Raw genomic sequence first — 112,995 nt, forward strand, 5'->3', positions numbered from 1 at the left:
ACCCGGGGAGAGCGCACCCCCACGGGAGCACATGCCTTCGATGAACTGTGCCAGGCGCTCGACATCGAGCATCGGCTGACCAAACCTCGCCGTCCGCAGACGAACGGCATGGTCGAGCGCTTCAATGGGCGCATCAGCGAGGTACTCGCCACCCATCGCTTCGACAGCCGCGAAGCGCTGGAGGCAACGATTCATCGCTACGTCTGGCTGTACAATCACCACATTCCCCAGAAAGCCCTGGGGCATGTCCCGCCCATCGAGGCCATGAAAAGATGGTACAAAGAAAAACCGGAACTTTTCATAAAAGTGCCACGTAATCGTCCGGGACCTGACACATAAGTTCCTATTGATTCCTGCCAGCTGGACCTAGAGAGCACGACGCCCACCAAGGTTTCCCCGGCGGGCGCAGTGATCAGCAGTACGGGATTACTGTACCTTGTGTCCGGACGGGATTCAAACAGGTTTCGGGAATCCGGGGGGATTTTTTCGTTCCTGTCCCATCACTCCCCCTCGTTGACGCTCCCCACCCCCTTGCCTACACTGCCTGCGTGAGCCCTCCCGGAGCCGCCCCCGTCTCGCCCTCCGACACCTCCTGGTACCACGTCGTAAGCCGCTGCGTGCGGCGTGGTGGTGGTGCGTCTTCTACTGAACTCCGCTTCTAGCGTATAATTCACCACGTGGTCTTCATCGAACTCCCTATCTTCATTCGCTGCGCCCGAGAGCTCTTCTCGGACGATGACCTACGTGAGCTGCAGGTGACCTTGCTGGAAAATCCGGCCGCTGGCGATCTGATTCCCGGCGGTCGAGGTCTTCGTAAGTTGCGCGTGCCACTGGCCGGAAGAGGGAAAAGAGGGGGTGCCAGAGTGATCTACTACCACTGGGTTGGTCATGACCTGTGCTACTTGGTCTACGCCTACGCCAAAAATGCGACGACCGACTTGACCAAGGACCAGCTACGGCGCCTAGCCGAGGTGATCGATACGGAGCTAAGCCATGGACGATAAGCACTTTGACGAACTGCTGGAGAGCGTTCGCGACATGGGTCGCCACATGCGTGGCGAAGCGCTCGCAGGCGCGAAGCTGCGCGAATTTCCTGAACCTGACGTCAAGGCCATCCGCGAGCGTATTGGTTTGAGTCAGACCCGCTTTGCCTACCTGATTGGGGTCAAGCCCAAGACCCTGCAGAACTGGGAACAACACCGCGTTCGTCCGTCAGGCCCAGCCCGTGCGCTGCTGAAGATCGTCGAGGCCAACCCCAATGCCCTGTCGGCCCTATACACACAGCCGGGTCAAGCAACGAAAGGGGACACTCATTTATTTCCGTAACGCCGCATTCCCACGCCCCCACAAAACGCCTCCCCCTCGTTGACGCCCTCCACCCCCTTGCGGCGACATGAACGCCCGTCACAAGGCCAGCTACAAGCACCTCTTCTCCTCGCCCAAGGTGCTGCGCCATCTCATCGAAGGGTTTCTGCCCGCCGATCCCCTACGGCGAATTCGTCGAAATACCGGCCTGAAAACCGAGCTTCACTTCGGCGGTCCTTGTTCCAGCTCGAGCCGCAGACGGGTGAGGACGCGGGTCTGCAGCAGGGCCATTTCTTCGGCGAGGATCTGCGGCAGGCGCCGCTCGATCCAGCGCAGCTGGGCTTCGGCGGCGGGTGCGATGGTAGCGGCAGGCGGCGGGTGCGAGGCGCTTTCGGCGGGTGGGTGATCGACGACTTCCGTGAGGAGCGGCAAGTCGTCGATGGGAAGCGGCGGGGCGGAGGTGGAAGGGTCGTTGGTCTGGGTCATGGGGTCGGGGTCTTGCGGGGGATGGCCTGGACGTCGTGCCCTTCGGCGCGGTAACGGCGAAAACGTTCTCGCGCCGGGGCTTTGTCGTTCTCCTGCGGGCCGACGATCTCCAAAATCCATTCGCTGTTCTGATCCAACTCGGGATGGGAGCGGGCGAGCTGGATGAGAACGGGGCGCGGCGGGATGGGGGCTTCGGCCGTGAGAAGGACGATGGGGGTCTGCCCGGCGAGCGGTGAGCCGGCGGGGACGTTGGGCAGGAAAGCGCCGGATTCCTGAGTCCATAGGCGATGGGCGAAGGTGGCGAGCGTCGCTTCGTCTTCCAGGCGCACGGCTACTTCTTGCCCGGCGCGGTAGGCGCGGGCGACGAGCTCGTAGGCGAGCGCGAGCGGCTCGGGCACGTCGTAGTAGAAGCGGACGTGCGCCATGGAAGGGGTCAGTCGGCGTGGCGCCGGGCGGCGGCCCGCTCGAGGAGGAATTCGACGAGCAGCGGCACGGGGCGGCCGGTGGCGCCTTTTTTCTCGCCGGAGCGCCAGGCGGTGCCGGCGATGTCGAGATGCGCCCAGGGGACGTCCTCGACGAAGAGGGCGAGGAAACACGCGGCGGTGATGGAGCCTGCAGCGCGGTCGGTGCTGACGTTGGCGACGTCGGCGAAGTTGCTCTTGAGCGCTTCCTGGTATTCCTCCCACAGCGGCAGCTGCCAGGCGGGGTCGGCGGCGCGTTCGCCGCTTTCGAGGAGCGCTTGGGCGAGGGTTTCGTCGTTGCTCATGAGGCCGGTGGCTTCCTTGCCGAGGGCGATGACGATGGCGCCGGTGAGCGTGGCGACGTCGATGAGGCACTCGGGGCGGTATTCGCGCTGGGCGTAGGTGAGGGCATCGCACAGGATGAGCCGCCCTTCGGCGTCGGTGTTGAGGATCTCCACCGTGCGTCCGGCGAGCGTGCGCACGACGTCGCCCGGGCGGGTGGCCGTGCCGCTGGGGAGATTCTCGGTGGCGGGGACGATGGCCACGACGTCGAGCGGGAGCTTGAGCCGGGCGACGGCTTCTAGTGTGCCGAGTACGGCGGCGGCGCCGCACATGTCGAATTTCATCTCGTCCATCTGGGCGGCTGGCTTGAGACAGATGCCGCCCGAATCGAAGGTGATGCCTTTGCCGATGAGGACGATGGGGCGGCGCTTGCCGCGTTTCTCGCCGCTGCCGCGGTATTCGGCCACGATGAACTTGGGCGGAGTCTTGCTGCCGGCGGCCACGGCGAGGAAGGCACCCATGCCGAGGCGCTCCGCGTCTTCGCGCTCGAGCACCTGGACCTTGAGCTCGTACGCCTTGCCGAGTTCGAGCGCCGTTTCGGCGAGCTTGGCAGGGGTGCAGAGGTTGGGCGGGAGGTTGCCGAGCTCGCGGGCGCGCGCCATGCCGGCGGCGATCGCGCGGCCTTCTTCGAGGGCAGCGAGTTCGTCGGGGGCAAGTGGGGCGGACAGCGGCAGTTCGATGCGCTCGGCGCCACGCGGTTTCTTGCCGTTGGTGGTCTTGGTGGCCTCGTAGCGGTAGGTGGCATCTTCCAGGGTGGTGGCGAGCCGGCGCAGGCGCTCGGCGAGCGTGGTTCCGGGGACTTCGAGCTCGGCAAGCGGTACGACCGCCGTGCCGCCGGGGCCGTTGGCGAGCGCCGCGGCGGCCGCGCGTACCGCCTTCATCCAGGCGCGCCGGTCGAGCTTGGCGCGCGGCCCGAGCGAGACGACGTGCACCCGTTCGGCTTCCAGCCCCGGGAGCGTGGTGTAGGTGTGCAGGCTGCCAGCCTTGTCGAGGTCGGTTTCCTCGTTTAGCAGCGCCGTGAGCTTGCCTTGGGTGAGCTTGTCGAGGCGCTTGGTGAGCGGCGTGGGCTCGTCGGCGAAGACGGGGAGCACGAAGGAGGTGGCAGGGATTTTTTCGGGGGGTTGGACGTTTATGGTAAATTCCACGGGCTCATTCCTCACAGTCGGTCCGATGATCTTTCGTCGAAGCATTTTAGCCGAGATCGTACAGAACGCGGCGATGACGGCCTTCGGGTTGCTCGCGGTAGCTCTGACCGTGCTCGTGGTGCGGCTGGTGGGAGAAGCTGCCATGGGCGACATTCCGGCGGATTTGGTGTGGACTTTTCTCGGGCTGAGTACGATCGGGCAGTTGCCGATGGTGCTGGTGCTGGGCGGCTTTGCCGGGGTGCTGTTGACCATCCAGCGTCTGGCGCGCGATTCGGAGTGGGTGGTGTGGCGCGCGTCCGGCATGGCGCGGTGGCGTTTCTATGACCCCTTGATGGCGTTTGCATTGCCCCTGGCGGCGGGAGTGCTGTGGCTCACCTTGTGGGTGTCGCCTTGGGCGGAGCGACAGAAGGCGGAGCTGGAAGCGAGCGCTGCGGCGCGCGACGAGACGCAGAGCGTGGCGCCGGGCGTGTTTCGCGAGTCGGGCGACGGGCGGCGGGTGTTTTTCGTGACGCCGGGAAAAGATGGAACGCAGCAGGTGTTTGCCCGCTTGCAGCGCGAGGGGAGGACGACGGTGGTGCTGGCGGCCGATGCCGAGCTCTTCCAGCGAGAAGGGGCGCAGTGGGTGCGCCTGCGCGATGGCCGGCGCTATGATGAAGGGGATGCACCGCTCGCCTTTCGCGTGGAACGGTTCGCCTGGCAGGAGCTGCGCTTGCGCGCGAGCTCGAGCGAGGTGCCGAAGTTCAAAATGAAGGCGGCGCCTTTGGCGCAGTTGTTGCTTGCACCGGGACGAGTGGAGCGGGCCGAGCTCGCCCGCCGTCTGGGTTTGCCGCTGGCCGCGGTGCTGCTCGTGCTGATGGCCCTGCCTTTGGGAGAGGCGGGGCCGCGCACGAGCAAGGGCTATGCCCTCGTGCTGGCGGTACTGATCTTCGTGGCCTATACCAATTTCATCAGCGTGAGCTATGGGTGGATCGCGCGGGGACGGCTCGGGTTCTGGGAGGGTTTGGCCTTGCCGCACGCTATGGCTTTGCTGGCCTGGATCGGCCTGATGCGCTGGAGGAGCCGACGCGGATGAGGGTGCTGAGGCGATGGATCGTGACGGAGGTGCTGCGGGGGACGGCGGTGGTGACGGCCGTGTTCGCGGCGTTGTTCTTGTTTTTCGATTTCGTGGATCAGCTGGAGGACATCGGGCGCGGTGCCTATGGACTGAAGGAGGCGCTGTTCTACGTGGTGTTGCGCCTGCCTTCGCGGCTCTACGAGCTGTTGCCCATCGCGCTCTTGGTAGGGGCGCTGGGGGCGCTGGCACAGATGGCGCGGCACTCGGAGCTGGCGGTGCTGCGCGCTTCGGGCCTGTCGGTGACGGGTCTGTGGCGTATCCTCGCGTGGGCGGCGGCGGTGCTGGCCGTGCTCATCTTTGCCGTGGGGGAGTGGCTGGTGCCGCCGGCAGAGCAGATGGCGCGCATGTTTCGCGGGCAGGCGATGGGGGAGAGCGACATTTCCACAGGCGATCTGCGCTCGGGGGTGTGGATTCGCGAGGGGAACGATTTCATCAACGTGCGCCGCTTTAGCAGCGACGGTCAATTGCGCGAGCTCGAGATCTACCGCTTCGGGTCCGACCAGACGCTGACGGCGATCGACCGGGTAGCGGCGGCGCAATTCGATGCGGCGCGTGAGACGTGGCGCCTGAAGGAGGTGCAGCGGCGGCGTTTCACTGCCGAGCGGATCGTGGCCGAGGCGGTGCCAGAGCTCGAGTGGCGGACGGAGCTCACGCCAGAGGTGCTGGCGGTGCTGATGGTGGAGCCGTACCGGATGACGATCCGGGCGCTCTCTACCTTCAGCCAGCACTTGATGCGCAACGGGCAGAACGCGGACCGCTACCTGCTGGCGCTGGGGCGCAAACTGGTCTATCCGTTTACGGCCTTCGTGATGGTGACCCTGGCGCTACCCTTTGCCCTGGGGCATGCGCGCGGCGCGCCCATCGGTTTCAAGGTGTTTTTGGGGACGCTGCTGGGAGTGGCCTTCCATCTGCTCAATTCGCTCTCGGGCAGCCTGGGCGTGCTCGCGGGGTGGTCGCCCTGGCTGGCGGCGCTGCTGCCGGGAGCGGCCTTCATGCTGCTCGCGCTGGCGATGATGCATTGGGTGGAGCGGCGCTGAGAGGAGCGGGAAAAAGAAAAGGCCCGCGAGGGCCTTTTCTTGGGGGAAGAGCCGGCAGGATTATTGCGCCGCGCTTTCCTGGGTTTTGCGCACGATCTTTTCCTTGATGCGGGCGGATTTGCCGCTGCGCTCGCGCAGGTAGTAGAGCTTGGCGCGGCGCACGTCGCCGCGGCGCACGACCTGGATCGAGGCTACCAGCGGCGAGTAGAGCTGGAACGTGCGCTCCACGCCCACGCCGGAGGAGATCTTGCGCACGATGAAGGAGGAGTTGAGGCCGCGGTTGCGGCGGGCGATGACCACGCCTTCGAAGGTCTGCAGCCGCTCGCGGTTGCCTTCCTTCACCTTGACCTGCACGGCGACCGTGTCGCCGGCGCGGAAGTCGGGGATGGATTTGTCGGCGGTGAGCCGGGCGATCTCTTCGCGTTCGATCTGTTCGATCAGGTTCATCAGGAGCTCCTGGTAGCAAAAACGCCCCTTCGCGGGGCTGGTGGCGCGCAGAGCAGCCCGGTCAGGCTGGTGCGTCGCGGCTTTCTTCCTGCTCGAGTTCTTCGAGCAGGCGCGATTCTAGCACGGAAAGGGGGCGGGAGGCGAGGAGATCGGGCCGCAGCGCCCGGGTGCGGCGCAGGCGCTCCTTGAGGCGCCAGCGCGCGATCGCTTCGTGATCGCCCGACAGGAGCACGGGCGGCACCGCCCGGCCTGCGAAGACTTCCGGGCGCGTGTAGTGGGGGTGATCGAGCAGGCCGCCGACGTAGGAGTCGGCTTCGGCCGACTGGGCGTCGCCCAGCGCGCCGGGAAGTTGCCGGATCACCGCGTCGAGCACGACCATGGCGGCGAGCTCGCCGCCGGTGAGGACGAAGTCGCCGAGGGAGAGTTCCTCATCGACTTCGGCCTCGATCACGCGCTGGTCGATGCCTTCGTAGCGGCCGCACAGCAGGATGAAGGCCGGCCGCGCGGCGAGCCGCATCACTTCGCCGTGATCGAGCCGCCTGCCTTGCGGGGAGAGGTAGATGACGGGGCCGGAAGAGCCGGTGGCGCGACGTTGCTGCTCGCGGGCATGGCGCAGGGCGGCGGTGAGCGGTTCGGGCCGCATGAGCATGCCGGGGCCGCCGCCGTAGGGGCGGTCATCGACGCGCCGGTGGGGGTCGTGGGTGAAGTCGCGCGGGTCGTGCAGCGCGAGTTCGTAGAGGCCGCGCTCGCGGGCGCGACGGGTGACGCCGTGCTCGGTCAGCGCAGCGAACATGGCGGGGAAGATCGTGACGACGTCGTAGCGGCGCATCGGCTACCAGTCGGGATCCCAGTCGACGGTGATGCGGTGCTGCGGAAGATCCACGTCGAGCACGTAGGCGCGTACGAAGGGGATGAGGTGGGTGCGATCGCGCACGTCGTCGCGCACCGAGAGGACGTCGTTCGCGCCGGTGGTGATGAGTTCGGCGACGCGGCCCAGCGGCGCGCCGCCTGTCGTATACACCTCGACACCGATCAAATCGCCCCAGTAGTATTCGTCTTTTTCGGGCTCGGGCAGCGCTTCGCGCGGTGCGCCGACGTACCAGCCTTGATAGGATTCGGCGGCGCTGCGATCGTCGACCTCGTAGAATTTGACGATGAGGCCGCGGCCGTGTTGGCGCAGCTCGGCGAGCGTCAAGGTCTGCCAGGATTCGAGGGGGGCGTCGGGCGCGGGCGCGACCCACCAGCGGGGCATTTCGGCCCAGGAGGCGGGGTCGTCGCCGTATGCGTGGAGCTTGAACCAGCCTTTGATGCCGAACGGGGCGACGAGGCGCCCCAGCACGACGATGGCCATGAACGCGGGATTCAGGCAGCGGCGCTTTGGCGTGCTTGCTTCACGAGGCGGAGCACGGTGGGCGAGAGCTGGGCGCCCTGGCTGGTCCAGTAGTCGAGGCGGCCGAAATCGATGGACAGGCCTTTTTCGTTGCCGGAGGCGAGCGGGTTGTAGTAGCCGACGCGCTCGATGAAGCGACCGTCGCGGCGGTTGCGCGAGTCGGTGACCACGAGGCTGTAGAAGGGGCGCTTCTTGGCGCCGCCACGGGCGAGACGGATGACGACCATGCGTGTTCCTCGATGTGCGATAGTGACCGAAAACCGCGGATTATACGGGCTTCAGCAAAAGGAATCAATGCTGCGACGGAACGAGGCGGCGCAGGCGCTCGGGCGCGGCGTATTCGATCACGGTCCGGCCGCGCTCGTCGCGCAGCACGTGGATGCCGCGCTCGGGATAGAGATAGTGGCGGGTGCCGTCTTCCTCGTCTTTCCATTCGTAGGTCGGCGGGCCGAAGCGCTCACGGATGACGGCTTCGTCGAGGCTTGCCTTGGGAAGGAAGGTGACGAGGGTGAGCGTGAGACCGGCAAAAGGTGCGAGCTCGGAATCTTTGAGTTCGACTTTGCGCGCTCCACCCGCCGTGGGCGCCTTTTTGCCCCGCCGGGCGAATTCGCGTTCGAGGAGCGCGGGCTCGCCTTCGAAGCGCAGGATGAGCTTGCCTTCGATGTAGCCGGCGGTGAAATCGGGGTAGTAGGCTTCGAGCACGTGCGCGCTTCCTTTCCGCTCGAGGATCGCCCATTGCCCGTCTTCCCCTAGCTGGCGGCGGGCGTCGGCGACGGTATTGCCTGCCAGCGTGAGGCCGAAGACGACGGGGCGGCCGCGCGTATCGAGCGCGACGCGCCAGGGCAGGGGCGGCTCGGGGGCGGCGGTCTGCGGGGAAGGCGGGGGATGCCACAGAAATCGCAGGGAGGGTGCGAGGATGATGCCCAGCAGCGTCAAACCCAGGATCCAGTAGAGTTGACGCAGACGAATCTTTTTCCTGGCCATGGGGGTTAGCGCAGCTCCGATTCGATCTCGGCGAAGGTTTGGGCCCGCGGATCGATGGCGATCTCCATGCCGAGTTGGCGGGCGATCTGGGTTGCGGAGAAGATGCCGCGAATACTGACGCGGCCATCGCGCTGTTCGGCCACGAGCAGATGGTGGCGTCCGCATTCCTGCAGGGTGGTGACGACGTTGCCGACCTTGGCGTGCACGACCTCGTCGAAGAGTACGGTGTCGACCCGCGCAAAGGGGGTCATGACGTGCCGCACCAGCACTTCTTCGCGCTTGAGATGGTTTTCGTGGGCGAAACGCAGGGGTTTTTCGCCGAGAAGGTCATTGGCGGTGAGGATGCCCATCAGGGTGCCTGCCGGGTCGAGCACCAGCAGCAGACGCACGCCGCGGCGGATCATGCGCTCCTCGGCCGCGACGAGCGATTCGTCGGGGTTAGCGGTGACGGGGCGCACCCGTTTGAGGTCGGTCATCACTTCGATTGCGGGAGAATCCAGCGTGACCTGGCGTGCGGCTTCTTCGTCCGGCGCGTCGATCGTGGTACCGGGCGTGAGGTGGAATCGGCGCAGGGGTTTCCACGATGAAAGCATTATTTTCTCCTCCGTCCCCGAATGTTTCCTCTGCATCATAGACGATGCGGCTGCGGAAAGGAAGGGTGCGGCGGGCGGTATAATCGGGGTTTTCCGCAAAGGGTCGACGGTCATCCAATGAGCGAAATCGTCTCGTTCGCAGGGGGCGCCGCCTGGTCGGCGCCGCGGTTGCAGCGTCTGGCGCGGCGGTTGGCCGCGGCGATCGGCCGGGAGGCGACGCTGTCGGCGCAACAGTGGTTCTGGGCCGAACTCGAGGCGCCGCTCGAGGCGGCATCCAGGGCGCGCCTGATGGAGCTCCTCTCGGCGCAGCCGGCCCCGGCGCAGGCGCCGACGGACGCGCTCGTGGTGCTGCCGCGCTTCGGCACCATCTCGCCGTGGTCTTCCAAGGCGACCGACATCGTGCGCCAGTGCGGGCTTTCTGCGGTGCGTCGGGTGGAGCGCGGCATCGTCTATCGACTGGAAGGATTCGGGCGACTTTCCGCGGCGCAGCGCACGGCGGTGGCGGCCCTGCTGCACGACCGCATGACGGAGGCGGTGGTCTACGACCCGGCCGAGGGGGCGAGGCTCTTCGCGCATTTTCCGCCCAAACCGCTCGAGATGGTGCCGCTTTTGCGTGAAGGGCGCGCAGCGCTAGAGGCGGCGAACGCTGCCATGGGTCTGGCGCTTTCCGACGACGAGGTCGACTATCTGCTCGAAGCCTACCGGCACATGCAGCGCGATCCGACCGACGTCGAGCTCATGATGTTCGCCCAGGCCAATTCCGAGCACTGCCGGCACAAGATCTTCAACGCGCGCTGGATCATCGACGGGCAGGAGCAGGAGAAGTCACTCTTCCAGTGGATTCGCGACACGCACGCGGCGCACCCCGAAGGCACCATCGTGGCCTATGCCGACAACGCGGCGGTGTTCGAGGGGCGCGAGTGCGAAGTGCTGCATCCCGACGCCGACGGCGTGTGGCGCGCCCACCGCGAGCGCATGCATTTCCTCGGCAAGGTGGAGACGCACAACCATCCCACGGCGATCTCGCCTTTCCCGGGGGCGGCTACGGGCGCGGGCGGCGAGATCCGCGACGAGGGGGCCACCGGCCGCGGCGCCAGGCCCAAGGCGGGGCTTGCCGGCTTCACGGTCTCGAACCTGTGCCTGCCCGATTTCGAGCAGCCCTGGGAGCGCGCCTACGGGCGCCCGGGGCGCATCGCTTCGCCCCTGGAGATCATGATCGAAGGGCCGATCGGGGCGGCGGCCTTCAACAACGAGTTCGGTCGTCCCAACCTGGCGGGGTACTTCCGCACCTTCGAGCTCGAGGTCGACGGCGAAGTGCGCGGCTACCACAAGCCCATCATGATCGCCGGCGGGGTGGGGGCGATCCAGGCGCGGCAGGCGAAGAAAGTCGGCTTCGCGCCGGGCACGCTGCTCATCCAGCTCGGCGGGCCGGGGATGCTGATCGGCCTGGGGGGAGGGGCGGCTTCTTCGGTGAGCGCGGGCACGAACGAGGCGGAGCTCGACTTCGCCTCGGTGCAGCGGGGCAACCCGGAGATGCAGCGCCGCTGTCAGGAAGTGATCGATCGCTGCTGGCAGCTCGGCATCGACAACCCCATCCTTTCCATCCACGACGTGGGCGCCGGGGGCCTGTCGAACGCGCTGCCCGAGCTCGTCGATGGGGCCGGTCTGGGGGCGCACATCGAGCTGCGTGAGATCCCGATCGAGGAGCCGGGCATGAGCCCGCGCGAGATATGGTGTAACGAGGCACAGGAGCGCTACGTGCTCGCCGTGGCGCCGCAGCAGCTCGAGCGCTTTGCCGCCATTTGCGCGCGCGAGCGTTGCCCCTTCGCGGTGGTGGGCGAGGCGAGCGAGGACGGCATGCTCGTCGTGCACGACCGGCTCTTCGGCAACGATCCGGTGCACATGGAGATGGAGACGCTGCTCGGCAAGCCGCCGAAGATGGTGCGCAGCGTCTCGCGCCGGGCGATCCACCTTCCGCCCTTCGATCTCACCCCGATCGCGCTCGACGAGGCGATCGAACGGGTACTGGCGCTGCCCGCGGTGGCGAGCAAGAAGTTCCTCATCACGATCGGGGATCGCACCGTCGGCGGCTTGACGGCGCGCGACCAGCTGGTGGGGCGCTGGCAGGTGCCGGTGGCCGACGTGGCGGTCACTTCGGCCGATTTCACGGGATACGCGGGCGAGGCCTTCGCCATGGGCGAGCGCACGCCGCTTGCCTGTGTCGATCCGGCCGCCTCGGGGCGCATGGCGGTGGGCGAGGCGATCACCAACCTCGCCGCGGCCGACGTGGCTGAACTCACGCGGGTGAAGCTCTCGGCCAACTGGATGGCGGCGGCAGGGCATCGTGGCGAAGATGTGCGGCTCTACGAGACGGTCGCGGCCGTGAGCCGCTTCTGCCAGGCGACGGGGCTCGCGATTCCCGTGGGCAAGGATTCGCTTTCCATGAAGACGGCCTGGCGCGAGGCCGACGGCGAGGAGCGCGCGGTGGTCTCGCCCGTGTCGCTCATCGTCACGGCCTTTGCCCCGGTCGAGGACGTGCGCCGCACGCTCACGCCGGAGCTCGTGCGTGAGGGCGTGCGCGAGACGGAGCTGGTGCTGATCGACCTGGGCGAGGGGAAAAACCGTCTGGGAGGCTCGGCGCTCGCCCAGGTGTATGCCTCGGTGGGCGAGCAGGCGCCCGACGTGCGCCCCGAGGCAATCGCGGGGTTCTGGCGGGCGCTGCGTGCGCTGCGTGAGCGCGGCCTGGTGCTCGCCTATCACGACCGCTCCGACGGCGGCTTGCTCGCCTGTGCCGCCGAGATGATGTTCGCCTCGGGCTGCGGCCTTTCGCTGCAGCTCGACACGGTGGCGATCGGCGGCGCCTGCCTGGACGTGGATTCGACCAGGCGCGCCGACACCGTGCTGGGGCGGCGCAACGACGCCGTGCTCGCGGCACTCTTTGCCGAGGAGCTGGGGGCGCTCATCCAGATCGAGCGCGACCGGCGCGAGGAGGTGCGCGAGATCCTGCGCGCGCACGGTGTGGCACATCATTTCGTGGGCACGCCCAATGATCGCGACGAGCTGCGGATCTGGCACGGCGGACAGCTCCTCTACGCCGCCCCGCGCACGGCGCTGTGGCAGCGCTGGAGCGAAGTGAGCCGGCGCATCGCCCGCTTGCGCGATGACGAATCCTGCGCCGAGGAGGAATTCGCCGCCTTGGCCGATGCGGCCGACCCGGGCCTTTCCTGCACCCTCACCTTCGAGGTGGGCAAGGCGCCGATGGTGGCAAGCGGAGTGCGCCCGCGCGTGGCCATCCTGCGCGAGCAGGGGGTCAACAGCCACGCGGAAATGGCCGCGGCGTTTTCCCGGGCCGGGTTCGAGGCCGTGGACGTGCCGATGACCGATCTCGTCGCCGGCCGGCGCCGGCTCGACGAATTCAAGGGGATCGCCGCCTGTGGCGGGTTTTCCTACGGCGACGTGCTGGGGGCCGGAGCCGGCTGGGCCAAGGCCATCCTGTACCACGAGGCGCTGCGGGCGCAGTTCGCGGCCTTCTTTGCGCGCGACGACAGCTTCGCGCTAGGGGTGTGCAACGGCTGCCAGATGATGGCGCAGCTCGCCCCGATCATCCCGGGGGCGGAGCACTGGCCGAGGTTCGTCCGCAACCGCAGCGAGCAGTTCGAAGCGCGCTTCGTGATGGTGGAGGTGATGGAGAGTCCCTCGATCTTCTTCGCAGACATGGCCGGCAGCCGCCTGCCCATCGTCGTGAGCCACGGCGAGGGGCGCACGGAGTTCGCCTCGCCCGAGCAGGCGCAGCGGGCGATTGCGACGCTGCGCTACGTGGATCACCGCGGCGCGCCCACCGAGCGCTATCCGTTCAACCCGAACGGCTCGGCCGGAGGCTCCACGGGCTTTACCACGCCCGACGGACGCTTCACCATCCTCATGCCGCATCCGGAGCGCTCCTTCCGCACCGTGCAGTGGTCCTGGGCGCCGGCCGGCCTGGGCGAGGAGGCGCCGTGGTTCCAGCTCTTCCTCAATGCCAGGCGCTGGGTGGGTTGAAAAAGCCGCAAACGGTCGAATATCTTGTAAAAACACCCTCGATGGTGATATATTCTGTCATCTCGTCCGGGCAGACTTGCTAAGTTGTCCGGATTTCCGGTTGGTAAGCAAACGGAAATGGGCTCTTCTGGCCCATTTTTTTTTCTCGGGTGAAACATGGTGGATCTGGAAGCCTTGGTCGAGCAGGTGGTCTCAGGCATGGGGTTCGAGCTCGTCGATTTCGAAGTCTCGCCCCGGGCGCGCATCCTGCGCGTGTTCATCGACATCGAACGCGGTGTCACCGTCGACGACTGCGCCACGGTGAGCGATCAGCTGCAGCGTGTCTTCGAAGTCGAGGACATCGACTACGACCGGCTGGAGGTCTCCTCGCCGGGGCTCGACCGGGTGCTGAAGAAACCGCGCGATTTCGCCCGTTTCGTCGGTTCTCAGGTCCAGCTCAAGCTGCGCGAACCCTGGCAGGGGCGCAAGAACCTGAAAGCGGAGCTGCTGGGCATCGAAGCGGATCGGGTGCGCGTGGCGAGCGAGCTGGGAGAGCATGAATTCGCGCTGGCGGAGATCGATCGGGCCCGCCTCGTTCCTCAATTCGATGGCTTTGGAGGTAAGAAGCAATGAGTCGCGAACTGCTGTTGCTGGTCGATGCGCTGGCCCATGAAAAGAACGTCTCCAAGGACGTGGTCTTCGCCGCCCTGGAAGCGGCGCTCGCCTCTGCCACCAAGAAGCATCTGCATGAAGACGCCGACGTGCGCGTGGAGATCGACCGCTCCACCGGCACCTATCGCGCCTGGCGGCGTTGGCTGGTGCTGCCCGATGCCGAGGTGACCAACGACGAGCGCGAGATGGGGCTCATCGACGCGCGCGAGCTCGATCCGGACATCCGCGTGGGGGACTACCTCGAAGAAGAGATTCCGGTGCAGGATCTCGGGCGGATCGGGGCGCAGACGGCCAAGCAGATCGTGCTGCAGAAGATCCGCGACGCCGAGCGCGAGCAGATCCTCGAAGAATTCCTCTCGCGCAACGAAACGCTCGTCTCCGGTACCATCAAGCGCATGGAGCGCGGCAACGCCATCGTCGAGATCGGCCGGCTGGAAGCGCTCCTGCCGCGCGAGCAGATGATCCCGCGCGAGGCGCTGCGCGTCGGTGACCGCATCAAGGCGGTGGTCATCCGGGTCGACCGCAGCGGCCGTGGGCCCCAGCTGATCCTCTCGCGCACCTCGCCCGAGCTGGTCGTCAAGCTCTTCGAGCTGGAAGTCCCCGAGATCGAGGAGGGGCTCATCGAGATCAAGGGCTGTGCCCGCGATCCCGGCCTGCGCTCCAAGATCGCCGTGCATTCCAAGGATCCGCGGCTCGATCCGGTGGGCACCTGCGTGGGCATGCGTGGCTCGCGCGTGATGGCGGTCAGAAACGAGATCGCCCAGGAGCAGATCGACATCATCGTCTGGTCGCCCGACCCGGCGCAGTACGTGATCGCCGCGCTGCAGCCGGCCGAGGTGCTCTCCATCGTGGTCGATGAAGAAAAGCACGCCATGGACGTGGTGGTCGACGAGGCCAATCTGGCGATCGCCATCGGCCGCGGCGGGCAGAACGTGCGGCTCGCCTCCGAGCTCACCGGCTGGACCATCAACCTGATGAGCCAGGCCGAGTCGCAGCAGAAACAGGAGGAAGAACGCCAGGCTCTGCGTGCGCTCTTCATGGAGAAACTCGACGTGGACGAGGAGCTGGCCGATCTCTTGATCGACGAGGGTTTCTCTTCGCTCGAGGAGATCGCCTACGTGCCGCTCTCCGAGATGCTGGCCATCGAGGGGCTGGACGAGGAGACGGTGCAGGCGCTGCGCGAACGCGCGCGCACGGCGCTGCTCAGCGAGGCGATCGCCATCGAGGAAGCGCTCGAAAAAGTGGAGCCGGCGCTCTTGGCGCTGGAGGGAATGGACAAGGATCTGGCCGTGAAGCTCGCCCGCCAGGGCATCACTCGGCTCGACGATCTGGCGGAACTGGCGACCGACGAGCTCGCCGAATTGACCGGCATCGACCATGAGCGCGCCGCCGATCTGATCACCAAGGCGCGCGCACATTGGTTCGAGTAAGGGGGTAGTAGGATGGAAGCAAAAAACGTCAAGGAATTCGCCGACGAGCTCAGGCTCGACGTGCAACGCCTGCTCGACCAGTTTCGGCAGGCGGGAGTGGAGAAGAATGGTGCCGAGGATCCCGTCACGGCCAGGGACAAGGCGCAGCTGCTCGCCTTTCTCAAGCGCCAGCACGGCGAGAACACCGGCGGCAAGATCACGCTTACGCGCAAGGAAACCACCGCCCTGAAGGCCACCGACGCCCAAGGCCGGGCGCGCACGGTGCAGGTCGAGGTGCGCAAGAAGCGGGTGCTCGTCAATCGCGATGAAGTGCTGGCCAAGGCGAAGGAAGAGCAGGCCAAGGTCGAGGCGGCGCTGAAGGCGGCGCAGGCGGTGGAAACGGCGGCGCGTGCCACGACTCCTGTCGCCGAAGAGGCCGCTCCTGCCGTGCGAGCCGAGACCGCCCCCCAGGCCGAGACCGCGCCGATCTCCGTCGAAGCGCAACCCCTTCCCAGCGAGGCCGCTGCATCCGTCGCCGAAGAAAAGCCTTCGGCGGAGGAAACTCCCGCAGAGGTTGCCGAGCCAGTCGCGACCGAGGCGTCTGCCGTGGCGGCGCCGGCCGAAGTCGCAGCGCAAGCGCCGGCCGTCGCCGAGTCCCGCGCCGCCGGGCCTCAGCTGGCTCCTTCGGCGCCCAAGACGAAGCTCACGCGGACCGCGACCCCGGCGGCCTCCATTTTGTCGCCTGAAGAGCTCGCGCGCCGGGAAGCCGAAGCGAAGCGCCAGGCCGAACTGCGCGCCCGCCAGGAGGCCGACCTGCGTGCCAAGCGCGAGCGTGAGCTCGCCCGCCAGGCGCGTGCCCAGGCGCAGCTGCAAGAAGAAGCGGCGAAGGCCAGAGAAGCTGCCGAGGCGGCTGCCGCAGCGGCCGCACCCGCTCCCGCGGTGACCAAACCGGCTACCGAGGAACGTCCGACCCTGCACAAGGCGAAAGACAAAGAGAAAAAGGTCGAGAAGAAGGCCGATGAACGCGCGCCCAGCAAGCGCGGCGGGCTCAAGGTGCGGGCACTCGACGACGGCAGCGCCGGCTGGAAAGGCGGCGGCAAGGGAGGCAAGGCCGGAAGGCGTGCCGCCCGCGGTACCGAGTCGCACGCGCAGCAATTCCAGGCGCCGACCGAGCCGGTCGTGCGCGAGGTGCATGTGCCCGAGACCATCACCGTGGCCGAATTGGCGCACAAGATGGCGGTCAAGGCTACCGATCTCATCAAAACCATGATGAAGATGGGCATCATGGCCACCATCAACCAGGTCATCGACCAGGAAACGGCCATGATCGTGGTCGAAGAGATGGGGCACAAGGCCGTGCCTGCCCGCCTGGACGAGCCCGATGCCTTCCTTGAGGAAGTCGGCACGCAGCACTACGAAGAAAAACCGCGTCCGCCGGTGGTCACCGTCATGGGCCACGTCGACCACGGGAAAACGTCGCTGCTCGACTACATCCGCCGCACCAAGGTGGCGGCGGGCGAAGCGGGCGGCATCACGCAGCACATCGGGGCGTATCACGTGGAAACGCCGCGCGGCACCATCACCTTCCTCGACACGCCGGGCCACGAGGCCTTCACGGCCATGCGGGCACGGGGTGCGCAAGCCACCGACATCGTGGTGCTGGTGGTGGCGGCCGACGACGGGGTGATGCCGCAGACGCGCGAGGCGATCCATCACGCGCGCGCCGCCGGTGTGCCCATCATCGTGGCCGTCAACAAGATCGACAAGCCCGACGCCAACCCGGAACGGGTGCGGCAGGAACTGGTGGCCGAAGGGGTGATCCCCGAGGAATACGGCGGCGACACCATGTTCTACAACGTCTCGGCCAAGATGGGGCAGGGGATCGACGAGCTGCTCGAAGGCATCCTGCTGCAGGCCGAGGTGCTGGAGCTCAAGGCGCCGGTCGAAGGGCCGGCGAAAGGCATCGTGCTGGAGGCGCGCCTGGACAAAGGCCGCGGTCCGGTGGCGTCCGTCCTGGTGCAGAGCGGCACGCTGCGCAAGGGCGACGTCGTGCTCGTCGGCTCCACCTGGGGCCGGGTGCGGGCCATGCTCGACGAAACCGGCAAGCCGGTCGACTCGGCCGGTCCGTCGATGCCCGTTGAGATCCTTGGGCTGGAAGACGTGCCGCAGGCGGGCGAAGAGTTCGTCGTGCTGCCCGACGAGCGCAAGGCGCGCGAGATCGCCCTCTATCGCCAGGGCAAGTTCCGCGAGGTGAAGCTTGCCAAGCAGCAGGCGCTCAAGCTGGAGAATCTCTTCGAGCAGATGAGCGAGGGCGAGGTGAAGACGCTGCCCATCATCATCAAGGCCGACGTGCAGGGTTCGCTCGAAGCGCTCAAGCAGTCGCTGGAAAAACTCTCCACCGACGAGGTCAAGGTGCAGGTGATCCACGGCGCCGTGGGCGGAATCAGCGAGAGCGACGTGAACCTCGCACGCGCTTCCAACGCTATCATCATCGGCTTCAACGTGCGCAGCGACGCCAGCGCGCGTAAGCTCGCCGAGAGCTACGGCGTGGACATCCGTTACTACAACATCATCTACGATGCGGTCGACGAGATCAAGGCGGCCCTGAGCGGCATGCTCTCGCCCGAGCGCAAGGAAGAGATCATCGGTCTGGCCGAAGTGCGCCAGGTCTTCCGCGTGCCCAAGGTCGGCACCGTGGCCGGCTGCTACGTGCTCGAGGGCACGATCCGGCGTGGCGCCAGGGTGCGCGTGCTGCGCGACCACGTGGTCATCCACGAAGGCGAGCTCGATTCGCTCAAGCGCTTCAAGGAAGACGTGCGCGAGGTCAAGGCCGGCTACGAGTGCGGCCTGTCGGTCAAAGGCTACAACGACATCCAGGTGGGCGACCAGATCGAGGTGTTCGAAGTGCGCGAAGTGGCGCGGGAGCTGGCATGAAGGGAGGAAACCGCACGCGCCTGCCGCGGGTGGCCGAGGGCATCCGCGAGGAGCTCGCCGAGCTGATCGCGCGGCACGTGAAGGATCCACGCGTGGGCTTCGTCACCATCACCGCCGTGGAGGTGAGTCCGGATTTCGCGCATGCCAAGGTGTACGTCTCCACGCTCGCCGATCCGGCCACCATCCCGGAGCTCCTCGAGGGGTTGCAGCACGCGGCGGGATTCCTGCGCCGCGAGCTCGGCCGTCGTCTGCGCATCCACACCATCCCGCAGCTCACCTTCGTCTACGACGAATCGATCGAGCGCGGCGTGCGCCTGGCGCATCTGATCGACGAGGCGGTAGCCAAGGAACCGGGAAGGGATGACGAGGGCGAAGACCGTGGCGCTTGACGGCGTAGCGCTGCTCGATAAGCCCGAGGGCATCACCGCGAACGCCGCGCTGCAGCGGGTGCGCCGTGCCTTGGGGGCAGCGAAGGCGGGGCATACCGGTACGCTCGATCCCATGGCGACCGGTCTCATGCTGCTCGCCTTTGGCGAGGCGACCAAGTTCGCCCAACGCTGGCTGGAAGCCGACAAAGTCTATCTCACGCGCGTGCGCTTCGGCGTGGCCACCAGTACGGGAGACGCCGAAGGCGAGGTGATCGCGCGCGCGCCGGTTTCTTTTGGCGCCGAGGCGCTGCAGGCGGTGCTGCCGCGTTTTCTCGGCACCATCGAGCAGGTCCCGCCCATGGTCTCGGCCCTGAAGCACGAAGGCAAGCCCTTGTACCGCTACGCCCGCGAGGGGGTAGTGATCGAGCGGGCGGCCCGGCCGGTGACGATCCACGAACTGCGCCTCATCGAGTGGGACGAGGCACTCGCCGCGGCCACCCTCTACGCCCGCGTCGGCAAAGGAACCTACATTCGCACCCTCGCCGAAGACCTCGGCGCGGCGCTGGGGGTGCCCGCGCACATCGACCGGCTGCGGCGCCTGGCGATCGGCCCGTTTTCGCTCGAGGAGGCGAGGACGCTCACCGAATGGGAGGAAGCGGGGGAAAGCGGGCGGGAATGGCTCTTGCCGCCCGATGCCCTGGTGCGCGATCTGCCTTGCGTTACACTGGATGTGGCGCGCACCCAGGCGTTCCTTGCCGGTCAGCGCATCGGCCGGGCCGCGCTCGGCGACTCCCTTTCCTCCGGGATGGTGCGCGTCTATGGCAGCAATGACGAGGACAAGCCGCTTTTCATCGGATTGGGCGAATACGAGCCGACGCGGGGCTTGTCCCCGAAGCGCGTCATTGCTAATATAACGCCGCCTTCGTCGCGTGTTCCGGTCATCCCGGCCGAGTGATCCCTTCCGGATCGCGGCCTGTTCCATTTTTTTGCGTTCAGATTCACGAGAGAGAACCACATCCATGGCGCTAGACAACGCAACCAAAGCCCGCATCATCGCGGAATACAAACGCGGCGACAACGACACGGGTTCGCCCGAAGTGCAGATCGCATTGCTCACCGCCCGCATCGAGGGGCTGCAGCCGCACTTCGGCGCGCACAAGAAGGATCACCACTCCCGCCGGGGGCTGCTGAAGATGGTGTCGCAGCGCCGTCGGCTGCTCGACTACCTCAAGCGCACCGAACCCGAGCGTTACCTCGAGCTCATCAAGCGGCTCGGCCTGCGTAAGTAATTCCCTCTTCCGGGCCGATCGCTGTCGTCCGGCTAGGCGAGGGTCGGCCCTCTCACCGAGAAAGGATCGTCCCTTGCCTACTGCCATCAAGAAAACCTTCACCTACGGTCGTCACCAAGTCACCCTCGAGACTGGCGAGCTCGCGCGTCAAGCGAGCGGCGCCGTGCTCGCTTCCATGGACGACACCGTGGTGCTCGCCACCGTCGTCGCCGCCAAAGACGCCAAACCCGGGCAGGATTTCTTCCCGCTCACCGTCGACTACATCGAAAAGTTCTACGCTTCCGGGCGCATTCCCGGTGGCTTCTTCAAGCGCGAAGGCCGCCCCTCCGAGAAAGAGACGCTCACCTCGCGCCTCATCGACCGGCCGATCCGCCCGCTCTTCCCCGAAGGGTTCTACAACGAGGTGCAGATCGTCGCCACGGTGCTCTCGCTCAATCCCGAGGTGAACGCCGACATCGTGGCGATGATCGCTTCCAGTGCGGCGCTCGCCATCTCCGGAGTGCCCTTCCACGGGCCGATCGGCGCCTGCCGCGTGGGCTATCTCGACGGTCAGTATGTCCTCAACCCCAGCGCGAGTGAGCTCGAGAAGAGTGCGCTCGACCTGGTGGTGGCCGGCACCGAGAACGCCGTATTGATGGTCGAATCGGAAGCGCAGGAGCTGCCCGAAGACGTGATGCTCGGCGCCGTGGTCTTCGGTCACGAGCAGATGCAGGCGGCGATCCAGGCGATCAACGAACTCGTCGAGGTCGCGGGCAAGCCCGCCTGGGACTGGAAAGCCCCAGAGCCCAACGAGGCGCTGGTGGCGCGCATTCGCGAGCTCGCCTTCGCCGAGCTGGAAGAGGCCTTCCGCATCACCGCCAAGCAGGCGCGCAACGAGCGGCTCAAGGCGATCCGCGCGCAGGTGATCGAGAAGGTGCTCGCCGAGTTCGATCCGCTGCCCTCCATCCCCGACATCGAGGACATCCTCTTCACGATGGAAGCTTCCATCGTGCGCGGACGCATCCTCGCCGGAGAGCCGCGCATCGATGGGCGCGACACGCGCACCGTGCGCCCGATCGACATCCGGGTCGGGGTGCTGCCGCGCACGCACGGTTCTGCGCTCTTCACCCGCGGCGAGACGCAGGCGCTGGTGGTGGCCACGCTCGGCACGGGGCGCGACGAGCAGATCATCGATGCGATCGCGGGGGAATACCGCGAAAGCTTCATGCTGCACTACAATTTCCCGCCGTTCTCCACCGGCGAGACGGGGCGCGTCGGCTCGCCCAAACGCCGCGAGATCGGCCACGGCAACCTCGCCAAGCGGGCGCTCGCGGCCGTGCTGCCCAAGCAGGAAGATTTCCCCTACACCATCCGGCTCGTGTCCGAGATCCTGGAATCCAACGGTTCGAGCTCCATGGCCACCGTGTGCGGCGGCTCGCTCGCGCTGATGGACGCCGGCGTGCCGACCAAGGCGCACGTGGCGGGCGTGGCCATGGGCCTCATCAAGGAGGGCAACCGCTTTGCGGTGCTCACCGACATCCTGGGTGACGAGGATCACCTCGGCGACATGGACTTCAAGGTGGCCGGCACCGAGCGCGGCGTGACGGCCCTGCAGATGGACATCAAGATCCAGGGCATCACCAAGGAGATCATGCAGGTGGCGCTCGCCCAGGCGCGCGAAGGGCGCATGCACATCCTGCAGCTGATGCGCCAGGCGATGGGCGAAGCGCGCGGCGAGGTCTCGGCCTACGCGCCGCGCATGATCCAGATGAAGATCAACCCCGAGAAGATCCGCGACGTGATCGGCAAGGGCGGTTCGGTGATCCGGGCGCTGCAGGAAGAGACCGGCACCGTCATCGAGATTTCCGACGACGGCAACGTGACCATCTCCTCGTTCAGCGCCGAAGGAGCCGAAGAGGCCAAGCGGCGCATCGAGGAGCTCACGGCCGAAGTCGAGATCGGCAAGATCTACGAGGGTACGGTATTGAAGCTGCTCGATTTCGGTGCCATCGTCAACATCATGCCGGGCCGCGACGGGCTGCTGCACATCTCCCAGATCGCCGACGAGCGGGTGGAGAAGGTCTCCGACTACCTGCAGGAAGGCCAGAAGGTGCGCGTGAAGGTGCTCGAGACCGACGACCGCGGGCGCATCAAGCTCAGCCTCAAGGCGGTCAAGGAAGGAGAATGAGGCTTTGACAAGAAGGGCGATCGCGTTATAATGATCGCCTTTCCGGGGTGTAGCGCAGTCCGGTAGCGCGCTTGCTTTGGGAGCAAGATGTCGGGGGTTCGAATCCCTCCACCCCGACCACGCTACACCGGAATACTGCCTGGAACGGAATCTGCCCGTAGCTCAACCGGATAGAGCACCGGCCTTCTAAGCCGGGGGTTACAGGTTCGATTCCTGTCGGGCAGGCCACGCAAGGTTTTCGGCGGCGGCATTAGCTCAGTTGGTAGAGCACTGGATTGTGGCTCCAGGTGTCACCGGTTCGAATCCGGTATGTCGCCCCAGTTTTCATGAATAGGCCGGCCCTGCGTCGGCCTATTTTTCTTGACGGGTGCCCGATGACCGCTGAACTCATCGACGGAAAAGCCATTGCCCAGGCTCTGCGCCGCCGCATCGCCGAGCGCGTGCACGCCTTGCAGGAGCGCGGGGTCGTTCCCACGCTCGCCGTAGTTTTGGTGGGCGAGGATCCTGCCTCCCAGGTTTATGTGCGCAACAAGGTAGCTGCTTGCGCCGAGGTCGGAATCCGCTCGCGCAAGTATGAATTTCCAGCCGACGTCACCGTCGAACGGCTCTTGGCCTGCATCGACGCCTTGAACGGCGATGCCGAGGTCGATGGCATCCTCGTGCAGCTGCCACTGCCACCGCACATCGACGAGACTCTGGTGCTCGAGCGCATTGCCGTAGCCAAGGACGTCGACGGTTTTCACGCCGAGAACGTGGGGCGGCTGGTGCAGGGCCGGGAGTGCTTCTGGCCCTGCACGCCGCACGGCGTGATGCAGCTGCTTGCCTGGGAAGGCATCGAGCCGCAGGGGATGGACGCGGTGGTGGTGGGGCGTTCCAACATCGTCGGCAAGCCCATGGCGCTCATGCTGCTCAACGCGGGGGCGACGGTGACGGTGGCGCATTCGCGCACGCGAGAGCTCGCCGCGCACACCCGCCGCGCCGATCTGCTGGTAGTGGCGGTGGGTAAGCCCGAATTCATCACGGCCGAGATGGTCAAGCCCGGGGCGGTGGTGATCGACGTGGGCATCAACCGCCTGCCCGACGGTCGACTGGTGGGGGACGTGGCCGCCGAAGTGCGTGAGGTCGCCAGCCGGATCACACCCGTGCCCGGCGGCGTGGGGCCGATGACGATCGCCATGCTGCTGGAGAACACCTTGCTCGCAGCCCAGCGCCGCCGGGGGACCGCACCGTGAATGGAGAAGTCCTGCGCTACGGCGCCGGAGCGCCGCTCATCGGCGTGGTGATGGGATCTTCTTCCGACTGGCCGACGATGCGCGCCGCGGCCGAGGTGCTGCGCGAGTTCGAGGTGCCTTTCGAGGCGCGGGTGGTGTCGGCGCACCGCACGCCGGATCTGATGTTCGCCTACGCCGAGACGGCGCTCGAGCGGGGCTTGCGCGCGATCATCGCTGGCGCCGGCGGGGCGGCGCACTTGCCGGGGATGCTGGCGGCGAAGACGCCGGTGCCGGTGCTGGGCGTGCCGGTGGAGTCGCGCGCGCTGCACGGGCAGGATTCGCTGCTCTCCATCGTACAGATGCCCAAGGGCGTGCCCGTGGCCACCTTCGCCATCGGCGCGGCGGGAGCGGCGAACGCGGCGCTCTTCGCCGTGGCGATGCTCGCCGCCACGGACGAAGTGCTCGGGCAGCGGCTTGCCGATTTCCGCCGCTGCCAGAGCGAGGCGGTGCTCGCCATGCGCCTGGAGCCGCTGGAATGACGGTCGGGCGGATCGATGCGCCGGCAAGGCTGGCGATCCTGGGCGGCGGGCAGTTGGGGCGTTTCTTCGTGCGGGCGGCGCAGGAGCTGGGCTACGCGGTCTGGGTGCTCGATCCCGATCCCGAGGCGCCGGCCGGGCGCATCGCCGAGCGCCATCTGTGCGGGGCCTACGACGACGAGGCGCTGCTCGCCGAGCTCGCCGCGCATTGTGCCGCGGCAACCACTGAATTCGAGAACGTGCCCGCTACGAGCCTCGCCCGCCTCGCCCAGTCCATGCCCGTGCGTCCCGGCGCGACGGCGCTCGCCGTCTGCCAGGATCGCATCGAAGAGAAGTCCTTTCTCGCGCGCCACAGCCTGCCTCATGCCCCTTTCTTCGCCGTGCGTACGGCAGAAGACCTCGAGCGCGCACCCGAGTCGCTTTTTCCCGGGATTCTCAAGACGGCGCGCTTCGGCTATGACGGCAAGGGACAGGCGGCGGTCGCTGATCGGCAAGAGGCGCAGGCAGCCTTTGCCCGCTTCGGGCGCGACTGCGTGCTGGAAGCGCGGCTCGCCCTGGAGGCGGAGCTCTCGGTGGTGCTTGCCCGCGGCGCCGACGGGCGCATCGCCGCTTTCGCGCCCGGGCTCAACGTACATCGCAATGGCATTCTGGATACCACCTTCGCCCCGGCCCCCTTGCCGGCGACCGTGCTGCGCGAGGCCGGCGAGATCGCCGCGGCGCTCGCCGAGGCGCTCGAGTACGTCGGCACGCTGGGAGTGGAATTCTTCTACGCCGACGGCAGGCTCTACGTCAATGAGATGGCCCCGCGGCCGCACAACAGCGGGCACCATACGCTGGATGCGCACCGCGTCTGCCAGTTCGAGCAGCAGGTGCGCGCACTGTGCGGTTTGCCGCTCGCCGTGCCCGAGGCGCATTCGCCGGCGGTGATGGTCAACCTCTTGGGCGAAGCATGGTTCGTGGGCGAGACGCTGCGCGAGCCGCCCTGGCACGAGATCCTCTCCCTGCCGGGCTTGCGGCTGCACCTCTACGGCAAGCGTGAGGCGCGGCGAGGACGCAAGATGGGTCATTTCACCGTCACGGCGGCAACGCTTACCGAGGCGCTTGCCGTAGCGAGCGAAGCGCGGCAACGTCTGGGGCTGCCGCCGCTGCCGCCCTTGCCCCGATGAGCGCGCGCATCCTATCCCCCAGCGAAGAGGCTCTGGCCGAGGCGGCAGCAAGGCTTCGCGCCGGCGAACTGGTGGGGCTGCCGACCGAGACGGTCTATGGCCTTGCCGCCGACGCGCGCAATCCCGCGGCGGTACGGCGCATCTTCGCTGCCAAGGGACGGCCCAGCGATCATCCCCTCATCGTGCATCTGCCTTCGGCCGAACACCTGCCGCAGTGGGCGCGCGACATCCCTGAAGAGGCCTGGACGCTCGCGCACCGTTTCTGGCCCGGTCCTTTGACCCTGGTGCTTCGGCGCAGCGATGGGGTGCCGCTGGAGGTGACGGGGGGGCAGGAGACGGTGGCGCTGCGCGTACCGGCGCATCCCGTGGCCTTGGCGCTGCTGCGCGCCTTCGGCTCGGGGCTCGCGGCACCCAGCGCCAACCGCTTCGGCCGGGTGAGCCCGACCACCGCCGCCGACGTGCTCGAGGAATTGGGCGAGGCGGTGGCGCTCGTGCTCGACGGCGGCCCCTGTCCGGTGGGGGTGGAATCGACCATCCTCGATCTCTCCCGCCTCGACACCGTGGGTCCCGTCATCCTGCGTCCTGGCGCGATCGGCGCCGAGGAACTGACCGAGGCGCTGGGGCGTCCCGTGGCGATGGCCGATGGCGGCGCGCCGCGCGTCTCGGGCTCGCTTCCCGGCCATTATGCGCCGGCAACGCCGGTGCGCCTCGTCGCAGCCGGGGAGATCGAACCCGTCGTGACCCAGCAGCTCGCCCAGGGAAAACGCATCGCCCTGTGGAGCAGGCATCCCGTTGCCGCCTCGCAGGTGGTGTGGCAGGAACTGCCCGCCGCGCCCGAAGATCTCGCCCGCCGCCTCTACGCGCAGCTGCGCGCCTTCGATCGGCTCGGGGTCGACGAAATCGTCATCGAACGTCCGCAGGGGAAAGAGCCCCTGGTGCGGGCGCTCGCCGACCGTCTGGAGCGCGCCGCGCGCGGCTCCGGCGGGCGCTGAACCTTTGCTCATCGAGGAGCCGTTTCGATCATGACCGTCCGCACGCGTTTCGCTCCCAGCCCCACCGGTTATCTGCACATCGGCGGTGCGCGCACCGCGCTCTTTTCCTGGGCCTATGCCCGCCACCACGGCGGTGCGTTCATCCTGCGCATCGAGGATACCGACCGCGAGCGCTCGACGCCCGAAGCGGTCCAGGCCATCCTCGACGGCATGCACTGGTTGCAGCTCGACTACGACGAAGGGCCCTATTACCAGACGCAGCGCATGGAGCGCTATCGCGAGGTGATCGCGCAGATGCTCGCGGCCGGCACCGCCTACTACTGCTACATGAGCCCGGAGGAGCTGGAAGCGCTGCGCGAGGCGCAGCGGGCCCGCGGGGAGAAGCCGCGCTACGACCGGCGCTGGCGTCCCGAGCCCGGCAAGACCCTGCCGCCTCCGCCGCCGGGGGTGCGGCCGGTGGTGCGCTTCAAGAATCCACTCACCGGTACCGTCGCCTGGGACGATCTCGTCAAGGGGCGCATCGAATTCGCCAACGAGGAACTCGACGACTTCATCATCGCCCGCGCCGACGGCACGCCCACCTACAATTTCTGTGTGGTGGTCGATGACTGGGACATGCGCATCACCCACGTCATCCGTGGCGACGATCACGTTAATAATACGCCGCGCCAGATCAATCTCTACCTTGCGCTCGGCGTGCCCCTGCCGCAGTTCGCCCACCTGCCGATGATCCTGGGGCCGGACGGGCAGAAACTGTCGAAGCGCCACGGGGCGGTGTCGGTGATGCAGTACCACGAAGACGGCTATCTGCCGGAAGCGGTGATCAACTATCTCGCCCGCCTGGGCTGGAGCCATGGCGACGACGAGATCTTCACCCGCGAGCAGTTCGTCGCCTGGTTCGACCTCAAGGACGTCAATCCGTCGCCCGCGCGCTTCGACTTCGACAAGTTGCGCTGGCTGAATGCCCACTACATCAAGCAGGCCGAGGTGCGCCGGCTCGCAGCCGATTGCGCCGAGCGGCTCGCACGGCGCGGCGTCGCGGTTACTGACACGGCGGTGCTCGAACCCGTGGTGGCGCTCTACCAGGATCGGGTGCAGACTCTGGAGGAACTGGCCGACTGCGCCGAGCCGTTCGTGATCGAGGTGCACCCCTCGCCCGAGCTGCGGGAAAAGCACCTCGACGAGGAAGCGCGCCGGGCGCTCGCCGAGCTCCGTCGCCGGCTCGAATCGATTCCGGAAGAGGAATGGCGGCGCGAGCGGCTCGCCGCAGCGATCAAGGAAACGCTCGCCGCGGCCGGCGTGAAGATGCCCAAGCTCGGCATTCCGCTGCGGGTGGTTCTGCTGGGCGTGCCGCAATCGCCGGCGCTGGAGGCGGTGCTCGAAGTGCTGGGGCGGGAACGCACGCTCGCGCGGCTTGCTGCGCACGCACTCTGAGCGCGCGACCATGGCGGGGCTCCTCGAACTCACGCCGGCGCGCCTGCAGTGGCGCGAGGGCGTGCCGGCGCATGGCGACTACGACGACGTCTATCACTCGGCGCATGGAGCGCTCGCCCAGAGTCGGCACGTCTTTCTCGGCGGCACGGGTCTGCCCCAAGCCTGGGCGGGGCGGGCGCACTTCGCCATCCTGGAGACCGGCTTCGGTCTCGGCGGAAATTTCCTCGCCACCTGGTCCGCCTGGCGCTCCGATGCGCGCCGGGCGCAGCGGCTCGATTTCGTCTCACTGGAGAAACACCCGCTCAGGCCCGAGGATTGGCTCCGGGTATGGGCGGAGGGCGAAGCCGAGCTGCGCCCGCTCGCGCTCGCCCTGGGCCGGAGTCTGCCGCCGCTCGTGCCGGGCATCCACACCCTCGAGCTCGACGAAGGGCGGGTACGGCTCTTCCTCGTCTATCACGACGCCGAATCAATCGAGGAACTCGAGGGACGGTTCGACGCCGTCTATCTCGATGGCTTCGCTCCGGCGAAAAATCCCGCCATGTGGTCGGAGGCGCTGCTCGCTGCGGTCGCACGGCGCATGAAACCGGGGGCGCGGCTCGCCACCTGGTGCGCGGCCGGTGAGGTACGCCGGCGGCTCGCCGCCGCCGGCTTGAGCGTGCGTCCGGCACCGGGGTTCGCCGGAAAACGCGAAATGACCGTCGCGTGGCGTGAGGGGGCGCTCGCCGAGGAGCAACGTCCCGCTCGGGTCGTGGTGATCGGCTCGGGCATGGCGGGGGCGAATGCCGCCCATGCGCTCGCACGTCGCGGCGTACCGGTCACGCTCTTCGAACGCGAGGCTTCTCCGGGACAGGGCGCTTCGGGCAACCTCGCCGGGGTGCTGCGCTGGCTGCCGAGCGCCGATGACAATCGCCTCTCGCGCTGGACGCGCGCTGGCACGCTCGCCGCCCACGCCATGCTGCGCGAATGGGAAGCGCAGGGGATCGACGCCCCTTGGGGACCGAGCGGGGTGGCGCACCTGGCACGCGACGAAGCGCAGGCGCGCAAGCAGCGGATAGCGCTCGAGCGCCTCGTCCCGCCGCCCGAGGTCTTGAGCTGGCTTGATGCGGCCACCCTCTCGGAGCGCATCGGCTGGCCGGTGGATCAAGGCGGATGGTGGTTCGGCATCGGCGGCTGGATCGGCCCGCAGCGCTGGTGCCGGCGCCTGCTCGAACTCGCCGGCTCCTGTCTTACCTTGCGCTGCGCCACGGCGGTGGGCTCGCTCGAGCCGTGCGCGCCGGGTTGGCGCGTGCGCGACGCCGAGGGGAGCGTCCTGGAAGAAGTCGATGCGGTGGTGCTCGCTGCTGGCGCGGAAGTCCCTTCGTTCGCCCAGGCGGCCAGCCTGCCGATCCGGCCCGCGCGCGGCCAGGTGTCGCTCGCACCGGCCGAGGCAGGTTCGCCGCCCCGGGTGACGGTATGCCGCAACGGCTACGTGACACCGGAAGTCTCGGGGCAGCGCGCCTTCGGCGCCACGTTCGCCGTGGGCGACACGGACCCCGCCGTGCGCCCTGCCGATCACCGGGAAAACCTCGTCAAGCTCGAGGCGATCCTGCCCGGCTATACGGCGGGGCTCGATCCCGCTTCGCTCGAAGGGCGGGTCGGGTTTCGGCCGGCGGTGCCCGATCGCCTACCGGTGGTCGGGCCCGTGGGCGATGCACCGGGGCTCCTCGTGCTCTCGGGGTTTGGTGCGAGGGGGCTTGCCTTCGCGGTGCCGGCCGCGCGGCTTGCCGCGGCCCTGCTCTGCGGCGAACCCTGGCCGCTCGAGCGCACTACGGCGCTCGCAGCCGATCCGGCACGCTTCGCCCGCCGCTGAATCGCTTTACTCCTCCGGCCGCATGGCGGGGAAGAGGATGACGTCGCGGATGTTGGGACTGTCGGTGAGCAGCATCACCAGCCGGTCGATGCCGATGCCGCAGCCGCCGGTGGGCGGCATGCCGTATTCGAGTGCCCGGATGTAATCGGCGTCGAAGTACATTGCTTCCTCGTCGCCGGCCTCTTTTGCCCGCACTTGCGCGAGAAAGCGTTCGGCCTGGTCTTCCGGATCGTTCAATTCGGAAAAACCATTGGCGATCTCGCGCCCGACGATGAAGAGCTCGAAGCGCTCGGTGATCTCGGGATTGGTGTCGCTGCGGCGCGCGAGCGGCGAGACTTCGGCCGGATAGTCCACGATGAAGGTCGGCGACCAGAGTTCGGCTTCCGTCGTCTCTTCGAAGAGCGCAAGCTGCAGCGCTCCCAGGCCCATGTCGGGTTTGACCTCGACGCCCAGCTCGGTGAGCTTGGCGCGTAGCCACTGGGGATCCTCGAGTTGGGCGCGGGACCAGCCAGGATGATGTTTCTGGATCGCCTCGACGATGGTGAGCCGCGCGAAAGGCTGCGACAGGTCGAGCTCGCGCCCCTGGTAGAGGAAGCGCTCCGAGCCCAGCGCCACGCGCGCCGCATGACGGATCAGCCCTTCGGTGAAATCCATCATCTTGCGGTAGTCGCTGTAGGCTTCGTAGAACTCCATCATGGTGAATTCGGGATTGTGCCGCGGCGAGATCCCTTCGTTGCGGAAGTTGCGGTTGATCTCGAAAACCTTCTCGAATCCCCCCACCACCAGGCGCTTGAGGTAGAGCTCGGGGGCGATGCGCAGGTACATCGGTATGTCGAGCGCGTTGTGGTGGGTGACGAAAGGCCGGGCGTTGGCTCCACCGGGGATGGGGTGCAGCATGGGCGTTTCGACTTCGAGAAAGCCGTATTCGAGCATGTAGTCGCGGATCGCCTGGATGAGTCGGCTACGCGCGACGAAGCGCTGGCGCGTTTCCTCGCTCATGATGAGATCGACGTAGCGCTGGCGGTATTTCAGTTCCTGGTCGGCGAGCCCATGGTACTTGTCCGGTAGCGGGCGCAGGCTCTTGGTGAGCAAGCGGATCGATTCGGCGTGGATGGTGAGCTCGCCGGTGCGCGTCTTGAAGAGATGGCCTTCCACGCCGACGATGTCACCGATGTCCCAATGCTTGAAGTCTTCATAGACTTCGGCCCCGACGGCGTCGCGCGCCACATACACCTGGATGCGGCCGGAGAGATCCTGGATCGTGATGAAGCTTGCCTTGCCCATCACGCGCTTCAACATGATGCGGCCGGCCACGACCGCGGCGGGCTTGAGTTCCTGCAGTTTTTCCGGCTCGGCTTCGCCGTAGGCTTCGTCGAGCTTGGCGGCGAGGTTGAGCCGCTCGAAATCGTTGGGAAAGGCGGGGCCGCGTACACGCAGCGCCGCGAGCTTCTTGCGCCGTTCGGCGATGATGCGGTTCTCGTCGGCAAGGGAGAGAGGCTCGGAATTCATCGGTTCCGTCATTGGAGGACTCGGGATCTGGGCGAACGAAAGGGGGAATTTTCGCATTTCCGGGACAAGGGGGCAAACATGGCGTCGACTCTGACGCCGTCAGCCTCGTGCAAGCGAAGCGTGCCAGAATCGGCTAAAGTTTTTTCGAGGGGAGCCGATAATCCCCAAAACATCGAGGAAAGAGGACATGGACTGGTTCTGGCGCGCCTACGACTGGGTGGAGCGAACGTTCTTTACCACGGTCACGAAGAAATTCTCGAGCTTTCTGCTCTTGCCGCTCATCGCTTCGGCGGGGTTCCTGCTGCTGCATTCGTTGCGGGCCAGGATCGACGAGCTGCTCTTGCGGCAGGGGAACGAGGCCTTGCGCGCCGAGGTGGCGGCGGTTTTCGCCGATGTCTTTGGCGAATTCGGGGTGCTCATGGTCGCGATGCTGCTCGTCGCCGTCGGCCTCATCCTCTACATGCGCCACCTCGTCGTGCGGCCGCTGCGGCGCATGACCGAGATTTTTCGCACCCTCAGCAACGACCGGCGCGAAGGGGATTTCTCCGTCGACCTGCCGGTGATGACGCACGACGAGCTGGGGGAACTTGCTAAAGCCTACAACGCTTTTGCCGAAAAGATGCGGGGCATCATCGCCGATCTGCGTCGCGCGAGCGTGGAAGTGGGAGGGGATGCGGTGCGCGCCGATGCCAAGGCGATCGCGGCCGAACGGCAAGCGCAGGCGCAGCTGCAGCTGGCCGAGGAGGTATTCGCCGCGAGCGAGCGCACGAGCGCCGCGATCGACGAAGTGCGGCAGCGCACCCTCGGGCTCGATGCCACGATGCGGAAAAACCTGGAGGAAGTCCTGGAATCGCTGCAGGAACTGCACTCGGTCGTCGAACGGGTGGGCGCCTCGCGCGAGCACCTGGTCGGTTTCACCGCCACCGTCGGGGAACTGGCGCAGCGCTCCGGAGAGATCCGCCAGATCGCGGGGCTCATCCGCGAGGTGGCCGATCAGACCAACCTGCTGGCGCTCAATGCGGCGATCGAGGCGGCGCGCGCCGGCGAGTACGGCCGCGGTTTCGCGGTGGTGGCCGACGAGGTGCGCAAGCTCGCGGAGCGGGTCAACCAGTCCTCGCAGGAGATCACGCGAGACATCGATGCCATGATCGGCATCGTACAGCAGACCCAGGCGCAAAACGAGGCGATCAACGCCGACATGGACGAGACGCAGCGCTCGATCGCCCTGGTGGAGGGTAGTTTCACCCGCATGGCCGAAGACTTCCGGCAAGGGCGCGAGAGCCTCGAAGAGATCGTCTCGGCCACGGATCACTTGATGCAGGCCAACGAGGTGGCCCACGGTCACGTCAAGGAAATCTCCGGGGTGAGCGCCTCGGTGCGCAACCTCATGCAGGAGACGCGCAGCGACATCGACGCTCTGACCGAACGCACCGAGACCATCCTCGAGATGCTGGCGCGCTACCGGGTCGGGCGCGGCCGCTTCGACCAGGTGGTGCGCGAGGAGCGGAGCATTCGCGACGCCATCCAGGCCCAGCTCGAAGCGATGGCGCGCGAGGGAATCGACGTGTTCGACCGCAACTACCGGCCGTATCTCAATTGCGATCCGCCGAAATTCAAGCTCGCCTGGAGCGACGAGTTCGTGCGCCGCTGCCAGCACCTGCTGGACGAGGGATTGGGGCGCATTCCCGAGGCGGTGTTCGTGGTGGCCGTCAATACCGACGGCTACCTCTCGGCGCACAACGCGAAGTTCAGCAAACCCCTCACCGGCGACCGGGAAAAAGATCTGGTGGGCAACCGCACTTACCGCAAGTTCGACAATCCCCGCGAGCTGCGCGCGGCGCAGAATACCGCTCCGGTGCTGATGCAGACCTACCGCCGCGACACGGGTGAAGTGCTGGTGGACGTCGCCATGCCGATCTACGTCGATGGCCGCCTGTGGGGGAACGTGCGCGTCGGCCTGCCGATCGAAGCCCTGAGCAAGGACTGAGCGCTGCTCAGTGGTGCAGGATCTGCCCGAGGAAGCGGCGCGTGCGCTCTTCCTTCGGGTGGAGGAAGAATTCCTCCGGCGGGGCCTGCTCCACGATCTCGCCGCGGTCCATGAAAATCACCCGGTCGGCCACGGTGCGCGCAAAGCCCATCTCGTGGGTCACGCACAGCATGGTCATCCCCTCGGCGGCGAGTTCGATCATGGTGTCGAGCACTTCCTTGACCATCTCCGGGTCGAGCGCCGAAGTGGGCTCGTCGAAGAGCATGATCTTGGGCTTCATGCACAGCGCCCGGGCGATCGCCACGCGCTGCTGCTGTCCCCCCGAGAGCTGGCCCGGATACTTGTGCGCCTGATCGGCGATGCGCACCCGCTGAAGATACTGGAGCGCCAGTGCTTCGGCCTCTTTCTTTGGCATTTTCTTCACCCAGATCGGCGCCAGCGTACAGTTTTCGAGCACCGTGAGGTGAGGGAAGAGGTTGAAGTGCTGGAAGACCATCCCTACCTCACGGCGGATGGCATCGATCGCTTTCACGTCCTCGGTGAGTTCGATGCCGTCGACGACGATGCGCCCTCGTTGATGCGCCTCCAGCCGGTTGATGCAACGGATGAGGGTCGATTTGCCCGAACCCGAAGGGCCGCAGATCACGATGCGCTCGCCGGCCATCACCGTGAGATCGATGTCCTTGAGCACGTGGAAATCCTGATACCACTTGTTGACGCGCTCCATGAGGATCATCACCTCCTGGGTCTTGTGCGATTCGAGGCGCGTGAGCGTCTCTTCCATCAGTTCCATTCGGTTCTCCCGTCGGGGAAATGAAGGGGGTCAGCGCTTTTCGCTACGCGCCAGGCGTTTTTCCAACGCGATCGAATAGCGCGACATGCCGAAGCAAAAGAGGAAATAGACGAAGGCGGCAAAGACGTAGCCTTCGGTGGAAAACCCGAGCCACTCGGGGTCGACTGTGGCCCGGTGCACCGCGGTGAAGAAGTCCGCCAGGCCGATGATGATCACCAGGCTCGTGTCCTTGAAAAGGGCGATGAAGGTGTTGACGATGCCGGGAATCACCAGACGCAGGGCCTGCGGCAGGATCACGAGCCCCATCGACTGCCAGTAGCTCAAGCCGAGGGCATGGGTGGCTTCGTATTGCCCCTTGGGGATGGCCTGCAGCCCGCCGCGCACGACTTCGGCGAGATAGGCCGCCTCGAAGAGGATGACGGCGATGAGCGCCCGCACGAGTTTGTCGATCGACATCTGCTCGGGCAGGAAGAGCGGCAGCATCACCGAGGACATGAAGAGCACCGTGATGAGCGGCACGCCGCGCCAGAATTCGATGAACGTGATGCAGACGATCCGGATCGCCGGCAGCTGCGAGCGTCGCCCCAGGGCGAGCAGGATGCCCAGCGGCAGGGCACCGGCGATCCCGACGGAGGCGATCACGAGCGTGAGCATCAGCCCGCCCCATTGGTCGGTAGGCACGGTCGCTAGCCCCAGGATGCCCGCCCCGTAGAGCAGCCACCACACCAGCAAGGGCGTGAGGAGGAAATAGCCGAGCGCCCAGCGGCGCCGCTGCGGAAAACGGGAGAAGAAGAGCGGAGCCGCCAGCACGATGATCGACAGGGCCGCCAGATCGACCCGCCAGCGTTGCTCTATGGGGTAGAAGCCGTAGAGGAATTGCCCGAAGCGCTGGCCGATGAAGATCCAGCAGGCGCCGCCGGGATGGCAGTCGGCACGGGAACTCCCTTGCCAGGTCGCGTCGAAAAAGAGCCAGTCGAGCACGGGGGGAACGAAGCGCCACAAAAGGTAGATGGCGAGCAGGGTGAGCGCCGTGTTGACCGGGCCGGAGAAAAGGTTCTCCCGTAGCCAGCGCAGAACATCGATGCGCACGACGGGAGGGCGAAGGGAAGGGGAGGAGGACATGGCGGTTCCTCAACGTTCGACCAGCGCCATGCGCCGGTTGTACCAGTTCATGACGAGCGAGATCGTCAGGCTGATGAGCAGATACACCGCCATCGTCATGGCGATGGTCTCGATCGCCTGTCCGGTCTGGTTGAGCACCGTGCCGGCGAAGAGCCCCACGAGGTCGGGATAGCCGATTGCCGCCCCCAGGGAAGAGTTCTTCGTCAGATTGAGGTACTGGCTGGTGAGCGGCGGGATGATGACGCGCATGGCCTGAGGCAGGACGATGAGGCGCAGGCGCTGGCGCGGCGTCAGACCCAGGGCGATCGCCGCCTCGATCTGCCCGCGCGGCACCGACTGGATGCCGGCGCGCACCGTCTCGGCGATGAAGGCAGCGGTGTAGAGCGACAGCGCGACCGTGAGCGCGACGAGCTCGGGCAACAAGACCCAGCCGCCGCGGAAATTGAATCCCTGCAGCTGGGGGAGTTCCCAGGTGAAGGGAGCGCCGAAGATCAGGCGGGCGGCGAGCGGCAAGCCGAAGAGCAGCAACAGGGCGACCCGTCCCGTGGGAAAAGGCTCGCCGGTGTGCTCCTGCCGGCGTCGCGCCCAGCGTCTCAGGATGATCACGGCGGCGAGCGCGATGCCAAGCGCGAGCACGATGGGGGCGAATCCCTCGGCGGGAATGGGCCGCGGCACGTAGAGTCCTCGGATATTGAGGAAGAACGCACCCAGGAACTCGTGGCTCTGGCGCGGCGAAGGCATGGCGCGCAGCACCGCGAAGTACCAGAAGAAGATCTGCAGCAGCGGAGGAACGTTGCGAAAGGTCTCGACGTAGAGGGCCGACAGGCCGCGGATGAGTGCATTCTCGGCCAGACGCCCGATGCCCACGAGAAAGCCCAGCACGGTGGCGAAGACGATGCCCAGCGCCGCTACGAGCAGCGTATTGAGCAGACCGATCACGAAGACGCGCGCGAAGCTGTCGGTTTCGCGATAATCGATGAGCGTCTGCAGGATGCCGAAGCCGGCGGGATTCTTCAGGAATCCGAAGCCGGAAGCGATGCCGCGCACCGTGAGATTGTGCACGGTGTTGTGCACGATCCAGCCGGCGAAAAGGGCGATCGCCAGCACGGTGAGGATCTGGGCCGCGAGGGCGCGGATCTTCGGGTCATAGAGCCAGCGGCGCGGTCCGCCGCCGCGAAGCGTCTCGCCAGAGGTCATGTCGGATCAGCCGGAACGGTCCGCCGTCAGGACGACGGCGGACAGGGGAGAAGGAAGAGGGATCAGCGGAAAGGTGGGGCGTACTGCAGTCCGCCCTTGTTCCATTGGGCGTTGAGGCCACGTTCGATCTTGAGGGGGCTTCCTTTGCCGACGTTGCGCTCGAACATCTCGCCGTAGTTGCCCACCTGCTTGACGATCTGGTAGGCCCAGTCTTTCTTGAGCTTCATGTCCTTGCCGAAATCGGTGTCCAGCCCCAGCAGGCGCCGTACCTCGGGGTTGGTGGAGGTCTTGGCCATCTGGTCGACGTTGGCCGAGGTGATGCCGTATTCCTCGGCGGCGACGAGGGCGAAGAGCGTCCAGCGCACCACGTTGAACCACTCGGAGTCCCCCTGCCGCACCACGGGGCCGAGCGGCTCTTTGGAGATCACTTCGGGCAGCACGACGTAGTCGTCGGGGTTGGCGAGCTTGATGCGCTGGGCGTAGAGCTGGGACTGGTCGGAGGTGAGCACGTCGCAACGGCCCGATTCGAGCGCCTTGGCCGACTCGTCGGACTTCTCGTAGGTGACAGGTGTGTATTTCATGCCGTTGGTGCGGAAGTAGTCCGAGAGGTTCATCTCGGTGGTGGTCCCCGCCTGGATGCAGACGGTGGCGCCGTCGAGCTCACGGGCGCTCTTCACGCCCAGCTTCTTGTTCACGAGAAAGCCCTGGCCGTCGTAGTAGGTGACGCCGGTGAAGGACATGCCCATGCCGACGTCGCGCGAGATGGTCCAGGTGGAGTTGCGCGACAGCACGTCGATCTCGCCCGATTGCAGCGCGGTGAAACGCTCCTTGGCGGTGAGCGGCGTGAATTTCACTTTCTTCGCATCGCCGAAGAGCGCCGCGGCCACCGCACGGCAGAAATCCGCGTCGATGCCTGCATAGTTGCCGCTCGCGTCGGTGTAGGAAAATCCCGGCAGGCCGTCGCTGACGCCGCAATGCAGCACGCCGCGTTTGAGCACGGTGTCGAGCGTCTGTCCCGCCCAGGCGGGAGTAGCGAGGGAGCACGCCGCGGCGAGCGCCGCAACGAGGGCTTTTTTCTTCATGGGGAGCTCTCCTTTAGGGTGCGGGACCGTTGGAAAGTATCGGACAGAGGCTGGCGGATCGCAAGAGGGAATGGGGAAATCAGCGACTAGGGATTTCCCTAAGGGGCGGCAAGCCAGAAAGGCTCGCCGCCCAAGGTCGAGTCAGCGTTTGCGGGCGGGAGGCAGGTCGGTGCAGCTCCCTTCGGCCACTTCCGCCGCCAGTCCCACCGTCTCGATGAGCGTCGGGTGGGGATGGATGGTTCGGGCAATGTCGCCTGCTTCCGCCCCCATTTCGATCGCCAGGCAGATCTCGCCGATCAGATCCCCCGCACCGGCACCGACGATGGCCCCGCCGACCAGACGATGCGTTTCGGCGTCGAACAGCAGTTTGGTGAATCCTTCCTCGCAGCCGTTGGCGATCGCTCGCCCCGAGGCAGCCCAGGGAAAGACGGCTTTCTCCACTTTGAGTCCGCGGGCCTTGGCTTCGGTTTCGGTGAGCCCGGCCCAGGCGATCTCGGGGTCGGTGTAGGCCACCGAGGGGATCTGCAGCGCATCGAACGCCGCTTTCCGGCCGGCGGCCGCTTCCGCCGCCACGTGTCCTTCGTGCACGGCCTTGTGCGCGAGCATCGGATTGCCGGTGAGGTCCCCGATCGCAAAAACGTGCGACACATTGGTGCGCCGTTGCGGATCGACCGGGATGAATCCTCGCTCGTCGAGATGCACGCCCGCCGCCTCGAGCCCGAGCAGGGGGCCGTTGGAGCGACGCCCCACGGCCACCAGCACGAGGTCGTAGCGTTGCGCTTCCTTGGGCGCCGCTTCACCCTCGAACCTCGCCCAGATGCCGTCGTCGCGCGCCTCGAGCGCCGTGGTGCGCGTGTTGCGGTAGAGCGCGCCGAAACGGCCGGCATTCTTCTTCTCCCACACACGCACGAGGTCGCGGTCGGCACCGGGAAAGAGATCCGCCGTCGCCTCGACCACGTCGACCGTGGCGCCGAAGGCGGCATAGACCGTACCCATTTCCAGGCCGATGATGCCGCCGCCCACCACCAGCATGCGCCGTGGCAGCAAGGGCAGCGCCAGCGCACCGGTGGAATCGACCACGCGGGGGTCGTCCGGCTGGAATGGCAGGCGCACTGGCCGCGAACCGGCGGCGAGGATCGCCTGTTCGAATTCGACGATCTCCACGGTGCCGCTCGGGCGCGCCGGATCGCCCTCCATGCGCCGCACTTCGAGGTGATGGGGCCCGACGAGCCGGCCTTCTGCCTGCAGCACCCGCACGCCGCGCGCCTTGGCCATGCCCGCGAGGCCCTTGGTTAGCCGTCCGACGACCTCGTCGCGGTGCGCGCGTACCCGCTCGAGCTCGATTTTTGGCGCCTCGAAGACGATCCCGGCCTGGGCGAGATGCGTGCGCGCCTCGATCCCTGCGGCCAGATGCAGCAGGGCCTTGGAGGGGATGCAGCCCACGTTGAGGCACACCCCCCCAAGCACCGCCTCGCGTTCGACCAACAGCACGTCGAGCCCGAGATCGGCCGCGCGAAACGCCGCGGAATAGCCCCCGGGGCCGCCGCCGAGTACGAGCAGCTGGCAGCGGTGGTGGACTTCTCCGGCGAAGGCGGGCGCGGCCGACACTGCCGCTGCCGCTGCGTCGGATCGAGGAGCGGAATGCGTCGCCGCCGGCATGGGAGCCGATCCGGTCTGCGCCGGAGCGGACGCAGCGACGGCTCCGGCTGGGGCAGAGGACGCCTCGGCCTGCTTGCCCGCCTCGGCGGCTTCGAGGCGAATGACAGGAGTGCCTTCGGAGACCTTGTCGCCGACCTTGACGAGCACCTCGCGCACGATGCCGGCCACGGGGCAGGGCACGTCCATGGTGGCCTTGTCCGATTCGAGGGTGCAGATCGGATCTTCGGGCGCGAGCACGTCGCCGGGCTTGACCAATACCTCGATCACCGGCACGTCGTGATAGTCGCCAATGTCCGGTACCTTTACTTCGATGAGGGACATGGAATTCGCCTCCGCTTTAGAGCAGTACCCGCCGGAAATCGGCGAGCAGCTGGGCAAGGTGGGTGGTGAAGCGCGTGGCGTAAGCCCCGTCGATGACGCGATGATCCGCCGTGAGCGACAGCGGCAGGATCTGGCGCGGCACGAACGCCTTGCCGTCCCATACCGGCTTGACGGCGATCTTGTTCACGCCCAGGATCGCCACTTCCGGCGCGTTGATGATGGGCGCGAAGCCCGTGCCGCCGATCCCTCCCAGGCTGGAGATGGTGAAGGTGGCCCCCTGCATCTCGGCCGGCTTGAGCTTGCCTTCGCGCGCCTTGCGGGCGAGCTCGGCCGTCTCGACCGCGATCTCGCGCAGCCCCTTCTTGTCGGCCTCTTTCAGCACCGGCACCACCAGCCCTTGCGGTGTGTCGGCGGCAAAGCCGATGTGGTAGTAGCGCTTATACACGAGCTTGTCCCCGTCGAGGCTGGTGTTCATGTCGGGGAAGCGCTGCAGCGCCGCCACCGCCGCCTTGATGAGGAAGGCGAGCATGGTGAACTTGATCCCTTCCTTTTCGTGCTCGCGGTTGAGCTCGCGGCGGAAGGCTTCGAGCTCGGTGACGTCGGCCTCGTCGTGGTAGGTGACCGCCGGGATCATGATCCAGTTGCGCGCAAGATTCGCCGCCGAGATCTTCTTGATCCGCCCCAGCTCCTTGACTTCGATGGGGCCGAACTTGGCGAAGTCGACCTTGGGCCAGGGAGGCAGCTCCAGGCCGGCAAGCAGCGTGCCGCCCCCCGCCTTGGGCTGCGACTCGGCTTCGCCCTGCATCACGCGCTTGACGTAGGCGAGGACATCCTCACGCAGGATGCGGCCGTTCGGCCCGGACGCAGTGACCTTGGAGAGATCGACGCCGAGCTCGCGGGCAAAAGCCCGCACGACGGGGCTGGCGTGGACCTTGCCCCCGAGCTGGATCGGTGTGGGCGCAACGGGAGAAGGCGCCGCGGGTTCGGCCACTGGCGCCCAGGCGGTCGTGCCGACGGCAGGAGCCGATCGAGTCGGCTCGGCAGGGGAAGGCGTTTCGCCAGCGGTTGCTGGTGCCGGCGTGGCTGCTTCGGCGCGAGGCTCGGCCGGCATCGCCGCAGCGGCGGGCGCCTCGGCCTGTTTGCCTGCCTCGCTGGCTTCGAGGCGGACGATGGGAGTGCCTTCGGAGACTTTGTCGCCGACCTTGACGAGCACTTCGCGCACGACGCCGGCCACGGGGCAGGGCACGTCCATGGTGGCCTTGTCCGATTCGAGGGTGCAGATCGGATCTTCGGGCGCGAGCACGTCGCCGGGCTTGACCAATACCTCGATCACCGGCACGTCGTGATAGTCGCCGATGTCCGGTACCTTCACTTCGATGAGGGATGCCATCGGGAATCTCCTTTAGGCCGTGCGCGGGTTGGGTTTGGCGGGATCGATGCCGTAGCGGACGATGGCCTCGGCCACCTTGCGCCGCGGCAGTTCGCCGTCTTCGGCAAGTGCCATGAGCGCGGCGAGCGTCACCCAATGCCGATCGACCTCGAAATGGAATCGCAGCTTCTCGCGGGTATCGGAGCGCCCGAAGCCGTCGGTGCCCAGCGTGTAATAGGTGCGCTTGACGAAGGGACGGATCTGCTCGGCAAAGAGCTTGACGTAGTCGGTCGCCGCCACCGCTGGTCCGCGGTGCCCGGAGAGCTTCTGCTCGACGTGGCTCTTGCGCGGCGCTTCCAGCGGATGCAGCAGGTTCCAGCGCACCGTATCCTGGCCGTCGCGGGCGAGCTCGTTGAAGCTCGTGCAGCTCCACACGTCGGCGGCCACGCCCCAGTCCTCGCGCAGGATGTCGGCCGCGGCCATCACTTCGCGCAGGATGGAGCCGCACCCCATGAGCTGCACGCGGGGCGCGTCGCCGGCCGGGGCAGCGCGCAGCAGATACATTCCCTTGAGAATGTCCTCGCGCACGCTCTCGCCTTCGGGCATGGGCGGATGCTCGTAGTTCTCGTTGAGCACGGTGATGTAGTAGAAGACGTCTTCCTGCTCCGCCATCATGCGCCGCAAGCCTTCGTGCACGATCACGGCGAGTTCGTACTGGAAGGTCGGGTCGTAGCTGATGCAGTTGGGCACGACGTGCGCGAGCACGTGGCTGTGGCCGTCCTCGTGCTGCAGCCCCTCCCCGTTCAGCGTCGTGCGCCCCGAGGTGCCGCCGATGAGAAAGCCCCGGGCGCGCTGATCTCCCGCCGCCCAGATGAGATCCATCGTGCGCTGGAAGCCGAACATGGAATAGAAGATGTAGAAGGGGATCGTGATCACGTCGTGCACGCTGTAGCTCGTGGCCGCCGCGATCCAGTCGCTCGTCGCGCCCGCTTCGTTGATCCCCTCCTCCAGGATCTGGCCGTCGCGCGACTCCTTGTAGAACATCAGCTGGTCATGATCCTCGGGAACGTACTTCTGCCCTTCCTGGTTCCAGATGCCGAACTGGCGGAACATTCCCTCCATGCCGAAGGTGCGCGACTCGTCCGGCACGATGGGCACCACGCGCTTGCCGATCTTCTTGTCGCGCATGAGCTGGATCATCATGCGCACCAGCGCCATGGTCGTGGAGATCTCGCGCCCTTCGCCGCTGCCGGCAAAGAATGAGGCAAACGATTCGAGCGGCGGAATTTCCAGCGATTCGCTCGCTTTCTGCCGCCGCTGCGGCAGATAGCCGCCCAGCGCCTGGCGCCGTTCGTGCATGTAGCGCGCCTCGGGCGAGTCGGGCGCGAAAGTGAGGAAAGGCAGCGCATCGATCTGGTCGTCGGGGACCGGGAGACGGAAACGGTCGCGGAAACTGCGGATCGCGTCGTGATCCATTTTCTTTGCCTGGTGGGCGATGTTCATCGCCTCGCCCGCCTGGCCCATGCCGTAGCCCTTGATGGTCTTGGCGAGGATCACCGTCGGCTGCCCCTGGTGCTCGACAGCGGCCTTGTAGGCGGCGTGCACCTTGAAGATGTCGTGGCCGCCGCGGTTGAGTTCCCAGATTTCCTCGTCGGTCCAGTCGGCCACCAGTGCTTTCAGCTCGGGGGTGTTGAAGAGGTGCTCGCGGATGTAGGCCCCATTCTTGGCGCGGAACGTCTGGTAGTCGCCGTCGCACAGCTCCATGAGGCGCTTTTTCAGGATGCCCTGCTTGTCGCGGGCAAAGAGCGCGTCCCAGCGCGAGCCCCAGATCACCTTGATGACGTTCCAGCCGGCGCCGCGGAACTCGGCTTCCAGTTCCTGGATGATCTTGCCGTTGCCGCGCACCGGACCGTCGAGCCGCTGCAGGTTGCAGTTGATGACGAAGATGAGATTGTCGAGCTTCTCGCGCGCTGCCATACCGATCGCGCCCAAGGTCTCGACCTCGTCGACTTCCCCGTCGCCGATGAAACACCACACTTTGCGCTTGGCGGCTCGTTCCGCGTCGAGCAAACCCCGGCAGGCGAGATACTTGATGAAGCGCGCCTGATAGATCGCCTGGATGGGACCCAGCCCCATGGAGACGGTGGGAAATTGCCAGAAGGCCGGCATCAGCCAGGGGTGGGGATAGGAGGAAAGCCCCTTGCCGTCGATCTCGCGCCGATAGCTGATGAGCTGCTCTTGCGTGAGCCGGCCGAGCATGAAGGCGCGCGCGTAGATGCCCGGAGCGGAGTGTCCCTGGAAGAAGACGAGGTCCCCTGGATGCTTTTCGTTCGGCGCATGGAAAAAGTGGTTGAACCCCACGTCGTAGAGCACGGCGGCCGAGGCGAAGGAAGCGATATGCCCGCCCACGTTGGAATCGCGGTTGGCACGTACCACCATGGCCATCGCATTCCAGCGGATGTACGAGTGGATCTTGATTTCCAGATCGGGGTCGCCCGGATAAGGCGGCTGCAGTTCGACCGGGATGGTGTTGATGTAGGCGGTGTTGGCCGAATAGGGAATGTCAACGCCGTGTTCTCGGGCCTCTTCGATCAAGGTCTCGAGGAGCGCGTGCGCCCGCTCCGGGCCTTCGTGTTTGAGGACGGCGTCGAGCGCGTCCAACCACTCGCGTGTTTCTTCGGGATCCGGATCCGGATGGACGTGGTGCTGGGACTGGACGGACATGAGCGGCTCCTTTTGCGGTGTACATCCCGCAATATAAAATTTAATTTCACGAAGCGCAATCGTGCGCTGCAGCACGAAGAGACGGTGGCATGACTACGGGTTTCCCCTAGTGGTGGAATGGCCAGGAATGCGCGACATTGTCGGTCGAGGAATTTTTCCGTCTCCGTGCGTTCCCACCTACCGATGAAGACCAGTCTCCCCGTCAGTTCCTCGCGCGACGATGCCCCTGTGCGTTTTGGCGCCGCAGGGGCCCTGTTTGCCCTGATCATGTTAGGCGCCGGAGCCATGCTTTACCAGTGGGGCGCTTCGGAAGCCGCCACCGGCGTCAACGCCGAGATGCTGACCATGCTGCTGGTGATCGCTGCTCTGGGAGCGTGGGTGATCGTGCTCCTCGTTCGCATTCGGCAGCGTGGTTTGGCCCTGAGGCGGCTCGAACGCGAGCGGGACCGGCTCTTCCATTTTTCGCTCGACCTGCTGGCAGTGCTGGGGCAAGACGGAAAGATCCTGCGCTGCAATGCGGCGTTCCCCCGAGTGCTCGGCTATACCGAGAGGATGCTGCAGGGCAAGTCGCTCATCGATCTGGTGCACCACGACGACTTGGCCGAAACGATGTCGGCCCTGCGCCGGCTCTCGAGCGGCGAGGCGGTGGAATTCGTCGCCCGCATGCATGGTATTACCGGCGAATATCGTTGGCTGTCGTGGCACATCAACCCGGTCAATGACGAGGATGCCTGCTACGCCATCGCTCATGACATCACCCGAGCAAAACAGACCGAGCAGGCGCTGCAGGCCGAGATGGCCTTTCGCCGCGCGATGGAGGAATCCCTCGTCACCGGCCTGCGGGCGATCGATCTGCAGGGGCGCATCATCTATGTGAACCCCGCCTTCTGCCGATTGGTGGGGTTCACGGAGGAAGAACTGCTCGGGTGCGGGCCACCGTTTCCCTATTGGCCGGAGGAATCGCTCGAGACGTGCTGGGAGAGCCTGCGCATGACGCTCGCGGGCCGTTTCCCTCCCGAGGGGTTCGACATGCGCATCCGGCGCAAGGACGGCGAGCGGCTCGACGTGCGTTTTTACCTCTCTCCGCTCATCGATGGCGAGGGGCGGCACACCGGCTGGATGGCGGCCGTGACCGACGTGACCGAGGCGCGGCGGGTGCGCGCCGCGCTCGAAGCGGCCCAACGCCGTTTCGCTGCGGTGCTGGAGGGGCTCGATGCCGCGGTCTTCGTGGCAGACTGGGAAAGCGACGAGATCCTCTTCGCCAACCGGGCATTCAAGCGCATCTATGGTTTCGACGCGGTGGGACAGCGGGCGTCGGCCTTGGGCGTGCCTCGACCGTTCTCTCTCGAACCGGAGGATGCCCATCCCGACGAAGAGACGCTACCCCGCGAGCTGTTCGACGGCGAAGTGCAGCATCCCGAGTCCGGGCGCTGGTACCATGTGCACGAGCAGCTCACGCGCTGGGTCGATGGGCGCATCGTGCGCATGGCGATCGCCACCGACATCACCGTTCATCAGCATCTGCGCGCGCTGGAGCTGCAGCGCCAGGCCCAACTGCAGCAGACGGCGCGGCTCATCACCATGGGCGAGATGGCGTCGACCCTCGCGCACGAGCTCAACCAGCCACTCGCGGCGATCGCCAATTATTGTCGCGGCGGCATGAGCCGGCTGGAGCAGGGTCGGCTCGACGAGGCGGCCGCGCGTGCCGTGCTCGAGAAAGCGGCGACGCAGGCCGAGCGCGCCGGCTCCATCCTCAACCGCATCCGCGACTTCGTGCGCAAGTCCGAACCGCGGCGCGAGTCGGTGCCGCTTGCCGAAATTGTAGAGGGGGCCGTCGAGATCATGACACCCGAGGCCAAGCGGCACAACGTGCGTCTTCTGGTGGAGCTTCCCGAGGTGCTGCCGCCGGTGCGCGCCGACCAGATCCTCATCGAGCAAGTTCTGGTGAATCTGATCCGCAACGGCATCGAAGCGATGGCGCGCACGAGGCCGGCTGCGCGCCAGATCCGGGTACAGGCGGCACGTCAGGACGAACGCCACGTGGCCGTGGCCGTGATCGATCGCGGCCGCGGCCTCTCGCCGGAAGAACGCGAGCAGATCTTCACCTCCTTTTTCACCACCAAACCCGACGGTCTGGGCATGGGCCTGAAGATCTGCCGCTCCATCGTCGAATTCCATGAGGGACGGCTCATGGTGGAGGACAATCCCCAAGGGGGGACGGTGTTTCGCTTCACCCTGCCGCTGGAGGAATGAGGAAATGAACGGGATGGAGGAAGGGCGCCTCGTGCATGTCGTCGACGACGACGAGGCGATGCGCGATTCCCTGCAGTGGCTGCTCGAAGGCAGCGGCCATTGTGTGCGCACCTACGTCGATGCGGCGAGTTTCCTTGCTGCCGTCGGACCGCAGGACGGCGGCTGCGTGCTGCTCGACGTGCGCATGCCCGGCATGAGCGGACTGGAACTCTTCGATGAGTTGCGCCGGCGCGAGCTGCCGCTGGCGGTGATCTTCATCACCGGACACGGCGACATTCCCATGGCGGTACGCCTGTTGCGCAAGGGGGCAGTCGACTTCCTGGAAAAACCGTTTTCCGACGCACAGCTTCTCGATCGCATCGAGGAGGCGCTCGGGCGTTCACGCACCTTGCGCGAGCGGCAGCGCCGGCGCCAGGAGATCGAGCGGCGCCTCGCGAGCCTGTCGCAGCGCGAACGCGAAGTGCTCGCGCTCATCGTCGCGGGTCGCCTCAACAAGCAGGTTGCAGACGATCTGGGTATCTCGATCAAGACGGTGGAGGTCTATCGTGCCCGCGTGATGGAAAAGATGGCGAGCGATTCGCTCGCCGAACTGGTGCAGACGATGACCTGGTGGGAGGAAGAGCGTGTCCGCCCCTGGGGACAGCTCGAATAGAGGCCGCACCAGGCGGCGCTCAAGCCCGCACCGACCATTCGTTCAGCAGGCGCCGCGCCGCGCTCACCGTCTCGCTGGCAGTGATCCCGATCGGGCCGATCCCTTCTGCAACGAGCCGATCGGCCGCGGCGCCATGGAGGAATGGGCCGAAGCGCGCCGCCAGCGGTACCGGCCAGCCCTGGGCGAGTAGCGCCCCCAGCAGGCCGCTCAGTACGTCGCCCATGCCGGCGCTCGCCATGCCCGGATTCCCCGTGGGGTTGATCGCCCAGGCGCCGTCGGGGTCGGCCACGACCGAGCCGCAGCCCTTGAGCACGACATGCGCCCGGTAGCGCTGGGCGAGTTCCTGCGCGGCGGCGATGCGGTCGCGCTGCACGGCGGCCACCTCGGTACCGAGCAGTCGCGCGGCCTCCATGGGGTGGGGCGTGAGGATTGCCGGAATCGAGCGTGAGCGCAGGGACTCCTGCAATTCGGCGTCGACGGCCAGGCGATTGAGCCCGTCGGCGTCGAGCACGAGCGGCAGAGAGGAAGGCAGTAGTCGCGCGAGCTGGGCGCGGGCTTCGGCCGAGGCGCCCAAGCCCGGCCCGACGACGAGGACATCGACGCCGCGCTCGGGAATCGCGTTTCCCACCATCAACTCCGGATGCACTGGACTGAAGGAGAGAATGTTCGGGTCGAGCGCGCACAGGGTCACCTTGCCGGCGCCGGTGGCGAGCGCCGCGTGCCCCGCCAGGAAGGCCGCTCCGCTCATGCGCGGCGCGCCCCCCACCACCAGCACGTGGCCGAAACTGCCCTTGTGGGTGTTCTTGCGCCGCGGCCGCAGGTGGCCGGCGAAGGCGTCCAGCCCGAGCAAACGCCCCCGTCCCAGGTCGTGGCGTGAGGCATCGACTCCCAGCGCATCGACCATGACCACACCGGCCCGATCCGGGCCGTCGAGCGTGTGCAGACCTGGCTTGTCGGCGAGGAAGGTCAGGGTGGCGTTTGCCTCGAAACATGGCCCCGTGCAGCGCCCTGTGTCGGCATCGAGCCCGCTGGGGACGTCTACTGCCAGTTTGAACGCCGTCTGCCGCGAACCCCACTCGATCCATGAGGCGTAGGGCTCGCCGATGGGGCGGGCAAGGCCGATGCCGAAGAGGGCATCCACGATCGCTGCCGGCCGCTCGTCGAGCGCTTCCGGACCAGGAAGCACGGTGCCGCCAGCCGAGAGAAAGGCGGCGCGCGCCGCCGCGGCTTCGCCTTCCATGCGCGTCGCGTCGAAGCAGCCGATCACCACGGCGCGTCGTCCGAGGGCGAGCAGCCGACGTGCCGCCACGAACCCGTCCCCCCCGTTGTTGCCCGGTCCGCACAGGATGCACACCAAACCGCCCGGAGGGACGTGCGCGATCACCGAGCGGGCGATCGCCGCCCCGGCACGCTCCATCAGCGGCGGATCGGCCAAGGGGACTTCCACCGCCTCGATCGCCCGGATCTCCTTCAGACGGAGCAAGGGGCGGGAAGAAAGGGGCGCAATGAAAGGGGAAAAGGGCGCGAAAGGCATGATGCGACTCCTGGCTGGAGATCAAACCATGTTAGAATGAAAAACCGTTTTCTTCACCCACGAATGCAAGGAACTCGGATGGAAGTCGCCGAACAGACGCCCGCGCAACAACCCGCCAATCCGCTCGAACGTTCGCTCACGCTCAACATTCCCGTGGCCGACGTCGAGAAAGACGCCGAAAAGCGCCTCAAACGCATCGCACCCACCGTCAAGATGCCTGGGTTTCGTCCGGGCAAGGTGCCGATGCGCCTCGTCAAGCAGATGTATGGCAACGAAATGTGGACCGAAGCCGTGAGCGAGGCGATCGAGCGCACCTTCAACGAAGCCGTCGCCCGCGAAGGCTTGCGCGTGGCGGGCGGTTTCCGCATCGAACCCGCCGAATCGGCCGATGCGGCGATTCTCGCCTTCACGGCCCGCTTCGAAGTCTACCCCGAAGTCGAACCCGCCGATCTCTCCGGCCGCACGGTCGAACGTCCGCGGCTCGAGATCACCGAGGCCGAAATCGACAAGACCCTCGAGCGCCTGCGCAAGCAGCGCACCACGTACCACGAAGTCGACCGGCCGGCGCAGGAAGGCGATCGCGTCACCGTCTCTTATACCGCGCGCAAGGATGGCGAGGTGGTCGAGAACGGCCAAGTCGAAAACTTCCCCTTCGTCATCGGCGCTGGCGCTTTGCTCGAAGATATCGAGAAGGCGCCGATCGGCATGCGGGCTGGCGAAACCAAAACCTTCGAGGTAACCTTCCCTGAAGGCGAGGACAACAAGTTCGCCGGCCAGACGCTGCAGTTCGAGCTCACGGTGCATCGAGTCGAAGAGCCCGAATTGCCCGCGGTCGATGCCGACTTTGCCCGTGCGCTCGGCATCGAGGATGGCGACGTGCAAAAGTTGCGCGACGAGATCCGCGCCTCGCTCGAGCGCGAACTCAAGCAGCGCATCGACAACGAAGTAAAGAAACAGGTCTTCGATCTGCTGCTCTCCGCCCACGACTTCGCCGTGCCGAGCGCCCTCGTCGAGACCGAAGCCGAACAGCTCGTCGAGCGCATGCGGCGTGACCTGAGCATGCGCGGGTTCGACGCCGGCAAGCTCGAGCTCTCGCCGCAGCTCTTCGAAGAAGAGGCCCGCCGCCGCGTCAAGCTCGGCCTCGTCATCGGCGAGCTCGTCAAGCGCCATGAACTTCAGGCGAAACCGGAGCAGGTGCGCGCCCTCGTCGAAGAGGTGGCCGCCGAGTACGAGCACCCAGAGGTGATGGTCAATTGGTATTATTCCGATCCGGAGCGCCTGGTGTCGGTGGAAGCGGTGGCGATCGAGAACAACGTCGTGCAATGGGTGCTCGAGCAGGTTCAGGTGGTCGACAAGCCCGTCGAGTTCGACGAGTTCATGACGCAGCGCCCCGCCTGAAGATGGGCAAACCCGCGCGGCCGCGACGTTCGGCGGGCGAAGTTTGTTCGCCGCGCGAACCCGCCGCGCGTTTTCGCGTCAACTACAATTGAACGAATTCCTGCGTGAGGAACCATGAAACAATCCTTTGAGGCGAACACCCCGCTCGGGCTCGGCCTCGTGCCGATGGTGGTGGAGCAAAGCGGTCGCGGCGAGCGCGCCTACGACATCTACTCGCGCCTGCTCAAGGAGCGCGTGGTCTTTCTCGTCGGCCCCGTCGACGATGCGGTCGCGAGCCTCGTCGTCGCACAGCTCCTCTTTCTCGAATCCGAGAACCCGGACAAGGACATCCACTTCTACATCAACTCGCCGGGCGGCTCGGTCACGGCCGGCATGGCCATCTACGACACCATGCAGTTCATCAAGCCCGACGTGAGCACCCTGTGCATCGGCCAGGCGGCGAGCATGGGCGCCTTCCTGCTCGCGGCAGGTGCCAGAGGCAAGCGCTACTGCCTGCCGAATTCCCGCGTGATGATCCACCAGCCCCTGGGTGGTTTTCAGGGACAGGCCACCGACATCGAGATCCACGCCCGCGAGATTCTCAAAATCAAGGCCAAGCTCAACGAGCTCCTGGCGTTTCACACCGGCAACGACGTCGAGCGCGTCGAGCGCGACACCGAGCGGGACAACTTCATGGACGCGGAAGAAGCCGTGAAGTATGGCCTGGTCGACAAGGTCCTGATCCGTCGCGAAGACATCTGAGGAACCATGGCGAAGAATAAACGCAGCGACAACGGCGAATTCTACTGTTCCTTCTGTGGCAAGAGCCAGCACGAGGTCAAGAAACTCATCGCCGGCCCGTCGGTGTACATCTGCAACGAGTGCATCGAGTTGTGCAACGACATCGTGCGTCAGGAGTTGGCGGAAGACCTGGGCGAAGGGGAAGGGCACACAGGGCACTTGCCCACGCCCAGGGAGCTCGTCGATTATCTCGACCAGTACGTCATCGGCCAGGACTACGCCAAGCGCGTGCTCTCGGTAGCGGTCTACAACCACTACAAGCGTCTGGCGCTCGCCGGCCGCGACGACGACGTGGAGATCGCCAAGAGCAACATCCTGCTCATCGGCCCTACCGGTTCGGGCAAGACCCTGCTCGCGCAGACCCTTGCGCGCAAGCTGGACGTGCCCTTTGCCATCGCCGACGCCACCACGCTCACCGAGGCAGGCTACGTGGGTGAAGACGTGGAGAACATCCTCGCCCGCCTGCTTCAAACCTGCGACTTCGACGTCGAGCGTGCCCAGCGGGGCATCGTCTTCATCGACGAGATCGACAAGATCACGCGCAAGTCCGAGAACCCCTCCATCACCCGCGACGTCTCCGGCGAAGGCGTGCAGCAGGCGCTCTTGAAGCTCATCGAAGGCACGGTGGCTTCCGTGCCGCCTCAAGGCGGGCGCAAGCACCCGAACCAGGACTTCATCCAGCTCGACACCACCAACATCCTCTTCATCTGCGGTGGCGCCTTCGAGGGGCTGGAGAAGATCGTCGAGCGGCGCACGGAAGCCGCCGGCATCGGGTTCGGCGCCATGGTCGCGAGCAAGAAAGAGCGCAAGAAATCCGAACTGCTGCGCCAGGTCGAACCCGACGATCTCGTGCGCTTCGGCTTGATTCCCGAGTTCGTCGGGCGTCTGCCGGTGATCGTGCCGCTCGAGGAGCTCGACGAAGAGGCGCTCATGCGCATCGCCACCGAGCCGAAGAATGCCCTCGTCAAGCAGTATCGCAAGCTCTTCGAGATGGAAGGCGTGGCGCTCGAATTCACCCCCGGCGCGATCCGGGCGATCGCCCGTAAAGCCATCGAACGGCGCACCGGCGCGCGCGGGCTGCGCTCCATCATGGAAGAGGTGTTGCTCGACCTGATGTTCGAGCTCCCCAACCTCAGCAGCGAAGGCGTGCACAAGATCCTCATCGAGGAATCCACCGTGACGCAGGGCACACCCCCCCTCAAGCTCAGCGGCGAAGAAGCCCGCGTCAGCGGCGCCAACTGAAGTTCGACGTTTCGTTTTTCTCTCTTCGGTGCGGGGCCGTTTCGGCCCCGCCGCCAATGTGCTTTTTTCTCCCCTTGATTTTTGCCGTTCAAGCTACCATATTGCACGGTAGCGATTCCTCGCCTCATCAGGATTTCCACTCATGACAGAGCTCATCCAAACCCAGGGGAAAACCCTCGAACACCTGCCGCTGCTGCCCTTGCGCGACGTGGTGGTGTTCCCGCACATGGTCATCCCGCTCTTCGTTGGGCGGCCCAAGTCCATCAAGGCGCTCGAGCGCGCCATGGAAAACGGCGGACGGCTCGTACTCGCCACGCAGAAAGACGCCGCCAAGGACGATCCCGGTCCCGACGACATTTTCACGCTCGGGTGCATCGCCCATGTGCTGCAGATGCTCAAGCTGCCCGACGGCACGGTCAAGGTGCTCATCGAAGGGCGGCAGCGCGCGCGCTTTGCACGCATTCTCGAAGAAGGCGACACCTTCGTCGCCCTGGCCGAGCCGCTGGAAACCCAGACCGGCGATGCCCGCGAGACCGAGGCCCTGCGCCGCTCGCTGCTCTCCGCTTTCGAAGAGTACGTCAAGCTCAACCAGAAGCTGCCGCAGGAGCTCGTCGCCTCGCTCGCCGCGCTCGAAGATCCCGAGCATCTCACCGACATCATCGCGGCCCATCTGCCGCTCAAGCTCGACAAGAAGCAGGAGCTGCTCGAGATCCTCGCCCTCGTGCCGCGCATGGAGCGGCTCTTGGCGCTGCTCGAGGCCGAGATCGACATTCTCGAAGTCGAGAAGCGCATCCGTAGCCGCGTCAAGCGGCAGATGGAAAAATCGCAGCGCGAGTTCTACCTCAACGAGCAGGTCAAGGCCATCCAGAAGGAACTCGGCGAAGGCGACGAACAGGCCGAGCTCGAAGAGCTCGAGAAGAAGATCAAGGCCGCGGGAATGCCCAAGGAGGTGCAGGAAAAGGCCGAGGCCGAACTCAAGAAGCTGCGCATGATGTCGCCCATGTCGGCCGAGGCCACGGTGGTGCGCAACTACCTCGACGTGCTCGTGAGCCTGCCCTGGAACAAGAAGACCAAGGTCACGCTCGATCTGGCCAAGGCGCAGAAAATCCTCGATGCCGATCACTACGGCCTGGAGAAAGTCAAGGAGCGGATCGTCGAATACCTGGCGGTACAAAAGCGCGTCGACGTCGTCAAAGCCCCCATCCTGTGCCTGGTCGGTCCTCCCGGCGTGGGCAAGACCTCGCTCGGGCAGTCGATGGCGCGTGCCACGGGGCGCAAGTTCGTGCGTATGGCCCTGGGTGGGGTGCGGGATGAAGCCGAAATCCGCGGCCATCGGCGCACCTACATCGGCGCCATGCCGGGGCGCATCATCCAGAGCCTCATCAAGGTCGGCGTGAAAAACCCGCTCTTCCTGCTCGACGAAGTCGACAAGATCGGCATGGATTTCCGCGGCGATCCGAGTTCGGCGCTCCTGGAAGTGCTCGACCCCGAACAGAACCACGCCTTCCAGGACCACTACGTCGAGGTCGATTTCGACCTCTCGGAAGTGATGTTCGTGGCCACGGCGAACACGCTCAACATCCCGGCGCCGCTTTTGGACCGCATGGAGGTGATCCGGCTCTCCGGCTACACCGAGGACGAGAAGATCGCCATCGCCGAGCGCTATCTGCTGCCCAAGCAGATGAAGCTCAACGGCGTGAAGAAGAACGAGCTCAGCGTCACCACCGCGGCGATCCGCGACATCGTGCGCTACTACACGCGGGAAGCCGGCGTGCGCAGCCTCGAGCGAGAGATCTCCAAGATCTGCCGCAAGGTGGTCAAGGGCATTCTGCTCAAGGCGCTGAAGGCTCCGGTGACGGTGGATGCGGGCGATCTCGAGACCTATCTCGGCGTGCGCAAGTACACCTTCGGCGTGGCCGAGAAAGAGAACCAGGTGGGGCAGGTCACCGGACTTGCCTGGACCGAAGTGGGCGGCGAACTCCTCACCGTGGAAGCGGCGGTGATGCCGGGCAAAGGCAAGGTCATCACCACGGGCAAGCTCGGCGAGGTCATGCAGGAATCCATCCAGGCGGCCATTACCGTGGTGCGCAAGCGCGCGCGCAAGCTCGGCATCCCGGAGGATTTCTACGAGAAGACCGACGTGCACGTGCACCTGCCCGAAGGCGCGATCCCCAAAGACGGTCCTTCGGCCGGTATCGCCATCACCACGGCGCTCGTCTCCGCGCTCACCGAGATTCCGGTGCGCTGCGACGTGGCCATGACCGGCGAGATCACCCTGCGGGGGGAAGTGCTGGCGATCGGCGGGCTCAAGGAGAAGCTCCTTGCCGCCGTGCGCGGCGGCATCCGCAAGGTGCTCATTCCCGAGGAGAACGTCAAGGATCTGGCCGAGATCCCTGACAACGTGAAGAACGCCGTGGAGATCATCCCCGTGCGCTGGATCGAGCAGGTGCTCGAGCTCGCCCTCGAACGCAAGCCCGAGCCGCTCGCGCCGGCAAGTGAGCCGCCTGTGGCCACGGTCGCGGTTACGGCGACCGCCGCGGGCACGGGGGCAGCCGAACTGCCGCACTGAGCCCGCGGCGTTTGCCAGGAAGCGCCGGTGATGGTACCATTGCCGGCGCTCGAGGCGGGTGCTTAGCTCAGTTGGTAGAGCGTCGCCCTTACAAGGCGAATGTCGGCGGTTCGAGTCCGTCAGCACCCACCATGCTCCTACCCCGCCATGCTATCATTGAACGATTGGTACATGAGAGGGCTGGCGCGATGGTGCAGCCATCGTTTCTGGGGCGGAACGTGGAGATGCTGGAACACGCCATCGCGGCCAAACTCGCCGTGCTGGGGCTGGATCCGACGAACGCGCAGCAGATGCGCGATCTCGCCCGAGAAGCGCTCGACACCGATCCGCAAAAAATCTCCCAGCATTTCTATGCGTCTTCGCTCGAGCCGCGCGTGCGCGCCGAGCTCTTGGGGCTCATCGCCCTCATGTTCCAGACCATGGCCTCCGCAGCGAACATGGGGGAGGAGCTGCACGGCGGCCCCGTGTGGAAGGCCGTGGCGCGGGCGATCTACGAAGAAGCCGAGGCCCGCGGGCTCCTTCCCGCAAAAGGGGCGTGAATGCGGTCCGATCCTGCCTCGTCTCCTGCTCGACTCGAGACGCGCCTGCGGCTCGCCCTGGAAGCGGCCGGACTGGCGACGTGGGATCTGGATTTCGTGCATGAAACGACCTGGCTCGATGCCCAGTGGAGCCGTTGGATGGGTTTGGGCAATGAGCCCGTCCGCTTGAGTTTTGCCCAATGGCGTTCCTTCGTCCATCCCGACGATTGGCCCAAGGTTCGCTCGGCCCTCATCGATCTCCTCAAGGGAAAAACGTCCGTCTATCAGCAGCGTTACCGCATCCGGACACCGGATGGCCGCATCCTGTGGCTCGAAGATCGTGGCCAGGTATGTGACCGCGATCCTACGACGGGACGCGCGTTGCGTGCGATCGGTGTGTCGCGTGACGTGACCCAGGAAGAAGAAAAAATCCAGCGAGATCGCCTCTTGACCGCGGCGCTGCGCCATGCGCCGGTAGGCATCATGATCGCGGCGGCCGACGGTACCGTCGAATGGGTCAATCCAGCGCTCGAGCAGATCACCGGTTATCGTGCCGATCAGCTGATCGGTACGCGTGCTGGATATTTGTTACACAGCGGCTTACAACCAGAATCGTTTTATCGAGAATTATGGGAGACGATCTCTCAGGGAGAGATTTGGCAAGGGCGGGTGCTCAACAAAACGGCAACGGGAGAATTGCGCCACCACGACGTGACGATCGCGCCCGTCACCGACAGAGCAGGGAAGCCTTTGCATTACATCGCCACCTATCGCGACGTCACCGACCAGGTACTGCTCGAGGAGCGGCTCGAGCGCATGGCCATGACCGATCCGCTCACCGAGCTTCCCAACCGCCGCGCCTTTCTCGATGCCATGCACAAGGAGTTTCAGCGCGTCGTTCGTTCTGGATTCACGATTAGTTCTTCCTTCTGCCTCATCGATCTCGATCACTTCAAACGGATCAACGATACGCTGGGACATGCTGCGGGCGACGCCGTGCTGCGCCATTTCGCCCAGACGATTCGACAAACCCTGCGTCAGATGGACGTCTGTGGTCGGCTGGGGGGAGAGGAGTTCGGTATCCTGTTGCCGCAAACCGACGATCGCGCGGCCACGGCGGCAATCGAACGGCTGCTGCGCACCATTCGCCAAAGCGTCGTCGTCTTCAATGGCCATGCGATCCGCTATACGGTGAGCGCCGGCGGCACGTCGTTCTCGATCAGCGATCGCACGATCGACGACGTGTTCGCACGTGCCGACCGGGCGCTCTATCAGGCCAAAGAGAACGGGCGAGACCACTTGGTTTGGATCGCTCCGGAAGATCGGTAACTTGTCGTTGTCACGAATCGAGGAGAATTCAATGGATTTGTGCGTGATCGGGACCGGCTACGTCGGTCTCGTGACGGGGGCGTGTTTCGCCGAAATGGGCAATGAAGTATGGTGCGTCGACGTCGATGCGGCCAAGATCGAGGGGCTGAAAGCCGGGAAGCTGCCCATCTACGAGCCGGGGCTCGACGAGATCGTCGAGCGCAACCATCAGGAAGGGCGGCTGCGTTTCACCACCGATCTGGGCGAGGCGATGGCCGAGTGCGACGTGCTCTTCATCGCCGTGGGCACCCCTCCGCTCGAAGACGGCTCGGCCGACCTGCAGCACGTGCTCACGGTCGCGCGCGACATCGGTCGGCGGCTTACGCGCTACAGCGTGGTCGTCGACAAATCCACGGTTCCGGTGGGAACCGCCGAGCGGGTGCGCCGTGCGATCCAGGCAGAGCTCGATGCACGTGGCGTGTCGATCCCGTTCGATGTCGTCTCCAACCCGGAATTCCTCAAGGAAGGCGCTGCGGTCGAAGATTTCATGCGCCCGGACCGCATCATCGTCGGTACGGATTCGGAAGCGGCGCGCGAGCGCATGGCCGAGCTCTACGCCCCCTTCAACCGCAGCCATCAGCGCGTGATTTACATGGGCGTGCGCGATGCCGAGATGACGAAGTACGCCGCCAACGCCATGCTCGCCACCAAGATCTCTTTCATGAACGAGATCGCGGCGTTGTGCGAGCGCTACGGCGTCGACGTCGAAAACGTCCGCTTGGGCATCGGCTCGGATCAGCGCATCGGCTACCACTTCATCTATCCGGGCTGCGGCTACGGCGGCTCGTGTTTTCCCAAGGACGTCAAGGCGCTCATCGCCATGGCACAGGCGGCCGGGGTCGAGCCGGAAGTGCTCACGGCGGTGGAAGAGCGCAACGCGAAGCAGAAGCGCGTGCTGGAAGAAAAGATCGTCGCGCGTTTCGGCGAAGACCTCACCGGACGGACTTTCGGCGTGTGGGGGCTTGCGTTCAAGCCCGGAACCGACGACATGCGCGAAGCGCCGTCGATCCCGCTCATCGAAGGACTGATCCAGCGCGGGGCCCGGGTGCGCGCCTATGATCCAGTCGCCATGGACAACGCACGACGAGTATTCCCGGCGCAATGGTTCGACGAAGGCCGCCTCGTCTTCACCCGCCATCAGTACGACGCGCTCGACGGAGCCGATGCCATGGTCCTGGTGACCGAATGGAAGCCCTTCCGTCATCCCGATTTCGCGGCGATCAAGCGGCTCCTGAAGACCCCCGTGATTTTCGATGGGCGCAACCAGTACGATCCCTTGCAGCTCGAGCGGCTGGGAATCGCCTATGTCGGCATCGGACGGGCGAATGCGCTTGCTGGGGAAGAGAGCAGGGCGGTTGCGCTTTGATCCGCCGAGAGGGGTGCCTCATCCCCGCCTAGGCGGGGGAGGGCAGGGTCAGGCCGCGGCCAGCGCCTGGTCGAGATCCGCGATCAGGTCGTCGACGTGCTCGATGCCTACCGACAGCCGGATCATGTCTTCGCTCACGCCCGCCTTTTTCAGCTCTTCGGCCGAGAGCTGGCGGTGCGTGGTGGACGCCGGATGGCAGGCGAGCGTTTTCGCATCGCCGATGTTCACGAGCCGGGTCACGAGCTCGAGCGCATCCTGGAAGCGTGCGCCGGCTTCCCGTCCGCCCTTGACGCCGAAGGTGAGGATGCCGGATGCGCGGCCGCCGAGGTATTTCTGCACCAGGGCGTGATCTGGATGATCCGGCAGCCCGGCGTAATTGACCCAGCCCACTTTCGGGTGAGTGCGCAGGAAGTTGGCGATGCGCACGGCGTTGTCGCAGATGCGATCCATACGCAAGGGCAGGGTCTCGATCCCCTGCAGGATGAGGAAGGCGTTGAAGGGGCTCAAGGCGGCGCCCATGTTGCGCAAGGGCACCACGCGCGCTCGGGCGATGTAGGCCGCCACGCCGAAGCTTTCCGTATAGCTTACGCCGTGGTACGAGGGATCGGGTTCGACGAGCACGCGAAAACGTTCCTTGTGCTCGGCCCAGGGAAACTTGCCGCTGTCGACGATCACCCCGCCGATGGAATTCCCGTGTCCGCCGAGGTATTTGGTGAGCGAATGCACCACGATGTCGGCGCCGTGCTCGAAAGGGCGGCACAGGTAAGGGGAGGGGACGGTGTTGTCGACGATGAGCGGGATGCCGTGCTCGTGGGCGATCGCCGCGAGCCGCTCGAAGTCGGTGATGTTGCCCAAGGGATTGCCGATCGATTCGCAGAAGATCGCCTTGGTCTTGCCGTCGATGAGCCGCGCGAAAGAAGCGGGGTCGCGGTGGTCGGCGAAGCGGATCTCGATGCCGTATCTGGGCAGCGTATGGGCGAAGAGGTTGTAGGTGCCGCCGTAGAGGGTGGCCGAACTCACCACGTTGTCGCCGGCTTGGGCGATCGTCTGGATGGCGTAGGTGATGGCAGCCATGCCCGAGGCGAGCGACAGGCCCGCGATACCGCCTTCCATGGCGGCGACGCGCTTTTCCAGCACGTCGCAGGTCGGGTTCATCATGCGGGTATAGATGTTGCCCGGCACCTTGAGGTCGAAGAGATCGGCGCCGTGCTGCGTGTCGTCGAAGGCGTAGGACGTGGTCTGGTAGATGGGCACCGCCACGGCCTTGGTGGTCGGGTCGGGCGTGTAGCCGCCGTGGACGGCGATCGTCTCGATGCGCATGGAGGGGCTCCTGTCGGATGAGTCGCGAAAAATGAATCGCGAAAATATAGCACGACGGCCAGGGTCGCACAGGGGAAGGAAGGAATGTCGTTATTCGCACGCGAAGAATTTCAATTTACGGACTTGCTGGCGTTCAAACCAACCAGCAAACCTCCAGCCTCACGACCTCACTCGCCGCGGTTTCCCCACGGCATCACGGGAACCGTCGATAAGCTATTGAAAGGCGAGCCTTCGATGACCTTCCTGCTGATCGCAAGATATACCAATGTATTGTTTTTTTCATCCCACAGACGAACCACGCGCGTCTCTTTGAAGAGCAGCGATGTGTCCTCGGAAAATACCGTCTCTTCTTTGGGCAGGCGCGGCGGCAATACGATCGGACCCGTCTGCCGGCAGGCCAAGGAAAACTGTGACGGATCTTGCGCCACGCCGAACGCCCCGGAAATGCCTCCTGTCTTGGCCTGGCTGACGTGGCAGGTCACCCCTTGCACCTTGGGGTCGTGAAAAGCCTCGACGCAGACCTTGTGGTTTGCACCGATGAGCTTCCATGCGGTGGTGACGCAACCGATTTCTTCTGCGTTGGCGAGCAGGGGGCCGCCGAACAGGCAGATCACGAAAATAACAGCTGACTTGAGGTTCATCTGAGTCTCCCGAGACTATTTTACATAATACAAATTATCACGCTTTTACTTCAAGGGCGCAAGAAAGAGCACCTCGGGTACCGGTGTACCCGCTAGACGGGCCTTCTTGCCCAGCGCCGCGACATGGCGCAAGGTAGCGCGCTGCTCTTCATGACCGAGGAACTCCTGCACTTCTTCGAGACTATAGCGGCCGCACGTCAAGGCCAAACGTGCGAAGGTGTTACGCAAAAGGTTTGCTCCCGTCTGCTCGTGTGTTTCCGTCAGGGGGCCTAGCCAGAGATTGACGCGGCGAAAAAGCCCCGATACGGAAAAAGCGGAACCTTGACGTGTGGCGGGACAAAAGACGTTTCCTGGAATGGATGAGGCCTTGCGCTCGATCTGCCACTCGTCGATCCAGGTCCGCCAAGGTCCTTCCGGCAAAACGAGCGTCCGATGTGCCCGATGGACGCTGTTTGGCCGCACCTCGATTTCGTACAGGGGCGAAACATCTCCCACGCGAAGCCCGATCAATTCGTTTGCACGTAGACCGGCACCGAGCAGCAAACCTGCCGCCGCCCGGTCTCTCTTGCCGCGCCAACCCGGCAAGGCTTCGAGCCGTTCGACGACGGCGGCGAGCTCCGTTTCATCCAGGCTTTCGGGATCGTCGGGATCCAAGATTTTCTCTTTTGCGAGTTCCTCTCGCAAAGGATGTACTCCTGGCCAACCAATACGGGATAGATAACGATACACGCGATCGAGAAGCTGGAGATACCTTCGGCGTGATATGGCTTCGAGCTCATGAGCGGCGAAAATTTTTGCCGCATCCTTGGGAGAAGCCTCGAGCAATCCAACCCCTTCCCTTTCGAGCGCATCGAGCCACCAAGAAAAAATCGCCACATAGGTTTTCGTTGAGCTGCGTCGAAACTGCCGATCATGGACGATGCGTTGTTGTGATAACCAATCGAGGAAACTTTCACGTGGAGCTTCTTGCCACGAGCGCAGATCATCCGCAGGCCAAAAAGTACCATTACGCGTGGGCAACGCAATAGGGGCCGTTTTTCTCATAGGGCCCTACTCCATGTGATTCTTGGCAAGAGTATATTGTAGCAAAAATTTCAATTTACCAACTGTAAGCTCCATTTTGATTGTTGAAGTTATTTGCTGACTTTTGTGGATTCTAGCTATTTCTATTGCAGTTCAGTCGATGGTGCGAGTTTTTTATGGTTTTCGTCCCCTTTGTCCGTAAATTGAAATTTAATTTTCGAGACGGTCGCAGGTCCGGGTCTGGAACTCCTGATAATCAGCTTGGGGGCGTTTTGGTCCGAAAACGCAGCGACCCAAGCACTGCCACGATCAACACGATCGATACGAGCGGCACTTCTCCGCCAAGACGTACGAAGGGGGTAAGACCCTCCCTGCCCTGCACCGTCATGTCCAGCGTACCTTCCTGCCATTCGGGCAAAGCCGAGAGCACTCGACCATCGGCGTCGAACCCTACGCTCACGCCCGTATTCGTCGCCTGAACCCAGGGACGGGCGGTCTCCAACGCCCGCACCCGACCGATCTGGGCGTGCTGGGCTTGCGCGGCGCTGCGGTCGTACCAGGCGAGATTGGAGAGATTGAGTAGCCAGGTGGCACCTGCGCGCACATCACCGGCGATCAGGTCGGCGAAGGCGCTCTCATAGCAGATATTGACTGCCGCTGCGCTCTCGCCCACGCGCAGCATGGCTTGTCGCGCAGCCCCCGGTCCTTGGTCCGACATGGGAATCGACAGGGCGCGGAAAAACCAGCCGAAGAGCGGCGGCGAGTATTCGCCAAACGGAACCAGGTGGCGTTTGTGATAGGAAAAGGGCGCGGCCCTGCCCTGCGCCAGCGCCGAATTGTGGATGACACCTGCCGCGTCGCGCGTGAAAGCGCCATAGAGCACGGTACGATCCTCGCCCAAGACCTGCGCCACGAGGCTGCGCCACTCGTCGGGAATCTGGGCGTCGAGCAGCGGCAGAGAGGTTTCTGGCAGCACCACCAGCGTGCCGCGCGTCTGCGCGAGCAGCTCGGCCTGGCGCCAAAGGTGGCGCCCCAGCAGCGCCCCGTCCCATTTCTGATCCTGGGGAATCGCCGGCTGCACCAGGCTCAGCGCAAGCGGCGCCCCTGCAGGCCGGGACCATTCCACGCCGCGCAGGGCGCCGCCGAGTGCGGCCATGATGGCCACGAACGGCAGCCAGCGCCGCCAGGATAGGCCGAAGGCGATGAGCCCGGCAAGGACGAAGAGCAGGAAACCCACCCCCAGCGCTCCGACGAGCGGATAGAATCCTGCCAAGGGGCTGGGCGGTGTCTGGCTCAGGCCGGGAGTGAGCCAGGGAAAGCCGGAGAAGGCCCAGCCGCGCGCCCATTCGGCGGCCGTGAAGACCGCCGCCGTAAAAAACGCCCGGCGGAAAGCGCTTCCTGACGGAGCCCAGCGCACGGCCAGTCCCGCCGCCAAGGCCCACCACGCGGCAAGGTAGGCGGCAAAGAGCGACACCGCTGCCCAGGCGGCCGGCCAGGGAAGCCCGCCATAGCGTGCGAGCGCCACCGACAGCCACCCTACCCCCACGAGAAAATACGGCCAGACCCAGAGAAAGGCCGCGACCATGGCCTGTCGCGGACTGGCATGCACCAACGCGAAAAAGAGGGGCAGAAGCGCAACGGGCAACCACCAGAACGCCTCGGTCGGAGCGAAGGCCAAAGGGGCGCTCGCTCCGGCAGCGGCGATCAGGATCCCCCCTGCCCAAGGCGGCAGAGAATGGCCGCGCAGGGTCAGAGGCGGCAGCCAGGCGGCCATCCTCACCCTGCGCTTTCCTCTCCGCCCGAGGGTGCTGGCGGGCGCACGCGCAGCCAGTGCAGCCGGCGGCTGTCGGCACGCAGCACCTCGAAAGTCCAGCCGTCGATCTCGAGGCGCTCGCCGCGCTGCGGCAGGCGCCCGAGCCGATGGATCACGAGTCCGCCGACGGTGTCGCTCTCCTCGTCGGAGAACTCGGTCCCAAACGCCTCGTTGAAGTCGATGAGCTCCATCGTCGCCTTGACGCGATAGCTGCCGTCGGCTTCGAGCCGGATGGCGTCTTCCGGCTCGTCGAAGTCGTATTCGTCTTCGATCTCGCCGACGATCTGCTCGAGCACGTCTTCGATCGTCACCAGGCCACTCACTCCGCCGTATTCGTCGGCGACGATGGCCATGTGGTTGCGCCGGCGGCGAAATTCGCGCAGCAGCAGATCCAGCCGTTTGGATTCCGGCACGAACACGGCCGGACGCAGGCTATCGCGCAGATCGAACGGCAAGCCGGCGAAATAGCGGATCAGGTCCTTGGCAAGGAAGATGCCGAGAACGTCGTCCTTGCTCTCGCCGATCGCCGGAAAGCGCGAATGATTCGTTTCCGCCGCGAAGCGGGCGATCTCCTCGATCGGGTCGTCGATGCGGATCACGTCCATCTGGCTGCGCGGCACCATCACGTCGCGCACGCGCAGCTCGGAAATCGCCAGGGCGCCTTCGATGATGGAGAGCGCCTCGGCGTCGAAAAGGTTTCGCTCGCAGGCCGAGCGCAGCACTTCCAGCAATTCTTCGCGCGTTTCCGGCTCGCGCGACCAGAACGCCGTCAGCCGATCCCACCAGCTACGATGGGAAGGTTCGTCGTCGTCTTTCATCGCTCCTCGTCAGCATACGGGTCGGGAAAACCGAGCCGCCCGAGCACGTCGCGCTCGAGCGCCTCCATCTCGGCCGCCTGCGCTTCGTCCTCATGGTCGTAGCCTTGCAGGTGCAGCATACCATGCACGATCAGGTGCGCGTAGTGCGCCGCCAACGGCTTGCCCTGCTCCGTGGCCTCGCGCGCCACCACGGGCGCGCACAGCACCAGATCCCCCATCAAGCCGGCTTCTTCTGGAAGATCATAGACGAAAGAAAGCACGTTGGTGGCGTAATCCTTGCCACGGAACCGTCGGTTCAATTCACGCCCTTCGTCGGCATCGACGAAACGCACCGTCACCTGCGCCTCGCCCTCCAATAAGGCGGCACGCGTCCAGCGCAGCACCGCGGCGCGCGGCGGCAATTCTTCGGCGGCGCAGGCCCGCTGATAGCTCAGGCGCAGGCGTTTCACCGTTCCCCTCCTTCGAGGCGGTCATAGGCTTCGACGATGCGCGCCACCAGCGGGTGGCGCACCACGTCTTCCTTGAGGAACTGGGTGAAGGCCACGCCGCGCACCTCGGCGAGTACCTCGCGCGCCTGCGCGAGACCGCTCTTGGCGCCGCGCGGCAGGTCGATCTGGGTGAGATCGCCTGTGATGACCGCCTTGGAGCCGATGCCGATGCGTGTCAGGAACATCTTCATCTGCTCGGGAGTGGTGTTCTGCGCTTCGTCTAGAATGATGAACGAGTGATTGAGCGTGCGTCCGCGCATGAAGGCGAGCGGGGCGATCTCGATCGCGCCGCGCTCGAAGAGCTTGCCCACGCGCTCGAAACCGAAGAGGTCGTAGAGCGCATCGTACAAAGGACGAAGATAGGGGTCGACTTTCTGCGCCAGATCGCCGGGCAAAAACCCTAGGCGCTCGCCGGCTTCCACCGCCGGGCGCGTGAGCACGATGCGCTCGATTTGTTCGCGCTCGAAGGCGTCGACGGCCGCCGCCACCGCGAGATAGGTCTTGCCCGTGCCGGCCGGGCCGATGCCGAAGGTGATGTCGTGCGACTGGATCGCGCGCAGATAGGCCACCTGGCGCGGCGTGCGCCCGCCGATCGCCCCCTTGCGCGTGCGCAGCTGCGGCACCGCGCCATCCTCGGCCGACGCCTCGTTCGCGTCGCTCAGGCGTTCGATCACGCCGAGCTGGATGTCGTCGAGCGAGAGCTCTTGCCCGGCGCGGGCCCACAGCCGCTGCAGGACGTCGAGCGCGAGCCTCGCCTGCGCCGGCGCGCCGGCCAGGGTGAAGTGGCCGCTGCGCCGTGCGATCGTCACGTCGAAGGCCGATTCGATCTGGCGTAGGTTCTCGTCGAGCACCCCGCACAGGTTCGCGAGTCGCGCGTTGTCGAGCGGCTCGGCTTCCCACTCCAGGTACTTCATCTCAGGACGCACGGACGAGCACCTCCCCGCGCAGGCTGTGCGGCAGCGCCTCGGTGATCTTCACGTCGATGAACTGCCCCACCAGCCGGGGCTCGCCGCGGAAATTGACTACGCGGTTGTTCTCGGTACGCCCGGCAAGCCAGGCCGGGTCTTTCTTCGAGGGACCGGTGACGAGCACCCGCTCGATGCGCCCCACCATGGCCTCGCTGAAGGCGCGCTCCTGCGCCTCGAGTTGCGCCTGCAATCGGGCGAGCCAGGCGAGCTTGGTCTGCTGCGGCACCGGGTCGGGCAGTTCGGCCGCGGGCGTACCGGGCCGGGCGCTATAGACGAAACTGAAGGAATGGTCGAACTGCAGCTCCTCGACGAGGCGCAGCGTCTTTTCGAAGTCGGCTTCGGTCTCGCCGGGAAAACCGACGATGAAGTCGGAGGACAGCGACAGGTCGGGGCGCACCGCACGCAGCCGCCGCACGATGGACTTGTATTCGAGCACGGTATAGCCGCGTTTCATCGCCGCGAGCACCCGGTCGGAGCCGGACTGCACCGGCAGGTGCAGGTGGCTGACGAGCTGGGGAATTTTCTCGTAGGCGGCGATCAGGCGCGAAGTCATCTCGCGCGGGTGCGAGGTGGTGTAACGAATGCGCTCGATGCCGGGGATCTCGGCCACACACTCCAGCAGAAAGGCGAAGTCGCCCACTTCGTCCCCCTGACGCGTGATGCGCCCACGCCAGGCGTTGACGTTCTGCCCCAGCAGGGTCACCTCCTTGACCCCCTGCTCGGCGAGCTGGGCCACTTCGACGAGCACATCCTCGAGCGGACGGGAGATCTCTTCGCCCCGCGTGTAGGGGACGATGCAAAACGAGCAGTATTTGGAGCAGCCTTCCATGATGGAAACGAAGGCACTCGCCCCCTCGACGCGCGGCTCGGGCAGCGCATCGAACTTTTCGATCTCGGGGAAGGAGATGTCGACCTGCGGCCGATCCTGGCGCCGACGCGCTTCGATGAGCTCAGGCAGCCGGTGCAGGGTCTGCGGCCCGAAGACGACGTCCACATAAGGGGCGCGGCGCACGATGGCCTCGCCCTCCTGGCTCGCCACGCAGCCGCCCACGCCGATCACGAGATCGGGGTTGCGGCGCTTGAGCTCCTTGACCCGCCCCAGGTCGTGAAAGACCTTCTCCTGCGCCTTTTCACGCACCGAGCAGGTGTTGAAGAGGATGACGTCGGCTTCGAGCGGATCGTCGGTGGGTTCGGCGCCGTAGCGCGCCGCGAGTACGTCGAACATCTTGGTCGTGTCGTACTCGTTCATCTGGCATCCGAACGTGCGGATGTAGACTTTTTTCATTTGCCTGTGGACCCTTGACATCCGAAAGGGAAAACCGGTATATTACCAGACTCGATGGTGAAGTAGCTCAGATGGTTAGAGCGACGGATTCATAACCCGTAGGTCGGCGGTTCGACTCCGCCCTTCACCACCAGTTCCTCCGCGCCGCGATCCCCTTTTTGCACCACCACTTTCTCCCGCTCGATGAGGCGGCGAAAGGTCTCGTCGATGCTCGCCCAGTCGATCACGTCCACGCGGTAAGGCAGATCGGACTCGGAGAAGTCCTCGCGCAACCGGGCGCCGAGATCGAGCGGCAGGGGTCGGTCGGTGATCACGGCCAGATCCAGGTCGGAATACTTCCTTGCCGTTCCCTTGGCGCGTGAGCCGAACGCCCAGACTTCGATACCCGGAAGATGGCGCTGCAGGATGTCCCGCACGATCCGCCAATGCTCTGGGCGGATATCGAGCGGCGGGACGCTCTCGCTCATGACAGCCGCTCCCGCAGCCGCTCGCGCAGATGACGCACTTCCGTGAGGAATTCGGGGATGCCTCGAACCACTTCGAGCGCGACGTTCTCGTCGTAGGCATGGCTGGTCTTGGCGCGCATCTCGCGGTAACGCCGCCAGTCGGGCCATTCTCCCCGCAGAAGTCCCTGCTCGTTGCCGGCGCGGATCAAATCCTGAAAGGGCATGTCGTCGTACTGCTGCGGTGAGGCAGAGGTGAGCCGGAGAAAGCGCTTGAGCATCTTGTGCGCGAGCTCGTAAGTGAACTCGAAGCGCTGGATCAGTCCGTCGCGAATCTGCAGGTCCTCAGGGTCTTGCAGATATCGCCTCCAACCCTCTTCCAGCCGGGCCAAGGCGCGCTCCAGCGGGGTGATGTCGAGCGACTCATCCATCACGCATCTTCCTCCCTCATCCCCTGCCGGGTTGGTGCTTCGGGTGGCACGGCGATACCCCTCAGCGCTGGCCGATCTTCACGTCGCCGAACACGCCGCGGTGCTGTTGCGGCTGGCAGCGCCAGTATTGCGGCGGGGCCTCGACGGTGGCGCCGAGCGCGGCGGCGGCGTGCCACGGCCAGCGCGGATCCCACACCATCATGCGCGCGAGCGCTACCAGATCGGCTTTTTCTTCGGCAAGAATGGCCTCGGCCTGCTGCGGCTCGGTGATGAGCCCGACGGCGATCACGGGCATGTGCTTCACGGCGCGCCGTACCGCTTCGGCGAATGGCACCTGATAGCCCGGAGCCACCGGAATTTTCTGCAGCGGCGAGAGACCGCCGCTCGAGACGTGGATATAAGCGCAGCCCAAGGGTTCGATCGCCTGCGCGAGCACGATGCTCTGCTCCAGATTCCAACCCCCTTCCACCCAGTCGGTGGCCGAGATGCGCACGCCCACGGGAATGCGCTCGGGAACGGCATCGCGCACCGCCCGGAACACTTCCAACGGAAAGCGCATGCGGTGCTCCAGCGAGCCACCGTACGCATCGGAGCGCTGGTTCGACAGCGGAGAGAGGAATTCGTGCAGCAGGTAGCCGTGCGCCATGTGCAGCTCGATCGCCTGCAGGCCGCAGTCGACGGCGCGCCGGGCGGCGGCCACGAAGGCTTCACGGATACGGGAAAGCCCTGCGGCATCGAGCTCCTGCGGCGGCAGCTCGCCCGGCGCGTGCGGCAGGGGCGAAGGAGCGAGCGCGAGCCAACCACCCTCCTCCACCGGAATCTGGGCGCCTCCTTCCCACGGCACCCGGCTCGAGGCCTTGCGCCCGGCATGGGATAGCTGGATGGCAAGCGGTATCACCCCTTGACGACGCACGGGTGCCAACGACCGGGCGAGCGACTCGGCGTGCGCGTCAGACCATAGCCCCAGACAACCCGGCGTGATGCGCCCTTCGGGCGTGACGGCGGTCGCCTCGACGATGAGCATGCCCGCACCCGAGAGCGCCATTGATCCCCAATGCAGAAGGTGCCAATCACTGGGATGCCCCTCCTGCGCCGAATACTGGCACATGGGCGCGATCACGATGCGGTTGGGCAGCTCCAGCGCCCCCAAGCGGAACGAAGAAAACAGACGGCTCACGGAATTCTCCTTGTTTCAAGGATGTGGGCGCCAGCGCGCCCGCTAGGCCGATGCCCGGAAAAACTGACGCAGCGAGATCTCAGCTCCGAGCGCCCCCAATACCGCCCCGGCGGCAACGAGTGCCACCCCTCCCGCCCAGACGGGAAACGGAAAGAATCCTCCGAGTCCGTAGAGTCGGGCGAGTTCGTCGAACGGCGGCGTGAGCCAGGCGATGAGCCCGCCCCAGAGCGCCGCGCCGACGCAGCCGGCGAACAGCCCCTGCAGCCAGCCGAGCCAGCGAAACGGCCGGCCGATGTAGCCGTCGGTGGCACCCAGGGCGCGCAGCACGGAGATCTCCTGCGCCGCGGCCACGAGTTGCAGCCGGATCGCCAGATAGGTCTGCGCCAGCATTCCCAAGGCGAACCAGGCCGCGAGCGCCGCTGCCACCATCGTGCCGGCGCGCGCGAGCCCATGCACCCGCTCTACCCAGGCCGTGTCCACCTGGACCGCCTCGATGCCAGGCTCGGCGGTGAGCCGTTGCTGCAGCTCGGCCACATCCTGCGGGGCATGGCGACGCGGCACCAGCGTCATGGCGTCCGGTAGGGGATTGTCGGGCAAGGTCTCGATCGCCGCGCCCAGATCCGTCTGCCGCAGACGGGCGAGCGCTTCCTCGCGCGGGATGAACACGGCGCGCGCCACCGCTTCGTCCTCGCGCCAGCGTTGCACCACCGCGAGCGCCTCTTCGCGGGCAAGCTTTTGCCGGAAAAAGGCCGTGATCTGCGGCTCCGTCCCCTGCCCGCCGAACCACTGGGTGACGCCGGCCCCGATCCAGGCCATCGTCGCCGGCAGCGCGAGCGCCGTGGCGAGCACGAGCGTGACCACCGCCGTCACCAGCGGCGCCGTACGCAATAGGATCGCGGCGCGCCCCAGCGCCTCCGCCTGCCCTTCCCACCATCCCCGTTTCACCGCGCATCCTCCACCAGGCGACCGTGCGCGAGCACGATGCGCCGCTGCGCCACGCTGGAAAAAAGCGCCTCGTCGTGTGTGGCGATGATCATCGTCACCCCCGCCGCATGAAAGGCGCGCAACAGGCGCACCACTTCCGTGGCGCTGTCGTGATCGAGCTGGGCGGTGGGTTCGTCGGCGATGACCACCGAAGGCCGATGTACTACGGCGCGAGCGATCGCCGCCCGCTGCTGCTCTCCGCCCGAGAGCGTGGGCGGCAGTTCGTGTGCCCGGCCGGCGAGCCCCACGCGCTCCAGCGCTAGTGCCACGCGCTCGAACGCCTGCCGCCGCGGCACCCCGGCGAGCAGAAGCGGCAGGGCCACGTTCTCGGCCACCGTGCGCTGCGGCAAGAGGGGAGCGTCGGAGAGTACCAGGCCGAAGCGACGCCGATAATACGGCAAGCCTCCCCGCCCCAGGCGCGCCACGTCGTGCTCATTGACCGAAACGGTACCGCTGGTGGGTGTCTCCAGACCGGCGATGAGACGAAAGAGCGTGGTTTTCCCCGCCCCCGAATGGCCGCATACCAGAAGAAACTGCCCGGCGGGGATGGTGAGGTCGACATCGACGAGCGCCGCCACCGGGCCGGGATAGATCTTGGCGAGTTTCTCGCAACGGATCATCGTTCGATCCCGAGCAGCGCCTCCACGAAATCGCGGGCCGAGAAGGGGCGAAGATCGTCGATGCCCTCGCCCACGCCGATGAAACGCACCGGCTTGGGGCAACGCCGGGCGATCGCCGCGATCACGCCTCCCTTGGCCGTGCCGTCGAGCTTGGTGAGCACGAGCCCGGTAAGGCCGACGGCCTTGTCGAAGGTTTCGACCTGGGTGATGGCGTTCTGGCCGATGTTGGCATCGAGCACGAGCAGCACCTCGTGCGGTGCGCCCGGCTCGGCCTTGGCGATGACGCGGCGCACCTTGGCAATCTCCTCCATCAGATGCAGCTGGGTGGGGAGCCGCCCGGCCGTGTCGATGATGGCCACGTCCACCCCTCGAGCCTTGGCCGCCTGCACCGCGTCGAAAGCCACCGCCGCCGGATCGCCGTGCTCCTGAGCGATCACCGGCACGCCGTTGCGCTCGCCCCACACCACCAGCTGCTCGCGCGCCGCGGCACGGAAGGTATCTCCCGCCCCGAGCAGCACGGTTTTTCCTTGCGACTGGAAGTACTTGGCAAGCTTGCCGATGGAGGTGGTCTTGCCCGCGCCATTGACCCCCGTCACCATGATGATGAAGGGCTTGTGGGACTCGACCTCCAGCGCTTGCTGCAAGGGCAGGAGCAGCTCGGTGAGCAGTTCGGCCATCACGCCGCGCAGCTGCTCGGCGTCGGTCAGGCCATCTTTCTTGATGCGCCGGCGCAGGGAATCCATCAGCCATTGCGTGGCCTCCACCCCGCAGTCGGCGAGCAGGAGCGTGGTCTCGATCTCTTCGAGGAGATCCTCGTCGATGCGCCGCCGCCCGAAGAGCCCGGCGAGGTTTTGCCGCGTGCGCGCCAGTCCCGCCTTGAGACGCTCGGTCCAGGAGCGCTTGCGCGATTCTTGCTCGGGCGCAGCCGCACCATGGGATTGCCTCTCCACGGCGACGGGCTCGCCCGCAGGCAGGATCGAATCCGATTCCTGTACGGCGGCCTCGGTCCCCGACTCGGGGGCATGGGGCGAATCTGCTGCCTTCGCTTCGGCTGCAATTGCCTCCTCCGGCGACGTTTCCGGCAAGGTTTGCGCCGACGCGGCGTCGGCGCCGCTGCCGGGGGAAGTTTCGCTGGGAAGCAGCGCTTCGGTGCCTTGCGTCCCGGCCGAATCCGCGGATTCCTTTTTCTTTCGCTTGAACAAACCGAACATGAGGCTGTCTGCCACCTTGGTGCGGACACCCGGAGCGCCAAGCACCGGATACCGCCGAAAAAGTATGGGTACAATGTTGCCTTGGGCGTTTGCTCACCCAACGGGTGAAAAGGATTCTAGCAGATGCGATTCGATCCCTCCCTACGCCGGACGTTCCCCTGGTCGCGGTCGTTTCTCGCCGCCCTCCTCGTCCTTACGGCCTTGCTGGTCGCCACGGCGGCGCGCGCCGAGGCCAAACTCTTTCGCCTCGACAATGGCATGGAACTCATCGTGGTCGAAGATCACCGGGCTCCTTCCGTGGTGCACATGCTCTGGTACGACGTAGGCTCCATCGACGAGCCGGCGGGCAAGACGGGCGTGGCGCACGTATTCGAGCACATGATGTTCAAAGGCACGCCCACCGTGGGGCCGGGGGAATTCAGCCGGCGCGTGGCCGAGCTCGGCGGGCGCGACAACGCCTTCACCAGCCGCGACTACACCGCCTACTTCGAGCAGATCCCGCCGCAGGCGCTGGAAGAAGTCATGAAGCTCGAGGCCGACCGCATGCAGCACCTCGCCTTCGACCCGAATGAGTTCGTCAAGGAGCGCGAGGTGGTGCGCGAGGAGCGGCGCCTGCGTACCGACGACGTACCCGAGTCGCTCGGCGAAGAAGCCCTCATGGCCACCGCCTTCTGGTCCCATCCCTACCACAACCCCGTGATCGGCTGGCCCACCGACCTCGAACGGCTCACCCTCGAAGACGTGCGGCAGTGGTACCGTACCTGGTACGCGCCGAACAACGCCCGGTTGGTGATCGTGGGCGACGTCAAAGCAGAAGACGTGCTGGCGCTGGCCCAGCGCCACTACGGCTCGATCGGTGCACGCCCGGTACCCGAGCGACCCGTGCGCGACGAAACCCCGCAGCATGGCCGGCGCTACGCGATCGTGCGCGGCCCCACGGAACTTCCTAGCCTGACGCTCGCCTGGAAAGTGCCGCCGCTGCGCGATCTCGAGGCCGACCGCGATCCCTACGCCCTCATGGTGCTCGCCGCCGTGCTCGATGGCTACGACGGCGCACGCCTGACGAAAGCCCTGGTGCGGGAGCAACCCAGGGCCATCGCCGTCTCGGCCGACTATGACGGCCTCGCCCGCGGTCCCGGCCTCTTCACGCTGTCGGCCAGCGCCCGCCCCGGCGTGCCGCTCGATGCCCTGGAAAAGGCGCTGCGCGAGGAAGTGGAGCGCATCGCCAAGGAAGGGGTTTCCGAACAGGAACTGCAGCGGGTCATCCGCCAGGCAGTGGCGCAGCAGGTCTATAAGCGCGACTCCCTCATGGGTCAGGCCATGGAGATCGGCTTTTCCCGCGCCGTGGGACTGCCATGGGACGCGAGCGCGCGCATCACCGAGGCGCTCAAGCGCGTCACCGCCGCCGAGGTGCAGCGCGCGGCCCAGACCTGGTTCGCCGAAGAGGGGCTCACCCGTGTCGACGTGCTGCCCGACGGCAGCGCGCCGCGCCCCGTCGCCGTCGATCCGCACGCGCCGCTGCGCTGACCTTTTTCCTAGGAGGCACCGATGACCCGCCGTATCCTCCGTACCCGCGCTTTTGCCGCGCTGCTCTTCTTCATCGCCACCGCGTTCTCGCCGCTCGCCCTGGCGTTGCCGACGATCGAGCGCTTCACCACCGCGAACGGCGTGCGCGTCGATTTCGTCGCCAGTCGCGAACAGCCTCTCATCGACGTAGTCGTCTCGTTCGATGCCGGCTCCGCCCGCGACCCCGAGGGCAAGGAAGGGCTGGCTTCCCTCACCCGCCAACTGCTCGACACCAGTACCCGGGTGCACGACGAGCAGGGCCTGAGCGACGCCTTCGCCGATCTGGCCGTCAGCCTCTCCGGTTCGGTCGACGAAGACCGCGCCACCGTGGCCTGGCGCAACCTCTCGGAGGCGCAGGTGCGCGACGCGGCCGCGGATCTGGTGGCCGAAGTGCTCACCCAGCCCATCTTCTCTCCCGCCATCTTCATACGCGAACGCGCGAACGCCAAGGCGGCGCTCAAGGACGCCCTCACCCGGCCCGAGGTGCTCTCCGAACGCACCTTCACCGCCAACGTCTATCGCGACCATCCTTACGGCAAGCTTCCCACACTCGAGTCGCTCGACCGGATCACGCGCGAGGATCTCATCGCCTTTCATCGCGCCTACTACACCCGCGCGGCGGCGCACGTGGCCATCGTCGGCGATCTCGATCGCGCCCAGGCCGAGCAGCTCGCCGACCGCATCACGGCGAAACTGCCCGCGGGGGAAGCGCCCAAGCCGCTGCCGCCGGTCGCCCAGACGCAGGCGCACGACGAGCGCATCGCCCATCCGGCGCAGCAGGCCCACCTGCGCCTGGGGCTGGCGGTGATGACGCGGGACGATCCCGATTATTTTCCGCTGCTCGTAGGCAACCACGTGCTCGGCGGCGGCGGTTTCGGCTCGCGCCTGGTCGATGAGATCCGGGAAAAACGCGGCTACGCCTACAGCGTGGCGAGCGTGCTCGAGCCGCGCCGCCAGGCCGGGCCTTTCGTCATCGCGCTGCAGACCCGCGGCAAGCAGGCCGAGGAAGCCATGGCGCTCGCGCGCGAGACGCTCGAGCGCTTCCGCGAGCAAGGTCCCACGGCCGAGGAGCTGCGCCGCGCCCAGGACAACATCGCTCAAGGCTTCGGCCTGAGGCTCGATTCCAACCGCAAGCTCATCGGCTACGTTTCCATGATGGGCTATTACGGCCTGCCCCTCGACTGGCTGGAGCGCTACCCCGAGGCCGTGCGCGCCGTCAGCACGCAGCAGGTGCAGGACGCCTTCGCGCGGCGCATCGACCCGGCGCGTCTGGTGACGGTGCGCGTCGGCGGCGACGGGGATCGGTGAGGCGATGGCGCGGCTGCGCCTCATCGGCGGTGCCTGGCGCTCGCGGCTGCTCACCATGCCCGATCTCCCCGGCCTGCGCCCGACACCGGACCGGGTGCGCGAGACGCTCTTCAACTGGCTGGGGCAGGATCTCACCGGGCTTTCCTGCCTCGATCTCTTCGCCGGCACCGGCGCGCTCGGCTTCGAAGCCGCCTCGCGCGCAGCGGCACGCGTCACCCTCGTGGAGCGCGACCGGCGTCTCGCACGGCGTCTCGAAGAAAACCGGCGGCTGCTCGGCGGCGACACGGTGCGCATTCTTCTTGCCGATGCGTTAGAATGCGCGCGCGCCTGGTCCGAGCCCGTCGACGTGCTCTTCCTCGACCCGCCCTACCGCGAACGTTGGCCCGAGCGGCTCGAACCCTGGCTCGACCGGCTCGTGCGCCCCGAAGGAGCCATCTACCTCGAGGCCGAGCATGAAATCGAGACACTCGGGGCTTGGCACACCGTGAAACGCGGCCGTGCGGGCCAAGTGCATTACCATTTGCTGGAGCGCAGCCCATGAGCGAACGATCGGTCGTCGTCTATCCCGGCACCTTCGACCCCTTCACCCGGGGGCACGAAGACCTCGTACGCCGCGCTTCCCGCATCTTCGACGAGATCATCGTCGCCGTGGCGCGCAGCCGCAACAAAAACCCCCTGTTCGGACTCGAAGAGCGCGTGGAGATCGCGCGCGAGGTGCTGGGGCGATTCCCCAACGTCGAAGTAGTGGGTTTCGATGGCCTCCTGATCGACTTCATGCGCCAGCGCGGCGCGCGCATCCTGCTGCGAGGCTTGCGCGCCGTCTCCGACTTCGAATACGAATTCCAGATGGCCGGAATGAACCGCAAGCTCTTTCCCGACATCGAAACGGTGTTCCTCACCCCGGCGGACGAATACATGTTCATTTCGGCGACCATGGTGCGCGAAATCGCCCGGCTGGGCGGCGACGTGCGCGGCTTCGTGCACCCCGTGGTCGCCGAACGGCTCGCGCACCGCAATGCCGTGCAAACCGATTGACCTTTCCTTCCTGCGGAGGCTTTTCCATGGCCCTGAAAATCACCGAAGAGTGCATCAACTGCGACGTGTGCGAACCCGAGTGCCCCAACGAGGCGATCTCGCAGGGCGACGAGATCTACGTCATCGACCCGGACAAATGCACCGAGTGCGTCGGTCACTACGACGAACCCCAATGCCAGCAGGTGTGCCCGGTGGATTGCATCATCCCCGATCCGGATCACCGCGAGACCAAGGAGCAGCTGCTGGAGAAATACAAACGCCTCATGGCCGCCAAGGCGAAAGCCTGAGCGCCCGTGCGCACGAAGCGGCGGCGCCCTTTTCCTGAAAAGAGGACGGCGCCGCCGTTTTTGCTGTGCTGCAAAAAGCGTATAATTTCCTTATCGTGTCCCTATCGATCCGCTCCGTGAAACCCAAGACCCGCTATCGACCTCGTCGCTCGCCTCACCCCTGCTGCGCTCGCGGCTGACGCCTTCGTCGTTTCGCCGCGATCCGAAAACCCCGTCGGCGAAACGTACAAAGGTGCTCCATGCTGCGACTGTTCCAGACCGAAAAAGACGCCATCCGCGAACTGCCCAAAACCCTCACCGCCGACGCCCAGGCCGTGGCGAGGGCGCTGTGGATCGACGCGCAAGACCCGGACGAAAACGAGCGCGAGCTGCTGCAGCGGCTGTTGAACGCCGAACTCCCCGAATCCGAAGACGTCGAGGAAATCGAGTCCTCCGCGCGCTTTTTCATCGACAACCAGGGGCTGCACGTCCACTCCCTTTTCCTTGCCCAGGAAGAGGGCCGCCACGTCACCGTCACCGTCGCTTTCATCCTACAGCGCGATCGCCTCATCTCGGTGCGCGAGGAAGACCTGGCCGACTTCCGCCTGCTGCGCATGCGTGCTCGCCACGGCCAGGTGCACGCGCGTACCCCCCAAGAGCTGCTCGTGACCATCTTCGAGCAGAAGGTGGAAAACCTCGCCGACACCATCGAAGACCTGCACCGGCGGCTCGAGGACGTCAGCTTCATGGTGCTCGAGGACGAGAACGCCGAGCTCGAGGACGCCATCGACAAGCTGGCCAAGATCGAGAACAGCAACGGACGCATCCGCCTGTGCCTGATGGACACCCAGCGCGCCGTCTCCTTCCTGCTGCGCCATCTGCGCGATCAGGCCGAACTGCAGGAAACCTGCCGCGAGATGATCCGCGACCTCGAAACCCTCATGTCGCACACCAACTTCGTCTTCGAGAAGATCAACTTCCTCATGGACTCGGCGCAGGGGTTCATCAACATCGAGCAGAACCAGATCATCAAAATCTTCTCGATCGCGGCGGTGGTCTTCCTGCCGCCGACGCTCGTGGCCAGCATCTACGGCATGAACTTCGAGCACATGCCGGAGCTGCATTTCGAATACGGCTACCCCCTGGCGCTGCTCCTGATGGTATTCAGCGGTTTCGCTCCCTACTTCTATTTCAAGCGTAAGGGATGGCTGTGAAACTGGCCGAACACCCCATCCGGCAGGCGCTGCACGAAGAGATCAACGCCCGGCCTTCCGTGCCGCTCGTGGCCCCGGCCACGGTGGTCCAGCTCTCCTGGCTGCTGCCGCGTGAGGCCACATCCGAGCGTCTCCTCGAGCACTGGATGCGCCTGCGCAATCTTCCTGGCGCCGTGCTCGAGCTCGATGCCGCGGCGCAATCGCTCCTACGGTGGGGCGGGTTGCGCATCAAGCGCGAGCGCCACGCCGAATTCCATTCCTATACCTTCTATCTCGACGGCGATCACGACTTGCCCGCGGCGATCCTCTCACGCCTTCCCGAGGGGTGGCTCGAGGCCAGCCCCGGCGAAGTCATCGCCGCCACGCACGTGCGCCTGCGACCGATATCCGACACGCCGCCCAGCGAATTCCTCGACGCGGCCGATCCTTTCGGCCCGGCGCTCGTCGCCTCGAAGATCTCCGATGGCAACGCCTGGGTGCTGAGCGACTTTCAGTTGCACGAGGGTTTCATCCAGTTCATCGTGCTCGATGCGGCGATGACGCCCAAACAGGCCGGACGCGCCGTGCAGCGGCTGCTCGAGATCGACACCTACCGCATGCTGGCGCTGCTCGCCTTTCCCGTGGCCAAGGAGGTCGGCGCCTTCTTGGGTCGAGCAGAGGCGGAACTGGCCGAACTGGTAGCCGCCATGAGCCGCGCCGCCTCGTTCGAGGACGAGCGCGACATTCTTGCCCGGCTCACGCACCTGGCCGCCGAGATCGAGCATTCCATCGCCGCCAGCGCCTACCGCTTTGGCGCCGCGGCAGCCTACAGCGCCCTGGTGCGTCAGCGCATCGCCGAGCTGCGCGAGATCCGGCTTGCCGGCTATTCCACCCTGCAGGGCTTCATGGAGCGGCGTTTCGCCCCGGCCATGAACACCTGCGCCGCCGTGGCGCGGCGTCAGGAGGAGCTCTCGCAGCGTTCGACGCGCAACTCCCAGCTGCTGCGCACCCGCGTCGATCTCGAACTCGAGCGGCAGAACCAGCAACTGCTCGCGCAGATGAACCGCCGCGTCAAGCTGCAGCTGCGGCTGCAGGCAGCCGTCGAGAGCCTGTCGGTGATGGCCATCACCTACTACGGCTCGCAGCTCGTGCATTACCTCGCCAAAGGCTTCGAGCCCTGGCTGCACATAAAGCCGGAACTGGCCACCGCCGTGTCCATCCCCCTGCTCGCCGCCCTGATCGCTCTGGGCGTGCGCCGCGTCCATCGGGTAGTGGAGCACGAAGGCTAGCGCCCGTGCGATAATTTCCTTTTTCAGAATGCCGGGGAAGGATCCATGGCCGAGGCGATCTTCGAGACGCACATCACCAGTCTGCCGCTCATCGGACGCGGCAAGGTACGCGACCTCTATGCGGTTGGCGAGGACAAGCTCCTCGTCGTCGCCACCGACCGGCTCTCCGCCTTCGACGTCGTCCTGCCCGATCCCATCCCGGGCAAGGGCAAGGTGCTCACGGCGATCACCGAATTCTGGCTCGAGCAGCTCGCCGGCATCGTGCCGGATCATCGCACCGGTATCGATCCGACTTCCGTCGTCGCGCCCGGAGAGCGCGACCAGGTCGCCGGGCGGGCCATGGTGGTCAAGCGTCTGCAGCCGCTTCCCATCGAAGCGGTGGTGCGCGGCTATCTCATCGGCTCCGGCTGGAAAGAATATCAGCAGAAAGGCAGCGTCTGTGGCATCACGCTCCCAGCGGGGCTGCGGCTTGCCGAGCGGCTGCCCGAGCCGATCTTTACCCCGGCCACCAAGGCCGAGGCGGGCGAGCACGACGAGAACATTTCCTTCGAGCAGGCCGAGGCGCTGTGCGCCGCAAAGCTCGCGCCGCACGACGGCGCCGCCCTCGCGCGCCAGGCCAAGGCTGCGGCGCTCGCGCTCTACACGCGGGCGCGCGACTACGCCGCCGAGCGCGGCATCCTGATTGCCGACACCAAGTTCGAGTTCGGCATCGACGCGGCCGGCGTGCTGCACCTCATCGACGAAGTGCTCACCCCCGATTCCTCCCGCTTTTGGCCGGCCGACGCCTGGCAGCCCGGCACCAACCCGCCTTCCTTCGACAAGCAGTACGTGCGCGACTATCTCGAGACGCTCGCCTGGGACAAGACCGCGCCCGGCCCGCGCCTGCCGGAAGAAGTCATCCGGAAGACCGCCGAGAAGTATCGCGAGGCGTATCGGCGGCTGGTTGGGCGATCGCTGCCGGAATAACGCTTCCTGAAGGGGGTAATTCCGGCGCAGCCCCCCTCGCCGCGATTCCGAAAACAAAAAGAGGAGACTCCCTATGGCCTACAGCCGCCGCACGACGGCGCTCGTCGTCGTCATCGCCGCCTACGTTTTGTCCTTCTTCCACCGCTTCGCCCCCGCTGGCATCGCCACCGAGCTCGCTGCGGCCTTCCACACCAGCGCCGCCTCGCTCGGCACGCTCGCCGCCACCTATTTTTACGTCTACACGCTGATGCAGCTGCCCACTGGCATCCTCGCCGACACCGTGGGGCCGCGGCGCATCATCGTGGCGGGCGGGTTCGTCGCCGCCGCGGGAAGTCTCCTCTTCGCGCTCGCCCCGTCGCTGGAAGTGGCACTCGCCGGACGCACCCTCACGGGCCTTGGCGTGTCGGTCACCTTCATCGCCATGCTCAAGCTCTTCGCCCTGTGGTACGACGAGCGGCGTTTCGCCTCCCTGGTGGGTCTGGGCATGTTCGTCGGCAACCTCGGCTCGGTGCTCGCCGGCACGCCGCTCACGGCGCTTGCGCAACTCACCGGCTGGCGCGGCGTGTTCGTGGCTACGGCGCTGGCGTCGCTCGCCATCGCCGTGCTGTGCTGGCGGCTCATCGAACCGGAGCAGCCGGGCACCCTCAAGCGCTTCGACCGTACCGTGATCCTCGGCGGATTGGCGACCATCCTGCGCAACCGCGCCACCTGGCCCGCCGTGCTCGCCAACTTCGGCATCGCCGGCAGCTTTTTCGCCTTCGCCGGCCTGTGGGCTACCCCCTACCTCATGAGCGTGCACGGGCTGACGAAACTGCAGGCTTCGCACCACCTCTCTCTCTACTTTCTCGCCTTCGCCGTAGGGTGCCTGGCCATCGGGTCCTTGTCGGACCGGCTCGCGCGGCGCAAGGCGGTGCTGATTCCCGCCGCCGCCGTCTACCTCGCCTGCTGGGGCGTGTGCCTCTTTGCCGGCCCCCTGCCCGAGCGCCTCACCTTCCCCCTCTTCGCCCTCATGGGCCTTGCGACCTCTTCCTTCTCGCTCACCTGGGCCTGCGCCAAGGAGGTCAATCCGTCGGCGCTCTCGGGCATGAGTACGGCGCTCACCAACATGGGCGGATTCCTCGGCGGCGCCCTTCTGCAGCCGCTCGCCGGCGCGCTCATCGACCATGCCTGGAACGGCACGGTGGTCGACGGCGTGCGGATCTACGCGCCCGAGCATTTCACCGCGGCGATCGCCTGCCTGGCCGGCGCCGCCGCCCTCGGTTTTCTCGGCGCCTGTCTCGTGCGCGAGACACGCGCCCGCAACCAGTGGCAAAATCCCGCCTGAAGAGAATCCACCTCGAGGACACGATGAACGCACCAGAGCATCCGCTGCTGCAACCCTTTCAACTCCCTCCCTTCGACCGCCTCCGGCCGGAGGACGTCGAGCCGGTCATCACCGAACTCATCGCGCGGGCCCGCGCCGCGATCGACCACGCGATGGATGAGCGCACCCCGCCCACTTGGGAAGACTTCGTCGCACCGCTCGAACACGCGCTCGAGCAGCTCTCGGACGCATGGGGCGTGATCGGACACCTGCACAGCGTGATGGACACTCCCGCCTGGCGCGAGGCCTATAACAAGCTGCTCCCCGAAGTCACGCGTTTCTGGACGGAACTGGGGCAGAACGAGGCGCTCTACCGCAAGACGCAGGCGCTCGCGCAAAGCCCCGAATTCGCCCGCCTCTCGCCCGAGCGCCGCCGCGTGATCGAGCTCGACCTGCGCGACCATCGGCTTGCCGGCGCGGAACTGCCGCCCGAGAAGAAACCCCGCCACCGCGACATCCAGCAGGAACTGTCGGCGCTCGCGGCCAGGTTCTCGGAAAACGTGCTCGATGCGACCAACGCCTACCAGGAGTGGATCGAGGACGAGGCGCAACTTTCCGGCATCCCGGAGGAAGTGCGGGCCATGGCGCGCGAGGCGGCGCAGGCGCAGAATCGCCCGGGCTGGTGCTTCACCCTGCAGATGCCCTTCTACCTGCCGGTGATGCAGTACGCCGACGATCGGTCGCTGCGCGAGCGCATGTACCGGGCGCACGCCACGCGGGCCTCCGAGTTCGGCCCCCCCGAGCGCGACAACGGCCCGCTCATCGAACGCATCCTGGCGCTGCGCGGCGAAGAGGCGCTACTGCTGGGCTACCCCGACTACGCCAGCTACTCGCTCGTGCCCAAGATGGCCGACCATCCGGAGGAAGTCGCTTCCTTCCTGCGGGAACTCGCCGCCCGCGCCAAGCCCTTCGCCCTGCGCGACCTGGAAGAACTGCGCGCCTTCGCCCGCGACACCCTCGGGCTCGATCCGCTCGAACCGTGGGACATCGCCTATGCCTCGGAAAAATTGCGCCAGGCGCGCTACGACTATTCCGAACAGGAAGTGCGGCGCTACCTGCCGCTGCCGCGCGTCCTGGAGGGGCTCTTCGCCCTCTTGGAACGGCTCTTCGGCGTGCGCCTCGTGCCCGACACCGCCCCCGTGTGGCATCCGGACGTGACCTTCTACCGCGTCGAGCGCGACGGCGCGCCGATCGCCTATTTCTACGTCGACCTCTACGCCCGCGACACCAAACGTGGCGGCGCCTGGATGGACAGCGCCAAATCGCGCCGACGCGAGGACGAGTCCCTCATGCTGCCGGTGGCCTACCTCGTGTGCAACTTCGCCCCGCCGGTGGGCGGCAAGCCCCCCACGCTCACCCACGACGACGTGCTCACCCTCTTCCACGAAATGGGCCACGGACTGCATCACATGCTCACCCAGGTCGACGAAGCACCCATCTCGGGCATCAATCATGTCGAATGGGACGCGGTGGAGCTGCCAAGTCAGTTCATGGAAAACTTCGCCTGGGAATGGGAAGTGCTGCAGCACATCACCGCCCACGTCGACACGGGCGAGCCACTGCCGCGCCCGCTCTACGAGAAGATGCGCGCGGCGAAAAATTTCCAGGCCGGCATGCAGATGGTGCGCCAGATCGAATTCTCGCTCTTCGACCTGCGCATCCACCGCGAGCTTGCCAAGGCCCAGGAACCGGCGCCCGAACGCGTGCCGCTTGCCGAGGTACTGCGCATCCTGGAAGAAGTGCGCGACGAGGTGGCGGTGATCCGCCCGCCTTCCTGGCATCGCTTTCCCCAGAGCTTCTCGCACATCTTCGCCGGCGGCTATGCGGCCGGCTACTACAGCTACAAATGGGCCGAAGTGCTCTCGGCCGATGCCTACGAGGCGTTCGAGGAAGCCCAGGCGCGCACCGGCACCGTGCTCGATCCCGATACCGGACGCCGCTTCTGGCGCGAGATCCTCGCCGTGGGCGCAAGCCGCCCCGCGGCCGAATCCTTCCGCGCCTTCCGCGGCCGCGAGCCGCGCATCGACGCGCTGCTACGGCACAACGGGCTGGTGGAGAAAGCGGCGGGCGGCTAGAGGCGTCGCGCGGCGCCTTCAGCCGAGCAGCCGCTCGACGAGCGCCGCCGCGCGCGCCTCCACTTCCGGATCCTGGACGATGGCCCGGCCCCACTCACGCTGTGTCTCGCCGGGCCACTTGTTCGTGGCGTCGATCCCCATCTTGCTGCCCAGCCCGGCTTCGGGCGAGGCGAAGTCGAGATAGTCGATGGGCGTGTGCTCGGCGATCAGCGTGTCGCGCGCCGCATCCACGCGCGTGGTGAGCGCCCAGATCACTTCCTGCCAGTTGCGGATGTCGACGTCCTCGTCCACCACCACGATGAACTTGGTGTACATGAACTGGCGCAGGAAGCCCCAGATGCCGAACATCACACGCTTGGCGTGCCCTGGATAGGCCTTTTTGATCGACACCAGCGCCATGCGGTAGGAGCAGCCCTCCGGCGGCAGGTAGAAATCGACGATCTCCGGATACTGGCGCTGCAGCAGCGGCACGAAGACTTCGTTCAGGGCCACGCCCAGCACCGCCGGCTCGTCAGGCGGCTTGCCGGTGTAAGTGGTGTGGTAGATCGCATCGCGCCGCAGCGTGATGCGCTCGAGCGTGAGCACGGGGAAGACCGCCTGCTCGTTGTAATAGCCCGTGTGATCCCCGAATGGACCTTCGAGAGCCGTGTCGCCGGGATGGATGTGCCCTTCGAGCACGATCTCGGCGCGCGCCGGCACCTGCAAGCCCCCCACGGCCTCGGTGAGCTCGGTTTTGGCGCCGCGCAGCAAGCCGGCGAACTGGTACTCGGAAAGGGTATCGGGCACCGGCGTGACCGCGGCAAGGATGGTGGCCGGATCGCAGCCGATCACCACCGCCACGGGAAAAGGTTCGTCGGGGTGCAGACGGGCGTGTTCGGCGTAATCGATCGCCCCACCGCGATGGGCGAGCCAGCGCATGATCACCCGGTCTGACCCGATCACTTGCTGGCGGTAGATCCCCAGGTTCTGGCGCTTCTTGTGCGGCCCGCGGGTGACCACCAGCCCCCAGGTGATGAGCGGACCCGCATCCCGCGGCCAGCAGTGCTGGATGGGCAGCCGGGAAAGGTCGAGCTCCGCCCCCTCCCACACTACTTCGCGGCAGGGCGCGCGCGAGACGACCTTCGGCGCCATGTCGAGCACCTTGCGCAGCACCGGCATCTTCTCCCAGGCGTCGCGCCAGCCCCGCGGCGGCTCCGGTTCTTTCAGATAAGCGAGCAGGCGCCCGACGTCGCGCAGCGGCTCGCGCCAGTCGCCGTCCTCGCCCACGTCCTGCCCCATGCCCAGCAACACCCGGCGCGGCGTGCCGAAGAGATTGGCAAGCGCCGGGATCGAATGCGTCCGGCCTTGGGTGTGCGGACGCTCGACGAGCAGCGCCGGTCCCTGGCGTCGCAGGACGCGCTCGGCAAGCGCCGTGAGCTCCAGGTGCGTATCCACGGGTTCGGACACCCGTTTGAGCTCGCCCAGCGCCTCGAGCCGGGCGCAGAACTCGCGCAGATCGGCAAACGCCACGGCGCTCATCCCAGATCGGCGAGCAACGCACGCACCTCGGCCACGAGGGACTGCGCCGCCGCGGCAGAGGCTTGCTGCCAATCCTCGCCCTCACTCGCGTAGAGGATGGCGCGCGAGGAATTGAGGATCAGGCCGGGAAACTCGGGACGCCACCAGCCGGCGCGCACCGTGGCCGCCAGGTCGCCGCCCTGCGCACCAATGCCCGGCACGAGCAGCGGCACGCCCGGCGCGAACGAGCGCACCCGCGCCACTTCCTGCGGCCAGGTCGCGCCCACCACCAAGCCCGCCTGCCCGTTCGTATTCCACGGGCCAGCAGCCAGGCGCGCCACGCGCTCGAAGAGCCGCTCGCCGCCAGCCAGCTCCAGCGCCTGCAGCTCGGCGCTTCCCGGATTGGACGTGCGGCACAGCACGAACACCCCCTTGCCCGGGTAAGCGAAGAAAGGTTCGAGCGAGTCGCCGCCCAGATAGGGATTCACCGTGACCGCATCGGCCCCGTAACGCTCGAAGGCTTCGCGCGCATAGTGACGGGCGGTGGAGCCGATGTCACCGCGCTTGGCGTCCAGGATCACGGCAATGTCGGGATGATGCAGCTTCACGTGGGCGACGAGCCGCTCGAGCACGCTCTCCAAACCCAGGGCGGCGAAATGCGCGATCTGCGGCTTGAAGGCGCACACGTAAGGCGCGCACGCCTCGATCACCTCGCGGCAGAACACCCAGACCCCCTCGGCGAGCGGCAAAGCGCGCACGCTGCGCGGCAGGCGTTCCGGTTCCGGATCCAGCCCCACACAGAGTAGCCGCGCCGGATCGCGCCAGCGCCCGCGCAGCAATTCGAGGAAAGCCGTCTGCGTCACTTCGTTCTCCCTTCAAGCACGCCACAGATCGAGCACGACGCCGGCAAAGAGCACGAGCCCGATGTAGTTGTTGTGCAGGAATGCCTTGAAGCAGCGCGCCGGCTCGCGCGTGCCGATGAGCTCCAGATGGTAAGCAGCGATGCCCGCGGCCACCACCAAGGAGACGAGGAAAGGCGCCCCGGCCCCGGCGAGGATGCCGGCGCGCGCCCACAGGGCAAAGGCCGCGAGGTAACAGAGAAACACCGCCAGCACGTCCCAGCGCCCGAAGGTGATGGCCGAAGAATGCACCGGCAGTTTCAGGTCGTCGGGGCGGTCGGCCATGGCGTATTCGGTGTCATAGGCGATGGTCCAGAAGAAGTTGGCGGCAAAGAGCGTCCAGCACGCCGCGTCGGTTTCGCCGCGGATCGCCACCCAGGCCATGGGGATGCCGAAGGAAAACGCCACGCCCAGGTAAGCCTGGGGCACCGGCAGAAAGCGCTTGGTGAAGGGATAGGTGGCAGCGATCACGAGCGCCGGCACCGACCACGCCACCACCCTCCAGCCTAGGGGCAGCACCAGGAGGAAGGCAAGCCCGGCCAGCACCGCGGCGACCTTGAGCGCCTCCTGGGGCGAGATCTTTCCGGCGGCAAGCGGCCGCTCGCGCGTGCGTTCGACGTGGGCATCGAAGTCGCGGTCGGCCCAGTCGTTGATGGCGCAGCCCGCCGAACGCATGAGGAAGGTTCCCACCACGAAAACGAAGAAGACCCCCGGCGGCGGCACCCCGCCTGCGGCCCACCACAGGGCGATCAGAGTCGGCCACAGCAGCAGCAGCGTGCCGATGGGGCGATCACCTCGGATCAGTTGCCAATAGAGCGGCAGGCGCGCGCTCCAGTCGAAATTCGCGTTCATCGCTCGTCACGTCGGTGCCATGAGAAAGTCGATCGGCGGCAGGAACACCTCACTCACGAGCAGCGGCGCCCCCGCCCGCCAAAAGAGCGAGCGCCGCGCCCACAAGCCCGGCGGCACTTCCCGCCACAGCGCCGATGCGCGATGATACCGCGGATCGCGCGCATCGAGCCGCACCGTCTGCACGGTGCCGCGGTGCACCGTCGGATCGGTGAAGAGCGCCGCGCCCAGCGGACGGTTGCCGATGCGCTGCAGCAGGCGCCACGGGTATCGCAGCCCCTGCCGCGTGGCGAGCGAGCGCGCGAATACCACCGGCGCGCCGTCGGCGAGCAGCGCCACCTCGCGCACGCGCACCCTCGCCCGGATTGGCACGTTCAGGGCGATCGCCTCGTCCGGATAGGGGTGACCCCACCCCTCGAACAGGCGGCGCACGGCGAACTCCCGGCAATGCGCCCGGATGCGGGCGGTGAGCGAGCCGCGTTCGGCCAGCCATGGCCCCAGGCGGCGCGGCGCCCCCAAAGCCAGCCCGGCGCGCCAGCGCGGCACGAAGAAGAGCGTGCCCTCAGGCATGGAGCCACGCCCCGCCGCCCGGCACCCAGCGCCGGATGAGGGTTTCGGCGAGCGCCGGATCGCGCGCGAGCACCTCGTCGGCGAGCTGCTGCGCGAGCGGCACCAGATCCTCGTCCGCCACCAGGTCGGCCACGCGCAGGCTGGGCACGCCGCTCTGGCGCAGCCCGACGAATTCGCCCGGGCCGCGCAGCCGCAAATCCTCGCGCGCGAGCGCGAAACCATCGTCGTTGGCGCGAATCGCCGCGAGCCGTTCGCGCGCCGTGGCCGACAGCGGCTCGCCGTAGCACAGCACGCAAAAAGACGCCTCGCTGCCACGCCCCACGCGCCCGCGCAGCTGATGCAGCTGCGCCAGGCCGAATCGCTCGGCGTGATCGATCACCATGAGGCTCGCGTTGGCCACGTCCACGCCCACCTCGATCACGGTGGTCGCCACCAGCACGTCGAGGGCGCCAGCCACGAACCGCGCCATCACCTCCTGCTTTTCTTCATTCTTGAGCCGCCCGTGCAGTAGGCCGACCCGCAGCTCCGGCATCGTCGCGGCAAGCTCCTGCCAGGTGGCGGTCGCCGCCTGCAGGTCCAACACTTCCGATTCTTCGATCAAGGGGCAGACCCAATAGGCCTGTCGCCCCTGGGCGCACCAGCGGCGCACCCGCTCGATGAGCTCGCCTCGGCGCCTCTGCGACAGCAGCACGGTCTGCACCGGCTGGCGCCCCGGCGGGCGCTCGTCGAGCAGCGACACTTCCAGGTCGGCGTAGATCGCCAGCGCGAGCGTGCGCGGAATGGGGGTGGCGGACATCATCAGAAGGTGCGGCGAGAGCCCCTCGCCTGCCTTCGCGCGCAGGGCGAAGCGCTGGCGCACGCCGAAGCGGTGCTGCTCGTCGACCACCGCGAGCGCCAGACGCGGCAGAGCCACCGCCTCTTCGATGAGCGCGTGCGTGCCGACCACCAGCAGCGGTTCCCCTTCGGCAAGCCGGGCGCGCAGCGCCTGCGCCGCCTTGGCCGGGGTGGCGGCGGTGAGCAGCGCCACCTCGATCCCGGCCGGAGCGAGCCACTCACCGAGTTTGCGCGCATGCTGGACGGCGAGGATCTCGGTGGGCACCATCAGCGCTCCTTGGTGCCCTCCATCCAGCGCCCGCGCGAGCGCGAGCGCCGCCACCACCGTCTTGCCGCTGCCCACGTCGCCCAGGAGCAAGCGGTGCATCGGATGGGGTTTTTCCAGATCGGCGTCGATCTCGGCGAGCACCCGCCGCTGCGCGGCGGTGAGGGTAAAAGGCAATGCCTCGCGCAGCGCCCGGCGCACCGGACCTTCTTCTTCGGGCAAGGCCGGTGCCGTGGCCGCGAGCCGCACGGCGCGCGCGCGGCGCATCGACGCCTGCTGCGCCACCAATTCCTCCAGCTTGAGACGGCGGCGCGCGTATTCCAGCCGACGTTCATCGGCACCGGCGGGGGGCGTGTGCAGGAATTCGAGCGCCTCGCGCAGCGGTGGCAAGTGCTCACGCGCGCGCAGCGTCTCGTCGAGCCACTCGGCGGGCGCAACCACCTCCAGCGCCCGGCGCACCAGACGGCGCAAAAGCCCCTGCGACAATCCTTCCACGCTCGGATAGACCGGCGTGAGGCGATCGGGCAGGGGCGATTCGATCGGCACCAGCCGCGGATGGAACATCTCGCGCTCGCCGAAGAACCCGACCCGGATTTCACCGAACCAGCGCATGTGCTTACCCGGCTCCAGCCGTTTGGCGGTACCGGCATAGACGTGCAGCCAGCGCCCGGTGAGCAGGCCCGTGCCGTCGTCCAGATGCGCGACGAGCTGTGGTCGCGGCCCCTCCTTGCGCTCCACCCGCACGATGCGGCCTTCCACGAGCACGGACGAACCGGCCTGCGCCTGCGCCACGGGCGTGACGCGCGTCTCGTCTTCGTAGCGCAGCGGCAGGAGAAAAAGGAGATCCTCGGGGCGCATCACCCCGAGTTTCACCAGGCGCGCGGCTACCGCCGGGCCGACGCCCGGCCAGGATTCCAGCGGATGGCGGAAAGGCGCTTGCGCAGGCAAGGCCGGATCACGCCCCCAGCCAGACGACGGCCTCGGCCTCCACCATCGCCCCGCGCGGCAGCCCTTTCACCTCCACCGCCGAGCGTGCCGGATAGGGCGCGGTGAAGTAGCGCGCCATCACCTCGTTGACGGTGGCAAAATAAGACAGATCGGTGAGAAAGACCGTGAGCTTGACCACCTGATCGAGGCTCGCCCCGGCCGCCTCCACCACCGACTTCAGATTGGCGAACACGCGCTCGCACTGGGCGGCGAATTCGGCCGGAAGCGTCATCGTGGCCGGATCGAGCCCCAGCTGGCCGGAGAGATAGAGCGTATCGCCGGCGAACACCGCCTGGGAATAGGTGCCGATCGCCGCCGGAGCCTTGTCGGTATTGACGTGACGTCGCATTGCCCTGCTCCTTACGCCCGCACGACCATTTCACAGCTGAAGCGCTCGAGCACTTTCTGCAGTCCGCGGCGCGCGGCGGTGTTGATGAGGAGCGGCCCCATGAAGTTCGCCCGCAAGCCGGTGTCCTGCGGCGTGTTCGCCTCGGCTCCATCGGCTCGGCGCACGATCACGGCCAAGGCCACATCCTCGGGCTTTTCGATCTGCAACTGGGCCGCCTCGCCGTCGGAGAGGGTGATCTCGTAGCGCACGCCCAAGGCATCCGGGCTCACCACGGAAAAGGCCACTTCGGGATCGTCCAGACTCTGCAGGATGAAGACCTTGGGACGATCTTCGCCCGCCTTCCCTTCCGCATCGTGCGCCAGCATGAAACGCTTGCACGCCTCGAACCCTGGTAGGCCATTGGGAAACTCGATCACCTTGTCTTCGGCCACGTCCACTTCGCCCAACACCGGACTTTGCAGTTTCATCGCACACCTCCTTACCGTTGATTTGAATGTCTCACTTGACCTGCATCACACCGGCAGCGCCGAGCTTGTGCTGGCGTTTGAGCCGTTCGGCCACCTGCTGCGCTTCCTGGCGCGTGGCATAAGGGCCGACCAACACCCTGGACTGCAGCCGCGCCGGAAAACCCAGCGCATCCAGCTGCCCGGCGAGTCGCTCGGCAGCGTCCAGCCGGCCAAACACGCCCACCGGCACATAATATCCCTTGTCCAGAGGTTTCGAACGCATAGCAAAGGGGGATTTCTCCGGCATTTCCGCCGATGGGGCGGGCGCAGACGCCTCGCCGTGCAGGGTTTCCGCTCCGCGGAGATCGTTGCCGGGAGAAATGCGCTCGGTATGCTCGGCCGTGGCGCGTTCCGGCGCAGCCGGTTCGGGGCGAGTTTGCTCCGGCGAAGCGCTGGCGTTTCCGGAGGGTTGTTCGGGAGAAACAGGGGCAACGCGCGCCGACACTTTCGCCGCAACGACGGGCACCGCGACGGGGGGCGCAGGTTTGGGCGCCTTTTGCTCGTTCGCCAGGTACCACAGCGCGAAAGCCGCCACGGCGGCGAGCACGGAGGCGGGCGCCACCCGCTTCCAGGGAAAAGGTGTGGAAGTCCCCTTGCCCGCCTTCATGGTGCAGTTCCCCGGTCGCCGCGCGCCATCGCCACCAACAGCTCCGCCTCGCCGAGCGTGATGCCGCAGCGCGCGGCGATCGCTGGTGCATCGAGCCCACGGCGGGCAAGCACCATCGGCTCTACATATTCGGGGGAAGCGGCGAGCGGTTCGACGGGGGAAGGCGCCGGAGCCGGTTCTGCCGCAGCAGACTGTTCGAGGCGCTGCAATCGGTCGAGGATCTGCTGCAGCTGACGGGCGTGCTCATCGAGCGCGTGCTGCATCGCCTCACAGCGGCGCTCCAGCGTCTTCACCGTGAGATCGAGCCCGAAAGGAGCGGCCGACTGCGGCAAAGGCGGAGAAGCCATCCGTTGCCGGACACGCCACCAGCGCACGACCTCGAACACCACCCAGGCGATGCTCGCCACCAGGATCCCGCCGATCACCCACTGCACGCTCAGCGCTCCGCCGTCCTTTACCTCGGCAATGATAAAGCCGTCCGGCATTCCCGCCAAGCGGGGAAGATCGAGGCATGCACCGAAAGCGCGTTCAGCGACCGCGGAAACGTGGCTTGCGCTTGGCGAGGAAGGCTTCGATGCCTTCGACGAAATCCTCGGTGGCGCTGCAGTCGCCAAACGCCTCGGCCTCGGCGAGGAGCTGCGCTTCCAGGCTCTGTTCGAGCGAATCGGCGAGCAGCGAGCGGATACGCCCATAGGCATAGCTCGGTCCGGCGGCCAGGCGTGCGGCCAGCGCCTCGACTTCGGCATCGAGCGCTTCGGGCGCGACCACGCGGTTGACGAGCCCCAGTTCCAAGGCACGCTGCGCGTCGAAGCGTTCCGCGAGGAGGAAAAGCTCCGCCGCACGCCGGCTACCGACCGCCCGGGGTAAGAAGTAGGACAACCCCCCGTCGGCCGGAAGCCCCAGCATGGCATAGGCCGTGGTAAACACCGCGTCGCTCGAGGCGATCGCCAGATCGCAGGCGAGCATGAGCGACATGCCGAAGCCGGCGCAGGCGCCGCTCACCTTCGCCACTACCGGACAGGGCACGCGGCTCAGGCGCTCCACCACCGGATTCACCCGCTGCTCGATCGCGGTGCGAAACGTTTCACGTCGCTCGCCGGGCGTGCGGTCGAGCAGGCGGGAGAAATCGCGGATGTCGCCGCCGGCCATGAAATGCCCGCCGCGCCCGCTCACCACCAGCACGCGCAGATCAGTACGCTGCACCAAAGCGGCGCTCGCCGCGTCGAGCGCTTCCATCATGTCGAACGACAAGGCGTTGAGCGACTCCGGACGGTTGAGCTCCAACCGTCCGATTCCGTCGACCACCTCCCACAGCACCGTCTGCGCCATACTTCCTCCCGTCTACACCCGCTCGAAGATCCCCGCTGCCCCCATACCCGTGCCGATGCACATCGTCACCATGCCATAGCGCACCTTCGGGTCGCGTTGCATCGCCGCCATCAGGGTGGCGGTACGGATCGCTCCGGTTGCCCCCAGAGGATGGCCCAAAGCGATCGCCCCGCCCAGCGGATTCACCTTGGCCGGATCCAGCCCCAGCGTGCGCATCACCGCCAACGATTGCGCCGCGAACGCCTCGTTGAGCTCGATCCAGTCGAGATCATCCTGTTTCAGGCCGGCACGCTGCAAGGCTCGGGGGATGGCTTCCACCGGACCGATTCCCATCACCTCCGGCGGCACGCCGACCACCGCGTACGATACCACGCGGGCAATGGGCCGCACTCCATAGCGTTCGAGCGCCGCTTCGGACATCAGCAACACTGCCCCCGCCCCGTCGGACATCTGCGAGCTGTTGCCGGCGGTCACGCTGCCGCGCGCAGCGAATACCGGTTTGAGGGAGGCGAGCCGCTCCGGTGAGGTATCGCGCCGCGGCCCCTCGTCGATCTCGGCCATCGACTCGCGCACCGCCACCGTTCCCTCGGCGCCGGGCAGGTGCGTTCGTACCATCAGGGGAGCGATCTCGTCGCGGAAGTACCCTGCGTCGATTGCCGCCACTGCCTTGCGGTGTGATTCCAGGGCGAAGGCATCCTGATCCTCACGCGACACGCCATATTTGCGTGCCACCACCTCTGCGGTCAACCCCATCCCGTAAGCGATGGCCCGGTTCTCGTCCGATTCCACCACCTTCGGGTTGAGGCTCACCTTGTTGCCCATGATCTGCGGCATCACGCTCATCGACTCGGTGCCCGCGGCGACCATCACGTCGGCCTCACCCAAGCGGATGCGCGCCGCCGCGTCGGCCACCGCCTGCAGGCCGGAAGCGCAGAAGCGGTTGATCGTCACGCCCGGCACTTGCACCGGAAAACCAGCCAGCAAGAGGCCGATGCGGGCCACGTTCATCCCCTGCTCGGCCTCGGGCATGGCGCAGCCCGTGATCACGTCGCCGATCTCCGCCAGATCGAGCGACGGCACCTTTTCCGTCACCGCTCGCAGCACGTGCGCCAGCATGTCGTCCGGTCGTACATGGCGTAGCATCCCGCCCTTGCGACCCACCGGCGTGCGTACCGCTGCCACCACATAGGCATCCTGCCCTCGTTTGCTCATCGTTGCTCCTTTCCTCAGTTGCGCAGCGGTTTGCCCGTTGCGAGCGTATGTGCGATGCGTTCCAACGTCTGGGGCGTGCGCAGCAGCGCCATGAATTCGCGCCGCTCCACCGCCAGCAGCCATTCCACCGGCACCCGGGCTCCGCTCTCCACTTCCCCTCCGCACAACGCAGTGGCCACCCCCTTGCCGACACGGTAGTCGTGCTCGGAAATGAATCCCCCTTCGCGCATATTGACCAGCATCATCTCGCAGGTGGCAATGCCGTTTCGCCCCGCCACCACGACCTCACGCTCGGGCAGCGGCGGACGGTAGCCCGCCTCGGCCAGAGAGCGGGCACGACGGATCGCCACATAGAGCAATTCCTTCGGGTGCATCACCACGTCGTCCCCGACCCGGCCATAGCCGATCGCCTGCGCCTCGAGCGCACTGCGCGAGACCTTGGCCTTGGCCACCTGCTCGAACATCGGCTGAATGAACGCGAAGACGTCACCGCCAGCGGTACGCCGGGCCATGCGATGCGCCTGGATCGCCAGTTCCTTGCATCCGCCCCCGGCCGGAATGAGCCCCACGCCCACCTCCACCAGACCGACGTAGGATTCGAGCGCGAACACCCGATGCGCCGCATGCAGAGCGAACTCGCAGCCCCCGCCCAAGGCCATGCCCTCGATCGCCGCCACCACGGGAATCTCGGCGTGCTTGAGCCGCATGGATGCCTGCTGGAATCGTTCGACCATGGTCTCCAGTTGATCGAACCGGCCAGCCTGTGCCGCCTCGAGCACCTGCTTCAGGTCGGCGCCCAGCGCAAACGGAGCCTCGTGCCACAGCACCAGCGCATCGAGCTCACGCTCGGCCCGCGCCACTGCCTCCAGGATGCCCTCGATCACCGCTGCGCCCAGCGTGTGATGGCGGGTGCGCACCGAGACGATCCCCACGCCCTGGTCCTGATCGGGGCGACGCCACAGGCGCACCCCCTCGTTCTCCCACAAGGTCTCGCCCGGATCGTCGAATCTTTCCCCCAAGACCCTGTCGGGATAGAGCTGACGCCGATATACCGCGAGCGAAGAGCGTCCCACCCACGTGCTGCGCGCCGCGCTCCACGAACCCTTGGCCGAGTGCGTGCCTTCGAGCCCCTCCACCCAGGCTGGCAGCGGCACGTTGGCGAGCGTGAGGCCGGCGGCACGATCTTCCTCGATCGACCGGGCGATGTCGCGCCAACCCGCCGCCTGCCAGGTCTCGAAAGGCCCCATGGCCCAGCCGAACCCCCAGCGCATCGCCAGATCGACGTCGCGGGCGCTGTCGGCGATCGTCGCCAGATGGAAAGCGCAGTAGTGGAACACGTCGCGAAACAGCGCCCACAGAAACTGGGCCTGAGGATGCCCGCTCGCGCGTAGCCGGGCAAAGCGCTCGCGCACATCGCGCAGGGCGAGGATCTCCTCCACTTCCGGCGCCACTTCTCCCTGGGCCGGACGGTAAGTCCCGGCGGATAGATCGAGCACCAGGATGTTCCCTTTCTCCTTGCGATAGACCCCGGCGCCGCTCTTCTGCCCCAAGGCACCCTGCCGGATCAAAACCTCAAGCCACGGCGGCACGCGAAAGATCTCATGCCAGGGATCGTCGGGCAGGGTCGTCTGCATCGTCCCGATGACGTGTGCCAGCGTGTCCAACCCCACCACGTCGGCCGTGCGGTACGTCGCGCTTTTGGGACGGCCGATGCGCGGCCCCGTGAGCGCGTCGACTTCGTCGAACCCCAGGCCCAGCCGCTGCGTGTGATGCATCACCGCGAGGATGGAAAACACGCCGACGCGGTTGGCGATGAAGTTGGGCGTATCCTTGGCCCGGATCACCGATTTCCCCAAGCGCGTCGTCAACCAACCCTCCAGCGCATCGAGCCGTGCTGCGTCGCTACCCGCATGCGGCACCAGCTCCACGAGCGGCAAGTAGCGCGGTGGATTGAAGAAATGGATGCCGCAGAAATTGCGGCGCACCGCCTCGGGCAGCGCCTGCGCGAGCGCAGTGATCGACAGGCCCGACGTGTTCGAGGCCAGCGTGACCCCTTCCGCGAGAAAAGGCGCCACGCGTTCATAAAGGGACTGTTTCCAGTCCAGGCGCTCGGCGATCGCCTCGATCACCAGATCGCACTCGCGCAGCGCCTCCAGATCGTCGTCGTAATTGGCCGGTTGAATCCAGCCGAGCCGCTGCGACTCGGCCAGCGGCGCCGGATCGAGGCGCTTCAGCCCCTCGAGCGCCCTGAGCACCGTCGCATTGCGATCCCCCTCGCCCGAGGGTAGATCGAACAACACCACCGGCAGGTCGGCATTGGCGCAATGCGCGGCGATCTGCGCCCCCATCACCCCGGCGCCGAGCACGGCCACCTTGCGGATCCTCAGACGTTCCACTCGCTTCTCCTTGCTTCACACGAATACCCTGCTCGCCAAACCCGCACACTTAAAACGAACGGGAATATTGCACCCCAGCCAGCCACACATCGCCTTCGTATTGGCCACGCACCCATCCCTTCCCTTCAGCCATCGCGTTGCGGTCGATGCGCGTGTCGTCGATGAACAGATACGCCAGCCCTAGGTCTACCCGGTTGTCGGCATCCGGCATCCAGCGAGCCCCCAGCGATACCCAGATGCGGTCGTTGTCCGGCAGCGCCGTGAGCCGACGCTCGGCATCGCGCACCGGCGACTCGTCGTAGGCCACCCCAAACTTCAGTAACCAGTGCTCATCGTAACGATAGCGTGCTCCCAAAGCCACGCGCCATGTATCCTGAAAACGAGTAGCCAAAGTATCGGCCACCGAACCGGACTGAACCCCGCTCGAACGGTAGATTGGCAGCACGTTCAGACTGCTCCAGCCAGTCCACGACACGTCGGCGAGGATCTCCCACCGCTCACCAACTCCCTGCGCCGCACTGGCGATGAAGGTATCTGGCAGATCCACCGACACCTCGGCGTCGACGCCGGCCAAGCCAACCCGTGGGTTGCTCAGCACCGGCGCAGCCGGGCCTCTGGCCTCGAGGTCGCCATCGAGATCGTGCTTCACCTTGGATCGATAGGAGAACCCCAGCTTGGTCCTTTCGGTGGGGGTAAAGAGTATGCCCACGTTCCACCCCCAGGAGACATCGTCCGCTTCGAGGCGTAACTTGGTTCGCTGCATCGCCGCATCGCTTACACCGAAGGATTTCAGAGGCCCCGGCGCCGCCACGCCTGCGTAGCGATCGTATGTCGCCTCGAAACGCTGTACGCTCACCCCGAATCCCAGCGAGACCGCCTCATTCACCTTGAATGCCAGGGAAGGATTGACGTTGATCGTCTTGATCTCGAACTTGGTCGAATGGAATCGGCCGATCCAGTCGTCGTCGTACTCCGTCACGAGACCGAAGGGCACGCCCATCCCCAGGCCGAGCCACAAGCGATCGTTGATCTTCTGCGAATAATAGCCGTTGGGTACCGCTGCCCAACCGCCGGCATCCCCGCCGTTGCTGCCGGTCAAGGGTGCGCCTGGCGCCGCAAGACTCCCTCTGTCATCGAACTTGAAACTGGGTTTGATCGCCGCCACGCCGAGTGAGACCTCGCGGGCTTTCAGACGTGTCATTCCCGCCGGGTTATAAAAAATTGTTCCGGCATCGTCGGCCACGGCAGCCGAACCAGCATAAGCATTGCCGATGCCGCTCGCGCTCTGTTCCATGAGCTGAAAACCGCTGGCCAGCGCCGTGGAACTGGCGGCGAACAACGACGGAATTACCACGGCCAAAAGTTTCTTCTTCATTGCTCGTCTCCTCCTCTTCGTCACGAACCAACGGGCATACGCCCGCTCTTTCTTTTTTACCTGCCACGTTCCGACGAAGCCTCCTCGGCAAGCCGGACCGTTCAGCTCCCCTCTATGGGGCGTTTGTTGCCCTGCGCATCGAGCGCCACGTAGGTGAGCCGGGCTTCGGTGACCTTCACCACGACCGGACGCTCGGGATGGCGCTCGGCGAAGACTTCGACGTCCACCGTGATCGAGGTACGCCCCACCGAGACGATCTCCGCATACAGACTCACCACGTCACCCACGGCAATGGGCTGTTTGAACACGAAGCTGTTGACCGCCACCGTGGCCACGCGCCCTCGGCTGCGACGGCGCGCTGGCAAGGACCCCGCGATGTCGACCATCGCCATCACCCAGCCCCCAAACACGTCGCCCGCCGGATTGAGATCCGAAGGCATTGGCATCACCCGCAATTCCGGTTGACGATCTGGCAGCACATCCGACATGGTTTTCTCCTGAGGACACGAATCGAGCTTCCATGATAGCCGACCCATACTCCTCTTTCTGGCAAAAAAAGGCGCTCGCCCGAAGGCGAGCGCGACCACCAAGGGAGGGAGGGAACTCTGGAGAACGCATGGGATGCACCAATTGTTTCTTACGTTTGTTTGAATAATAGCACAAAAAATTTTTGAGGCAATGGTTCACGGAGAAAAATGCCGATGAAGGGGAGGAATAAACCAGGAAAGGGTCGTGCACCGCGAAAACCACCTCGAGTAGAATCCGGGCAAAGGGTCTTGGCAGTCGAGGTATCGAGGCGACAAGCCGCCCTGCAGCCGTCCATTCCGGGCTGCCAGGCATCGGCCCATCCAAGGGAAAGAATGCGCCTGATGATAAAATGCCGGGAGAGGGAGTCGAACCCTCACGGTGTCGCCACCGGCGGATTTTGAGTCCGCTGCGTCTACCTGTTCCGCCATCCCGGCGCGGAAGAAAGATTATATGCAAGAACCCAGCCTACGCAAAGCCCCGTCGCTGACGGTGCACGACTTCGATTTTTCCCTGCCGCCCGAGCTCATCGCCCAGGCGCCGCTACCCGAGCGCAGCGCCAGCCGTCTGCTCGTGCTCGAGGGCGAAGCGCTGCACGACCGGCTCTTTCGCGATCTGCCCGGATTTCTCGAAGAAGGCGACCTGCTCGTCTTCAACGACAGCCGGGTGATCCACGCGCGCCTTTTTGGGCGCAAGGAAAGCGGCGGCGCGGTAGAGGTGCTCGTCGAGCGGCTCGTCGGCACGCAGGAAGCGCTCGCCCAGGTGCGCGCGAGCAAGCCCCCGCGCCCGGGCATGCGCCTGCGGCTGGAAGAGGCTTTCGACGTCGAAGTCGTGGGCCGCGACGGCGAGTTTTACCACCTTCGGCTCGTCGGCGAAGGCGATCTGCCCCAGCTCGTCGAGCGCCATGGCCGGCTGCCGCTGCCGCCCTACATCGCCCGCCCGGCCGAGCCGGAAGACGAAGCGCGCTACCAGACGGTCTATGCCCGCACACCCGGCTCGGTGGCCGCGCCCACCGCCGGCCTGCACTTCGACGAATCCCTGCTACGGCAGCTGGCTGAGCACGGCGTAGACACCGCCTGGGTGACGCTGCACGTCGGCGCCGGCACGTTTCAGCCGGTGCGCGTCGAGCGCCTCGACGAACACCGCATGCACCGCGAACGCTACTGGATCCCGGAAGAGACGGTGGCGCGCGTCGCCCGGGCAAAAGCGCGCGGCCGCCGCGTGATCGCCGTGGGCACCACCAGCCTGCGCGCCCTCGAAGGCGCCGCCCAGGGCGGAGCGCTGCGCCCCGGCAGCGGCGAGACCGAGCTCTTCATCACGCCGGGCTACGATTTTCGCGTGGTCGATGCGCTGGTGACGAACTTCCACCTGCCCCGCTCGACGCTGCTCATGCTGGTGTCGGCGCTCGCCGGGCTCGATCGCATCCGCCGCGCCTATGCCCACGCGATCGAACGGCGCTACCGCTTCTTCAGCTATGGCGACGCGATGTTCATCCCGCGCCGCTTCGCACGCTGACTTCCGGTCATCGAGGAATTCCCATGAGCGATACTCCCGCCTTTACCCTGCTTGCCACCGACGGCGCCGCCCGGCGCGGACGGCTGCATCTGGCGCACGGCACGGTGGAGACCCCCATTTTCATGCCGGTGGGCACCTACGGCACCGTCAAGGCGATGACGCCGACGGCGCTCGAAGACGTGGGCGCGCAGATCGTGCTCGGCAACACCTTCCACCTCTGGCTACGCCCGGGGCTCGAGGTGATCCGCCGCCACGGGGGGCTACACCGCTTCATGGGCTGGAACAAGCCGATTCTCACCGATTCGGGCGGTTTCCAGGTGTTCTCGCTCGGAGCGCTGCGCAAGATCAGCGAAGAAGGCGTGCGCTTCGCCTCCCCCATCGACGGGGCCCGCTGTTTCCTCACCCCGGAAGTCTCGATGCAGATCCAGACCGTGCTCGATTCCGACGTGGTGATGATCTTCGACGAATGCACGCCCTACCCCGCCACCGAAACGCAGGCGGCCGAATCGATGCGTCTGTCGCTGCGATGGGCTCAGCGCTCGCGGGCCGAATTCGACCGGCTGGGGAATCGCAACGCGCTCTTCGGCATCGTGCAGGGCGGCATGTACGAAGCGCTGCGCGACGAGTCGCTCGCCGGGCTCATGGAGATCGGCTTCGACGGCTATGCCATCGGCGGGCTATCGGTGGGCGAACCCAAGGACGAGATGCGGCGCGTGCTGGAATACGTCGCGCCCAGGCTGCCGCAGACGCGGCCGCGCTATTTGATGGGCGTGGGCACGCCGGAAGACCTCATCCACGGCGTGGACGCGGGCGTGGATATGTTCGACTGCGTCATGCCCACGAGAAACGCACGCAACGGGCTGCTCTTCACCCGCTACGGCGACGTGAAGATCCGCAACGCGCGCTATCGCGAGGACACCGCCCCGCTCGACGAGACCTGCAGCTGCACCACCTGCCGCCATTTCACCCGCGCCTACCTGCATCACCTCTACCGCACGGGCGAAATCCTGGCGAGCATCCTCAATACCACGCACAACCTGCACTTCTACCTGACGCTCATGGCGGAGCTGCGCGCGGCGATCGAACGAGGAAACTTTACCGAAACGGCGGCGCGACTCCTCGCCGAGCGGCAACGCGGGGTGTAACCCGGCAGCTCAGTGCCGCTCTCGCCGGCCCCACGCGCACGGCGCCACGAAGTACGCCGGAATCGATTCGCCAACGCTCAGGCGAAGACGTTGACCGAATTGCCCAGATGCGGCGGGTTCGAGGCTGCGGCCGGCGCCTGCTGCACCTGGGGCAGGGCCGAGAGCAGCGCCTGCGCCGTGCTTTCCTGCACGTCGAGCGCCTTTCTCATCACGGCGGTGCCAACCTGGTCTTGCAACTTCGCCTGTTGCATGGCGCTCATCATGCTGGCGACACTGACGGCGTCCATGGCACGCTCCTTTTCCAAGAGTCACGATGTCATTTTAGTCCATCGGAACGTCGATACGTTCCCCAGACAAAAAAAGAGCCCCGCTCGCGCGGGGCTCCCGGACGGCCTTCCCGGCCCACCGAGCGGGCCGGAACGGCAGATTACATGTCCATGCCGCCCATGCCGGCCATGGGGTTGGCGGCAGGTTTGTCTTCCGGAACTTCGGCCACCATGGCTTCGGTGGTGAGCATCAGACCGGCGACGGAAGCGGCGTTTTGCAGCGCGGTGCGCGTGACCTTGGTCGGGTCGAGCACGCCCATCTCGATCATGTCGCCGTATTCGCCGGTGGCGGCGTTGTAGCCGAAGTTGCCCTTGCCTTCGAGCACCTTGGCCACGACCACGCTGGCTTCTTCACCGGCGTTGGCCACGATTTCACGCAGCGGCTGCTCGACGGCGCGCATCACGATCTTGATGCCAGCGTCCTGATCGTGGTTGGCGCCCTTGAGCCCTTTGGCGAGCACCGCTTCGCGCGCACGCAGCAGGGCCACGCCACCGCCCGGGACGATGCCTTCCTCGACCGCGGCGCGGGTCGCGTGCAGGGCGTCCTCGACGCGGGCCTTCTTCTCTTTCATCTCGACTTCGGTGGCCGCACCGACCTTGATCACCGCCACGCCGCCGGCGAGTTTCGCCACACGCTCTTGCAGTTTCTCGCGGTCGTAGTCGCTCGTGGCCTCTTCGATCTGGACGCGAATCTCTTTGATGCGCGCCTGGATCTTGGCCGGATCGCCCGCCCCGTCGATGATGGTGGTGTACTCTTTGCCCACTTCGACGCGCTTGGCTTGGCCGAGGTCGGCGAGCGTGGCTTTCTCGAGCTGCAGGCCAAGCTCTTCGGAGATGACCGTACCGCCGGTGAGGATGGCGATGTCTTGCAGCATGGCCTTGCGCCGGTCGCCGAAGCCCGGAGCCTTGACGGCGCAGGTCTTCAGGATGCCGCGCAGGTTGTTGACCACCAGCGTGGCGAGCGCTTCGCCTTCGACGTCTTCGGCGATGATGAGCAGCGGACGGCCCGCTTTGGCGACCTGCTCGAGCACCGGCAACAGCTCACGGATGGAGCTGATCTTCTTGTCGTGCAGCAGGATGTAGGGGTTGTCGAGGACGGCGATCTGCTTCTCGGCATTGTTGATGAAGTACGGCGAGAGGTAGCCGCGGTCGAACTGCATCCCTTCGACCACTTCGAGCTCGTTTTCGAGCGACTTGCCGTCTTCGACCGTAATCACGCCTTCTTTACCGACCTTGTCCATCGCCTGAGCGATGATGTCGCCGATCGACTGGTCGGAGTTGGCGGAGATGGCGCCGACCTGGGCGATCTCCTTGCTGGTGGTGCAGGGCTTGGAGATCTTCTTGAGCTCGTCGACGATGGCAGAGACCGCCTTGTCGATGCCGCGCTTGAGATCCATCGGGTTCATGCCGGCGGCGACGTACTTCATGCCTTCGCGCACGATGGCCTGGGCGAGCACGGTCGCAGTGGTGGTCCCGTCACCGGCCACGTCCGAGGTCTTGGACGCGACTTCTTTCACCATCTGCGCGCCCATGTTCTCGAACTTGTCCTTGAGCTCGATTTCCTTGGCGACCGACACGCCGTCCTTGGTCACGGTGGGGGCGCCGAAGCTGCGCTCCAGCACCACGTTGCGACCTTTGGGGCCGAGCGTGACTTTGACGGCATTGGCCAGAACATTGAGACCCGCCACCATCCGCTCGCGGGCAATATCACCGAATTTGACTTCCTTGGCAGCCATGGATCATGCCTCCTGAGAATATTCTGAAATAAAGGGGAGTCGCGACGCGATCACTCTTCGATCACGCCGAGGATGTCTTCTTCACGCAGCACCAGCAGCTCTTCGCCGTCGACTTTCACCGTCTGGCCGGCGTATTTGCCGAAGAGGATCTTGTCGCCGGGCTTGACCGACATGGGGCGCACTTTGCCGTCTTCGAGGATCTTGCCGTTGCCCACGGCGATCACTTCGCCCTGATCGGGTTTCTCGCCGGCAGTGTCCGGAATCACGATACCGCTGGCGGTCTTGCGCTCGGATTCCAGACGCTTGACGATCACGCGATCATGCAAAGGACGGATTTTCATGGTATCGACTCCTCTGGTTCGGGTACAGGTTGAACACACCCAACGGCGGCCCGTTGTTAGCACTCACCGTTGTCGAGTGCTAATAATAGGGATGTTCGGGCGAAATTTCAAGAGGGGGCGATGCGCCCCGCGCCATTTCTTCGAGGGCGCGAGGCGTCGGGCGGGGAGAAATCAGGAGGCGTCGGCCTCTTCGTGATAGGCGCGCACCCGCTCGACCTCTTCCTTGGAGCCGAGGATCACCGGTACGCGCTGGTGCAGCCGCTGCGGGACGATCTCGAGGAGGCGGCGCCGCCCGTCGATGGCCGCCCCACCGGCCTGCTCCACCAGCAACGCCATGGGGTTGGCCTCGTAGAGCAGGCGCAGCTTGCCGCCCTGGGCGCGGTTCTTCGCATCCAGCGGATAGAGGAAGATACCCCCGCGCGAGAGCGTCCGGTGCACGTCGGACACCATGGAAGCCACCCAGCGCATGTTGAAATCGCGCCCGCGCGGCCCTTCCTTGCCGGCGATGAGTTCCTCGATGTAGCGGCGCACCGGCGGCTCCCAAAAGCGCATGTTGGAGCAGTTGATGGCGAATTCGCTCGTCTGGGGCGGAATCGTCATGAAAGGATGGGTATAGACGAAGTAGCCGAACTCCCGATCGAGCGTGAAGCCGTGCACGCCGTTGCCGGTGGTGAGGACGAGCTGGGTGGCCGGACCGTAGATGGCGTAACCGGCGGCTACTTGTGCCGTGCCCGGCTGCAGGAAGGACGCTTCGGTGGGAATGGCCTCGCGATCGGGATTGCGCAACACCGAGAAGATGGTGCCCACGGAAATATTGACCTCGATGTTGGAGGAGCCGTCGAGCGGATCGAACAAAAGCAGGTAGCCGCCGCGCGGATACTCGAAGGGGATGTGGCAGATCTCCTCGACTTCTTCGGAAGCCATGGCGGCGAGGTGCCCGCCCCATTCGTTGGCCTGCAGCAGCAGCTCGTTGGCGATGACGTCGAGTTTCTTCTGCACTTCGCCCTGGACGTTCTCGACTCCGGTCTCGCCATGCACGTCCCACAGCTTTCCTTTGGAGATGGTCACCGCGATGGCCTTGACGGCGCGGGCGACGACCTCGACGAGGAGCCGCAGGTCGGCATCGAGCCGTCCGGCGCGTTGTTCTTCGATGAGGAATTGCGAGAGGCTGACACGGCGCATGAGGAAGACTCCAGCAGTTGGCGGAAAGAGGAATTATCGCGCCAAGCCCGTCCGTTTGGCACGATCGCGACGATAAAGGCGGATCGCGCGCGAAAAAATTTGGGCTATATTCTTCGACTCACCGACTTGGAGAAAGCCGATGATCGAACGCATCCCCGACGACACCGACCTGCCCGAGCTGACGCTGCGCGGCATGCTGCTCGGTGCCGTGCTCACCGTGGTCTTCACCGCGGCCAACATTTATCTGGGGCTCAAAGTGGGGCTGACGTTTGCCTCTTCGATCCCCGCGGCGGTGATCTCCATGGCGGTGCTGCGCCGTTGCCGCGGAGCGAACATCCTCGAAAACAACATGGTGCAGACGCAAGCCTCGGCTGCCGGTACTTTGTCGGCCATCATCTTCATCCTGCCGGGTCTGCTGATGATCGGTCACTGGCAGGGATTCCCCTTCTGGCTGACGGCGGCGGTGTGCGGCGTGGGCGGGCTCCTTGGGGTGCTCTACACCATCCCCTTACGGCGGGTGATGGTGGTCGACAGCCCCCTGCCCTATCCGGAAGGCGTGGCGGCGGCGGAGATCCTGCGCGTGGGCGAACTCGCGCGGGAGAAGGACAACGGGGAGGCCGTCGCTCAAGGGCAGGCTCAGGCGCGCGAGATCGCCTTCGGCGGCCTGCTCGCCGCGCTCGTCACCCTTTTTTCCGGCGGTTTTCGCCTGCTCGCCGAAAGCTTCACCGCCTGGATCCCGCTCGGGGCAGCTGCGGTGCGCCTGTCGGTGGGCTTTTCGCTCGCGCTCGTCGGCGCCGGCTATCTCATCGGCCTGGCGGCGGGGCTGGCGATCCTGTTGGGACTCGTCCTCGCCTGGGGCGTGATCGTGCCCTGGCTGACGATTCAGGCCGCGCCCGCACCAGACCAGACGCTGCCGGCGCTCGCCATGAGCCTGTGGCGCCAGCAGGTACGATTCTTCGGCGCCGGTACCATCGGCGTCGCCGCCATATGGACGCTCGCCACGCTCGCCAGACCCATGTGGGACGGAATCCGTACCGCGCTCGAGTCGGTACATCTGGGCAATGGCGCTGGTGCTGCCCCTCGTACTGAACGGGATCTCTCGCCCCGGGCGATCATGGCGGTGGGTCTGGCCTCGCTCCTGGTGTTGCTCGTCATCTTCCACCGCTTCCTCTATGCAGCCGACTCCGGCCTTGCTCCCCTTGCCTATGGCGCCCTGGTGCTCGCCTGCGTGCTCTTCGCGGCGCTCTTCGGCTTTCTCATCGCCGCCGCGGCCGGGTACATGGCCGGCCTCGTCGGCTCTTCGAGCAGCCCCATCTCCGGCATCGGCATCCTGGCCGTGATCCTCGTCTCGCTCATGCTGCTCGGATTCGGCGCCGCGGCACCGCAGCTCACCGGCGCCAACGAAGGCAAGCTCGCCGTGGCCCTGGCGCTCTTCACCACCTCGGTGGTGGTGGCGATCGCGGCCATCTCCAACGACAACCTGCAGGATCTCAAGACCGGCTACCTCGTCGGCGCCACCCCCTGGCGCCAGCAGGTCGCCCTGATGATCGGCTGCGTGGTGGGTGCCTTGGTGATCCCGCCGGTGCTCGAGCTCCTTTACCAGGCCTACGGGTTTGCCGGCGCCCTGCCGCGCCCCGGCATGGATCCGGCGCAGGCACTTGCCGCTCCCCAGGCCACGCTCATGACGGCGATCGCCATGGGCATCTTTCACGCCACGTTGGAATGGAAGATGATCCTGGGTGGCGTGGCGCTCGGCGTGGTGCTCATCGTCATCGACCGGTTCCTGCGCCGCAGCGGCGCCGGTTCCCTGCCGGTACTCGCCGTGGGGCTGGGCATTTACCTGCCGCCGACCATCGGCATGACCTTGGTGGTCGGAGCGCTGCTGGGTCATGCCGTCGAACGCGCCCTGGCTCGCCGACCAGCGGCCGAACGCGAAGAGCCCCGGCGCCGCGGCGTCCTGCTCGCCTCGGGTTTCATCGTCGGTGAGAGCCTTATGGGCATCGTGCTCGCCGCGCTCATCGCGGGCACCGGCAAGGAAGCACCGCTCGCGCTCGTGGGCGAAGGGTTCGAGCCGGTGGCGCAATGGCTGGGACTGGCGGTGCTCGCCTCGGTGTGCATCCTTTTCTATCGTCGGATCGCCTTACGCTGAATCCGGCAGGAACGCCGCCGGTTTGCGCCTACCAGCGCACCGGCGGCAAACACTCGAACCCCGGCTTGGCGAAGAAATACCCTTGCATCAGCGCCACGCCGCGCGCGGCAAACCAATCCACCTCTTCGGCCTGTTCCACTCCTTCGGCGAGCACCTTCACGCCCAGCTCCCGACAGGTGAGCAGCAAACCTTCCAGGATCGCCTGTTTGATGCGGTCACGATGCACATCGCGCACCAGGGCCATGTCGATCTTGATGAGATCGGGCATGAAGCGCGCCAGCATGTTCAGCCCCGAATGACCCGCGCCGAAATCATCGAGCGCGGTGAGGAAACCGCGCGAACGGTAATAGGCGAAGATGTTCGTGAGATGCTCGACCTCGTCGATGCGCTCCCCCTCCGTCACCTCGAAGAGGATCTTCTCGGCCGGAAAGCCACATTCCTTCGCTGCCTCCAGGGTACTGCGAATGCACAGGGACGGTTCATAGACCGCATTGGGCAAAAAGTTGATGCTCAGATGACGGTCCAGCCCCAGGCGGCTCGCCAGGGTGATCGCACGCACACGGCAGGCCTGGTCGAACGCGTAGCGGTTGGTATCGTCGACCCGACCGAGCACGGTCATCGCCGGTTCGCCCTGGGGTCCGCGCACCAGCGCCTCGTAGCCGAACACTTCGCGCTGAGCCACGTCCACGATCGGCTGAAAGGCGAAAGTGAAGGCGAATGCTACTTCCTCGCGGCAGCGGTCGCAGCCGGAGCGCAAGACTTCTTCCGGGGGAAACAGGGTGGGCATGGCAGGACCTCCGGCGTGCAGGCAATGGCTGCATGATAGCAGCGGGCGGCCTCGCCCTACAGCGCGTTGCGCAGCCCCAGCCGCGGCGGATGCGGCTCCAGATAGACCTGCTGCGCCAGATAAGAATCGGGATGGCGGCGCAGATGGTGACGCAAGAGCACCATCGGCGCGACGAGCGGCACCACGCCCTGGCGATACTGCGCGATGAGCTCCTGCAGCTCCTGGCGCTCCTCGGACGGCAATACCCGACGCAGGTAACCGGCCAGATGCTGCAGCACGTTGGCGTGCGTGCCGCGCGTGGCGCGCCGCCTCAGGGCGGCCATGAACGCCGGAAAATAGTGCGACGCGAACGCCTCGGGCGTCTCCTCGCCGAGTCCGGCCACCATACGCCCCAGGGTACGGTAACCCGCGGGGTCGTGCGCGAGCAGCAGATACTTGTAGCGTGAATGGAACGCGACGATCGCCCCGCGCGTGAGTCCCGCGGCGAGCAGGCGTCGCCACTCGCCGTAGGCGCGCACCCGAACGACGAAATTCTCCAGCAGTACCGGATCGTGCAATCGCCCTTCCTCTTCGATGGGCAGCTCCGGCAGCCGGCGCGCCAGCGTGGCCGCAAAGATGCCGCTACCGAACTGCGGCGGTCGATCGTCCTGCCGATAGACCTTCACCCGGAAGAGCCCACAGGAAGGCGAGCGCTGCATGAGAATGACCCCGCTCACCCCTTCCAGCGTCGCCACCGTGCGCTCGGACCATTCTTGCAGACGCTCGGTGACGTCGAGCGTGGCATCGCCCACCCCCACGGCCCGGGGAGATTCGGGGGAACCGACGAGGCGGATGGGCGGACGCGGCGTGCCCAGTCCGATCCCCACTTCCGGACACAAGGGCACGAAGTCGAACGCCTGACCCAGCAGCTCGACGCACAAGGCCGAGCGCTTGTGCCCGCCGTTGTAGCGCACCGGCTGCCCCAGCACGCAGGCGCTCACGGCGAGCTTCAGGCGCTCCGCCCCTTGGATGGTCTGCCTTTCATTCTCCACGCCCTGGCCCATCGTTTTCCTCCCACTGTATCAAAACCACCGGCACCCAGCCACGCAAGGCATTGAGAAAAGCAAGCGCTTCGGCAGAGTCGAGCTCCTCGCGGCGAATCATCCGCTCGACGAGCCGCCCTTGCGCCAAGAGCAGGTGGCGCATCACGCCATCGAGCAAGCCACAGCACAGCGGCGGGGTATACCACGTCTCACCAAAACGCACCGCGACGTTGCCGCGCGTGAATTCGGTGATCTCACCGGATTCATTCCACAGCAAGGTGTCGAATATCCCGGCGCGGCCGAGCGCCTCGTAGGCCTCGCGTCGAGTCGTCTTGTAGCGCACGAACTCGCTCGTGCCATCGATAGGCGAGTGGGCGAGCATCACTTTGGGGCACTCCGGCGTTTCGGGCAAGGCGCCAACCTCGACCGAAACTTTTCCTTCGGCATCGAGCAATAAGCGCAGCCGCCCCGCCGGCTCGGGCCAAGAGTCCATGGCCGAGCGCACCGCCTCTTCCAGAGCCGATTCATCACAAGGATGGCCGAAGTGCCGCGCGGCACGCAACAGGCGTGCCCGATGCAACGGCCAATGGGCCACTTCACCGCCCTCCAAGCGCATCGTCTCGAGGATCTGAAAAGGACGCGCCGCCCGTTCGAGGAAAGCTCGCTTCACACGCCACTCGCGCGCCTCGCTGCGTGCCCGCGCATCGGCGGTGATGGCGCTGCCGATGCCACAGCGCGCCCGCCCCTGCACGATCTCGACGGTGCGGATGGGAACATTGAACGTCGCGTCCCCTCCAGGACGAACCACCCCCATCGCGCCGCAATATACGCCTCGCGGTCCGCCCTCCAGGCGGCGAATCCAATGCATCGCCCGGACCTTGGGCGCACCGGTCACCGATCCGCAGGGAAAAAGTGCCTCGAAGATTTCACGCAAACTCACCGCTTCGCGCAGCTCCGCCTCGACGTCCGAGCTCATCTGCCACACCGTCGGCCAGGCTTGCGTATGGAAGAGCCGCGGCACACGCACGCCGCCGGGTCGGGTCAAACGCGAGAGATCGTTGCGGATGAGATCGACGATCATCACGTTTTCCGCCCGCTCCTTTTCATCCGAACGCAAACGTAGCGCCTGGCGTGCATCCTCTTCGGGTGAAATCCCCCGCGGTGCCGTCCCTTTCATCGGCCGGCACAGAATGCGATTCCCCACCCGATGGAAGAAGAGCTCCGGCGAGACGCTCGCCACCCGACGCCCCTCACCCGTATCGAGAAAGAGCGCATACCCTCCCGGCTGCGCACGGCGTAAAGCGGGAAAGAACGCCAACGCATCCCCCGAAAAGGGACTCTCGACGGGCGCCGTGAAATTGAGCTGGTAGAACTCCCCCTCGGCGATTGCCCGCTGGATGCGCGCCACCGCGGCCCTGAAGGACGCCTCATCCAGCGTCTCGCACCAGCGCAAGGGTGTGTATTCCCCTGTCACGATGGACTCTGGCCACGGCGCAAGCCGATCGAAGAGCGCGAACCAGGCCAGCGGCGATCCCGGCGCGGGCTCATGAGTCTCCAGGGCAGGATCGAATGCGGCGGCGGCCTCGTAGCTTACGTATCCCACGGCCCAGGAGCCGTTCCTCGCCGCAACGTCGATGCGTTCGAGCAACGGGCCCACCTCCTCGTGCCGATTTGCCCCCAGCACCGCCTGCAGACCGACGAAACGACCCCGCAGCGGCGCATCCTCCGCCGTCGGTGCGGCAAAATCGATCCACGCTTCGGGGTTCATGCGCTCATCGCCCATCTTTTCCCCCACCGACTTATCCTGCTCCAGTGCATCACCCCATGCACCAGCAGTGATCGAGCGAGAACGTCATCACGCCTCCTTCTTGCACCGCGACGATGCCACATCGGCCACCGTGCGCAAGGTGAGCGCCAGTCCGCAAGACACCAGCGCGAGCCCCACCAGCAGGCCGATCCAGAAACCGAACACCCCCATAGGGTGGCCAAACATCCCGCCGTCGTAACCGAGCCAGGCCCCCAGGGGGATGCCCACCAGCCAGAACGCCCCGAGCATGAGGAGCATGGGCAACAAGGTCACGTGATAGCCACGCAAAGCGCCCATCATGCACGCCTGGGTGGCGTCGAACACCTGCCATAGCGCCGCCAGCACCAGGAGCGAAGCCGCGAGCTCGCGCACCGCCGGATCCGAACTGTAGAGCGCCGTGATCGCATGCCGCCCTGCCAGCACCGGCCCCATCATCAACACTCCGATCGCCAGACCTGCCGCCACCCCCGTCCAGGCCAGCCGCCGTGCCCGCGCCGGATCCCCCGCACCCAGGCTCTGCCCCACCCGGATCGCCAGCGCCGCCCCGATGCCCGCCGGCAGCATGAAAAGGAGCGAAGCCACGTTGAGCGCCACCTGATGCGCCGCAATCTGCACCGGCCCGAAGCGACCGATCAGCACCGCGATGCCGGTGAAAGCCGCCACCTCCGCCAGACCCGCCCCGCCCATGGGCAGCCCCAGACGCAGCAGGCGCTTCTGCCCCTCCCAGTTTGGCCAGCTCCAGCCGCCGCGCCACCAGCGAAACGGCGCGTAGCCCGGCGCAAACGCCGTCCACAGCCCCATCGCCACCAGGCTGCACCACATCCCGATCGCCGTGGCCCAGCCACATCCCGCCCCGCCCAGAGCCGGTGCCCCCAATCGGCCGTAGATCAGCACCCAGTTGAAAAACGCGTTGATCCCGAGCCCGAAAAACGCTATCGTCATGATCGGTTTGGGACGGTCTACGCTCGCCGAATAGAAGGCGAGCGCCCGGAACACCAGCGCCGCCGGCAGACCGCAGCCGATTCCTTCCAGGAAAAAGGTCGTTTTCGCCGCCAGTTCCGGTTCGATCCCGAAGGCGCGCAACACCGCCGGCACGAAAGGCAGGGCCGCCAGCGGCACGAGCGAAGTCCAGAGCGCCAGCCACATCGCCTCGCGCGTATCGCGCACGATCGCCTGATGATCCCCCGCCCCATAATGCCGCGCCACGAAGGGGCTCACCGCCTGCACCACGTTCATCAGGCCGATGAAAACCGGAATCCACAGCGCCACCCCCAGCCCCACCACCGCCTGCTCGCGCGCCCCGGCATGCCCCGACATGGCTGTATCCACCAGCCCCATGAGCACGAACGCCGTCTGCGACAGCACCATCGGCCCGGCGAGGCGGAGCAAGGCCCGAATTTCGGACCAGCGTTCATACCCCCCTTTGCTCATCGTCCTTCCTCCCGGAGCATGCCGATGGCGGCGACGGGCGTTGTCGAACCGATGAAAAGCAACACGGGACGCAAGAAAGCGCGCCTGCTCATTCGAATTCCTCGCATGAAGGAAACTTCGAAGTCTGCCACGAAATCTCCCCGGGCGCGTACCGCGTTTTTTATGCGCTACACTGTTCGACATGAAAAGGCGGTGCTGCCGCTCGTTTCGTTCCACGGAGAAAAGGATCCCCCCATGAAAATCCTCGTGATCGGTGCCGGCGTAATCGGCGTCGCCACCGCCTGGGCCTTGCAGGAAGCGGGGCATACGGTCACCCTGGTGGATGCGCGCGAGGCGCCGGGGCGCGGCGCGAGTTATGCCAACGGGGCGCAAATCTCGGTGAGCCACCCCCAGCCGTGGTCTAGCCCCAGGGCGCCGCTGATCGCGCTGGAGTCGCTCACGCGCGAGGACGGGCCATTCCGCTGGCGCCCAGCGCTCGATACCGCGCAATGGTGCTGGCTCACGGCGTTTCTGCGCGAATGCCTGCCCTCGCGCCATGAGCGCAACACGCGGGCGATTGCGCTCCTTGCGCGCCACAGCCTCCAGGTGCTGCGGCGCTGGCGCGAGGCGTTGGGGCTCGAGTACGACGTGCAGACGCGCGGCATCCTGCACCTTTTCTTCACTCCGCGCGACTGGGAAACCGGCCGGCGGCACGAGGCGGAGCTGCGCGAGCTGGGCATCGCCGCCCGGGCGATCTCACCCGCAGAGGCGGCGGAAATCGAGCCGGCGCTCGCGCCGGTGGCCGCGAAGCTCTGCGGCGCCCTGTACGCGCCGGAAGACGAATCGGGCGATGCGCGCCGATTCTGCGAGGAGATGGTGGCGCGGCTGCGCCAGGCCGGGGCCGAGGTGCTCTTCGAGACGCGCTGGAGCGGCTGGCGTCTGGGCAAAGGCCGCTGCGAAGCGGCACGCTTCGAGGGGCCGGCGGGGGCGTTCGAGCTCACGGCCGAAGCCATCGTCGTCTGCGCCGGGGTGGACAGCCCGCGTCTGCTCGCACCCCTGGGGATGGAGGCGCCGATCTATCCCGTCAAGGGCTATTCGCTCACGGCACCCATCCTCGCGCCGGAGCGCGCGCCCACCGCTTCGCTCACCGACGAATCGAAGCGCATCGTGTGCTCGCGGCTTGGCAACCGTTTGCGCTTTGCCGGTACGGCCGAGATCGCCGGCTACGACGACTCGGTGCGCCCCGAGCGCATCGCGCCCTTGAAGCGCTGGGCCGAGGTGATGCTGCCCGGCGTGGCGGATCTGGAAGCGGCCGAAGCCTGGGCGGGGCTGCGGCCCATGACGCCGAGCGGCGTGCCGCTCATCGGGCGCAGTCCCATGGCAAACGTGTGGGTGAACACCGGCCACGGCTCGCTGGGCTGGACGCTTGCCTGCGGTTCGGCGCAGGCGCTGCTCGCCCGGCTGGAGGGAAAGACGCCGCCCGGGCTGGAAGCCTTTCCCTTCGTTGGTTGAGCGGGGCTATTTCACCACGCGCAGGAACCCCCCGCCGCGTTTGCCGGCGGGGGATTCCTGCGGTTCTTCGGGCGGCGTCGGGCCGCCGTCGGGCTCGGGCGCGGTGAACATCTCTTCGGGCAGCGCGATGCCGTGCCCGGTCTCGCGGGCGTAGATCGCGAGGACGTTTTCCGCCGGCAGCCAGACGTCGAAGACCTTGCCGCCAAAGCGGGCCTGAAAGGAGATGCCGTCGGGCTCGAAAGCGAAGCGGTTGGTCGCCTCCGGCCCGAGGTTGAGCACGATGACTCCGTCCTGATCGTAGCCGCGGGGAACGCTCGCGCCCTCGACCTTGGCGCTGACGTAGGGCGTGAGCCCGCGGTCGAGGCACCAGTCGTAAAGGGCGCGGGCGAGGTAGAGTTTGGCCGAGGGGGGCAGCATCGTCACTTCCTCATGAGTTTTTCGGCAGGCGAGAGGGCGTCGATGAATCCCTGACGGCTGAAAAGCCGCTCGGCGTACTTCATGATCGGCGAGGCGGCCGCTGGCAGCGCGATGCCGTAGTGCTCGAGCCGCCACAGGAGCGGCGCCATCGCCACGTCGATCATCGAGTAGTCCTCGCCGAAGAGGTATTTCTGCCGGTTGAGGATGGGCGCGAGCTGCACCAGCTGGTCGCGGATCGTCTGGCGCGCCTGATCGCGCGGGGCCTCTTCTTGCGCCTCTTCCAGCACGCGCATGTGGCGGAAGAGCTCGTTCTCCAGCGTCTGCAGCAGCTGACGCGCGCGGGCGCGCAGGATGGGGTCGGGCGGCATCAGCTGCGGATGGGGGAATCGCTCGTCGATGTACTCGTTGATGATGTTGGGCTCGAAGAGCACGAGCTCGCGGTCGACGAGCACCGGCACCCGACCGTAGGGGTTGATGCGGGCGACGTCGGCCTGCTTGTCGAGCAGATCGACGTCGGTGACTTCGAAATCCATCCCCTTTTCATAGAGGACGATGCGGCAACGGTGGCTGAAGGGATCGACCGATCCCGAATAGAGGTTCATCATGGCATGCGTCTCACGAAGAAAAACGAACGCACCCCGGCCGGGGTGCGCACGTGACGACGGGGCGGAGGGACCTCCCGGCCGAGCCGCGGCGCCCCGCCGCAGCAGGGTTCAATGGACGTCTTTCCAATACGCTTTCTTGAGCGCATAGGCAAGCGCGAAGAACACCGCCAGGTAGATCATCACCCAGATGCCGATGGACTTGCGCTTCTCGGCGATCGGCTCGCCCATCCACTGCATGAACGAGACCACGTCGGCCACCATCTTGTCGTATTCCTGCGCGCTCATGCTGCCGGGCTTGGAGAGCACGAGCTCGATCGACTCGGTGCCATCGGGGTGCTTGGTGATTTTGGCCGTCTGTTCGCCCTGGAGTTCCCAGAAGACGTGCGGCATGCCCGCGCCGGGGAAGACGACGTTGTTCCAGCCGTTGGGGCGGGTGGGGTCGCGGTAGAAGGTACGCAGGTAGGTGTAGACCCAGTCCGCGCCGCTGCCGAGCTCGGAATTGCGCTGGCGCGTGACCAGGGTGAGATCGGGCGGCGCCACCCCGCCGAACCATTTCTTGGCGTCCTGCGGCCGCATGGCGATGGTCATGAGATCGCCCACCTTCTTGTCGGGCGGCAGCAGCTTTTCCTTGATCTCCGCTTCGGTGAAGCCGATCTCGGTGAGCTTGTTGTAGCGCATGAAGCTTGCGGAGTGGCAGGCCATGCAGGTGGTGACGAAGATCGTCGCCCCGCGCTTGAGGCTTTCCGGATCCTTGGACAGGGGCGCCTTGTCGAGCTGCGGCCCTTCGGCCGAAGCGAGCACGAGCGCGGGGGCGAGGAGCGCGGCCGCGAGGAGCCGCTTGGCATGGACGATGAGGTTCTTCATTTCCAGGTCACCCTTTCCGGTTCGGGTTTGCAAGGATCGATCTTGCTATACCAGGGCATCAGCAAGAAGAAGGCGAAGTAGAGCACCGCGCAGATCTGGGAGACCAGGGTGCGGCCCGGGGTGGGCGGGAGCACGCCGAGGTAGCCGAGGATGAAGAAGGAGATGACGAAAATCGTCAGCGCCGTCTTGTAGATCGGCCCCTTGTAGCGGATGGACTTCACCGGCGAGCGGTCGAGCCAGGGCAGGAAGGCGATGATGACGACCGCTGCACCCATGGCCACCACGCCCCAGAACTTGGCGTCGATGCCGAAGAGCGGATAGGTGACGGCGCGCAGGATGGAATAGAAGGGGGTGAAGTACCACACCGGCGCGATGTGCGGCGGCGTGACCATGGGGTTGGCCGGGATGAAGTTGTTGTACTCGAGGAAGTAGCCGCCCGCCTCGGGCACGAAGAAGAGCACGGCGAAGAAGACGATGAGGAAACCGGCCACGCCGACGATGTCCTTCACCGTGTAGTACGGGTGGAAGGGGATGCCGTCGAGCGGGCGGCCGTTGGCGTCTTTCTTCTTCTTGATCTCGATGCCGTCGGGGTTGTTGGAGCCGACTTCGTGCAATGCGATGATGTGCGCGGCCACGAGCAGCAGCAGCACCAGCGGCACGGCGATGACGTGCAGGGAGAAGAAGCGGTTGAGGGTGGCATCGGAGATGACGAAGTCGCCGCGGATGACGGTGGAGAGATCCGGCCCGATCACGGGGATGGCCGAGAAGAGGTTGATGATGACCTGCGCCCCCCAGTAGGACATCTGGCCCCAGGGCAGCAGGTAGCCCATGAAGGCCTCGGCCATGAGGGCGAGGAAGATGAGCACGCCGAAGATCCACACGAGTTCGCGCGGCGTGCGGTAG

The 112,995-nt window shown here is 66.1% G+C and carries 101 protein-coding genes and 6 tRNA genes (1 of these 107 only partly in view); 48 read left to right on the plus strand and 59 right to left on the minus strand.

All coding sequences use genetic code 11. The features are described 5' to 3' along the window. From ASC37_RS06225 to ASC37_RS06235, 3 genes are all read left to right on the plus strand, one after another. On the plus strand, nt 1–339 hold a 339-nt coding region (locus tag ASC37_RS06225), incomplete at its 5' end, for an integrase core domain-containing protein (RefSeq protein WP_141654652.1). Nucleotides 340–677: 338 nt separating this feature from the next. Continuing rightward, on the plus strand, nt 678–1,004 hold the full coding sequence (locus ASC37_RS11915; protein ID WP_055423551.1) for a type II toxin-antitoxin system RelE/ParE family toxin: 327 nt from the start codon (nt 678–680) through the stop codon (nt 1,002–1,004). After that, complete coding sequence (locus tag ASC37_RS06235) at nt 994–1,326, plus strand: helix-turn-helix domain-containing protein (RefSeq protein WP_055423552.1); 333 nt, start codon at nt 994–996, stop codon at nt 1,324–1,326. The genes ASC37_RS11915 and ASC37_RS06235 overlap by 11 nt, the downstream gene beginning before the upstream one ends. Before the next feature lie 201 nt (nt 1,327–1,527). Here the strand turns inward: ASC37_RS06235 and ASC37_RS06240 are convergent, their stop codons facing one another. Genes ASC37_RS06240 through ASC37_RS06250 form a run of 3 tightly spaced genes read right to left on the minus strand, consistent with a single transcriptional unit; the run spans nt 1,528 to nt 3,739 of the window. Further along, nucleotides 1,528–1,791 carry a hypothetical protein gene (locus ASC37_RS06240; RefSeq protein ID WP_055423553.1) on the minus strand — a complete coding sequence of 88 codons (264 nt, stop codon included), beginning with the start codon at nt 1,789–1,791 and terminating at the stop codon, nt 1,528–1,530. Beyond that, complete coding sequence (locus ASC37_RS06245; protein ID WP_055423554.1) at nt 1,788–2,216, minus strand: DNA polymerase III subunit chi; 429 nt, start codon at nt 2,214–2,216, stop codon at nt 1,788–1,790. Before ASC37_RS06245 ends, ASC37_RS06240 begins: the two co-directional genes overlap by 4 nt. An 8-nt stretch (nt 2,217–2,224) precedes the next feature. Then, nucleotides 2,225–3,739 carry a leucyl aminopeptidase gene (locus ASC37_RS06250; RefSeq protein WP_055423555.1) on the minus strand — a complete coding sequence of 505 codons (1,515 nt, stop codon included), beginning with the start codon at nt 3,737–3,739 and terminating at the stop codon, nt 2,225–2,227. Nucleotides 3,740–3,764: 25 nt separating this feature from the next. Here ASC37_RS06250 and lptF point away from each other — a divergent pair, with 25 nt between their 5' ends. Both lptF and lptG read left to right on the plus strand, forming a co-directional pair. Continuing rightward, the gene (gene lptF / locus ASC37_RS06255; RefSeq protein ID WP_072247940.1) at nt 3,765–4,811 is read left to right on the plus strand and encodes an LPS export ABC transporter permease LptF; all 1,047 of its coding nucleotides are present in this window, start codon (nt 3,765–3,767) and stop codon (nt 4,809–4,811) included. Then, on the plus strand, nt 4,808–5,890 hold the full coding sequence (gene lptG / locus ASC37_RS06260; RefSeq protein ID WP_055423557.1) for an LPS export ABC transporter permease LptG: 1,083 nt from the start codon (nt 4,808–4,810) through the stop codon (nt 5,888–5,890). Before lptF ends, lptG begins: the two co-directional genes overlap by 4 nt. Nucleotides 5,891–5,950: 60 nt before the next feature. On the opposite strand, the gene rplS is transcribed toward lptG, so the two are convergent. From rplS to ASC37_RS06290, 6 genes are all read right to left on the minus strand, one after another. Further along, the gene (rplS, locus tag ASC37_RS06265) at nt 5,951–6,337 is read right to left on the minus strand and encodes a 50S ribosomal protein L19 (RefSeq protein WP_055423558.1); all 387 of its coding nucleotides are present in this window, start codon (nt 6,335–6,337) and stop codon (nt 5,951–5,953) included. 61 nt (nt 6,338–6,398) lie between these two features. Beyond that, nucleotides 6,399–7,166, minus strand: coding sequence for a tRNA (guanosine(37)-N1)-methyltransferase TrmD (gene trmD / locus ASC37_RS06270; protein WP_055423559.1), 768 nt, complete (start codon nt 7,164–7,166; stop codon nt 6,399–6,401). Nucleotides 7,167–7,169: 3 nt separating this feature from the next. Next, nucleotides 7,170–7,682, minus strand: a complete 513-nt coding sequence (gene rimM / locus ASC37_RS06275) for a ribosome maturation factor RimM (protein WP_055423645.1) — start codon at nt 7,680–7,682, stop codon at nt 7,170–7,172. A gap of 17 nt (nt 7,683–7,699) precedes the next feature. Further along, entirely contained in the window at nt 7,700–7,954 is a 255-nt protein-coding gene (gene rpsP, locus ASC37_RS06280; RefSeq protein ID WP_055423560.1) for a 30S ribosomal protein S16, read from the minus strand. A gap of 64 nt (nt 7,955–8,018) precedes the next feature. Beyond that, nucleotides 8,019–8,711, minus strand: coding sequence for a hypothetical protein (locus ASC37_RS06285; protein ID WP_055423561.1), 693 nt, complete (start codon nt 8,709–8,711; stop codon nt 8,019–8,021). A 5-nt stretch (nt 8,712–8,716) separates the two neighbouring features. After that, nucleotides 8,717–9,304, minus strand: a complete 588-nt coding sequence (locus ASC37_RS06290) for a CBS domain-containing protein (protein WP_055423562.1) — start codon at nt 9,302–9,304, stop codon at nt 8,717–8,719. Nucleotides 9,305–9,421: 117 nt separating this feature from the next. Here ASC37_RS06290 and purL point away from each other — a divergent pair, with 117 nt between their 5' ends. From purL to mnmC, 17 genes are all read left to right on the plus strand, one after another. Continuing rightward, nucleotides 9,422–13,342 carry a phosphoribosylformylglycinamidine synthase gene (gene purL / locus ASC37_RS06295; protein WP_055423563.1) on the plus strand — a complete coding sequence of 1,307 codons (3,921 nt, stop codon included), beginning with the start codon at nt 9,422–9,424 and terminating at the stop codon, nt 13,340–13,342. A gap of 156 nt (nt 13,343–13,498) precedes the next feature. Continuing rightward, nucleotides 13,499–13,954, plus strand: a complete 456-nt coding sequence (gene rimP / locus ASC37_RS06300; protein WP_055423564.1) for a ribosome maturation factor RimP — start codon at nt 13,499–13,501, stop codon at nt 13,952–13,954. Further along, nucleotides 13,951–15,423 (plus strand): transcription termination factor NusA, encoded by a 1,473-nt coding sequence (gene nusA, locus ASC37_RS06305; RefSeq protein ID WP_055423565.1) that lies wholly within the window; start codon nt 13,951–13,953, stop codon nt 15,421–15,423. The genes rimP and nusA overlap by 4 nt, the downstream gene beginning before the upstream one ends. A 12-nt stretch (nt 15,424–15,435) precedes the next feature. Next, on the plus strand, nt 15,436–18,336 hold the full coding sequence (gene infB, locus ASC37_RS06310) for a translation initiation factor IF-2 (protein WP_055423566.1): 2,901 nt from the start codon (nt 15,436–15,438) through the stop codon (nt 18,334–18,336). Continuing rightward, nucleotides 18,333–18,725: a 30S ribosome-binding factor RbfA gene (gene rbfA / locus ASC37_RS06315; RefSeq protein WP_055423567.1), complete on the plus strand. Its 393-nt coding sequence runs from the start codon at nt 18,333–18,335 to the stop codon at nt 18,723–18,725. The genes infB and rbfA overlap by 4 nt, the downstream gene beginning before the upstream one ends. Further along, a complete protein-coding gene (truB, locus tag ASC37_RS06320) occupies nt 18,697–19,659 on the plus strand; it encodes a tRNA pseudouridine(55) synthase TruB (protein WP_055423568.1) in 963 nt (320 codons plus the stop codon). The genes rbfA and truB overlap by 29 nt, the downstream gene beginning before the upstream one ends. A 64-nt stretch (nt 19,660–19,723) precedes the next feature. After that, entirely contained in the window at nt 19,724–19,993 is a 270-nt protein-coding gene (rpsO, locus tag ASC37_RS06325; RefSeq protein ID WP_055423569.1) for a 30S ribosomal protein S15, read from the plus strand. A 73-nt stretch (nt 19,994–20,066) separates the two neighbouring features. Continuing rightward, nucleotides 20,067–22,160: a polyribonucleotide nucleotidyltransferase gene (gene pnp, locus ASC37_RS06330; RefSeq protein WP_055423570.1), complete on the plus strand. Its 2,094-nt coding sequence runs from the start codon at nt 20,067–20,069 to the stop codon at nt 22,158–22,160. Between the two features lie 43 nt (nt 22,161–22,203). After that, nucleotides 22,204–22,280: transfer RNA gene (locus tag ASC37_RS06335), tRNA-Pro, on the plus strand. Nucleotides 22,281–22,311: 31 nt separating this feature from the next. Next, nucleotides 22,312–22,388 (plus strand) — tRNA-Arg (locus ASC37_RS06340). 16 nt (nt 22,389–22,404) lie between these two features. Further along, nucleotides 22,405–22,480 (plus strand) — tRNA-His (locus ASC37_RS06345). Nucleotides 22,481–22,534: 54 nt separating this feature from the next. Then, nucleotides 22,535–23,392, plus strand: a complete 858-nt coding sequence (gene folD / locus ASC37_RS06350; protein WP_055423571.1) for a bifunctional methylenetetrahydrofolate dehydrogenase/methenyltetrahydrofolate cyclohydrolase FolD — start codon at nt 22,535–22,537, stop codon at nt 23,390–23,392. Between the two features lie 50 nt (nt 23,393–23,442). Further along, nucleotides 23,443–23,910, plus strand: coding sequence for a 5-(carboxyamino)imidazole ribonucleotide mutase (gene purE, locus ASC37_RS06355; RefSeq protein ID WP_055423646.1), 468 nt, complete (start codon nt 23,443–23,445; stop codon nt 23,908–23,910). Beyond that, on the plus strand, nt 23,907–25,073 hold the full coding sequence (locus tag ASC37_RS06360) for a 5-(carboxyamino)imidazole ribonucleotide synthase (RefSeq protein ID WP_055423572.1): 1,167 nt from the start codon (nt 23,907–23,909) through the stop codon (nt 25,071–25,073). Before purE ends, ASC37_RS06360 begins: the two co-directional genes overlap by 4 nt. Then, a complete protein-coding gene (locus ASC37_RS06365) occupies nt 25,070–26,065 on the plus strand; it encodes an L-threonylcarbamoyladenylate synthase (RefSeq protein ID WP_055423573.1) in 996 nt (331 codons plus the stop codon). The genes ASC37_RS06360 and ASC37_RS06365 overlap by 4 nt, the downstream gene beginning before the upstream one ends. Before the next feature lie 30 nt (nt 26,066–26,095). Next, a complete protein-coding gene (gltX, locus tag ASC37_RS06370; protein ID WP_055423574.1) occupies nt 26,096–27,499 on the plus strand; it encodes a glutamate--tRNA ligase in 1,404 nt (467 codons plus the stop codon). 10 nt (nt 27,500–27,509) lie between these two features. Then, nucleotides 27,510–29,348 (plus strand): FAD-dependent 5-carboxymethylaminomethyl-2-thiouridine(34) oxidoreductase MnmC, encoded by a 1,839-nt coding sequence (gene mnmC / locus ASC37_RS06375; RefSeq protein WP_055423575.1) that lies wholly within the window; start codon nt 27,510–27,512, stop codon nt 29,346–29,348. Between the two features lie 6 nt (nt 29,349–29,354). On the opposite strand, the gene lysS is transcribed toward mnmC, so the two are convergent. Then, nucleotides 29,355–30,857 (minus strand): lysine--tRNA ligase, encoded by a 1,503-nt coding sequence (gene lysS, locus ASC37_RS06380; protein ID WP_206202194.1) that lies wholly within the window; start codon nt 30,855–30,857, stop codon nt 29,355–29,357. Between the two features lie 187 nt (nt 30,858–31,044). On the opposite strand from lysS, the gene ASC37_RS06385 reads away from it, so the two are divergent. Continuing rightward, nucleotides 31,045–32,844 (plus strand): methyl-accepting chemotaxis protein, encoded by a 1,800-nt coding sequence (locus ASC37_RS06385; RefSeq protein WP_055423577.1) that lies wholly within the window; start codon nt 31,045–31,047, stop codon nt 32,842–32,844. Nucleotides 32,845–32,851: 7 nt separating this feature from the next. On the opposite strand, the gene ASC37_RS06390 is transcribed toward ASC37_RS06385, so the two are convergent. The 7 genes from ASC37_RS06390 to aceE form a co-directional block, all read right to left on the minus strand. Beyond that, a complete protein-coding gene (locus ASC37_RS06390; RefSeq protein ID WP_055423647.1) occupies nt 32,852–33,580 on the minus strand; it encodes an amino acid ABC transporter ATP-binding protein in 729 nt (242 codons plus the stop codon). 87 nt (nt 33,581–33,667) lie between these two features. Continuing rightward, entirely contained in the window at nt 33,668–34,759 is a 1,092-nt protein-coding gene (locus tag ASC37_RS06395) for an amino acid ABC transporter permease (protein ID WP_055423578.1), read from the minus strand. Between the two features lie 9 nt (nt 34,760–34,768). Then, the gene (locus tag ASC37_RS06400; RefSeq protein ID WP_055423579.1) at nt 34,769–35,956 is read right to left on the minus strand and encodes an amino acid ABC transporter permease; all 1,188 of its coding nucleotides are present in this window, start codon (nt 35,954–35,956) and stop codon (nt 34,769–34,771) included. 62 nt (nt 35,957–36,018) lie between these two features. Beyond that, a complete protein-coding gene (locus ASC37_RS06405; protein ID WP_055423580.1) occupies nt 36,019–37,038 on the minus strand; it encodes an amino acid ABC transporter substrate-binding protein in 1,020 nt (339 codons plus the stop codon). 141 nt (nt 37,039–37,179) lie between these two features. After that, on the minus strand, nt 37,180–39,018 hold the full coding sequence (lpdA, locus tag ASC37_RS06410; RefSeq protein ID WP_055423581.1) for a dihydrolipoyl dehydrogenase: 1,839 nt from the start codon (nt 39,016–39,018) through the stop codon (nt 37,180–37,182). Nucleotides 39,019–39,034: 16 nt separating this feature from the next. Further along, entirely contained in the window at nt 39,035–40,408 is a 1,374-nt protein-coding gene (gene aceF, locus ASC37_RS06415; RefSeq protein WP_055423582.1) for a dihydrolipoyllysine-residue acetyltransferase, read from the minus strand. 12 nt (nt 40,409–40,420) lie between these two features. After that, nucleotides 40,421–43,111 (minus strand): pyruvate dehydrogenase (acetyl-transferring), homodimeric type, encoded by a 2,691-nt coding sequence (gene aceE, locus ASC37_RS06420; RefSeq protein ID WP_055423583.1) that lies wholly within the window; start codon nt 43,109–43,111, stop codon nt 40,421–40,423. 285 nt (nt 43,112–43,396) lie between these two features. Here aceE and ASC37_RS06425 point away from each other — a divergent pair, with 285 nt between their 5' ends. Next, a complete protein-coding gene (locus ASC37_RS06425; protein WP_198289030.1) occupies nt 43,397–45,364 on the plus strand; it encodes a PAS domain-containing sensor histidine kinase in 1,968 nt (655 codons plus the stop codon). A 4-nt stretch (nt 45,365–45,368) separates the two neighbouring features. Then, a complete protein-coding gene (locus tag ASC37_RS06430; protein ID WP_088178275.1) occupies nt 45,369–46,016 on the plus strand; it encodes a response regulator transcription factor in 648 nt (215 codons plus the stop codon). A gap of 19 nt (nt 46,017–46,035) precedes the next feature. Here ASC37_RS06430 and ASC37_RS06435 read toward each other — a convergent pair whose 3' ends face one another. Then, nucleotides 46,036–47,550, minus strand: coding sequence for a bifunctional ADP-dependent NAD(P)H-hydrate dehydratase/NAD(P)H-hydrate epimerase (locus tag ASC37_RS06435; protein ID WP_055423585.1), 1,515 nt, complete (start codon nt 47,548–47,550; stop codon nt 46,036–46,038). Between the two features lie 78 nt (nt 47,551–47,628). Between ASC37_RS06435 and tig the strand changes: the two genes are divergently transcribed. The 8 genes from tig to ASC37_RS06475 all read left to right on the plus strand — a co-directional run bounded on the left by tig (nt 47,629) and on the right by ASC37_RS06475 (nt 56,791). Then, a complete protein-coding gene (gene tig / locus ASC37_RS06440) occupies nt 47,629–48,948 on the plus strand; it encodes a trigger factor (RefSeq protein ID WP_055423586.1) in 1,320 nt (439 codons plus the stop codon). Between the two features lie 114 nt (nt 48,949–49,062). Further along, the gene (gene clpP, locus ASC37_RS06445; RefSeq protein WP_055423587.1) at nt 49,063–49,689 is read left to right on the plus strand and encodes an ATP-dependent Clp endopeptidase proteolytic subunit ClpP; all 627 of its coding nucleotides are present in this window, start codon (nt 49,063–49,065) and stop codon (nt 49,687–49,689) included. 6 nt (nt 49,690–49,695) lie between these two features. After that, nucleotides 49,696–50,970, plus strand: coding sequence for an ATP-dependent Clp protease ATP-binding subunit ClpX (gene clpX / locus ASC37_RS06450; RefSeq protein WP_055423588.1), 1,275 nt, complete (start codon nt 49,696–49,698; stop codon nt 50,968–50,970). A 142-nt stretch (nt 50,971–51,112) separates the two neighbouring features. Further along, nucleotides 51,113–53,539, plus strand: a complete 2,427-nt coding sequence (gene lon / locus ASC37_RS06455; RefSeq protein ID WP_055423589.1) for an endopeptidase La — start codon at nt 51,113–51,115, stop codon at nt 53,537–53,539. 56 nt (nt 53,540–53,595) lie between these two features. Continuing rightward, a tRNA-Val gene (locus ASC37_RS06460) sits at nt 53,596–53,671 on the plus strand. 92 nt (nt 53,672–53,763) lie between these two features. Next, nucleotides 53,764–54,078, plus strand: coding sequence for a hypothetical protein (locus ASC37_RS06465; RefSeq protein WP_141654653.1), 315 nt, complete (start codon nt 53,764–53,766; stop codon nt 54,076–54,078). Next, nucleotides 54,079–55,386: a sensor domain-containing diguanylate cyclase gene (locus tag ASC37_RS06470; protein WP_055423591.1), complete on the plus strand. Its 1,308-nt coding sequence runs from the start codon at nt 54,079–54,081 to the stop codon at nt 55,384–55,386. A gap of 31 nt (nt 55,387–55,417) precedes the next feature. Beyond that, complete coding sequence (locus tag ASC37_RS06475; protein ID WP_055423592.1) at nt 55,418–56,791, plus strand: UDP-glucose dehydrogenase family protein; 1,374 nt, start codon at nt 55,418–55,420, stop codon at nt 56,789–56,791. A 48-nt stretch (nt 56,792–56,839) separates the two neighbouring features. Here the strand turns inward: ASC37_RS06475 and ASC37_RS06480 are convergent, their stop codons facing one another. The 8 genes from ASC37_RS06480 to miaB form a co-directional block, all read right to left on the minus strand. Beyond that, entirely contained in the window at nt 56,840–58,111 is a 1,272-nt protein-coding gene (locus ASC37_RS06480; protein WP_055423593.1) for a bifunctional O-acetylhomoserine aminocarboxypropyltransferase/cysteine synthase, read from the minus strand. 167 nt (nt 58,112–58,278) lie between these two features. After that, nucleotides 58,279–58,752, minus strand: a complete 474-nt coding sequence (locus ASC37_RS06485; protein WP_055423594.1) for a CreA family protein — start codon at nt 58,750–58,752, stop codon at nt 58,279–58,281. Nucleotides 58,753–58,797: 45 nt separating this feature from the next. After that, the gene (locus ASC37_RS11260; RefSeq protein ID WP_082438402.1) at nt 58,798–59,796 is read right to left on the minus strand and encodes a tyrosine-type recombinase/integrase; all 999 of its coding nucleotides are present in this window, start codon (nt 59,794–59,796) and stop codon (nt 58,798–58,800) included. A gap of 235 nt (nt 59,797–60,031) precedes the next feature. Then, on the minus strand, nt 60,032–61,549 hold the full coding sequence (gene lnt / locus ASC37_RS06495; RefSeq protein WP_055423596.1) for an apolipoprotein N-acyltransferase: 1,518 nt from the start codon (nt 61,547–61,549) through the stop codon (nt 60,032–60,034). A 2-nt stretch (nt 61,550–61,551) separates the two neighbouring features. Beyond that, entirely contained in the window at nt 61,552–62,406 is an 855-nt protein-coding gene (locus tag ASC37_RS06500; RefSeq protein ID WP_055423597.1) for an HlyC/CorC family transporter, read from the minus strand. After that, complete coding sequence (gene ybeY / locus ASC37_RS06505; protein ID WP_055423598.1) at nt 62,403–62,855, minus strand: rRNA maturation RNase YbeY; 453 nt, start codon at nt 62,853–62,855, stop codon at nt 62,403–62,405. The genes ASC37_RS06500 and ybeY overlap by 4 nt, the downstream gene beginning before the upstream one ends. After that, entirely contained in the window at nt 62,852–63,808 is a 957-nt protein-coding gene (locus ASC37_RS06510; protein ID WP_055423599.1) for a PhoH family protein, read from the minus strand. The genes ybeY and ASC37_RS06510 overlap by 4 nt, the downstream gene beginning before the upstream one ends. A gap of 1 nt (nt 63,809) precedes the next feature. Further along, a complete protein-coding gene (gene miaB / locus ASC37_RS06515; RefSeq protein ID WP_055423600.1) occupies nt 63,810–65,147 on the minus strand; it encodes a tRNA (N6-isopentenyl adenosine(37)-C2)-methylthiotransferase MiaB in 1,338 nt (445 codons plus the stop codon). Nucleotides 65,148–65,203: 56 nt separating this feature from the next. On the opposite strand from miaB, the gene ASC37_RS06520 reads away from it, so the two are divergent. Continuing rightward, nucleotides 65,204–65,280: transfer RNA gene (locus ASC37_RS06520), tRNA-Met, on the plus strand. Here the strand turns inward: ASC37_RS06520 and ASC37_RS11920 are convergent. The 6 genes from ASC37_RS11920 to ftsY form a co-directional block, all read right to left on the minus strand. Further along, a complete protein-coding gene (locus ASC37_RS11920) occupies nt 65,237–65,614 on the minus strand; it encodes a nucleotidyltransferase family protein (protein ID WP_055423649.1) in 378 nt (125 codons plus the stop codon). The two genes, ASC37_RS06520 and ASC37_RS11920, sit on opposite strands and share 44 nt — an antisense overlap. Then, complete coding sequence (locus tag ASC37_RS06530; protein WP_055423601.1) at nt 65,611–66,021, minus strand: nucleotidyltransferase substrate binding protein; 411 nt, start codon at nt 66,019–66,021, stop codon at nt 65,611–65,613. Before ASC37_RS06530 ends, ASC37_RS11920 begins: the two co-directional genes overlap by 4 nt. A gap of 61 nt (nt 66,022–66,082) precedes the next feature. After that, nucleotides 66,083–67,198 carry an NADH:flavin oxidoreductase/NADH oxidase gene (locus tag ASC37_RS06535; protein WP_055423602.1) on the minus strand — a complete coding sequence of 372 codons (1,116 nt, stop codon included), beginning with the start codon at nt 67,196–67,198 and terminating at the stop codon, nt 66,083–66,085. Nucleotides 67,199–67,240: 42 nt separating this feature from the next. Next, on the minus strand, nt 67,241–68,143 hold the full coding sequence (locus ASC37_RS06540) for a cell division protein FtsX (RefSeq protein WP_055423603.1): 903 nt from the start codon (nt 68,141–68,143) through the stop codon (nt 67,241–67,243). Next, the gene (locus ASC37_RS06545; RefSeq protein WP_055423604.1) at nt 68,140–68,802 is read right to left on the minus strand and encodes a cell division ATP-binding protein FtsE; all 663 of its coding nucleotides are present in this window, start codon (nt 68,800–68,802) and stop codon (nt 68,140–68,142) included. The genes ASC37_RS06540 and ASC37_RS06545 overlap by 4 nt, the downstream gene beginning before the upstream one ends. After that, nucleotides 68,799–70,013 (minus strand): signal recognition particle-docking protein FtsY, encoded by a 1,215-nt coding sequence (gene ftsY, locus ASC37_RS06550; RefSeq protein WP_072247941.1) that lies wholly within the window; start codon nt 70,011–70,013, stop codon nt 68,799–68,801. The genes ASC37_RS06545 and ftsY overlap by 4 nt, the downstream gene beginning before the upstream one ends. A 123-nt stretch (nt 70,014–70,136) precedes the next feature. Here ftsY and ASC37_RS06555 point away from each other — a divergent pair, with 123 nt between their 5' ends. From ASC37_RS06555 to ASC37_RS06600, 10 genes are all read left to right on the plus strand, one after another. After that, a complete protein-coding gene (locus ASC37_RS06555) occupies nt 70,137–71,540 on the plus strand; it encodes a M16 family metallopeptidase (RefSeq protein WP_055423605.1) in 1,404 nt (467 codons plus the stop codon). A 21-nt stretch (nt 71,541–71,561) separates the two neighbouring features. Continuing rightward, entirely contained in the window at nt 71,562–72,887 is a 1,326-nt protein-coding gene (locus ASC37_RS06560; RefSeq protein ID WP_055423606.1) for a M16 family metallopeptidase, read from the plus strand. A 4-nt stretch (nt 72,888–72,891) separates the two neighbouring features. Further along, nucleotides 72,892–73,428 (plus strand): 16S rRNA (guanine(966)-N(2))-methyltransferase RsmD, encoded by a 537-nt coding sequence (gene rsmD, locus ASC37_RS06565; protein WP_055423607.1) that lies wholly within the window; start codon nt 72,892–72,894, stop codon nt 73,426–73,428. Then, nucleotides 73,425–73,922 (plus strand): pantetheine-phosphate adenylyltransferase, encoded by a 498-nt coding sequence (gene coaD / locus ASC37_RS06570; RefSeq protein WP_055423608.1) that lies wholly within the window; start codon nt 73,425–73,427, stop codon nt 73,920–73,922. The genes rsmD and coaD overlap by 4 nt, the downstream gene beginning before the upstream one ends. Nucleotides 73,923–73,948: 26 nt before the next feature. Further along, the gene (locus ASC37_RS06575; protein ID WP_055423609.1) at nt 73,949–74,209 is read left to right on the plus strand and encodes a YfhL family 4Fe-4S dicluster ferredoxin; all 261 of its coding nucleotides are present in this window, start codon (nt 73,949–73,951) and stop codon (nt 74,207–74,209) included. 239 nt (nt 74,210–74,448) lie between these two features. Next, the gene (gene corA, locus ASC37_RS06580; RefSeq protein ID WP_055423610.1) at nt 74,449–75,402 is read left to right on the plus strand and encodes a magnesium/cobalt transporter CorA; all 954 of its coding nucleotides are present in this window, start codon (nt 74,449–74,451) and stop codon (nt 75,400–75,402) included. Continuing rightward, nucleotides 75,393–76,670 carry a DUF3422 family protein gene (locus ASC37_RS06585; RefSeq protein ID WP_176697464.1) on the plus strand — a complete coding sequence of 426 codons (1,278 nt, stop codon included), beginning with the start codon at nt 75,393–75,395 and terminating at the stop codon, nt 76,668–76,670. Before corA ends, ASC37_RS06585 begins: the two co-directional genes overlap by 10 nt. A gap of 45 nt (nt 76,671–76,715) precedes the next feature. Then, nucleotides 76,716–77,636, plus strand: a complete 921-nt coding sequence (locus tag ASC37_RS06590; protein ID WP_055423612.1) for a phosphoribosylaminoimidazolesuccinocarboxamide synthase — start codon at nt 76,716–76,718, stop codon at nt 77,634–77,636. A gap of 73 nt (nt 77,637–77,709) precedes the next feature. Beyond that, nucleotides 77,710–78,960 carry an MFS transporter gene (locus ASC37_RS06595; RefSeq protein WP_055423613.1) on the plus strand — a complete coding sequence of 417 codons (1,251 nt, stop codon included), beginning with the start codon at nt 77,710–77,712 and terminating at the stop codon, nt 78,958–78,960. A gap of 23 nt (nt 78,961–78,983) precedes the next feature. Beyond that, the gene (locus ASC37_RS06600) at nt 78,984–81,074 is read left to right on the plus strand and encodes a M3 family metallopeptidase (RefSeq protein ID WP_055423614.1); all 2,091 of its coding nucleotides are present in this window, start codon (nt 78,984–78,986) and stop codon (nt 81,072–81,074) included. A gap of 18 nt (nt 81,075–81,092) precedes the next feature. Here the strand turns inward: ASC37_RS06600 and ubiD are convergent, their stop codons facing one another. From ubiD to ASC37_RS06675, 15 genes are all read right to left on the minus strand, one after another. Then, complete coding sequence (ubiD, locus tag ASC37_RS06605; RefSeq protein WP_055423651.1) at nt 81,093–82,583, minus strand: 4-hydroxy-3-polyprenylbenzoate decarboxylase; 1,491 nt, start codon at nt 82,581–82,583, stop codon at nt 81,093–81,095. 5 nt (nt 82,584–82,588) lie between these two features. Continuing rightward, nucleotides 82,589–83,434: an orotidine-5'-phosphate decarboxylase gene (pyrF, locus tag ASC37_RS06610; RefSeq protein WP_055423615.1), complete on the minus strand. Its 846-nt coding sequence runs from the start codon at nt 83,432–83,434 to the stop codon at nt 82,589–82,591. Nucleotides 83,435–83,446: 12 nt separating this feature from the next. Next, the gene (ubiA, locus tag ASC37_RS06615; RefSeq protein WP_055423616.1) at nt 83,447–84,322 is read right to left on the minus strand and encodes a 4-hydroxybenzoate octaprenyltransferase; all 876 of its coding nucleotides are present in this window, start codon (nt 84,320–84,322) and stop codon (nt 83,447–83,449) included. A gap of 6 nt (nt 84,323–84,328) precedes the next feature. Next, entirely contained in the window at nt 84,329–84,889 is a 561-nt protein-coding gene (locus ASC37_RS06620) for a chorismate--pyruvate lyase family protein (protein WP_088178276.1), read from the minus strand. Next, on the minus strand, nt 84,882–86,936 hold the full coding sequence (gene recG, locus ASC37_RS06625) for an ATP-dependent DNA helicase RecG (protein WP_072247942.1): 2,055 nt from the start codon (nt 86,934–86,936) through the stop codon (nt 84,882–84,884). The genes ASC37_RS06620 and recG overlap by 8 nt, the downstream gene beginning before the upstream one ends. Before the next feature lie 7 nt (nt 86,937–86,943). Next, nucleotides 86,944–87,324 carry a RidA family protein gene (locus ASC37_RS06630; protein ID WP_055423617.1) on the minus strand — a complete coding sequence of 127 codons (381 nt, stop codon included), beginning with the start codon at nt 87,322–87,324 and terminating at the stop codon, nt 86,944–86,946. A gap of 11 nt (nt 87,325–87,335) precedes the next feature. Then, nucleotides 87,336–87,791, minus strand: a complete 456-nt coding sequence (fliW, locus tag ASC37_RS06635; protein WP_055423618.1) for a flagellar assembly protein FliW — start codon at nt 87,789–87,791, stop codon at nt 87,336–87,338. 31 nt (nt 87,792–87,822) lie between these two features. Next, entirely contained in the window at nt 87,823–88,437 is a 615-nt protein-coding gene (locus ASC37_RS06640) for an SPOR domain-containing protein (protein ID WP_055423619.1), read from the minus strand. Further along, nucleotides 88,434–88,922 (minus strand): DUF2802 domain-containing protein, encoded by a 489-nt coding sequence (locus ASC37_RS06645; protein WP_055423620.1) that lies wholly within the window; start codon nt 88,920–88,922, stop codon nt 88,434–88,436. Before ASC37_RS06645 ends, ASC37_RS06640 begins: the two co-directional genes overlap by 4 nt. A gap of 43 nt (nt 88,923–88,965) precedes the next feature. Next, the gene (locus ASC37_RS06650) at nt 88,966–89,766 is read right to left on the minus strand and encodes an enoyl-CoA hydratase/isomerase family protein (RefSeq protein ID WP_055423621.1); all 801 of its coding nucleotides are present in this window, start codon (nt 89,764–89,766) and stop codon (nt 88,966–88,968) included. Nucleotides 89,767–89,778: 12 nt separating this feature from the next. Then, nucleotides 89,779–90,978: an acetyl-CoA C-acyltransferase gene (locus tag ASC37_RS06655; RefSeq protein ID WP_055423622.1), complete on the minus strand. Its 1,200-nt coding sequence runs from the start codon at nt 90,976–90,978 to the stop codon at nt 89,779–89,781. Nucleotides 90,979–90,992: 14 nt separating this feature from the next. After that, on the minus strand, nt 90,993–93,374 hold the full coding sequence (locus ASC37_RS06660; protein ID WP_055423623.1) for a 3-hydroxyacyl-CoA dehydrogenase/enoyl-CoA hydratase family protein: 2,382 nt from the start codon (nt 93,372–93,374) through the stop codon (nt 90,993–90,995). A gap of 49 nt (nt 93,375–93,423) precedes the next feature. Continuing rightward, nucleotides 93,424–94,749: an OmpP1/FadL family transporter gene (locus ASC37_RS06665; RefSeq protein WP_055423624.1), complete on the minus strand. Its 1,326-nt coding sequence runs from the start codon at nt 94,747–94,749 to the stop codon at nt 93,424–93,426. 101 nt (nt 94,750–94,850) lie between these two features. Then, nucleotides 94,851–95,237: an acyl-CoA thioesterase gene (locus ASC37_RS06670; RefSeq protein ID WP_028874684.1), complete on the minus strand. Its 387-nt coding sequence runs from the start codon at nt 95,235–95,237 to the stop codon at nt 94,851–94,853. A gap of 390 nt (nt 95,238–95,627) precedes the next feature. Then, nucleotides 95,628–95,711: transfer RNA gene (locus ASC37_RS06675), tRNA-Leu, on the minus strand. A 16-nt stretch (nt 95,712–95,727) separates the two neighbouring features. Between ASC37_RS06675 and queA the strand changes: the two genes are divergently transcribed. Next, on the plus strand, nt 95,728–96,789 hold the full coding sequence (queA, locus tag ASC37_RS06680; protein ID WP_055423654.1) for a tRNA preQ1(34) S-adenosylmethionine ribosyltransferase-isomerase QueA: 1,062 nt from the start codon (nt 95,728–95,730) through the stop codon (nt 96,787–96,789). Nucleotides 96,790–96,812: 23 nt separating this feature from the next. Beyond that, entirely contained in the window at nt 96,813–97,934 is a 1,122-nt protein-coding gene (gene tgt / locus ASC37_RS06685) for a tRNA guanosine(34) transglycosylase Tgt (protein ID WP_055423625.1), read from the plus strand. A 77-nt stretch (nt 97,935–98,011) separates the two neighbouring features. Here the strand turns inward: tgt and ASC37_RS06690 are convergent, their stop codons facing one another. From ASC37_RS06690 to ASC37_RS06705, 4 genes are all read right to left on the minus strand, one after another. Further along, the gene (locus ASC37_RS06690; RefSeq protein WP_055423626.1) at nt 98,012–98,221 is read right to left on the minus strand and encodes a YjfB family protein; all 210 of its coding nucleotides are present in this window, start codon (nt 98,219–98,221) and stop codon (nt 98,012–98,014) included. A gap of 140 nt (nt 98,222–98,361) precedes the next feature. After that, nucleotides 98,362–99,996: a chaperonin GroEL gene (gene groL, locus ASC37_RS06695; protein ID WP_055423627.1), complete on the minus strand. Its 1,635-nt coding sequence runs from the start codon at nt 99,994–99,996 to the stop codon at nt 98,362–98,364. A 50-nt stretch (nt 99,997–100,046) separates the two neighbouring features. Beyond that, on the minus strand, nt 100,047–100,337 hold the full coding sequence (gene groES / locus ASC37_RS06700) for a co-chaperone GroES (RefSeq protein ID WP_055423628.1): 291 nt from the start codon (nt 100,335–100,337) through the stop codon (nt 100,047–100,049). 171 nt (nt 100,338–100,508) lie between these two features. After that, on the minus strand, nt 100,509–101,519 hold the full coding sequence (locus ASC37_RS06705; protein ID WP_055423629.1) for a class 1 fructose-bisphosphatase: 1,011 nt from the start codon (nt 101,517–101,519) through the stop codon (nt 100,509–100,511). A 139-nt stretch (nt 101,520–101,658) separates the two neighbouring features. Here ASC37_RS06705 and ASC37_RS06710 point away from each other — a divergent pair, with 139 nt between their 5' ends. Beyond that, nucleotides 101,659–103,668 (plus strand): OPT family oligopeptide transporter, encoded by a 2,010-nt coding sequence (locus ASC37_RS06710; protein WP_055423630.1) that lies wholly within the window; start codon nt 101,659–101,661, stop codon nt 103,666–103,668. Between the two features lie 28 nt (nt 103,669–103,696). Here the strand turns inward: ASC37_RS06710 and ASC37_RS06715 are convergent, their stop codons facing one another. From ASC37_RS06715 to ASC37_RS06730, 4 genes are read right to left on the minus strand one after another with little or no spacing between them, the layout of a single operon-like run. Continuing rightward, nucleotides 103,697–104,455 carry an EAL domain-containing protein gene (locus ASC37_RS06715; RefSeq protein ID WP_055423631.1) on the minus strand — a complete coding sequence of 253 codons (759 nt, stop codon included), beginning with the start codon at nt 104,453–104,455 and terminating at the stop codon, nt 103,697–103,699. A 56-nt stretch (nt 104,456–104,511) separates the two neighbouring features. Beyond that, nucleotides 104,512–105,498 (minus strand): YbgA family protein, encoded by a 987-nt coding sequence (locus ASC37_RS06720; protein WP_055423632.1) that lies wholly within the window; start codon nt 105,496–105,498, stop codon nt 104,512–104,514. Then, entirely contained in the window at nt 105,476–107,272 is a 1,797-nt protein-coding gene (locus tag ASC37_RS06725) for a chorismate-binding protein (RefSeq protein ID WP_198289033.1), read from the minus strand. Before ASC37_RS06725 ends, ASC37_RS06720 begins: the two co-directional genes overlap by 23 nt. Before the next feature lie 60 nt (nt 107,273–107,332). Continuing rightward, nucleotides 107,333–108,715: an MATE family efflux transporter gene (locus ASC37_RS06730; RefSeq protein WP_055423633.1), complete on the minus strand. Its 1,383-nt coding sequence runs from the start codon at nt 108,713–108,715 to the stop codon at nt 107,333–107,335. A 234-nt stretch (nt 108,716–108,949) separates the two neighbouring features. Here ASC37_RS06730 and ASC37_RS06735 point away from each other — a divergent pair, with 234 nt between their 5' ends. Beyond that, nucleotides 108,950–110,206 (plus strand): D-amino acid dehydrogenase, encoded by a 1,257-nt coding sequence (locus tag ASC37_RS06735; protein WP_055423634.1) that lies wholly within the window; start codon nt 108,950–108,952, stop codon nt 110,204–110,206. 6 nt (nt 110,207–110,212) lie between these two features. Here ASC37_RS06735 and ASC37_RS06740 read toward each other — a convergent pair whose 3' ends face one another. The 4 genes from ASC37_RS06740 to ASC37_RS06755 all read right to left on the minus strand — a co-directional run. Continuing rightward, nucleotides 110,213–110,623 carry a stringent starvation protein B gene (locus ASC37_RS06740; RefSeq protein ID WP_055423635.1) on the minus strand — a complete coding sequence of 137 codons (411 nt, stop codon included), beginning with the start codon at nt 110,621–110,623 and terminating at the stop codon, nt 110,213–110,215. Nucleotides 110,624–110,625: 2 nt separating this feature from the next. Then, complete coding sequence (locus tag ASC37_RS06745; RefSeq protein WP_055423636.1) at nt 110,626–111,228, minus strand: glutathione S-transferase N-terminal domain-containing protein; 603 nt, start codon at nt 111,226–111,228, stop codon at nt 110,626–110,628. 108 nt (nt 111,229–111,336) lie between these two features. Further along, entirely contained in the window at nt 111,337–112,092 is a 756-nt protein-coding gene (locus ASC37_RS06750; RefSeq protein ID WP_055423637.1) for a cytochrome c1, read from the minus strand. Beyond that, a protein-coding gene (locus ASC37_RS06755) for a cytochrome b (RefSeq protein ID WP_055423638.1) crosses the window boundary here: on the minus strand, nt 112,089–112,995 show its 3' portion. It continues 359 nt past the right edge of the window; only the last 907 of its 1,266 coding nucleotides appear in the window; its start codon lies off the right edge, out of view; it ends in the stop codon at nt 112,089–112,091. Before ASC37_RS06755 ends, ASC37_RS06750 begins: the two co-directional genes overlap by 4 nt.

The sequence above is a fragment of the Tepidiphilus thermophilus genome (assembly GCF_001418245.1).
Taxonomy (GTDB): Bacteria; Pseudomonadota; Gammaproteobacteria; order Burkholderiales; family Rhodocyclaceae; genus Tepidiphilus; species Tepidiphilus succinatimandens.

What these genes read in the sequence shown, in the direction of transcription:
- corA (WP_055423610.1), top strand. Translation starts at nt 74,449, where the DNA reads ATGCTGCGACTGTTCCAGACCGAAAAAGACGCCATCCGCGAACTGCCC.
- ASC37_RS06665 (WP_055423624.1), bottom strand. Translation starts at nt 94,749, where the DNA reads ATGAAGAAGAAACTTTTGGCCGTGGTAATTCCGTCGTTGTTCGCCGCC.
- ASC37_RS06545 (WP_055423604.1), bottom strand. Translation starts at nt 68,802, where the DNA reads ATGATCCGTTGCGAGAAACTCGCCAAGATCTATCCCGGCCCGGTGGCG.
- ASC37_RS06655 (WP_055423622.1), bottom strand. Translation starts at nt 90,978, where the DNA reads ATGAGCAAACGAGGGCAGGATGCCTATGTGGTGGCAGCGGTACGCACG.
- nusA (WP_055423565.1), top strand. Translation starts at nt 13,951, where the DNA reads ATGAGTCGCGAACTGCTGTTGCTGGTCGATGCGCTGGCCCATGAAAAG.
- lpdA (WP_055423581.1), bottom strand. Translation starts at nt 39,018, where the DNA reads ATGTCCCTCATCGAAGTAAAGGTACCGGACATTGGCGACTATCACGAC.
- ubiA (WP_055423616.1), bottom strand. Translation starts at nt 84,322, where the DNA reads ATGAACGCGAATTTCGACTGGAGCGCGCGCCTGCCGCTCTATTGGCAA.
- ASC37_RS06510 (WP_055423599.1), bottom strand. Translation starts at nt 63,808, where the DNA reads ATGAAGTACCTGGAGTGGGAAGCCGAGCCGCTCGACAACGCGCGACTC.
- ASC37_RS06435 (WP_055423585.1), bottom strand. Translation starts at nt 47,550, where the DNA reads ATGCCTTTCGCGCCCTTTTCCCCTTTCATTGCGCCCCTTTCTTCCCGC.
- clpX (WP_055423588.1), top strand. Translation starts at nt 49,696, where the DNA reads ATGGCGAAGAATAAACGCAGCGACAACGGCGAATTCTACTGTTCCTTC.
- purL (WP_055423563.1), top strand. Translation starts at nt 9,422, where the DNA reads ATGAGCGAAATCGTCTCGTTCGCAGGGGGCGCCGCCTGGTCGGCGCCG.
- folD (WP_055423571.1), top strand. Translation starts at nt 22,535, where the DNA reads ATGACCGCTGAACTCATCGACGGAAAAGCCATTGCCCAGGCTCTGCGC.
- rimP (WP_055423564.1), top strand. Translation starts at nt 13,499, where the DNA reads ATGGTGGATCTGGAAGCCTTGGTCGAGCAGGTGGTCTCAGGCATGGGG.
- ASC37_RS11260 (WP_082438402.1), bottom strand. Translation starts at nt 59,796, where the DNA reads ATGAGAAAAACGGCCCCTATTGCGTTGCCCACGCGTAATGGTACTTTT.
- rsmD (WP_055423607.1), top strand. Translation starts at nt 72,892, where the DNA reads ATGGCGCGGCTGCGCCTCATCGGCGGTGCCTGGCGCTCGCGGCTGCTC.
- ASC37_RS06485 (WP_055423594.1), bottom strand. Translation starts at nt 58,752, where the DNA reads ATGAACCTCAAGTCAGCTGTTATTTTCGTGATCTGCCTGTTCGGCGGC.
- ASC37_RS06245 (WP_055423554.1), bottom strand. Translation starts at nt 2,216, where the DNA reads ATGGCGCACGTCCGCTTCTACTACGACGTGCCCGAGCCGCTCGCGCTC.
- aceE (WP_055423583.1), bottom strand. Translation starts at nt 43,111, where the DNA reads ATGTCCGTCCAGTCCCAGCACCACGTCCATCCGGATCCGGATCCCGAA.
- infB (WP_055423566.1), top strand. Translation starts at nt 15,436, where the DNA reads ATGGAAGCAAAAAACGTCAAGGAATTCGCCGACGAGCTCAGGCTCGAC.
- queA (WP_055423654.1), top strand. Translation starts at nt 95,728, where the DNA reads ATGCAAGAACCCAGCCTACGCAAAGCCCCGTCGCTGACGGTGCACGAC.
- ASC37_RS06720 (WP_055423632.1), bottom strand. Translation starts at nt 105,498, where the DNA reads ATGGGCCAGGGCGTGGAGAATGAAAGGCAGACCATCCAAGGGGCGGAG.
- ASC37_RS06690 (WP_055423626.1), bottom strand. Translation starts at nt 98,221, where the DNA reads ATGGACGCCGTCAGTGTCGCCAGCATGATGAGCGCCATGCAACAGGCG.
- ASC37_RS06365 (WP_055423573.1), top strand. Translation starts at nt 25,070, where the DNA reads ATGAGCGCGCGCATCCTATCCCCCAGCGAAGAGGCTCTGGCCGAGGCG.
- ASC37_RS06750 (WP_055423637.1), bottom strand. Translation starts at nt 112,092, where the DNA reads ATGAAGAACCTCATCGTCCATGCCAAGCGGCTCCTCGCGGCCGCGCTC.
- ASC37_RS06600 (WP_055423614.1), top strand. Translation starts at nt 78,984, where the DNA reads ATGAACGCACCAGAGCATCCGCTGCTGCAACCCTTTCAACTCCCTCCC.
- rbfA (WP_055423567.1), top strand. Translation starts at nt 18,333, where the DNA reads ATGAAGGGAGGAAACCGCACGCGCCTGCCGCGGGTGGCCGAGGGCATC.
- groL (WP_055423627.1), bottom strand. Translation starts at nt 99,996, where the DNA reads ATGGCTGCCAAGGAAGTCAAATTCGGTGATATTGCCCGCGAGCGGATG.
- ASC37_RS06705 (WP_055423629.1), bottom strand. Translation starts at nt 101,519, where the DNA reads ATGCGCCGTGTCAGCCTCTCGCAATTCCTCATCGAAGAACAACGCGCC.
- ASC37_RS06405 (WP_055423580.1), bottom strand. Translation starts at nt 37,038, where the DNA reads ATGAAGAAAAAAGCCCTCGTTGCGGCGCTCGCCGCGGCGTGCTCCCTC.
- ASC37_RS06360 (WP_055423572.1), top strand. Translation starts at nt 23,907, where the DNA reads ATGACGGTCGGGCGGATCGATGCGCCGGCAAGGCTGGCGATCCTGGGC.
- ASC37_RS06670 (WP_028874684.1), bottom strand. Translation starts at nt 95,237, where the DNA reads ATGTCGGATGTGCTGCCAGATCGTCAACCGGAATTGCGGGTGATGCCA.
- ASC37_RS06480 (WP_055423593.1), bottom strand. Translation starts at nt 58,111, where the DNA reads ATGCGCATCGAGACGATCGCCGTCCACGGCGGCTACACGCCCGACCCG.
- ASC37_RS06575 (WP_055423609.1), top strand. Translation starts at nt 73,949, where the DNA reads ATGGCCCTGAAAATCACCGAAGAGTGCATCAACTGCGACGTGTGCGAA.
- ASC37_RS06555 (WP_055423605.1), top strand. Translation starts at nt 70,137, where the DNA reads ATGCGATTCGATCCCTCCCTACGCCGGACGTTCCCCTGGTCGCGGTCG.
- lysS (WP_206202194.1), bottom strand. Translation starts at nt 30,857, where the DNA reads ATGAATTCCGAGCCTCTCTCCCTTGCCGACGAGAACCGCATCATCGCC.
- lptF (WP_072247940.1), top strand. Translation starts at nt 3,765, where the DNA reads ATGATCTTTCGTCGAAGCATTTTAGCCGAGATCGTACAGAACGCGGCG.
- tig (WP_055423586.1), top strand. Translation starts at nt 47,629, where the DNA reads ATGGAAGTCGCCGAACAGACGCCCGCGCAACAACCCGCCAATCCGCTC.
- aceF (WP_055423582.1), bottom strand. Translation starts at nt 40,408, where the DNA reads ATGGCATCCCTCATCGAAGTGAAGGTACCGGACATCGGCGACTATCAC.
- ASC37_RS06585 (WP_176697464.1), top strand. Translation starts at nt 75,393, where the DNA reads ATGGCTGTGAAACTGGCCGAACACCCCATCCGGCAGGCGCTGCACGAA.
- gltX (WP_055423574.1), top strand. Translation starts at nt 26,096, where the DNA reads ATGACCGTCCGCACGCGTTTCGCTCCCAGCCCCACCGGTTATCTGCAC.
- ASC37_RS06715 (WP_055423631.1), bottom strand. Translation starts at nt 104,455, where the DNA reads ATGCCCACCCTGTTTCCCCCGGAAGAAGTCTTGCGCTCCGGCTGCGAC.
- ASC37_RS06650 (WP_055423621.1), bottom strand. Translation starts at nt 89,766, where the DNA reads ATGGCGCAGACGGTGCTGTGGGAGGTGGTCGACGGAATCGGACGGTTG.
- ASC37_RS06290 (WP_055423562.1), bottom strand. Translation starts at nt 9,304, where the DNA reads ATGCTTTCATCGTGGAAACCCCTGCGCCGATTCCACCTCACGCCCGGT.
- rplS (WP_055423558.1), bottom strand. Translation starts at nt 6,337, where the DNA reads ATGAACCTGATCGAACAGATCGAACGCGAAGAGATCGCCCGGCTCACC.
- ASC37_RS06595 (WP_055423613.1), top strand. Translation starts at nt 77,710, where the DNA reads ATGGCCTACAGCCGCCGCACGACGGCGCTCGTCGTCGTCATCGCCGCC.
- ASC37_RS06745 (WP_055423636.1), bottom strand. Translation starts at nt 111,228, where the DNA reads ATGATGAACCTCTATTCGGGATCGGTCGATCCCTTCAGCCACCGTTGC.
- ASC37_RS06465 (WP_141654653.1), top strand. Translation starts at nt 53,764, where the DNA reads ATGCTGGAACACGCCATCGCGGCCAAACTCGCCGTGCTGGGGCTGGAT.
- miaB (WP_055423600.1), bottom strand. Translation starts at nt 65,147, where the DNA reads ATGAAAAAAGTCTACATCCGCACGTTCGGATGCCAGATGAACGAGTAC.
- ASC37_RS06240 (WP_055423553.1), bottom strand. Translation starts at nt 1,791, where the DNA reads ATGACCCAGACCAACGACCCTTCCACCTCCGCCCCGCCGCTTCCCATC.
- ASC37_RS06430 (WP_088178275.1), top strand. Translation starts at nt 45,369, where the DNA reads ATGAACGGGATGGAGGAAGGGCGCCTCGTGCATGTCGTCGACGACGAC.
- ASC37_RS06400 (WP_055423579.1), bottom strand. Translation starts at nt 35,956, where the DNA reads ATGACCTCTGGCGAGACGCTTCGCGGCGGCGGACCGCGCCGCTGGCTC.
- ASC37_RS11920 (WP_055423649.1), bottom strand. Translation starts at nt 65,614, where the DNA reads ATGAGCGAGAGCGTCCCGCCGCTCGATATCCGCCCAGAGCATTGGCGG.
- ASC37_RS06710 (WP_055423630.1), top strand. Translation starts at nt 101,659, where the DNA reads ATGATCGAACGCATCCCCGACGACACCGACCTGCCCGAGCTGACGCTG.
- ftsY (WP_072247941.1), bottom strand. Translation starts at nt 70,013, where the DNA reads ATGTTCGGTTTGTTCAAGCGAAAGAAAAAGGAATCCGCGGATTCGGCC.
- clpP (WP_055423587.1), top strand. Translation starts at nt 49,063, where the DNA reads ATGAAACAATCCTTTGAGGCGAACACCCCGCTCGGGCTCGGCCTCGTG.
- ASC37_RS06735 (WP_055423634.1), top strand. Translation starts at nt 108,950, where the DNA reads ATGAAAATCCTCGTGATCGGTGCCGGCGTAATCGGCGTCGCCACCGCC.
- lon (WP_055423589.1), top strand. Translation starts at nt 51,113, where the DNA reads ATGACAGAGCTCATCCAAACCCAGGGGAAAACCCTCGAACACCTGCCG.
- ASC37_RS06470 (WP_055423591.1), top strand. Translation starts at nt 54,079, where the DNA reads ATGCGGTCCGATCCTGCCTCGTCTCCTGCTCGACTCGAGACGCGCCTG.
- mnmC (WP_055423575.1), top strand. Translation starts at nt 27,510, where the DNA reads ATGGCGGGGCTCCTCGAACTCACGCCGGCGCGCCTGCAGTGGCGCGAG.
- groES (WP_055423628.1), bottom strand. Translation starts at nt 100,337, where the DNA reads ATGAAAATCCGTCCTTTGCATGATCGCGTGATCGTCAAGCGTCTGGAA.
- ASC37_RS06730 (WP_055423633.1), bottom strand. Translation starts at nt 108,715, where the DNA reads ATGAGCAAAGGGGGGTATGAACGCTGGTCCGAAATTCGGGCCTTGCTC.
- ASC37_RS06385 (WP_055423577.1), top strand. Translation starts at nt 31,045, where the DNA reads ATGGACTGGTTCTGGCGCGCCTACGACTGGGTGGAGCGAACGTTCTTT.
- tgt (WP_055423625.1), top strand. Translation starts at nt 96,813, where the DNA reads ATGAGCGATACTCCCGCCTTTACCCTGCTTGCCACCGACGGCGCCGCC.
- ASC37_RS06475 (WP_055423592.1), top strand. Translation starts at nt 55,418, where the DNA reads ATGGATTTGTGCGTGATCGGGACCGGCTACGTCGGTCTCGTGACGGGG.
- ASC37_RS06395 (WP_055423578.1), bottom strand. Translation starts at nt 34,759, where the DNA reads ATGTCCTCCTCCCCTTCCCTTCGCCCTCCCGTCGTGCGCATCGATGTT.
- fliW (WP_055423618.1), bottom strand. Translation starts at nt 87,791, where the DNA reads ATGAAACTGCAAAGTCCGGTGTTGGGCGAAGTGGACGTGGCCGAAGAC.
- ASC37_RS06740 (WP_055423635.1), bottom strand. Translation starts at nt 110,623, where the DNA reads ATGCTGCCCCCCTCGGCCAAACTCTACCTCGCCCGCGCCCTTTACGAC.
- rpsO (WP_055423569.1), top strand. Translation starts at nt 19,724, where the DNA reads ATGGCGCTAGACAACGCAACCAAAGCCCGCATCATCGCGGAATACAAA.
- lnt (WP_055423596.1), bottom strand. Translation starts at nt 61,549, where the DNA reads ATGGCCGCCTGGCTGCCGCCTCTGACCCTGCGCGGCCATTCTCTGCCG.
- rpsP (WP_055423560.1), bottom strand. Translation starts at nt 7,954, where the DNA reads ATGGTCGTCATCCGTCTCGCCCGTGGCGGCGCCAAGAAGCGCCCCTTC.
- ASC37_RS06560 (WP_055423606.1), top strand. Translation starts at nt 71,562, where the DNA reads ATGACCCGCCGTATCCTCCGTACCCGCGCTTTTGCCGCGCTGCTCTTC.
- ASC37_RS06530 (WP_055423601.1), bottom strand. Translation starts at nt 66,021, where the DNA reads ATGGATGAGTCGCTCGACATCACCCCGCTGGAGCGCGCCTTGGCCCGG.
- ASC37_RS06590 (WP_055423612.1), top strand. Translation starts at nt 76,716, where the DNA reads ATGGCCGAGGCGATCTTCGAGACGCACATCACCAGTCTGCCGCTCATC.
- ASC37_RS06640 (WP_055423619.1), bottom strand. Translation starts at nt 88,437, where the DNA reads ATGAAGGCGGGCAAGGGGACTTCCACACCTTTTCCCTGGAAGCGGGTG.
- ASC37_RS06500 (WP_055423597.1), bottom strand. Translation starts at nt 62,406, where the DNA reads ATGAAAGACGACGACGAACCTTCCCATCGTAGCTGGTGGGATCGGCTG.
- ASC37_RS06620 (WP_088178276.1), bottom strand. Translation starts at nt 84,889, where the DNA reads ATGCCTGAGGGCACGCTCTTCTTCGTGCCGCGCTGGCGCGCCGGGCTG.
- ASC37_RS06630 (WP_055423617.1), bottom strand. Translation starts at nt 87,324, where the DNA reads ATGCGACGTCACGTCAATACCGACAAGGCTCCGGCGGCGATCGGCACC.
- ASC37_RS06425 (WP_198289030.1), top strand. Translation starts at nt 43,397, where the DNA reads ATGCTTTACCAGTGGGGCGCTTCGGAAGCCGCCACCGGCGTCAACGCC.
- coaD (WP_055423608.1), top strand. Translation starts at nt 73,425, where the DNA reads ATGAGCGAACGATCGGTCGTCGTCTATCCCGGCACCTTCGACCCCTTC.
- lptG (WP_055423557.1), top strand. Translation starts at nt 4,808, where the DNA reads ATGAGGGTGCTGAGGCGATGGATCGTGACGGAGGTGCTGCGGGGGACG.
- ASC37_RS06235 (WP_055423552.1), top strand. Translation starts at nt 994, where the DNA reads ATGGACGATAAGCACTTTGACGAACTGCTGGAGAGCGTTCGCGACATG.
- ASC37_RS06285 (WP_055423561.1), bottom strand. Translation starts at nt 8,711, where the DNA reads ATGGCCAGGAAAAAGATTCGTCTGCGTCAACTCTACTGGATCCTGGGT.
- purE (WP_055423646.1), top strand. Translation starts at nt 23,443, where the DNA reads ATGGGATCTTCTTCCGACTGGCCGACGATGCGCGCCGCGGCCGAGGTG.
- ASC37_RS06390 (WP_055423647.1), bottom strand. Translation starts at nt 33,580, where the DNA reads ATGATCCTCATGGAGCGCGTCAACAAGTGGTATCAGGATTTCCACGTG.
- trmD (WP_055423559.1), bottom strand. Translation starts at nt 7,166, where the DNA reads ATGCGCCGCTACGACGTCGTCACGATCTTCCCCGCCATGTTCGCTGCG.
- ASC37_RS06645 (WP_055423620.1), bottom strand. Translation starts at nt 88,922, where the DNA reads ATGCCGGACGGCTTTATCATTGCCGAGGTAAAGGACGGCGGAGCGCTG.
- truB (WP_055423568.1), top strand. Translation starts at nt 18,697, where the DNA reads ATGACGAGGGCGAAGACCGTGGCGCTTGACGGCGTAGCGCTGCTCGAT.